The sequence below is a fragment of the Rathayibacter sp. AC182 genome (assembly GCF_979253875.1).
In genome coordinates this window covers 115,344-226,336 of the sequence record NZ_CEEDEK010000002.1, presented here as the reverse complement: position 1 = coordinate 226,336, position 110,993 = coordinate 115,344, and the positions used below count along the sequence as shown (strand labels likewise).

Here is a 110,993-nt window from a genome sequence, read left to right as displayed (position 1 = left end):
GCGAGACCATCGCGTAGCCGAGGATCTGGCCCGACGGCGACACCGCGACGATGAAGGGCAGCCCGAGCTTCTGGTTCCTGGTGAACTTCGAGCGCCACTCCTGGATCGTGGAGTCGTCCTCGTCGAACGTCACGACGGTGTTGCGCACGTAGTGGTTGTAGATCTCGCGGATGTCGGGGAGGTCCTCCTCGCGCGCCTCGCGGATCTCGTACGAGAAGTCGGGCTCGGGCGGAGGCGTCCTCCGCAGGTGCGGCGGCAGGACGCGTCGCTGCTCGTACTCTTCCTCAAGCATGGGGGTCCCTCCGTCGATCCGGGCCGCTCGCGCGGACAGCGTCCAGCGTATCGGCGCACCGCCCGGCCCTGCGGCGCGGCCGCTCACTCCGCCAGGCTCCAGTCGACCGGCTCGGCGCCGCGCTCGACGAGCAGCGCGTTCGCCCGGCTGAAGGGGCGCGAGCCGAAGAAGCCCCGCGAGGCCGACAGGGGGCTCGGATGGGCGCTCTCGACGATCCCCGCGTCGCCGAGGAGCGGGCGGAGGTTCGCCGCGTCCCTCCCCCAGAGGATCGCGACGAGGGGAGCGTCCCGTGCCGCGAGCGTCCGGATCGCGTGCTCGGTGACCGCCTCCCAGCCCTTCCCGCGGTGCGACGCGGGCGCACCGGGAGCGACGGTCAGGACGCGGTTGAGCAGCATCACGCCGCTGCTGGTCCAGGCGCCGAGGTCGCCGTGCTCGGGAGGAGCGACGCCGAGGTCGTCGCGCAGCTCGCGGTAGATGTTCTGAAGGCTCCGCGGCACCGGGCGGACGTGCCGCTCGACCGCGAAGGAGAGCCCGATCGGGTGCCCCGGCGTCGGGTACGGGTCCTGGCCGACGATGAGCACGCGCACGTCGGCGAGCGGTGCGCGGAAGGCCCGGAGCACGTCCGCCCCGCGGGCAGGTAGTGCCGGCCTGCGGCCACCTCGGCGCGCAGGAAGTCGCCCATCGCGGCGATGTCGGGGCCCACCGGCGCCAGCGCCGATGCCCAGCCCGCGTCGATCAGGCCGGCGCCCGCCAGCTCCTGCAGATCCACGGGTCAGCTCGCGGCGAGCGTGGCCACGAGCACCCCGGTCTCGCCGGCGCTCGCGCGCCAGACGGACCCGGCACCCGAGACGCGCAGGGCTCCTGTGCCGACCGTCAGAGCGGTCGACTCGTCGATCGCGACCCCGCCGTCGACGAGGCCGGCCTCGACTGCGGCCACGAGGCGGCCGAGGGTGCCCCACTGCGCGGCGTGCACGTCGATCGAGACGTCGACCAGGCCGATGCCTTCGAGCACCGTCACCTCGTCGAGCTCCTCCGCGGCGTCCTCGGGCGCCACGACGACGCCGCCGATCCGGGATCCGCCGACGATCGCCCGGTCGGCCGCGATGGCGGCGCCGGCCGAGAACCCGGCGTAGGGAGTACCGGAGGAGACCAGGTCGCGCAGGCGCTCGAAGGAGTCCTCGAGGGCGTCGCGGTACGCGGGGTGAGCCCGCCGCCGACGAAGATCCCGTCGACCTCGTCGAAGACGGACGGATCGATCCGGCCGCCCTCGGGCTTGAGCACGGCGACCGGCTCGATCGGGCCGACCGATGCGAGCGTCGCCGCGTATCCGGAGTAGGCCTCGGGCCCCAGACCGTCGTGCACCACGACGATCGCGATGCGCGGGCCCTCGATCCGACCGGCGTCGACGGCGCGGGCGCGCGCCTCCGCCAGGAAGGCGCCGTAGAGGTCGGAGTCGTGCTCCGGCCCGCCTCCGCCGCCGATGAGGTGGACGCTCATTCGCCGTCCTCCGCGAGAGCGCCGTCGACCGGAGGGAGGGCCGACCAGGGGAAGACGATCCAGCGCGGGGTGCGGCGCCAGAAGAAGTCCGGCTCGAGGACGGTGCGGGGCTTCGTGTAGAGCGTGACGGTGCGGACCTCGGCACCCATGGCCTCGATCAGCTTCACCGACAGGGCGAGCGTGTGGCCGGAGTCGGACACGTCGTCGACGAGCAGGACCCGCTTGCCGCGGACCGAGGCCTCGTCCAGGAGCGGAGGGAGCACGACGGGGGCGGCGAGCCGCGCCTCGACGCCGGTGTAGAACTCGACGTTCAGCGCCCCGCAGCTCTTGATGCCGAGGGCGTACGCCACGGCTCCGGCGAGCAGCAGACCGCCGCGGGCGATGGCGACGACCAGCTCGGGCCGATAGCCCGTGGCGACGACGTCGTCCGCGAGATGCCGCGCGGCGTCGCCGAACTCGAGCCAGCCGAGGACCTCCTTCTCCGTGGCGGCGAGGAGGGCGGCGGAGTCGTCGGCGTCGGAAACCATGAGGGACAGGCTAGAGCGTCGCGCGCCTCCGCGTCACATCGCCCGAGGGCGGGCGGACGCCCCCCGTCAGAGCTTCGGAGCCAGCGGACCTCGGACGACCTTGTGCGGCGCGGCCTGCGCGACGGGCTTGATCGTCACCAGATCCAGGTTCACGTGCGCGGGCAGCTCCACGGAGGAGACGATCGCTGCGGCCACGTCCTCGGCCACCAGGGGCGCGGCGACTCCGTCGTACACCTTGTCGGCCCGCTCCTTGTCACCGCCGAACCGCACCAGGGAGAACTCCTCGGTGTGCACCATGCCCGGGGCGATCTCGACGACCCGGATCGGCTCGCCCGCGAGTTCGAGGCGCAGGACGGCGACCAGCGCGTGGGCCGCGAACTTGGCCGCGTTGTACCCGCCGCCGCCCTCATAGGCGACGTGGCCGGCGATGGAGGTGACCGTGACGATGTCGGCCGAGCCCTCGGAGCCGGCGTCGGCGACACCGCGGCGCAGCAGCGGCAGGAGCGCGCTGGTGACCAGCTTCACCGAGAGCACGTTGATCTCGAACATCCGGGTCCAGTCGGCCGGGTCGGACGCCTCCACGGTGTCGAGTCCGGAGCGCGCCGCCGGCGTTGTTGACGAGCGCGTGCACGGCGCCGGTCTCGGCGAGGTGGTCGCGCAGGGCGTCGACCTGGGCGGAGTCGGTCAGATCCGCGGTGAAGAAGGTCGCGCCCGTCTCGGCGGCGAGCGCCTCGAGCCTCTCCTGCCGACGAGCCACGGCCACGACGTCCCATCCGTGCTCCCGGAACAGGCGGACTGTCGCCGCACCGATCCCTGAACTCGCTCCTGTCACGACGACGCGTCGAACCACGCTCGTCCCCTTCCGTCAAGCCTCGGACACCACCGACTCCGTCGTCGCCCCCAACGCTAGTCTGACCCGGTGAACCCCGCCGACCCCGCACCCGCGACCGGCGGAGTCGGCGCTCCTCCAAGCGCCGCGTCCCGCTCTGGGACAACGCCCGCTTCGTCTGCGTGACCCTGGTGGTCATCGGGCACGGGATCCAGCGCCTCACCGCCAACTCCGACGTGTCGCTGATCGTCTACCTCACGGTCTACGCGTTCCACATGCCGGCGTTCGCCATCATCTCCGGCTACTTCTCGAAGGCCGGAGCGCCGAACGCGCGGGCGATGCGCCGGGTGATGACCGACATCCTGCTGCCCTACCTGATCATGGAGACGGTCTGGACGCTGGTGCAGCTGGCGGTCGAGGGCAAGACCGAGTTCAATCCGACCAAGCCCAGCTGGACGCTCTGGTTCCTGCTCGCGCTGGGCATCTTCCGTCTGGTTCTCCCCTACCTCGCGCTCCTGCGCTGGCCGCTGCTGATCAGCGTCGTCCTCGCGGTCGGGGTCAGCTACTACGACAACATCGACTCGACCTTCTCGCTGGCGCGCGCGATCGGGATCCTGCCCTTCTTCGTCTTCGGCTGGCGGCTGCGCGGATGGCGGGCAGGCTCTCAGCTCCTCGTCGACCGCTGGCTCGCTCTGCCGACGGTCAGAGTCCTCGCGGTGCGCGCCGTCGCCCTCGTCCTCTTCGCCGTCACGGCGCTCGTGATGACGGTGAACATCGACGCGTTCCGGGCGGCCGACCTTCGCTACTGGTTCTTCTACGACCGCCCCTACGACGCCCTCGGCGAGACGGAGTGGTGGGCCGGCCTGGTCCGCCTGGCGCTGATGCTCACCGCGGTCGTCCTCTCCCTCGCCCTCTTCACACTCATCCCGCGCGGGCGCACGGTGCTGACGCACTGGGGCCAGTCGACGATGTACGTCTACCTGCTGCACAGCTTCGTCCTCTACCCGCTGCGGGAGTCGGGGGTGCTGTCGGCCGCGGACAGCACGTTCGCTCTGGTGCTGATGATCGTGCTCTGCATCGCTGTCTCGGTGGTGCTCTCGCTCGGCTGGACGCGGACCGTCTTCCACAAGCTCGTCGAGCCGCGCGCCGCCTGGCTCTTCGCCCCGGTGCAGGACGAGCGGCCCGAGCGGCCGCGGCGCGCCGATCCGACGGGCTCCAAGCGCGATCCGCGCGCCGCGCCCGATCGCAGCACGCCCGACCGCACCGCACCCCGCTGAGGCTGTCTTCGTCGCGGGATGACCTCGTGTGTCGGCGGACCTCGCACCCGCCCGGCCGCCCGCCTAGGCTCGTCGCGGCGGAGAACGGACTCCGCCCTCCGCCGTCACGACCCGATTGGACGCACCATGACCGACCCCGCCCAGTGGCAGTTCGAGACCAAGCAGATCCACTCCGGGAGCGGCGCCGGATCCGGTCACCAAGGCGCGCGCCACGCCGATCTACCAGACGACCTCCTACGTCTTCGACAACGCGGAGCACGCGAAGAACCTCTTCGCCCTCGCCGAGTTCGGCAACATCTACACCCGCATCCAGAACCCGACACAGGCCGTCGTGGAGGAGCGCCTCGCCGCGCTCGAGGGCGGCTCCGGCGCCCTGCTCCTCGCCTCCGGCCAGGCGGCCGAGACCGCGGCGGTCCTCAACATCGCGCACGCCGGCGACCACATCGTCTCGTCGTCCTCGATCTACGGCGGCACCTACAACCTGTTCAAGTACACACTGGCCAAGCTCGGCATCGAGACGACGTTCGTCGAGAACCAGGACGACCAGGAGGAGTGGCGCCGCGCGGTGCGCCCGAACACCAAGCTTTCTTCGCCGAGACCATCGGCAACCCCAAGATCAACATCCTCGACATCCGCTCCGTCGCCGACGTCGCCCACGCCTCGGGCGTGCCGCTGATCGTCGACAACACGATCGCGACGCCGTACCTGATCCGCCCGTTCGAGCACGGCGCCGACATCATCGTGCACTCGGCCACCAAGTTCCTCGGGGGGCTACGGCACGGTCATCGGCGGCGCCATCGTCGACGGCGGCACCTTCCCGTGGACCGAGAACGCGGAGAAGTTCCCCGGCCTCACGACGCCGGACGAGTCGTACCACGGCGCGGTCTACACGGCCGCGGTCGGCGACTCCCTCGCCTACATCATCAAGGCCCGCGTGCAGCTGCTGCGCGACCTCGGTGCGTCCATCGCCCCGGCGAGCGCCTGGCAGCTGATCCAGGGCATCGAGACCCTGTCGCTGCGCATCGAGCGCCACGTCCAGAACGCGCAGGAGATCGCGGAGTACCTCGAGAACCACTCCGATATCGCGTCGGTGAACTACTCCGGTCTGCCCACCTCGCCCTGGTACGCGGCCGCGAACCACTACGCGCCGAAGGGCGTCGGAGCGGTGCTGTCGTTCGAGCTCAAGGGCGGAGTCGATGCCGGTCGCGCGTTCGTCGATTCGCTCACCCTGTTCTCGCACCTCGCGAACATCGGCGACGTCCGCTCGCTCGTCATCCACCCCGCCTCGACGACGCACTCGCAGCTCACCCCCGAGCAGCAGCTGACCGCGGGCGTGACACCCGGACTCGTCCGCCTCTCGGTGGGCCTGGAGAGCATCGACGACCTGCGCGCCGACCTCGCCCAGGCCCTGCGGGCGGCCCGCGCCGTGGTCGAGGCGTCGCGCGCGAACGCCTGACCCGGCCTCGCGACACGTCACCGGTCGCGAAGGAACGGACGAGACCCCCTGCCGCGGCGGGGGTCGAGTCCGTTCCGGCAGGACGCCGGGGGGCGTCGCGAGCGCGCGCGGGGCGGCCCTTCGAAGGAGGGGCGTAACACACGACGGCGCGGGGCGGCGCTCTGACACGATGGAGACCGCTATGGACTGGCAGCAGACACTCGAGGACACCGTCCCTTCGGCGTTCGTCACCGAGCGCCAGCTCCGCTCGGTGATCGGCAAGCCGCCCGCCACCGGGGCCTGGCGCGACGGCGATCATCCCGGCAACCGCCGCTTCGTCGACGTCGGCCCCTTCGACTTCGAATCGGGCGGGCACCTGCCGCACCTGCGGATGGCCTACGAGACCTGGGGCGAGCTCTCCCCCTCGGGCGACAACGCGATCCTCGTGCTCCACGCGCTGACCGGGGACTCGCACCTCGTCGGCCGCGGCGAGACCGGCCACGCGACGGACGGCTGGTGGTCGGGACTCGTCGGACCCGGCGAGGTCATCGACACCGATCGCTGGTTCGTGGTCGCCCCGAACATGCTCGGCGGCTGCCAGGGGACGACCGGGCCGGCCTCGCTCGCTCCCGACGGGCACGAGTGGGGCGCGCGGTTCCCGTACACGAGCATCCGCGACCAGGTCCGGGCGCAGGTCCTCTTCTCGGACCTGCTCGGGATCACGCGCTGGCACACGGTCATCGGCGGCTCGATGGGCGGGATGCAGGCGCTCGAGTGGGGCATCGACCATCCGGAGCGCGTGGCCCGGCTCGCCGTGCTCGCCGCTCCCCGCGTGCGACCGCCGATCAGATCGCGCTCAACTTCGTGCAGCTCGAGGCGATCCGCAGCGACGCGAACTTCGCCGGCGGCGCCTACTACGACGCCGGCGACGGTCAGGGCCCGTACCACGGGCTCGCCCTGGCCCGCCGGATGGCGCTGCTGAACTACCGCAGCCCCTCGGAGCTCAACGACCGCTTCGAGCGCAGCTGGCAGTCGGGCCTCAGCCCGCTCGGCGGCGGAGGGCGATTCGCGGTCGAGTCCTACCTCGACTTCCACGGCAACAAGTTCACCCGCCGCTTCGACGCCAACAGCTACATCACGCTCGTCGAGGCGATGAACTCGCACGACGTCGGCCGCGGCCGCGGTGGCGAGGCGGAGGCGCTCTCCCGCATCACCAGCCCGACCCTCGTCCTCGGCATCGACAGCGATCGGCTCTTCCCCGTCGAGGGTCAGCGGATCATCGCCGCCCATGCGCCGGGCAACATCGATGGAGACGAGGTGGCGGTGATCAGCTCCCCCTTCGGCCACGACGCCTTCCTGATCGAGGACGACGTGGTCGGCGGGCACCTCTCGCGCCTGCTCGCCGTGTGAGCCGCTCCCGACCCGGGCGCCGTCAGTGGCTATCGTGAGTCGGGGCCCTTCCCCCGACGATCCGAGGGAGTCGCGCCGTGCCCATGATCCGCAGCGTGCGGGAGCGCGACCGCCTCCTGCAGCAGTCCGCGCGAGCAGTGGGTCTGCTGACGGACAGTGCGGCGCTCGTGCTGGTCCTCGTGCCGGGCACCCTCGACCCGCTGGCCCAGCCCTTCGCCGTCGCGCTGCTGCTCGGACTCGCCGTGGTGCACGTCCAGCTCGGCCGGAGCGGCAACCGGCTCTGGCTGGTCGCCAGCGGGGTCGGCGGGCTCCTGCTGGGCGCGGGGATCGCCGTCGACGTGGCGGACTCCCCCGGTTTCGCGGCGTTCGTGCTCGCGAGCACCGTCAATGCGATCACGAGCACCGTCGCCGTGGTCGTCAGCACGTCGCCCCGCCGGGCACTGACGCTGCTCCCGATCCTGCTCGCGAGCCTCGTGCCGTCGATGCTCGCCGCCAGCACCGCGATGACCCTGAACGTCGCGATCCTCAGCCTGCTGCCGTGGGGCTGCCTCTGCGCTTTCGCCCTCTGGATCAGCACCGCGGTGCCGCGGGTGGTGCGGCGGATCGACAGCATCGGCAACGCGCACCGCGTCGAACGGCAGGCCAGCGAGACGGAGGCGCAGCGTCGCCAGGGTGCCCGGCTCCTGCACGACACGGTGCTCGCCACGCTGACCCTGCTCGCCCACTCCGGGGTCGGCGTCTCCGTCGACGCCCTCCGCCAGCAGGCGGCCGAGGACGCGCAGCTCCTGCGGCAGCTGCGGCTCGGCGGCACGCCCACCCCGAGCGCCTCCGGCTCGTACCAGCTGACGAGCGTCACGAGCGCGCCCGCCGCGCACACCCTCGAGGGTGTCAAGAACCGCTTCGGACGCATGGGCCTGGACGTCATCTGGCACGGCTCCGGCCAGATCGTGCTCAGCGGCGCCGCGCTCGACTCGTTCCTCATGGCCCTCGCCGAGTGCCTCGGAGCGTGCGGCGGCACTCCGGGGTCAACTCGGCCGATGTCACGATCACCGAGGACGACGGCACGGTGCGGGCGATGGTGACCGATGCAGGGGTCGGCTTCGACATCGGAACGGTCCCCGCCGCCAAGCTCGGCTTCAAGGAGTCGGTGGTGGCCCGGCTCGCGGATGTGGGCGGACGCACGCGCCTCTTCAGCGCGCCCGGCGCCGGCACGACCGTCGTCCTGGAAGTGCCGAAGTGACCGAGCCCGTCGCCCCGCTGCTCAACGGAGCTCCCCGCCGCCGGGGGCGCCCCTCGCGCGCGGCGTCCTCGGCCAAGCAGCAGCACGAGGGCTCGGCACGAGCTATCTCGGCAGCGGCCTCACCGGCATCGCCCTCGCGATCATGGGGTACGAGCTCCTCGTCTTCCTCGGCAGCCTCGACGAGTACTCGATGCCGGGTCTCGGAGCAGCGGCGTGGCTGCTGCTCGGAGCGACCTTCGGAGCGACAGTGCTCGCCATCCGCCTCGCCGGTCAGAGCCTGCCCTCCTGGGCCTACGCGGCGTTCCTCGCCGGGGCGTCGGCCGCCGTCGTGCTCGATCTGGCCGCCGTGCTGGGAGCGGGCTCGCAAGCGGCCCCCACCGCCGCCGTGGCCGCAGCGGTCGCGCACACCGCCCTCATCGTGCACCGGCGCGGAGTCGAGATCATCGCCGTCGCGCTGGTCATCACGGCCGCCGAGCTCGCGGTCTTCGCCGCAATGGGGTGGGGCGACGCCGACGCGGTCTCGGTCCGCGTGAGCGCCCTCGTGCTCACCCTGACGCCCGCCGTGGTCGTCGTCGTGATGATGCGCGGCTTCCGGCGCATGGTGCAGCTCGAGATCGACCGGGCCCTGGTGCAGAGCACGACCGCCGGACCGCGCTACGCGGTCGGCATGCTCGCCTCGGAGGAACTCGCCCGCCTCGACCTGGCCGCGGAGCGCCTGCTCGCCGAGGTCGGCGACGCGAGCACGCCGCTGCCCCTCGACGCCGACCGGGCCGCGCACGCGGCGATCCCTCGCGACGCAGCTGCGTCTGCACCTCATCGAGGGCCGCCGCGAGACCTGGCTGCACCACGCGATCCTCGAATCCGAGTTCCTCGCTCCGCTCGTCCATCTCGACGATCCCGACGGCACGGCCGGGCTGCTCGGCCAGGCCCAGCGCGACGGCCTGCTCTCGGCCATCTGGCTCATCCTCGACGGCGCCGTCGGCACTCCCGCAGCCCTCCACGTCGAGGCCGGATCGCCCCGTGAGCCCGCCCCGGACGCGCCCGCGCGCACTCTCCTCGTCCCGATCGCACTCCGATGCGAGGGTGTGCCACTGCGCGGAGTGGATCCCGCGACGTGGGAGGCTATCGCTCAGGTCGGCGCCTCGCGCACTCCGTCCCGCGACAGTGAGCTGCGGATCGAGATCGACTGCCTGGTCGAGAACCCGGTCGACCGATGACCGGCGGCCGCGAGACGCCGATGAGCCAGAGCCCCCAGACCCCGGGACCCCCGAACCGCAGACGCCCCGAACAGCCGAAGGACTCCGATGACCCACTCCGCCGAGCCGAAGATCACCCTCGCCGTCGTCGACGACCACAAGATGCTCCTGGGCGCCCTCACCGAGTGGATCAGAGGAGCCGCCTCCGACATCCAGCTGGTCGCCGCCGTCGCCTCCTGGCCGGAGCTGCTCACGCACCCGGAGTTCCCCGTCGACGTGGTCCTGCTCGATCTCGACCTCAAGGACAACATCCCGATCTCGGTGAAGCTCTCGACGTTGAAGACCACCGGGGTGAAGACGGTGCTCATGAGCACCTACTCCGAGCCCGCCGTCGTCCGCGAGGCCCTGGCGTCAGGAGCCCTCGGCTACCTCGTCAAGACCGAGGACGCCGACATGATCGTCGAGGCGATCCGCGCGGCGAAGGACGGCCACTCCTACATCTCGCACGAGCTCGACATGGCACTGTCCACCGGTGACTCCGACGGCGCGCCCAAGCTCAGCGCGCAGGAGCGCCGCGTCATGGCCCTCTACGGAGGAGGCGAGCCCGTGAAGTCCGTCGCCTTCGAGCTCGGCATCTCGGAGGAGACGGCGAAGTCGTACCTCAAGCGCATCCGCGAGAAGTACCGCGTCGTCGGCATCGACGTGGGCACCAAGGTCGCTCTGCGCAAGCGCGCCATCCACGACGGGATCCTGATCGAGACGGATTGAGCTTGTCTGCCCGGCGGTCCCCGCCCGCCGGGCCGCAGTCGGCTTCTCCACGGGATGAGTACCGCAGAGCGGCTTGCGGCGCCCTGCGTGAATCCGCTGGCACGCGGATTCACGTCGCGGGGCTCGGACGGTGTCGTCCTGCACGGCGGTCCCCGCCCGCCGTGCCGCAGTCGGCTTCTGCACGGGGTGAGTACCGCAGAGCGTCCTGCGGCGCCCTGCGTGAATCCGCTGGCACGCGGATTCACGTCGCGGGGCTGCACCCTTCGCACGGCGGTCCCCGCCCGCCGTGTCGCAGTCGGCTTTCCGACGAGGGCGCGGACCGCAGAGCGGCCTGCGGCGCCCTGCGTGAATCCGCTGGCACGCGGATTCGCGTCGCAGGGCTCGCGCCGGGGTCGAGCCGCGATGCGGGAGCATTCTGCTGGTCGAGTAGCCGGCCGGAGGGCGGCGTATCGAGACCCACGTCCTCCCGCGGCTCCGGCGGAAGAACGCCGCTGCGCGCGCTGGGCACAGCTCGCGAGCCTGCGGGGCACGCAGCCGGGGCGCAGGGCGGCACATCGCGGTGCACCGCCCCTCCTCTCGCCAGTGTCGCGAGCTGCGAGACGCCGCCCGGCGTCCGCTACAGGGCGTTGATGGGGACGCTGCCGGTGCCGGGGGCGGCGGGCTCGCGCGGGGCGGGGTAGGCCGTGCCGCGGGCGCGGTCGATCGCGAGGCTGCCGAGGGCGAGGAGGATGCCCGCGGCAGTGAGGACCACGCCCACCCAGATGGGTGAGAGGTAGCCGAGTCCGGCCGCGATCGCGACGCCGCCGAGTGCGGCGCCGACGGAGTTGCCGATGTTGAGCGCGGAGTGGTTGAGCGCGGCGGCGATCGTCTGACTGTCGCGCGCGACATCCATCAGACGGGTCTGGATCGCGGGCGAGGCACCGGCCGAGGAACCCGGCCGCGAGGAACGCGAACACCAAAAGACCCACCGGCGTCGTGGCCGTGAGCGCGAGACCGACGAGCGAGACGCCCACCCCCGCGAACAGCACGATCAGAGCGAGCCGCACGTTCTTGTCCGCCGCCCAGCCGCCCGCGAGGTTGCCGACGGTCATGCCCAGTCCGATGACGACCAGGACCCACGGAACGGCGCCCAGCGGCAGACCGGTGACCTCGGTCGAGAGCGGGGTGATGTAGCTGTACATGGCGAAGAGACCGCCGAAGCCGATCGCGCCGATGGCGAGCGTCATCCAGACCTGCAGGCGTCCGAAGGCCTTGAGCTCGTTGCGCATCGTCGCTGCAGGGTTCCCCGGCTGGTGCGGCACCAGGAGGGAGACCGCGACGACGGTGGCGGCGAAGATGGCCGCCACCACCAGGTAGGCGGAGCGCCAGCCCGCGTTCTGTCCCACCCAGGTGATCGCCCGGGAACCCCCACCACGTTGGCGATCGTGAGACCGGACAGCACGAAGGCGACGCCCTTGCCGCGGCTGCCCGGCCCCATCAGATCGGCGGCGACGAAGGAGGCGATGCCGAAGTAGGCGCCGTGCGGGAGCGCCGCGACGAACCGGGCGACCAGCACGAGCTCGAAGGTCGGCAGCAGCGCCGAGGCGATGGTGCCCAGCGTGAAGGCGACGAGCAGACCGAGCAGCAGGCGCTTGCGCGGCCACCGGGCGGCGGCCGCAGCGATCGTGGGCGCTCCGACGACCACCCCGAGCGCGTACGCCGAGATCAGCATCCCGGCCTGCGAGTTCGCGAGCTCCGTGTCGGTCGCCCAGACGCCGGGGAGCAGATCGGCGGCGAGCTGGGGCAGCAGTCCCATCGCCACGAACTCCGTGGAGCCGATGCCGAAACCGCCCATCGCGAGGGCGAGGAGGGCGAGACGGGTCCGGGCGGGCGAGAGAGTCACCGGACCAGGGTACGGGCATTCCGAGCGGTGTCGAAACGATTCGAGCGGGAGAGCGCTCCCGCTCGGCTCACCTCCCAGCGCCTGCCCCAGCCGCTCGATCTTGGCGTCGATCTCGCCGGAGTAGCCGGGCCGGATGTCGGCCTTCAGCACGAGCGAGACGCGCGAGCCGAACGTGCCGACCGCCTCCGTCGCCCGCTTGACGACGTCGAACACCTCGTCCCACTCCCCCTCGATCTCGGTGAACATCGAGGTGGTGCGGTTCGGCAGACCGGAGTCGCGCACGATGCGCACCGCTGCGGCGACCGCGTCGTGGACGGAGGCGTCAGGGCCTTCGCCGCCCGAGGGAGCGACCGAGAACGCGACGAGCATGATGACCTCCTGCAGCGCGGCCGCCGGTCGGCCGCTGGGTCCGAGCCTACGAGCCCGGAGGGGATCAGCGCGCGAGGGCGGAGGCTCCGGAGGGGGACGTCCTCGAAGCGGGTGACGACTCCGCGCGATCCCGAGCGCCAGAGCTCGCGCACGACCCAGCCGAGCAGCATCAGCAGCAGCACGTTCCGGACCGACAGCACGAGCACCATCCACCAGTGCGACCAGAGCAGGAAGAGGTACAGGTACGGGTAGACGAGCTGCGTGAACGCCGCGACCCACAGGGTCAGCTTCGCGGGGATGCGGAAGGCGTCGCGGTCGACGACCAGCCCGGCGATCACCGGTGGGGCGAGCCAGACGACGTACTGCGGCGAGAGCACCTTGTTGACGTCGATGAACACCACGACGAAGGCCAGCGCCAGCAGCAGGAGCAGGCGGGCGGCCGAGGCGCCGGAGCGCAGGGCGCGAAGACCCAGACCCGCGACGACCAGCATGGCCGCCGCGAGCAGCGGGGTCATCAGATCGGCCGCGACGTCCGTCCCCGGTCCGTGCATCTCGAAGGTGTTGATGTCGGCCGCGTACCAGACGTAGCTGCCGGAGCCCGGGAGCACCGAGAGCCACATCCACGGCGTGCTCACCACCGCTTCGATCTGCAGCCCCCGGGTGGTCTGGTCCGAGACGAAGCTGAAGACCTGCTCGCCCCCGCCGACCAGCACGACTCCGAGCACGATGACGGCGGAGGCGAGGACCGGCACGACGATGCGCCGCACTCGGCCCCGCAGCACCAGCACGGCGGCGGCGAGCACCGCGGCGGGCCAGACCTTGACCCAGGTGGCGATCGTCAGCAGGAGCGCGGAGGCTCCCGGCCGCGTGCCGACCCACAGCATTCCGGCGATCACCGGCGGAGCGGTGAACGCGTCGATCCGCCCGACCGCGATGGGGCCGAGCAGGACGAGGAACAGCAGCCACCAGCGTGCAGCGGCCAGTCGCGCCGACCGGCGGCCGTGCAGGAGGAGACCGAATGCCGCCGCGTCGGCGAGAGCGACGAGGACGAGCCAGACGACGTCGTACCCCGGCGGCACCGAAGAGCCACGAGGCCGCGATCGGCGCCCAAGCGAGGATCGGGTAGACCCAGCCCGTGTCGATCCCGGCGACGCCGCCTCCCTCGACCGCCGTCTGCATCCACTGCTTGTAGACGATGCTGACGTCGCCCATCGGCAGTCCGGGCGCGAACAGCGCCAGCACCGCCAGCAGCAGGTGCACCAGGGCGAAGCCGCCCCAGAGCACGGCGGCCGAGGTCGCGGTTCTCGCGCAGCCAGACCGTGGGGCGGGTCCTCGCCGGGGTTCCTGGGGTCGTCACGGCGTCATCATAGAGCGGCTGTCGAACGGCATCCTGGCAGGCGCGGAGCGCCGGAGCACCGGTCAGTAGCCGGCGAACGCATCGGTGCGGACCCGCTTCGCCCCGGCCCCGCGGAGGGCGCCGCGCACCGAGTCGACGAAGGTCGGCGAGCCCGAGACGTAGCCGACGCGGCGGGGCGCGTCCGGGACCAGATCGGCGAGCGAGGCGGCCGTCAGTCGGACCGACGAGTGGGCCCAGCCGTCGGGGAGCGCACGCGGCGCGTCGGGCGACAGGAGCACGACCCGCGCTCCCGACGCCTGCAGCAGCTCACGGTACGCGGCGTCCTCGAGCGTCGCCGCCGCGTAGACCACCACGACATCGCGCGCGGGGCCGTCCGCGAGGGCCCGCAGCTGGCTGGCGAACGGAGTGATGCCGATGCCGCCCGCGACGAGCAGCAGCGGCACGGAGGGATCCGACGGCAGGACGAAGTCGCCGCCGACGCCCGTTGCCCGCACGACGGCGCCCGGCTCGAGGTCGGCGAGGGCGCGCTTGAAGCTGCTCGCCTTCTCGGGCACGCGCATCGCGATCGCGATCTCTCCCGTCCCGGGAGTGGAAGCGATCGAGAAGTGCGACGGCTCCCCCTCGCATCCGGAGCGGTGCGGCAGATCGAGCTCGATCCACTGCCCGGGCTCGAAGCGCAGCGGCGAGGCCGACCGGAAGCGGTACTCGGTGATGCCCGGCGCGATCGACTCCGCGGAGCGCAGCTCCAGCGGCAGGCGTCGACGCTGGCGGAACGCGAAGGCGAACGCGAGGGCGTTGCCGACCACGAGGCCCAGCTCGGGGCTCGAGTAGAGGATCCCCCAGTGGAACGGCACGCTGGTCAGCAGCGCCGCCACCACCGCCACGACGAGCTGCTGCGAGCGGCGGGGCGCCAGCGTCAGCGGCTCCGTGAGCATGAAGGCGCCCGCGAAGACGAACGGGTAGGCCGTGAGGACCGACAGTGCGGCCGCCCCGACCTCCTGGCCGGCGAGGACCGACTGGGCGACGGACACGGATCCGGCGACCAGCACGAAGACGAGGAAGATCGACCAGCGGCGCACGCGCGCCACGATCAGCAGCGCGGCGACGAGCACCCAGGGCCACAGAGCGCCCGTCGGCAGCACCCAGGCGGCCGCGGTCAGCGACCCCTCCGCCGGGGTGCCCTCGAGCAGCCCCTGGGCGAGGGCGACGAGCAGGACCGCCACCGCGGCCGGGTTGAACACGTGGCGCCCCCGCCAGGCGAGGACGTACTTCGACGCCGCCGCGATCGCGCCCACCAGCGCGACGACGAGCAGGGCGTCCGGTTCCGCGGTGGGGAAGAGCAGGAAGGCGATCAGGAGCCCGGTGACGAGCGAGGACTCGAGGTGCGCGGGCGAGCGCACCGCCTTCGCGAGCAGCCAGGTCACCGCGGTCGTGGACGCGACGGCGACCACCGCGGTGGCGGCGATCTCGAGCGGTCGGAAGAAGATCAGCCCCGCCGCGGAGTAGCCGAGCGCGACCGCGAGGAGCGCGGCGAGCGTCATCCAGACCAGGCGGTACATGGTGATGCGCCCGAGGGCGCGATCGAGGGTGCCGATCATCGGAAGACCTCTCCGGGGAAGCGGGGCGAGTGGTGGAGGGTGCCGTCGCTGAACACGCGGACGAACTCGAAGTCGAAGCGTTCGGCGAGAGTCTCGGGAGGGCTGACGAACAGCGCCGTGGCGAGTCCGTCGGCGAGCAGAGCCGTGTCGGCGATCACCCAGGTCGCGACCACGGTGTCGACGGGTCGGCCGGTGCGCCCGTCGAGGACGTGGTGGAGACCGTCGCCCCAGGCGCGGCGGTTGCTGGCGGAGGCGCAGAGCGCACGCTCGCCGGGGACCGCCACTCCGATCGCCCGCGCCGGGTCGTAGGGGTGCTCGAGAGCGACGCGGAAGGGACCGGCGCTGCGGGCTCGGAGGTCCCCTCCGGCGTCGACCACCGAGTGCTCGACACCCGCGGCGTCGAGCTCGGCCAGGACGAGATCGACGAGCTGGCCCTTCCCCGCTGCGCCGACGTCGAGGACCACCGCCCGTGACGTCGACACGACGCGACCCCCTGCCGCGCGGGCGTCGGACCAGGAGGGCGGAGCGGAGACGGGTTCGCGCGCGACGAGCGTGTAGTCGGCGTCGTACCCCAGCTGCTCGAGGGCGTCGCCCACGAAAGGCGTCACGGCGCCGTCGGTGAGCCCGTGAAGGGCGTCGTAGAGGGCGAAGAGCGCGTCCGCCTCCTCCGGGAAGACGTGCTCGCCCGGCTCGGTGCGCAGGCGTGACACCGCCGAGTCGTCGCGGAATCGCGACCAGGGTGCGGTCGTACTCCCCGATGCGCGCCTCGACGCGGGAGCGCACGCCCGCGCCGAGGGCGTCACCGGAGTCGATGCGCCAGACGGTCCCGATCGCGTCGAACCGCCAGACGTGCTCGAGCACGTGCCGCGTCGTCGAGCCGCGGCATCGGCCTTGATGGTCTCGACAGCATCGTTGAAGCCGCCGGAGGTGAGGGAGGACCCCGAGACGACGCTCACGTCGAGCTCGTCGAGGGAGACCCCGACGACCTCGCCGGAGATACCGCTCGCGAAGCGCTCCTGGTACTGCTCGCCGGTGGGGTTCTCGGACTGCGGGGTCACCGTGACGGCGGTGACGACGCCGCCCTCGAGCGTGAGCTCGACGCCGACGGTCTCGTTGCCCCCGGGCGAGGTGTACGCACCCTCGGCGTCGTAGGTGCCGTCGGCGTACGCGCTGTCGCCGGCGGCGGCGTCACCGCGGCGGCGTCGGTCGAGGTGGTCGCAGGCTCCGACGCGGCGGAGCTCGGGGCCGTCGTCTCCTCGGCGGAGTCGGTGCCGGCGGTGGCCGTGCTGGAGCAGGCGGCGAGGGCGGCGAGGGTTCCGCGCCGGCCAGGAGGGTCAGGGCGTAGCGGACGGGAGTCGTGGTCTTCGCGGTCATGTCTGTTCTCCTGAGTGGGGGGCGGACGCGGCTGTCGCTCCCGACCGTAGGGACGGGAGTTGTGGGGTTCCGATGAGGCACCCGTGCGGCTCCAGTGACAGACCCGCGCCGAGCGCTTCTCCCGGGACAACGACCCGGCGGCGGCATCGGTTCAGTGTCGCCGACCCATAGCTTGGCTGTCCTTCTCCCCGGTCAGTCCAGGAGGCTCGCGACGACCCGCGGGAGGTGCTCGGCGATGTCGAGGGCGGCGATCGGCCCCCGCTCGACGCGGACTCGCCCGCACGGGCGTGCAGCACGGAGGCGGCCGCCGCGACGGACACGAGCTCCCGGTCGCCGAGGGCCGTCCCTCTCGCCTCGGCGTCGGCGGCGCTCCCCGCGAGCAGGGCGCCGAGCACTCCCCCGAGCACGTCGCCGCTGCCGGCTGTCGCGAGCCACCGGAGTCGATCCGCTCACGTCGAGCGCGACGTCGCCCGCCACCACGTGGGTCGTGCTGCCCTTGAGCAGCACGCAGACCTCGAACCGCTCGAGGCGCGGCGCGCCCATCCGGCCGCGTCCGCCGCGATCGACGTGGCGTCGACGTCGACTCCGGCCCGCTGGAGCATGCCGGCGAGCTCGCGGAAGTGGGGCGTCACGATCACCGGTCCGTCGACCTCGCCGATCAGGTCGAGCGCCCCCGCGTCGAGCACGACGGGCACTCCCGAGTGCAGCTGCTCGAGCAGCACTCCCCGCTCGGAGTCGGAGCGGTCGTCGGCGCTGGTCCCGGACCCCACGAGCCAGGCCTGCACGCGCCCCGCACCGGTCACCACTTCGGGCCGCCGAGCGAGCACGAGCCCCGTGGGCCGCTCGGGGCCCAGGTACCGCACCATGCCGACCCCCGTCCGCGCGGCCGCCTCCACCCCGAGCACCGCCGCCCCCGGATACCTCTCCGACCCGGTCGCGACCCCCAGCACCCCCTGCTGTACTTGTCGTCCTCGGCCCGCGGCCGCCTGACCACGCGCCCCGCATCCTCCGCCGTGAACCTCGTCATCTCCCCACCCTAGGATCGCCCCACTGCACCCCTCCTGCCCGCGCACGACGTCCCTCGCCCCGCTGCCTCGCGCACTCAGCGCGCGCCTCCCCGCACCGGCCCGCGCGCCCCGCGCACGGCCACCCCGCACCGCTCGTGCGCCCCGCGCACGGCCCCTCCCCTCCGGCTCGTGCGCGCGGCGCACGGCCCTCCCCTCCGGCTCGTGCGCGCAGCGCACGGCCCCTCCCCCAACCGGAGTTGCGCGCGGGGCGGGTGGTGCAGTCGCAAGGCGGAGGAGGAAGCGATACCGGCGGTATCGCGCCCGACGACAACGCCGCGAATGCGCCGCCCACGCCCCGCGCTCACCGGCGGTGGCGTCGTCCACTTCGCCGACGAGCTCCTCGATGATGTCCTCCAGGAACAGCACCCCCGTGGCCGTCCCCTGCTCGTCGAAGGAGCGGGCGAGGTGCGCTCCGGTGCGGCGCATGATCGCGAGGGCGTCCTCGAGGTCGGTGGCCTCGAAGATCGAGGCGAGCTGCCGGATCCGCTTGGCCGGGATGGGCAGGCGGAACTTCGCTCCCTCGGTGTCGCCGTCGAGGTCGAGGACGTCCTTGAGGTGGATGTAGCCCTCGGGTGCTCCGTCGGTGCCGAGGACGACGTAGCGCGAGAAGCCGTGCTTGGCGACGGCGCGCTCGACGTCGGCCGGTGTCGCGCCGGCGGGGAGGCTGACGATGCCGTCGAGCGGGAGTGCGACGTCGTGCACCTTCTTCTCGGTGAACTCGAACGCGGCGAGGAGGGTGCTGGAGTCGCGCAGCGTGCCCTCCCGGGTCGACTGGTCGACGATCGTCTGCACCTCCTCGAGGGTGAAGGTGCTGTTCGCCTCGTCCTTCGGGTCGACCCGGAACAGGCGGAGCACGCCGTTGGAGATCGCGTTGAGCGCGACGATCAGGCGGATCACCCGGGCGATGGCGACGAGCGGGGGCGCGAGCAGCAGCACCGCCTTGTCGGGCATCGAGAACGAGATGTTCTTGGGCACCATCTCGCCCAGCACGACGTGCAGGAACGACACGATCAGCAGGGTGATGACGAAGGCGACGGTCCCGGTCAGCTCCTCCGGCAGTCCGACGGCGTGTAGCGGGATCTCGAGCAGGTGGTGGATCGCCGGCTCGCTGACGTTCAGGATCAGCAACGAGCAGACGGTGATGCCCAGCTGCGTGGTCGCCAGCATGAGCGTCGCGTGCTCCATGGCGGCGAGGGCGGTGATCGCGCTGTGGCGGCCGCTCTCGGCGAGGGGCTCGATCTGGGAGCGGCGCGCCGAGATGACGGCGAACTCCGCTCCGACGAAGAAGGCGTTCGCGGCGAGCAGCACCACGAGCCACGCTATTCCGGCCCAGTCACTCATCGCCGGCCTCCTTGCGTGCTCGGTGGGACCGTCCCGCGTCGGCCAGCGGGTCCGGCAGGGTGTCGGGCTCGGCGTCGGGGTCGGGGGTGAAGCGGATGCGGTCGATCCGGCGCCCGTCGAGGCGCTCGACGCGGAGCGAGCCGCCATCGACGGCCACCTCGTCGCCGGCCTCGGGCAGTCGTCCGAGCTCGCTCATGATGTAGCCCGCGACGGTCTCGTAGGGGCCGTCCTCGGGGATGGCGACGCCGACGCGGTCGCGGACCTCGTCGGGGCGGAGCATGCCGGGGAACGTGGTGGAGCCCGGCAGCTTCACGACGTCGGGACGGGAGCGGTCGTGCTCGTCCGCCACCTCGCCGACGAGCTCCTCGACCAGGTCCTCGAGCGTCGCGACGCCCGCGGTTCCGCCGTACTCGTCGACGACGACCGCGAGCTGGAAGCCGCGTCCGCGCAGCTCCGTCAGCAGGACGTCGAGCTTCATCGTCTCCGGCACGCGCAGCGGCTCGGAGCGCAACGCCGTGACGGGCACCTCGGACCTCCTTGCCGCGCGGGACGGCCACGGCCTGCTTCACGTGCACGACTCCGACGATGTCGTCGATGTCGTCGTCCGTGATCGGGAAGCGCGAGGCCCCGTGGTGCGGGCGAGGTCGAGGACGTCCTGCGCCGTGCTCGAGCGCTCGACGGTGGAGAGTCGGAGCCGGGGGTCATCACGTCGCCGGCGCTGAGGGCCGAGAAGCGGAGGGTGCGCCCGAGCAGGTCGGCCGTGTCCTCCTCGAGCAGCCCGGCGCTCGCGGAGTGCCGGACGAGGCTCGAGAGTTCTCGGCGCTGCGCCCCGAGAGCTCCTCCTTCGGCTCGATGCCCATGAGGCGCAGGAGCGCGTTGGCGCTGCCGTTCAGCAGGGCGACAGCGGGACGGAAGACCGTGGTGAACGCCGCCTGCAGCGGGACGACCAGCTTGGCGGTCGCGCGGGGCAGAGCGAGGGCGAAGTTCTTCGGGACGAGCTCGCCGAGGATCATCGAGAGCAGCGTGGCGATGACGATCGCCACCACGGTCGTGATCGGCGAGACCGCCGCCTCGGGCAGCCCGAGGCTGAGGAAGGGCTGCTCGAGCAGCGTCGACAGGGCCGGCTCCATCGTGTAGCCGGTGAGGAGCGTGGTGAGCGTGATGCCCAGCTGCGCGCTCGAGAGGTGGGTCGACGTGACCTTCAGCGCCGCGATCGTCATGCCGAGCCGCGTCTCGCCGCGGTCGCGGCGGGCCTCCAGGTCGGCCCGGTCGAGGTTCGACCAGGGCGAACTCGCTCGCGACGAAGACGCCGGTGCCGAGGGTCAGGAGGAGACCGACACCGAGCAGGAGCCACTCAGCACCCATGGAGGGCACCTCGCTCGACGTGCGGAGGATCCGACCGGCGCTGTTCAGCGCGGCGGGGAGATCGGGGTGCGGGGGCCGGACGGTGCGGTCCGACGGCGGATGAGCAGAGGAGGGTCGTCCATTGTGCTGCCGAGTCTACCGGCGGCACCGCCGCCGACGGGGCGCACTCCCGAGGATCAGAGCCACTTCTTCGCCTTGAACACCGCGTAGAGCCCGACGCCGAACACGACCATCAGCCCGAGCGCCCAGGGGTAGCCGAACTCCCAGTGCAGCTCGGGCATCTCGTCGAAGTTCATCCCGTACACGCCCGCGATCAGGGTCGGGGCGAAGAGGATCGCCGCCCAGGACGAGATCTTGCGCACGACGTCCGTTCTGCGCGAGCCCGGTCTCGGTCTGGCGACGCGAGACGAGCGTCGAGTGCACGGTGAGCGCCTTGTCGAGGATCGCGCGCAGGGCGTCGACCGCCTCCGTCACCCGGATCGTGTGGTCGAGGACGTCGCGGAGCGAGCGGTGCAGCTCCACGTGGTCCGGCGACGCCCCCTCGGCCGGCGCCCCTCGGCGAGCGCCCGGAGCAGCGCGGTCAGCGGCTGGACGGAGCGCTGGAAGTGGATGACCTCGCGCGAGAGCCGGTAGATGCGCTCCGAGAGCCCGTCGTCCGAGTCGGCCCCGAAGAGCTGGTCCTCGATCTCGTCCACGTCGCCCTGCACTCCCGCGACGACCGGGGCGTACTCGTCCACCACCTGATCGAGGATCGCGTACAGCACCGCCTCCGGCCCCCGGGCCAGCAGCGCCGGGTCCTCCTCCAGCCGACGGCGCACCCGCGCCAGATCCGGGAGTCGGCGTGCCGGATGGTCACCACGAAGTCCGGCCCGACGAAGACGTGCAGCTCGCCGAAGACGACCGTCTCGTCGGCGTCGAGGCCTGCGCGGGGCGCAGCACCACGAAGAGCCCGTCGTCGTAGCGCTCGAGCTTCGCGCGCTGATGCCCGCTCAGCGCGTCCTCGACGGCGAGCGGATGCAGCCCGAACTCGTGGGCGACGGCCTCGACCTCCTCGCGGGACGGCCGGAACAGGCCGATCCAGGCCATGCCGTTCTCCTCGCGCATCAGCTCGAACGTGTCCTCGAGGAGTCCGGGTTGCGGATGCGGTGGCCGCCGACGTACACGGCGTTGTCGACGATGGTCATGCGCTCGGTTCTAGCAGACCCGCGCCGGGCTCCCGCTGACGGGCGGGACTCCGGCTCTCAGGTCACCAGCTGACCGGCAGCGCCTTGCCCTCCTCGTAGCCCGATGCTGACTGCAGCCCGACGACGGCGCGCTCGTGGAACTCGGGACGCTGCGCGCTCCGGCGTAGGTGAACGACGAGCGGACGCCGGACGTGATCATGTCGAGGAGGTCCTCGATCGACGGGCGCAGCGGGTCGAGGTAGATCGTCGACGACGAGATCCCCTCGGCGAAGAGGCGCTTGCGGGCGAGCTCGTACGCGTCCAGGCGCCCGAAGCGCTCCTGCACGGCCTTGGCCGAGGCCATCCGCCTGCCTTGTAGACGCGGCCCGCGGCATCCGTCCGCAGCTCGCCCGGCGCCTCGATCGTCCCCGCGAACCAGGAGCCGACCATGACGAAGGCGGCGCCCGCCGCGAGGCGAGGGCGACGTCGCGCGGGTAGCGCACTCCCCGTCGGCCCAGACGTGCGCACCGAGCTCGCGGGCCCGCTCCGCCGTCCCGAGCACGGCCGAGAACTGGGGCCGGCCGACCGCGGTCATCATGCGGGTCGTGCACATCGCTCCGGGCCCCACTCCGACCTTCAGGATGTCGGCGCCCGCCTCGACGAGGTCGTGCACCGCCTCGGCGGTGACGATGTTGCCCGCGGCGATCGGCACCCCGAGGTCCAGCGCCGAGACCGTGCGCAGCGCCCGCAGCATCGCTTCCTGGTGCCCGTGCGCGGTGTCGAGCACGAGGACGTCGACGCCCGCCGCGACGAGCGCGCGCGCCTTCGCAGCCACGTCGCCGTTGATGCCCACGGCCGCCGCGACGCGCAGACGCCCGTCGGCGTCCAGGGCGGGGTCGTAGATCGTCGAGCGCAGCGCGCCGGTGCGCGAGAGGGTCCCGACGAGGGCGCCGTGGTGCAGCACCGGGGCGAAGTCGAGATCGGCCGCGACCATCAGGTCGAACGCCGCCCGGCCGGTGGTCACGTCGTCCGCGTCGAGGGAGGGGCTGCGTGGTGCACGAGATCGCCGAGCCCGGCGTCGGACAGGGCCGTCGCGAGGCGCGAAGCGGGGACGCAGCCCCTGACCGCCTCCGGTCCTCCTCCTGCACGACGAAGCCGTGCCCCTCGACCGCGGGCAGGATCAGCGAGCGCCTGCTCGACCGTGGTGGCCGGATCGGCCGGGTCAGGGCGCCCGGAGAAGGCCACCGGCTGGTCCTTCACCCAGCGGATCGCGGCGTCGAGCGACTGGAGGGGCATGTCCTGCGTGGAGGACGCCGAGACCTCCGCGACGGGCCAGGCCCGCCGCCAGCCGCGGCCCGGTCACGGAGTTCGGCGTTCGAGGAGACGAAGCGGGATCGTCGCACCCGTGCCGTCGCCCGGTGCGAGCGAGACGTCGAGCCGGCGCTCGTGACCGAGGAGCGGCCCGGCACGAGGAAGACGTCGGAGTAAGGTGAGATCGCCTGTGGGGGTTCCGCCGGAGAAACGCATGCCTCGAACGGTGCTCCGACCCGCCCGCGGGAGCTGCCGACCGAGATCCGGGATGGGCTTGGACGACCGGGACGGGACCAGGCGACGAGGCCGGTCCTCACGGGCGAGGACGACGTTCTCGCAGGTGAGGTGCAGGCATCGAGGATGCGCGAGGCCCGTCCGGATGATCGAGGATCGAATCGGAGGAGAGTGGGCGATCGGCTGTGTCGAGCCAGTTGACCGGGTGTGGAACAGACCCGGGGCGCGGAGGACTTCGGGGCCAACGAGTGGCTCGTGGAGGAGCTGCACGAGACCAGTACAGCGCCGACAGGGCTCTCCGTGGAGGCGAGTCCTGGCGGCCGATCCCGGAGCGCTACGGTCAGCAGCTGGCGGCGAAGTCGCCCGCCGCGGCAGCGCCTGCGGCCCCGGCCGCCCGGCCCCCGCCGAGGAAGCCCGCCGCGGCCGGCCTCGTCGGCGAGCGCAGGCGGTGCGGTGACCCATCCCGCGTCACCTCGCAGCAGCCGGGCGCCGCCCCCGTGTCGCGCACCACGTCCCGGGAGCCCAAGAAGGCCCCGATCCCCGCCGATGCACCTCCGTGGGCACGCCCGCCGCGGCCGAGGCGGAGGCGCAGGAGGAGGACGTCGTCACTCCCCTGCGCGGCATGGCGAAGAGCCTCGCGACCAACATGGACGCGAGTCCTCGCCGATTCCCACCGCCGCGAGCGTGCGCACGATCCCGGCGAAGCCGATCGATCGACACGCATCGTGATCAACAACCACCTGCGCCGCAACGCGCGGCGGCGAAGGTCTCGTTCACCCACCTGATCGGCTGGGCGCTCAATCCGCGCGCTCGAGTGACTTCCCGAGCCAGAACGTCTTTGGCTACGACGAGCCCGGTGCGGCAAGCCCTCGGCCGTCGCGCCGGCGCACGTCAACCTCGGCATCGCGATCGACATGCCCAAGCCCGACGGCACCCGCGCGCTGCTCGTCCCGAGCATCAAGCGCGCTTCGACACCCTGAGCTTCACCGCCTACCTGTCGGCCTACGAGGACCTCGTCAAGCGCGCCCGCGAGCAGCAAGCTCGTCGCCGGCGACTTCGCCGGGACCACCCTGTCGCTGACCAACCCGGGCGGCATCGGCACGGTCCACTCCGTGCCCCGCCTGATGAAGGGCCAGGGCTGCATCATCGGCGCCGGCGCGCTGGAGTACCCGGCCGAGTTCCAGGGCTCGTCCGAGAAGACGCTCATCGAGCTGGGCATCGGCAAGACGATCACGCTCTACCTCGACCTACGACCACCGCGTCATCCAGGGCGCGGGATCCGGCGAGTTCCTCAAGACCGTGCACGAGCTGCTCCTCGGCGGCCGCGGCTTCTACGAGGACATCTTCGCGGCGCTGCGCATCCTCTACGGCCTGATCCACTGGTCGACCGACATCGCCGCCGACCTCGCGGAGCGCGGCCCGAAGACCTCGCGCGTGCAGGAGCTGGAGACCCCAACTCGTCCCGCGTCCGCGGCCGCACTCATGGCCGACGTCGACCCGCTCGAGTACGTGCAGCTGCTCGCACCCCCGACCTCGCCATCGAGAGCCACGAGGCTCACCTGCTGCAGGACCTCGACCGCGAGTTCGTGACCGACGGCTTCGGCGGCGAGCGCCAGCTCAAGCTGCGCGCGACATCCTCGGCATCCTGCGCGACTCCTACTGCCGCACCGTCGGCGCCGAGTACATGCATATCCGGGATCCGGAGCAGCGGGCCCTGGATGCGGCCGAAGCCTCGAGCGCGGCTACGAGAAGCCCGGCCACGACGAGCAGCTGCGCATCCTCGGCCGCCTCAGCGAGGCCGAGGCGTTCGAGAACCGCTTCCTGCAGACGAAGCACGTCGGCCAGAAGCGCTTCTCGCTCGAGGGCGGCGAGTCGCTCATCGCCGCACGGACGCCGTCACTGCGGGGCGCCGCCGACGAGAAGCTGGACGAGGTCGCGATCGGCATGGCGCACCGCGGTCGACTGAACGTGCTGACCAACATCGCCGGCAAGACCTACGGCCAGATCTTCCGCGAGTTCGAGGGGACCCAGGACCCCAAGACGGTCCAGGGCTCCGGAGACGTGGAAGCAGCCTTCACCTCGGCGCCGAGGGCACCCTTCCGCGGCGCCGGCGGCGAGGAGGTCATCCCCGTCTGCCTGGCGGCGAACCCCTCCCACCTCGAAGGCCGGAAATCGGCATGGCGTGCTCGAGGGGGTGTGGTCCGCGCCAGCGAGGACCGCAAGCCGCATCGGCACGCGCACCACCCTGCCGATCCTCGTCCACGGGGACGCGGCGATGGCGGGCCAGCGTGGTCGTCGAGGACGCTGCAGATGTCGCAGCTGCGGGCCTGCCGCACCGGCGGCTGCCATCCACATCAACATCAACAACCGAGGTCGGCTTCACCACGCCTCCTCACGAGGCGCGAACCTCCATCTACTCCACCGGCCGGAGCGAAGACACGATCCGGAAGGCGCCGATCTTCCACGTGAACGGGGACGACCCCGAGGCCGTGGTGCACGTCGGCCAGCTCGCCTTCGAGTACCGCCAGCGGTTCCACCGTGACGTGGTCATCGACCTCATCTGCTACCGCCGCCGCGGTCACAACGAGGAGACGACCCCTCGATGACCCGCAGCCGCTGATGTACAGCCTGACCGCCAAGCGCTCGGTGCGCAAGCTCTACACCGAGGCTCTCATCGGGCGCGGCGACATCAGCCAGGAGGAGTACGACCGCTCGCACCAGGACTTCCAGGACCGCCTCGAGCGCGCCTTCGCCGAGACCCACGCGGCGCAGACCGGGGCGATCCCGGTGATCTCGCCCGACGGCGACTCCGTCGCCGACCCGAGCTGCCGGACGCGCAGCAGGGCGAGGACTACCCGGGCGAGCCCGAGAGCACCGGCGTGAAGGAGGAGGTCGTCCGCCTGATCGGCGACGCCTTCAACAACCCGCCCGAGGGGGCTTCACCGTGCACCCCAAGCTCCAGCAGCTGCTGGCCAAGCGCCAGGAGATGAGCCGCTCCGGCTCCATCGACTGGGCGTTCGGCGAGCTGCTCGCGCTCGGCTCGCTCCTGATCGAGGACACTCCGGTGCGCCTCGTCGGCCAGGACACCCGCCGCGGCACCTTCGTGCAGCGCCACGCGGTGCTGCACGACCGCGGCAACGGCCAGGAGTGGCTGCCGCTGATGAACCTGTCCGAGCAGCAGGCACGCCTGTGGATCTACGACTCGCTGCTGTCGGAGTACGCGGCGATGGCGTTCGAGTACGGCTACTCGGTCGAGCGCCCCGACTCCTCGTTCTGTGGGAGGCGCAGTTCGGCGACTTCGCCAACGGCGCTCAGATCGTGATCGACGAGTTCATCTCGTCGGCCGAGCAGAAGTGGGGCCAGCGCTCGTCGCTCGTCCTGCTGCTGCCGCACGGCTACGAGGGTCAGGGTCCCGACCACTCCTCCGCCCGCATCGAGCGCTACCTGCAGATGTGCGCCGAGAACAACATGACGGTCGCCCGCCCCTCGACCCCGGCGTCGTACTTCCACCTGCTGCGCCGTCAGGCCTACTCGCGCCCGCGCCGGCCCCTGATCGTCTTCACCCCGAAAGCGATGCTGCGACTGCGCGGAGCGTCGAGCGCCGTCGAGGACTTCACCTCGGGCCGCTTCGAGCCGGTGCTGGACGACGCGCGGGTGCAGGACGCCTCCGCCGTCAAGCGCGTGCTGCTGCACGCCGGCAAGGTGCACTACGACCTCAAGGCGGAGCTCGAGGAGAAGCCGGACGACGGCATCGCCCTCGTGCGCCTCGAGCAGTACTACCCGGCTCCGATCGAGGGGCTGCGCGCGATCGCGGAGCGCTACCCCGACGCGGAGCTGGTGTGGGTGCAGGACGAGCCCGAGAACCAGGGCGCCTGGCCGTTCATCGCGCTCGAGGTCGCTCCGCAGCTCGGCCGCCCCGATCCGGGTCGTGTCGCGTCCGTCGGCGGCGTCCCCCGCCGCCGGATCGGCCAAGCGCCACGCCTCGAGCAGGCCGACCTGCTGTCGAGGGCCCTCACCCGCTGAGCTCCGGCTCGTGACCGTTCGGCTCGTCAGAACCTCAAGTTCTGACGAGGCCGAACGTCTCTCGTGGCCGAATGCTGCGAGACGGTAGTGCGCGCCGAGGGCCGAGCGCCGAGGGCGGCGAGCCCAGCGGAAACGTCTTTCCGCGCCGGACGCGCGAGCGCGCCGGCCTGGAGGGTGCCGGCTACGCTGACGGACGCCGTCGAGTGCCGTCGCCTGCGCGTCGCGCAGCATGCCGAGCACCTGGGCGCGGAGGTCCTCCGGCGCCGTCTCCTTGCACGCGCGCTGGACCGCGACGGTCAGCACGACGCCGACCTTCGCCTCGCCGGAGCAGTCCGGGCAGTTCGCCATGTGCTCGCGGATGTCGGCGGCGTCCTCCTCTGCACAGCTCGTTGTGCAGGTACTCCTCGAGTTCTGCCTTCGCCTTGGTGCAACCGCAGTCGGTCATTTCGTGCTCCCGGAAGTGAAGCGGCGCGGAACCCGCGCTCGCGTGCGTAGTCGGTGAGTCGTTCGCGCAGCATGCGGCGGCCGCGGTGCAGCCGGCTCATGACGGTCCCGACGGGGGTCTTCATGATGTCCGCGATCTCCTGGTAGGAGAATCCCTCGACGTCGGCGAAATACACGGCGAGCCGGAAGTCCTCCGGGATCGCCTGCAGGGCCTCCTTGACGGCGGTGTCGGGGAGGTGGTCGATCGCCTCGGCCTCGGCCGAGCGGCTGGAGGTGGCGGTCGTCGACTCGGCGCCGCCCAGCTGCCAGTCCTCGAGCTCGTCGATGGCGCTCTGGTACGGCTCGCGCTGCTTCTTGCGGTACGAGTTGATGAAGGTGTTGGTGAGGATCCGGTAGAGCCACGCCTTGAGGTTCGTGCCCTGCTCGAACTGGCGGAACGCTCGAAAGCCTTGGCGAACGTCTCCTGGACGAGGTCCTGGGCGTCGAGGGGTTCTTCGTCATCCGCAGACCGGCCGCGTAGAGCTGGTCGATGAAGGGGAGACCTGCTGCTCGAAGAGCGCGCGGAGATCGACGGGGGCGTCGGGCTCGACGATCGCGGCGTCGTCGAGGGACTCCTCGACGGTCTCCTCGATCGTCTGCTCCGCCTCGTCGGGCGCCGGCGCCTCGGCGGCGGTGCGGGGGCGTGTGGTGTCGTCGCGTGTCATCACAAGCGATCCTAAGCCGCGGGGGCTCGCGAGCACCGGGGTTGCCACTGCGCTCGGGAGTCGCGGGGGACGCTCGAGGACCGCTTCCGCTGATGCTGACGCCATGCTCCGCCTCCGTTCCTCCGCTGCCGACTATCCTGATAACCGATGGTCTTCTCGCGTTATTCGCTCCCGAGTTCGATCCGTACGGCGACGCCGCGCGCTCCCCGGAGAGGACGACTGGTCGGCGCCCACGGCACCCGGTGCGCTCGACGCGGTCGTCGAGCTCCCCGGCTCCAAGTCGCTGACGAACCGCGAGCTCGTGCTGTCGGCGCTCGCCTCGGCTCCGTCGACGCTCCGCGCACCGCTGCACTCCCGCGACAGCGCACTGATGATCGAGGCGCTCCGCTCGCTCGGCACCGGAGTGAGCGAGTCGGGCGCGACCGGCGCGTGCGGCGCCGACCTCGTCGTCGATCCCGCCGACGAGCTGCTGGGCTCCACGACGATCGACTGCGGACTCGCGGGCACGGTCATGCGCTTCGTCCCGCCGCTGGCGGGACTGGCGCTGGGTCCGACCACCTTCGACGGCGACGCGTACGCCTACAAGCGGCCGATGGGCGCGACGATCGCGTCCCTCCGCTCCTCGGTGTCGATGTGGCCGACGACGGCCGGGCTCCCTCCCCTTCACGGTGCACGGCTCCGGCTCGGTGCGCGGCGGCGACGTCACGGTCGACGCCTCCCGCTCGAGCCAGTTCGTCTCGGCGCTGCTGCTCGCGGGCGCCCGCTTCGACGAGGGCCTGCACCTGCGCCACGTCGGCGACCGCCTCCCCAGCCAGCCGCACATCGACATGACGATCGCGTCCCTCGCGGCGCGCGGCGTCGTCGTCGGCACCCCGCTCCCGGCGAGTGGACGGTCGAGCCCCAGCAGATCTCGGTGCCGACGTCCTGCTCGAGCCCGACCTCTCCAACGCCGCGCCCTTCCTCGCCGCGGCCCTCGTGACCGGCGGCGGGTGCGGCTGCGCAACTGGCCCGAGACCACGACGCAGGTCGGCGCCCACCTCGAGCGCTTCCTCCCCCTGTTCGGTGCGAGCGTCGCGCAGGACGGCGGCGATCTCGTCGTCACGGGCGGCGCCGAGATCCTCGGAGTCGACCTCGACCTGTCGGAGGGCGAGCTCGCTCCGGCCCTGGCCGCACTGGCCGCACTCGCCTCGACTCCGAGCACGCTCACCGGCATCGGTCACATCCGGCACCACGAGACCGACCGCCTCGCCGCCCTCGCGGCCGAGATCACCGGCCTCGGCGGCTCCGTCACCGAGCTCGAGGACGGCCTGCGGATCGAGCCCGCCCCGCTCCACGGCGGTCGCTGGCGCACCTACTCCGACCACCGCATGGCCCACGCCGGAGCGATCATCGGACTGGTCGTGCCCGGAGTGGCGATCGAGGACATCGCGACGACGTCGAAGACCCTCCCGCAGTTCCCCGAGCTGTGGCGCGCACTGGCGGGATCGGTCTAGCCGTGTCCTGGTGGACCGACAGCGGCCTGGACGCCGACGGAGTGCTCGACGACTTCGACGGCTACGACGAATCGGATGCGCGGGTCCGGCCGAACCCCAAGGGCACCAAGCCGCGGACCAAGAACCGGCCCAGCTACGAGGACGCCGAGATCGCGATGGTCCTGGGCGTCGATCGCGGCCGCTACACGGTGATGATCGGCGACGGCACCCCGGAGGAGCACGAGTTCACCGCGGCCAGGGCTCGGGAGCTCCGCCGCCAGGCGATCGTCGCGGGCGACCGGGTGGACGTCGTCGGCGACACCACGGGCGACGAGGGCACCCTCGCCCGGATCGTGCGGATCCGCGAGCGCTCGACGCTGCTGCGCCGCAGCGCCGACGACACCGACGCGATCGAGCGCGTCATCGTCGCGAACGCGGACCAGATGCTCTGCGTCGTCGCCGCCGCCGACCCCGAGCCGCGCACGAGGCTCGTCGACCGCTACCTCGTCGCCGCGTTCGACGCCGGCATCACGCCGATGCTCTGCATCACCAAGACCGACCTGGCCGACCCCGCCCCGTTCCTGAAGAACTTCGAGGGCCTGGACCTGCGCGTGTTCCTCTCGGAGCCAGACGAGCCCCGGTCGACGAGATCGCCGAGGCGCTGCTCGGCCACGAGACGGTCGTCGTGGGCCACTCCGGCGTCGGCAAGTCCACGCTCGTGAACAAGCTGGTCCCGGATGCGCACCGCGCCACCGGCCACGTGAACACGGTGACCGGACAGGGCCGCCACAGTCCTCCTCCACCGTCTCGCTCCGCGTGGAGCGCGGCGACCGGCGCGGCTGGGTGATCGACACCCCCGGTGTCCGCTCGTTCGGACTCGGCCACGTGAACACCGACAACATCCTCGGGGCCTTCACCACCCTCGCCGTCCTGGCCGAGGACTGCCCTCGCGGCTGCACGCACCTCCCGGACTCCCCGACTGCGCGATCGTCGAGGCCGTCGAGAAGGGCCTGCTCGGCGCGAGCGGTCCCGAGCGCCTCGACTCGCTGCAGCGGCTCTGACCACCTTCGCCCCCTCCGACGGAAGCAGACGATGACCGGCACGCACTCTCCCCGATCCCCGCCGACGCGAGGCTCGCCGTCGGCGGCCACCGCTCCCGACGTCACCCTCCCCGACCAGGACGGGAAGCCCGTCGCCCTGGCCGACCTCCGCGGCACGCGCGTGATCCTCTTCTTCTACCCGCAAGCGGACACCCCCGGCTGCACCACCGAGGCGTGCGACTTCCGCGACAGCGTGTCGTCGCTCCGCTCGCACGGCTACGAGGTCCTCGGGATCTCACGGGACACCCCGGAGGCGCTGCGCCGCTGGGCGGACGAGCAGCACCTGGACTACCCGCTGCTGAGCGATCCCGACATGGCCGTCCACCGCGCCTACGGCGTCTGGGGCGAGAAGAACTCCTACGGCAAGACCGTCGTCGGCGTGCTGCGCTCGACCTTCGTGGTGGAGCCCCGAGGGCGAGCTCGAGTTCGCGCAGTACAACGTGCGCGCGACGGGCCACGTGCAGGCGCTGCGCAAGAAGCTCAAGCTCGTGTGACGGTCGGCCGTCGGGCGCTCGGCCGTCAGAAGCCCTCGTTGAAGCGCGGGGCGTAGTCGGCGCCGAGCGCCGTCAGCTCGTCGGCGGTCAGCTCGGGCTCGACCGAGGCCACCGCGTCCTCGGGTGGTGCATCTTCGTCGCTCCGACGATGGGCGCCGTATGGCCTCCTGCTGCCGCCGCAGGCGAGGGCGACCTGAGCTCGGGGCACGCCGCGCTCCTCGGCGATCCGGGCGACGGTGGCGGCCGTCGCCCGGTCCGCCTCCTCCTGCTGGTGGTAGAGCGTCTTGCCGTACAGGTCCGTCTCGGTGCGCCCGGTCGTCTCGTCCCAGTCGCGGGTCAGACGACCGCGGGCGAGCGGCGACCACGGGATCACACCGACGCCCTGGTCCACGCAGAACGGGTGCAGCTCGCGCTCGTCCTCGCGCTGGATCAGGTTGTACTGGTCCTGCATCGACACGAAGCGCGTCCAGCCGCCGAGGTCGGCCGTGTACTGGGCCTTCGCGAACTGCCATGCCCACATGCTCGGAGGCACCGATGTAGCGCGCCTTGCCCGAGCGCACGACGTCGTGGAGCGTCTCCATCGTCTCCTCGATGGGCGTCTTGGGGTCCCAGCGGTGGATCTGGTAGAGGTCGACGTAGTCGGTGCCGAGCCGGCGCAGGCTGTCGTCGATCGCGCTCAGGATGTGCCGACGCGAGAGTCCACCGCCGTTGGGCCCGGGCGCATCCGTCCGTGGACCTTCGTGGCGATGACGACCTCCTCGCGGACCGCGAAGTCGGCGAGCGCGCGCCCGACGATCTCCTCGCTCGTGCCGTCGGAGTAGATGTCCGCCGTGTCGAAGGTCGTGATGCCGAGCTCGAGCGCGCGGCGCAGGAAGGGCCGCGACTCCTCCTCGCCCATGCTCAGGCGTGCGCCCCCCGGTCCGAGACGCCGTAGCTCATCGCAGCCGAGGATGATGGAGGAGACCTGGAGACCGCTGGAGCCGAGTCGGGTGTGCTGCATGGAGGAGCCTTCGTGTCGGGGACAGGACTCCTCAGCCTGACACCGCCGGGCGCCCGGCGCTAGGCGGGGTCGCGGCGGGTCGCGGCCACGACGCTCGGGAGGAAAGATCATCGCGGTGGCGGCGAGGGCGGGAGCCAGCAGCGCCCAGCCGATGTCGGGTGCGGCGTACTGCCCCTGGAAGGCGCCGAGCGCGACGGCCATCTGCACGAGCTGCATCGTCAGGGCGGAGCCGCGCATCCAGCTGCGTCGGCGGATCGCACCGAGGGTGGTCGCCGCGGCCCAGCCCAGGGCGATCAGACCGAGCACCACGATGGCGATGCCGCCGCCCGGCGGCGTCCGGACGGGTGGTGAGCAGCTCGAGCAGGAGCCACCCCGAGCAGAGCGACCGCGAGCGTCTCGAGGCCGAGGATCGCGATGAGCACCAGGAGCCCGAGAGGACGCCCAGCGCTCTTCGAGCCGGTCGGAGTGCCGTTCCCATCAGTGATCACAGCCACATCCCATCCAGGACTCTTGATTCGGGTGAGCCACCATGAGAGGCTACTTGAGTTCGTTTCACCGCTCACAGGGTCGTGGGTTTCCGCAGATGTGAACAACCCGATCCTGTCGAGCCGCGAGGCCCGATCGCGACACGGGTGAGCTCGTCCGGATGAATCGAGCGCCACCCCGTCCACCACCCCCGAACCGCCTTGCGCAGCCGCGTGAGGCCTCGTGGCGTGCGCCGGTGAGTGCGCTCGTGCCGTCCGCCTCCGAGGTCGATCGTCGGCGTGACTCGATCATTCACCCGAACACTGCGTGGTTCCTCCACGCACGCCTTCCCACAAGGAGCACCTGCATGGACTGGCGCGACAAGGCCGCTTGCCTCACCGCTGACCCCGAGCTTTTCTTCCCCGTCGGGAACACCGGACCCGCGGTCGACCAGATCGAGAAGGCGAAGTCGGTGTGCGCCCGGTGCACCGTCACCGAGGTCTGCCTCCAGTACGCGCTCGAGACCGGACAGGACTCGGGCGTGTGGGGCGGCCTCAGCGAGGACGAGCGCCGCGCCCTCAAGCGCCGCGCCGCCCGCGCCCGCCGCGCCTCCTGGGCGCCCCGGCCGCCCGGCGGCCCGCAGCTCCCGACCCCCGCTCGCCCCTGGCGACGGGGGTCGCTGCTTCCCGGGCCGACGCGTCAGTCGCGGGAGCGGGCCAGCCAGCGCAGCGGCACCTCGATCGTGACCTCGGTGCCGCGGCCGACCAGCGTGCCAGTCGATCGTGCCGCCGAGCTCGCCCTGGATGAGGGTGCGCACGATCTGCGTGCCGAGGCCCGAGCCCACCTTCCCCCTCGGGCAGGCCCACCCCCGTGTCGCGGACCTTGACCGTGAGCACGTCGTCGTTGCGCGTCGCGACGATCTCGACGTCGCCCTCGCGTCCGGCGAGACCGTGCTCGACCGCGTTCGTGACGAAGCTCTGTCAGCGCCAGGGCGAGCGAGTCGCGTACTCGCTCGGCAGGTTGCCGAAGCTCCCGCTGAGCTTGGGGTGCACGGTCGTGTTGTGCGTCGAGGCGACCTCGGCGATGAGCATCAGGACGCGGTCGAACACCGCGTCGAAGTCGACGTCCTGGTTGAGACCCTCCGACAGGGTGTCGTGCACGACGGCGATGGCGGCGACGCGGCGCAGGCCTGCGTGAGCGCCTCGCGTGCGAGATCGGAGTGGGTCCGGCGCGCCTGGATCCGCAGCAGCGACGCGACGGTCTGCAGGTTGTTCTTGACCCGGTGGTGGATCTCGCGGATCGTCGCGTCCTTGGTGATGAGCTCGCGCTCCTGGTGGCGCAGCTCGGTGACGTCGCGGCAGAGGACGACGGCACCGACCCGCTCGCCGCGATCGCGGATGAGGATGGCGCGCAGCCACCGTCACTCCGCGGGCCTCGATGTCGGTGCGCCACGGCGCGCGCCCGGTGACGACGAGGGGCAGGGACTCGTCGATGACGAGCTTCCCCTGGATGAGGCCGGTCGTCACCTCGGCGAGGGACTCCCTCGAGCTCGTCGACGAAGCCGATGCGGTTGAACGCCGAGAGGGCGTTGGGGCTCGCGAACGTCGTGATGCCGTCGACGTCGAGGCGGATGAGCCCGTCGGAGCGCGCGGCGCGCCTCGGCGGGGGCCGGTCGAGGAGCGCCCAGATCGGGAAGTCGCCCGACGCGATCATCGAGAACAGGTCGTTCGCGCAGTCGTTGAACGTCAGCTCCTGACGGCTGGGGTGCGCGTCTCGCTGAGGTTCGTGTGGCGGGTGACGACGGCGATCGGCCGCTCGGTGGTCTCGGGGTTCGACGCGCCCAGGCGGCGGATGACCGGCACGGCCCGCACGCGGGTCGGGGTCTCCTCGAACCAGTCGGGAGCGGAGGTGTCGACGATGCGCGCGGACTCGAACGCCTCGACGACCTGCGCGCGCCACTCCGACTTGATCCGCTGGCCGACGAAGTCGCGGTAGAACAGCGTCGCCGCGCTGGAGGGCGCGCGCGTGCGCGACCGCGACGAAGCTGTCGTCCGCGGTGGGCTACCCCGCAGCACGATGTCGGCGAAGGCCAGGTCGGCGAGCAGCTGGGCGTCGCCGACCAGGAGGTGGAGCCATTCGACGTCCGCGTCCGTGGAGCGGCCGTGGGCGGGGACGAGATCACTGAGGGTCGACACGACGGCCAGCCTAGGCGCTCGGAGTCGAGGCGTCCGAGGCGGTCTGGAGGGGCCGCCGCCGCCGTTGCGCCGCCCGCGGATCCGAGCCGTGGCGACGACGCCCCGCGGAGTCCTCGCGGGGAGTCAGGCCCCCCGGCCGGCGGGAGTCGCGGGGAGGACGACGCGGACGCCCTTCTCCCTGAGCGCCTCCGCGAGCCTCGGGCGGCGGAGGCGCATCCGTGACGAGGTAGTCCGCCCGCTCCAGCGCGGCCACCTGCGCGAAGAGGGTCCGGCCGAGCTTGGTCTGGTCGGCCAGGATCGCGACGCGCTCGCACCGCGCGATCATCTCGCTCATCATCACGCCCTCGGCCAGGTTGCTCGTCGAGCAGCCGCTCTCGGCCGGGGAAGACGGCGCCGACCGAGATGAGGCCGATGTCGCGGTGGAGAGTCGACCGAGCTGCCGGAGTCGGAGTGCGCGAAGCCGGCGGGGCCGACGGTGGACTGCCCGCCGAGCCGGACGGCCCCTCCGAACACGAACAGATCGCGGCAGACCTTCGACCCGATCTCGGCGGGGACGCGCAGGTTGTTGGTCGCGATCGTCAGCTCGCGGTGGTCGTGGAGGTGCCGGACGACCGCGAGCGACGTCGTTGCCGGCGTTGATCATGACGACGGATCCGTTGTCGACCAGTCCGGCGGCCAGGGAGCCCGATCCGCTCCTTGGCCCCGCGCTGCAGACTCAGGCGCACGTCGAGGCGCTTCTCCGTCGCCGGCATCACCGACAGGCTGACGGCACCGCCGTGGGTGCGGACGAGGTAGCCGTCGGCGTCGAGCTGGTCGAGATCGCGGCGCACCGTGTCGGCCGAGACCGAGAACCGGCGGGCGAGGCGCGGCCACGGTCACCTCTCCCGCTCTCTGCCACGTACGCCGCCAGATCCGGCCTTCCTCCCGGCGGGGAGCCGGAGGGCTGGTCGGTGACCAAGGACGAGTCGTCGGTGTCGGGCATGGGGGTTGTCTAACACCGGGCGCGGGAACACGCAACTTCGGGCGCCCCGTCCGCGGTGTCCACGCCTTTGCTCGGCATCTGTGGCGCATCGAGGAGTTTCCTGCGCTTGTTCTTGCGTTCCTTAGCGGCGCTGGTTACCTTCGCAGAAGACAAGCGCATGAATGCGCACGCAACAGCAGACAACTGCAGAGTTGCGGGAGTGACATGAGCAAAGGTGCTCGCATCTGGAAAACCCGTCGTCTTCACCGTCAGCGCGGCGTTCGCCGCGACGATGATCACCGGCTGCAGCCAGGGCGGCGGTGCCTCCGAGGTCGGGGAGCGACGTGACCCTCGAATTCGCGCAGTGGTGGGAGCCCGAGCTGTCGGACGGCGCCCTCCGCGGACTCGCTGGACGAGTTCGAGGCGGCGGGCCCCGGCATCACGGTCGACCTGCTGGGCGGCCCCTACGCCTCGACGAAGGAGCAGCTCTTCGCCGGAGCCGCCGCCGGCACCGTGTCGGACGTCGTGGGGCTGGACGGTGCGTGGATCAACGACTTCGCCAAGCAGGGCGCTCTCGCGGATCTCAGCCCGCTCGCTCGCCGACGCGGGCTTCGGCGAGGCGCGAAGCTCTCCTCGACGGTCGTCGTCGACGGGAAGACCGCCACCGGTCCCGGTCGTCAACTTCGTCTACCCGCTCTTCACCAACGACGCTCTCCTCGCCGAAGGCGGGCGTCACCGCTCCACCGTCGACCCGGAGCGAGTTCGAGAGCGGCGGCGAAGGCGATCTGCCGCCCTCGGCGGCACCCACGAGCGGCTGGGTGCTGCCGCTCTCGAGCGATGCGCCCAACGGCATCCAGAACGATCGTGTCGTGGGTCTGGGCCTCCGGCAGGAGCATGCTGGCCGACGGGAAGCCCGGTCTGACCAACGCCGACGTCACCAGCGCGATCGAGTACATCGCCGGCCTCGACGAGGCGGGCGTGATCGGCTCCGGGAGCCGCCACGATGAAGGAGCAGGACAAGGTCGAGGAGTTCACGAACGGACGCGTCGGCATGATGATCGACTCCCTCTCGCACATCGCCACCATCCGGGAGTCCAGCCCCGACCTGAAGTTCAGCATCTCCGCCATCCCGGCGGAGGACGGCTTCCAGCACGGCGAGCGCGGCATCCCCTACGCCTCCTGGGGCATCGGGGTCTCGGCCAGCAGCGAGCACCCGGCCGAGGCCGCGAAGCTCGTGTCGTTCCTGATGAGCGCCGACACCAACTCCGAGCTGTCGACGCTGGCGAACGCCTACTTCCCCGGCAACACCGCCTCGACGCCCGACTTCTCGGACAGCGACCCGCTGTACCAGCAGGCGTTCGACATCTACTCGGCCGGCTACCCGGCGAGCGAGTTCGTCGGAGCTCCCCGCATCGCCGAGCAGCTGATGCGCGAGTTCGCCGAGCAGCTGCAAGCAGCCCTACAACGGCGATCAGAGCGTCGACGAAGCGCTGGAGAAAGTCCCGAGGAAGCCTGGCTCGGCGAGTTCTGAGCCGTGCCGCATCCGGCCCGCGATTCGTGCCGCGGGGGTCCCACCCCGCGGCGACCGACCACCCTACTGCCGCAGACAGAAGGGAGGAGCGCCGTGGTCTCCCTGCTGAGCACTCCCCCGCGTCCCGCCGCCGGGCGCGCCCGCCCCGCTCCGGCCGGGCGCCGGTCCCTGCGCGGCCTCGCGCCGTACCTGTACCTCGCGCCCGCGGCGATCGTGATGCTGGTCCTCATGCTCGTGCCGGTGCTGCTGGTGATCGGCTACTCGTTCTTCGACAACGTGATCACGAATCCGAAGCCCGTGTTCGTCGGGATCGCGAACTACGTCGAGGTACTCGGCGATCGAGAAGCTCCGCACGGCCACCGGCGACACCATCGTCTTCGTCGGCGTGAGCGTCGCGCTACCCTCGTCCTCGGACTCGGGTTCGCGATGCTGCTGAACTCGCCGCTCGTCCCGACCCTGGCGAAGTCGCTGTTCCGAGGTCGTCTACGTGCTGCCGTGGCTCTTCACCGTCGCGATCATCGCGGTGCTCTGGCGGCTCCTGCTCGGCCCCGGCGGCGTCCTCAGCTTTACGCGCTTCATCTCGCTCGGGCTGACCGACACGGGTGTCGAATGGCTCGCCTCCCCCGCGACCGCGCTGCTCGCGGTGACGATTCATCAACATCTGGGCGGGCTACTCCTTTCGCACATGATCACGCTCCTGGCGGGACTGCAGGGCATCCCGCACGACCTCTACGAGGCGGCGAAGGTCGACGGAGCGAGGCTCCTGGCGCTTCTGGAACGTCACCATCCCTCAGCTCAAGCCGATCATCATCAGCATGTCGGTCCTGGACATCATCTGGACCTCTCAGCAGTTCGCCCTGATCTGGATGACCGCGGGCGGCGGACCGATCGACGCGACCGAGATGCTCGGCGCCCACACCTACAAGCTCGCGTTCGGCCGGTACGAGTTCTCGGTGGCCTCGGCCAGCGCGCCGTCCTGATCCTCCTCCTCACCATGGTGCTCGCCGTCTTCTACGTGCCGGAACCAGAAAGCCAGGGACTGACGTGACCGCCACCGCACCGCGACCGCCCGTGCGCACGCCGAAGCTGATCGCCGCCAAGGCCGGAGTCTGGATACTCCTCCTGATCGGTGCCGCCTTCGCCGGGCTGCCCATCCTCTGGATGGCCGCGAGCTCGTTCCAAATCGAACACCGAGATCTTCGAGGTACCCGCCCCGGCTCATCACCGACACGTTCTCCTTCTCGGCCTACGCGGGGATCCTCGGCGATCCGACCAAGGTGCGCTTCTTCGTCAACAGCTACGTCGTCGCACTCGCGGTCGTCGTCGTGACGCTCGTCGTCGCGATCCTGGCCTCCTACGCGTTCAGCCGGTACGAGTTCCGCTTCAAGCGGCCGATCAACGTCGTCATCGTCAGCATCCAGGCGGTGCCGCCTATCACGCTGCTGATCCCGTTGGCACCGGGCTGATGGTGAGCGCTGCGCCTCTACAACACCTACCCAGGGGCTGATCCTCACCTACCTGGTCTTCACCCTGCCCTACGCGATCATCATGCTGACCGGCTACTTCAACACCCTCCCGCGCGACCTCGACGAGGCGGCGCGCATGGACGGGAGCGGGTCCCATGACCGTGCTCTGGCGGATCCTGGTGCCGATCGCGATCCCCGGGATCGTCTCGGTCGGCATCTACCGCCTTCATGATCGCGTGGAACGAGTACCTCTTCGCGCTCACCCTCGCCAGGACCGACGACATGCGCACGGTGCCCATCGGCATCCAGCTGCTCATGGGCCAGAACTCCTACGAGTGGAACGAGATGATGGCGATGAGCATCCTCGGATGCGTTCCCGTCCTCCTCCTCTTCCTCTTCTTCCAGCGGTACTTCATCGGCGGCATGACCGCCGGGGCCGATCAAAGAGCTGAGTCGCGCGACCGCGCGCTCGGAACCCATCGCCACCCTCACGAGAAGGACTGTCAGAGAATGCTTGTATCCGGAAAAGATCTGCTGGACGTCGCGAACGCGAACGGGTTCGCCGTCCCGGCGTTCAACGTCCGGCGACGACGCCATGATGACCGGGCTCTTCGAGGAGATCAGCGAGGAAGGAGTCGCCCCTGCTCATCGCGATCCACCCCGATGAGCTCAGCCACACCGGAGTGGACATCCTGCACTCGATCATCGCCCGCGCGCACCGCTCCAGCGTCCCCGTCACGATCCACCTCGACCACGGTGCGACCTACGAGCAGGTGCTGCTCGCGATCAAGTCGGGCTTCACCTCCGTCATGATCGACGGCTCGATGCTGCCGTACGACGAGAACGTGGCGATCACCGCGCGGCGTCGTCGACGCCGCGCACGCGGTGGGAGTGTCGGTCGAGGGCGAGCTCGGCGCGATCGGCAAGACCGACAACGAGGCGGAGGACGGCGCCGCGAACATCATCTACACCGAGCCGGACGAAGCGGTCGACTTCGTGGCGTCGACCGGGGTCGACAGCCTGGCCATCGCCATCGGCACGAGCCACGGGCTGTACCCGGCCTCGATGAAGCCGGCGCTCAAGCTCGGCCTCCTCGCCGAGATCAAGAAGCGGGTCGCCGTGCCGCTCGTCCTGCACGGCGGGTCGAACAACCCGGACGCCGAGATCGCCCGAGTCGGTGAAGCGCGGGGTGAACAAGATCAACATCTCGGGCTTGCACGACATCAAGGCCGCGTACCACAAGCGGATGCGCGCAAGGTCCTGCTCGATCCCTCGGTCCGCGAGCCCAACACCATCCAGCCGCCGTCCATCGCCGCCATGAAGGAGACCGCGGCCGAGAAGATCGACCTGTTCGGCTCCGCCGGCAAGGCCTCGCTCTACTGGGCCGGAGGACAGCGTGAACGAGAGGATCGTGCTCGGCCTCGGCGGGACCGTCGACTACGAGATCGACTGGGACGACTCCGTCGTCCAGGCGCTCGTGGACGACTACGGGATCCGCCGGGACGAGCTGACCCAGGACCGCGGAGATCGCCTCCGAGCGGGACCTGGTCGTCACGATCCTCGCGTTCCTCGCCGACGGTGCGGGAGGAGAAGATTCGCCTCCTCCTCCCGCATCGTCGAGGAGGTCGCGCGACGGTTCCCCTTCCGGACCACTCTCGGCGGCACGGGGATCCGCGCCGGCTACGCCCTCGCGGTGCACGGGCTCGTGGCGACCCAGCACCTCGTCAGCATCGACGACGAGGTGCGCCGACTCCTGCCGGCGGGCAACGACTCCGTCTCGGGCGACCGTCGAGGACGGCACGGATCCGCACCTCATCGTGCAGTTCCCGCGCGGAGCGACGGTGCGAGCTGGGGACGGACGTGCTCGGGCTACCGCATCCGAACCGGGTGATCGTCTCGAACGACCCGCCGAACCGGGAGCTGCGGATCGCCGAGGGGCTCGGCGAGGTCCTGACGGACGCGCAGGTGCTCCTGATCTCGGGATTCAACAGCATCCAGGACATGGCCGTTCTCGACGAGCGCCTGCGCACGATCGTCCGCCGTCTCGGAGCGCTCCCGCGCGACGCCGTGGTGATCTACGAGGACGCCGGGTTCCACCTGCCCGCGCTCCAGCAGCGGGCGCGGGCGGCTCTGCTGCGCCGCGTGGACGTGGTGAGCATGAACGAGGACGAGCTGCAGGCACTGCTCGGGCGGCCCCTCGACCTCCTCGACCCGGAGGCGGTGGTCGCCGCCCTCTCCGTCGCCTCCTCCGCACTCGGCTCCCGTGACCGGGAGGGTCCCGTGCTCGTCGTGCACACCCGGCACTGGTCGGCCGCCGTCGGGGTCGGCGCCGAGCGCTATCGAGGAGGCCCTCGCGGGTGGCGTGCGGATGGCGAGCACGCGCCCTCCTCGGCGACGCGATCACGGTGGAGGACTACGACCGGATGTCGCGCCTGCCCGTCCGGCCGGGCGGTGAGCGGGTCTGCGCGCTCGTCGGGGCCGACGGCGACGCCTGCCTGCCTCCGGCCCTCGTCCTCCGAGACGGACCAGGCCCACCACGATCGGCCTCGGCGAGCTCCTTCGCCGGCGGATTCGTGTCGGCGCTCGTGCGAGTGCCGCGGCCTGACTCCGGGTGCTGCGCGCGGCGCTCCCGGCGGATGCGCGAGCGGGTCCATCGAGGCCGGGTGCTGACCGCCGGCCTCCCGGGCGACCGGAGCCGAGGAGCGCGGACGCCGACGGGAGCGGCTCATCCGGGCGCCGGTGGTCTCGATCCGGCCCACGGGGCGCTCCTGGTCACCGCACCTGCGCCGTTGCGCGCCTGGTTATCCACAGTGGCGCGTCGGCACAGGAGGTGAGCATCGCTCGACTGCTTCGATGGGGCGTCCCCTCGCGCCTGACCCTGAGCGCGATCCGCACCGCCCGAGCAGAAAGGTGACCCGACCCATGGATCGCTCCGTTCCACCTCGGAGCACTCCGCATGAGCCGCCCCTCGCACGCCTTCGACTACCGCTCCCTCCCCCTGGAGCCCCTCACCCCGTCCACCCCGACGGCGGTGTTCTTCGCCGCCCAGCCGGCGACGCGGGCCAGCTCCCCGATCCAGGCCGATCCTGTCGAGCCTGACCCTGCTGGTCGTCGAGATCCTCGCGGGCTCCCGTGACATCGACCAGATCGCGCGCTGGCTGACGGACGACGTCTACCGGCATCTGCACAAGCGCGTCGTCCTGGCCGCGCGCCAGGCCTCCAGGGCCGTCCGGCGCACTACATCCCGTTCACCGTCGGGAGGGTGGTGATGTCGAGGCCACGCGACAGGTGGTCGAAGCGGTGATCCTCGTGCACAACCCGGTGCGCACCCGCGCCGTCGCCATCCGTCTCGAGGGCATGGACGCCCGGTGGCGTGCGACCGCCGTCAACGTGCTCAGGACGACCGCCGAAGACACCTGAGCCCCGCCCGCCGCACGAGCGGGGACGGGGCCTGCGGCGCGAGGCCTCAGCGGCGCTTGGACTGCGCGCGGCGCTCCTGGCGGTTGGCAGAGTGTCGTCGTCCGGCGGAGTCTGCTGACCGAACGCGCCGGTGGTCGCCGCGTCCTCGGCCTCGCCCTCGGGCAGTGCCGCGCGGGCCTCGGCCGCGCGCGCCTTGGCGGTAGCCGCCTGCTGCACCTTGCCGCTGGTCGCGCACCTCGACTCCGCCCGAGTCGCTCGGAGCCGAAGTAGCTCGGCTTCTCGACCGGGGCGGGCTCGGCGAGCCCTTCGCCGCGACTCCGGCGACCTCGCCCTGCTTCTGCGTCACCTCGACCTCCAGGTTGAACAGGAAGCCGACGGTCTCCTCGCGGATCTGCCCCATCATCTGCTGGAACAGGGCGAAGCCCTCGCGCTGGTACTCGACCAGCGGGTCGCGCTTCGCCATGGCACGCAGGCCGATGCCGTCCTTGAGGTAGTCCATCTCGTAGAGGTGGTCGCGCCAGCGGCGGTCGATCACCGAGAGCACGACGCGGCGCTCGGGCTCGCGCATGGCCGGCAGGCCCAGCTGGTCCTCGCGGCGCTGGTAGGCGAGCTTGGCGTCCGAGAGGATCTCGCGGCGCATGAACTCGCTGACGATGCGCCCTCGGCTGCCCGCCTCCTGCACGACCTCGTCGATCGTGAGGCTGATCAGGTAGAGGGTCTTGAGCTCGGTCAGAGGGCGTCGAAGTCCCAGTCGTCGCCGTTGCCCTGGCCGGTGTGCACCTCGAGGATCTCGTCGATCACGTCGACGAAGAACTTCTGGGTGCGCTCGTGCAGGTCGTCGCCCTCGAGGATGTGGCGGCGGTCGGAGTAGATCGCCTCGCGCTGGCGGTTCAGGACGTCGTCGTACTTGAGGACGTTCTTGCGGATCTCGGCGTTGCGCGCCTCGACCTGCGACTGCGCGCTGCGGATGGCGCGCGACACGACCTTCGACTCGATGGCGATGTCGTCCGGGACGTTGCCGCGGCCCATGAGCGCCTCGGCCGCGCCGGAGTTGAACAGGCGCATGAGATCGTCGGTGAGCGAGAGGTAGAAGCGGCTCTCCCCCGGGTCGCCCTGACGGCCGGAGCGGCCGCGAAGCTGGTTGTCGATGCGGCGCGACTCGTGGCGCTCGGTGCCGAGGACGTAGAGGCCGCCGGCGGCCTGGACCTTCTCGGCCTCCTCGGCGACCTTCGCCTTGACGCCCTTGAAGACGTCGTCCCACGCCGCCTCGTAGTCGTCGGGAGTGTCGACGGGGCTGAGGCCCTTGGCGGTCATCTCGGCGACGGCCAGGAACTCGGCGTTCCCGCCGAGCATGACGTCGGTGCCGCGGCCGGCCATGTTGGTGGCGACCGTGACGGCGCCGAGGCGACCCGCCTGGGCGACGATGGCCGCCTCCCGCGCGTGGTTCTTCGCGTTCAGCACCTCGTGCCGCACGCCCTTCTTGGCGAGCAGGCGCGAGAGGTACTCGCTCTTCTCGACGCTCGTGGTGCCCACGAGGACGGGCTGGCCCTTCGCGTGGCGCTCGACGATGTCCTCGACGACCTGCTCGAACTTGACCTGCTCGTTCTTGTAGACGAGGTCCGGGTTGTCGATGCGCTGCATCTTGCGGTTCGTCGGGATCGGGACGACACCGAGCTTGTACGTCGCCATGAACTCCAGCGCCTCGGTCTCGGCGGTTCGGTCATCCCCGAGAGCTTGGAGTAGAGGCGGAAGTAGTTCTGCAGCGTGACGGTCGCCCGAGGGTCTGGTTCTCGGCCTTGACCTGCACGCCCTCCTTCGCCTCGATCGCCTGGTGGATGCCCTCGTTGTAGCGGCGGCCGGCGAGGATGCGCCCGGTGTGCTCGTCGACGATCATGACCTCGCCGTTCAGCACGACGTAGTCCTTGTCCTTCTTGAACAGGGCTCGGGCCTTGATCGAGTTGTTGAGGAAGGAGATGAGCGGGGTGTTGGCCGACTCGTAGAGGTTGTCGATGCCGAGGTAGTCCTCGACCTTCTCGATGCCGGGCTCGAGCACGCCCACGGTGCGCTTCTTCTCGTCGACCTCGTAGTCCTCGCCCTCGACGAGGCGCTTGGCGAGCCCCGCGAACTCCGAGAACCAGCGGCTCCGCCTCGCCCGACGCGGGGCCGGAGATGATCAGCGGGGTGCGCGCCTCGTCGATCAGGATCGAGTCGACCTCGTCGACGATCGCGTAGAAGTGCCCGCGCTGGACCATGTCCTGCGCCTGCCACGCCATGTTGTCGCGCAGGTAGTCGAAGCCGAACTCGTTGCCCGGTGCCGTAGGCGATGTCTGGCGGCGCACTGCTCGCGGCGCTGCTCGGGGGTCTGGCCCGCCAGGATGGCGCCGGTCGTCGATGCCGAGGGCGCGGAAGACGCGCCCCATCAGCTCCGACCGGTACGACGCGAGGAGGCCGTTGACCGTGACGATGTGGACGCCCCGGCTGGCGATGGCGTTGAGGTACGCCGGGAGGGTCGCGACGAGGGTCTTGCCCTCGCCGGTCTTTCATCTCGGCGATGTTGCCGAGGTGCAGGCCCGCCCCGCCCATGAGCTGGACGTCGAAGTGGCGCAGGCCCAGGGTGCGCCGGGACGCCTCGCGGACGGCGGCGAACGCCTCCGGCAGCAGGTCGTCGAGGGACTCGCCGTTCGAGTAGCGCTCGCGCAGCTCGACGGTCTCGTTCTTCAGCTCCTCGTCGCTGAGGTGCGTGAAGTCCTCTTCGAGGGCGTCGACGGCTTTCGCGTAGCCCTCGGAGGCGGCGGATGATCCGCCCCTCCCCGACGCGAAGGACCTTTTCGAGAACTGAGGCCACGGGGTACTCCAAAACGTAGAAGACAGGCGCCCGGCGCCAGAGCGCGGACCGCGACCGGCTCAGTCGCGGAGCGCCGGACGCGGGCCGAGGACGCGTCCGCCCTCGGCGGACGCACGGACCGGCGGACGAGGACGGGCCCGGTGCTGCGCACCGGGGCCCGTCCGAGGAGGTGCGACTCAGCCCGCGGCCTGCTGCGCGGGCTCGTCCGCCTCGTCGCCGAGGGAGATCACCTCCGTAGTCCCAGCCCTTGCGGCGAGCAGACGACGCTCGGCCCGACCCGAGTCCGAGTCGATGAAGAGGTAGAAGTCGTGCCCGACGAGCTCCATGTAGTCGACGGCGTCGTCGACGCTCATCGAGACGGAGGCGAAGACCTTCTTGCGGATGACGACGGGGCAGTACGGCTCCTCCTCGACGTCGTCGACCGCCTCCGCGGGCGGGCTCTGCACCGGGATCACCCCGGTGCTCACGGCCTCGAGGACGGCGGCGTCGGCCGGCTGGATGCCGACTCCGCTGAAGTCGGCGGCAGCGGCGTCCCGCAGGGACGTGGGGCGATGCTGGCCCCGATGGACCTTCTTCCGATCCTTGGCTCGTCGCACGCGTTCCAGCAGCCGACCGAGGGCCACGTCGAACGCCGCGTACTTGTCCGCGCCGTCGGCCTCCGCCCGGACGACCGGGCCCTTGCCGATCAGGCGTCAGCTCGACGCGGTCGCCACCGCTCGCGCCCTTGGACTCGCTGTGACGGCTCGCCCTGATCTCGAGCGCGAGCGCCCGGTCGGCGAGGTGCGCCACCTTCTCCGACTTCTCCGTCGCGTACGCGCGGAAGCGATCCGGCGATGCCCAAGTTGCGTCCTGTGATGTCGATGCCCGCGACAACACTCCCAGTCGAGGAGTACGGCGTGCTCGCCTTTCTCCGAGCGGACCGTTCACGCCGTGCACCCGAGCGTGGGCCCCGTCACCGAAGCGTCACCGGAAGTTCACCGCACCGCGCCTCGGAGTCGCCGGGGTCGTCTGCGGATCGGATGCTCGGAGCGCAGTGGCGTCGCCGCCAGCGCCGCAGCGGCGCGTGCGGTTCCGCCCGCGGCCTCGACCGCGCGCCGGATCTCGAGCAGCGTCGCGCGCCGAGGTGACCACGTCGTCGACGAGGACCACCTCCACGCCGACGAGGGAACCGCCCCGCCCGGAACGCGCCGTCGAGGTTGCCTCTGCGCTCGATCCGGTCGAGCCCGACCTGGTCCACGGATCGGCGGACGCGGCGGACCGCGATGCGCAGCGCGTCCGCCGCAGGCGCGCCACCGGGTCGACCGGGTCGTAGCCGCGCTTCACGCGGCGGCCGTGCGATCCCGGCGGAGCGACGAGCGGCGCCGGCCGGCCGGCCAGCGCGAGGGGCGAGCGCCGGACGCAGGCGGGCGGCGAGCGGGTGCGCCGCGTCGGTGCGCCCCTCCTCCCCTTCAGCGCGACGACCAGGCGGCGAGCGGTGCCCTCGTGCGGCACTCCCGCGAAGACCGCGAGCGGCCGCCCCGCGGGACCGATCCAGTCGCGGAGGCGGCATCGGCAGCCGGGCGAGGGCGAGGGCGCACTCGGGGCAGGGGGCTGTCGTCGCCGCCCGACCGCATGCAGGGCAGTCGACGGGGAGCACGACGGCCGGGCTGCGTCGAGGAGCCGGGAGCGGAGCATCCCGCCGAGGATGCCGCCTCGGCGACGGACGCCACGCGCCACCGGGTCCGCTCCGTCGTGGAGCACGTCCTGGGGAGGAGCGCTCAGGACCCACGCCGGTCTGCGTCGCCAGGAGGCGGACGTCGGTCGCGATCGTCTGCCAGGCGGATCCGCGCTGCTGCCGCAGCTCGCCGCCCTCGGCCAGGATGCGGATCTGCGTGGTCGCGTTGCCCGCGGCGATCTGGCGCGCACCGGTCGTGGTGCCCAGCGGCGCCGGATCCGCCGCCGAGCTGGTCCTGCAGCGTGACGGCGTCCTCGCCCGTGGACGCGCGCACCACCGACACGACGTCGAGCCTCCGTCCAGCCCGCGGTGACCGCGGTGCCGAGCGTCGAGGAGAGGACGACGGGCTCGCCGACCGCCACGGGATCCCCGTTCGCCGACCGCGTGATGCCCGCGACGAGAATGGAGGCCTGCTGCCCGTCCTGGACGAGGGCGAGCATCCGGCTGCCGTCGACACCGACAGCGAGGCGAGGTCTCGACCTCGGACCAGGCCGTCGCCACCTGGAAGGAGCCGGCGCCGTCGGGGGCGTAGGCCACCAGCTGGTTCGGCGCGGCCGAGGGCACGGACCACACGTAGCCGAACGGGTCGATGGCGGGCGCCGTCAGCCCCGCGCGGGCGTCCAGCAGGACGTCCGGCTGCTCGGGGGCCACGAGCGAGACCCCGGCCGCGGAGAGCACCGCCGCCGCGGCCTCGGAGTCGGCACCCCGCTGCTCCCCAGCGCGACGGCCGACGGCGACAGCGCGCGCACCCGGTCCGAGACCGCGGTCTCGGTGAGGCCCGCCGATCCGAGGAAGCCGAACGCGTCGTCGGTGAGCACGAGGGGCGCGTGTCGACGCGGGGGCTGATCGGCAGCCCGCTCACCTCGGCGGGCACCTCGATCGGGTTCTGCTCGACCGAGAGCGCCACTCCGGTGACGTTCGAGACGGAGCCGGGGCACGGCTGAGCTGCAGGCGCATGAGCCGCCACTGGCGCTCGTCGGCCTCGAGCGCCGCCGGGTTCAGGTCGACGACAGCTCTGCTGCGCCTCGACCGGCACGGTCTCGGCGGCGAGGGAGGTGCCGGTCGGGAAGGCGGACACGACCGCGCCGGAATCGCTCAGCCAGGGCGTGGGGCCGCGGAGCAGCTCGGTGACGATCGTGGTGCTGGTCGAGCTGTCGGCCCGCGAGGCGAACCAGCGCAGGTCGGGCACGAGGTAGGTGTAGGAGGGGTCGAAGAAGTAGAGCGCGTGGGTCGAGAAGACCTGCTCGAACGTGGTGCGGTCGATCACGACACCGCTCGGCGGCGAGCTGATCCGCCACTCCCCGTCCTCCTGCACGAAGCCGTAGTCGAGGCTCAGCGCGGTCGTGGAGGCGACCTCGGTGTACACGCCGGTCGCGTCGATCTCGGCCACCGGAGTGATCGAGAGGGTGAGGGTCGAGGAGGACTGCTGCGTCGGCGAGCGCTGCCCCTCGTCGACGGTGACGTGCTCGCTCGGCGTCCAGTCGGCTCCGGCCGACAGGAACTCGCGCGCGATCTTGTAGTTGCTCTGCGGACTGGAGGCGGCGTCGATGAACCCGGTGAGGATCTCGCGCTGGGACGCGCCCTCCGCCGGACCGGAGGGCAGGAAGTCGTACTGCAGGTCCTGCGGCGCGGAGTCGGCGCGCCCGACGCCCACGTCGCCGTCGCGCGGGATGCCGGCGCAGCCGACCAGCGCGAGCAGCACCGCCGCCGTTCCTGCGAGCGCGTGCAGGGCGCGCCGGCTCGCGAGACGGCCTCGGGCAGGGGCGGCATGACGATCGGGCCGGTGAAGGCCTGCTCCCCCGCGTCGACGGGAGGCAGCGGGAGCGGCGAGGACTCGATGCGCTCGCCCCGGCGCCGGGGGATGGTCAGGCGGAAGCACGCACCGCGGTCCGGCATCGACCACACCTGCAGCCAGCCGTGGTGCAGGGCGGTGTCCTCCTGGGCGATCGACATGCCCAGCCCGGTGCCGCCGAGCGTGCGCTTGCGGGAGGGATCGGCGCGCCAGAACCGGTCGAAGACGCGCACCACCTCCTCCGAGCTCATGCCGTGCCCGTAGTCGCGGACGGCGAGCGCCACGGCCGTCGCGTTGCTGTCGACGGTGACCACGATCTCGCGGCCGTCGCCGTGCTCGATGGCGTTGCCGAGGAGGTTGCGGACGATGCGGCGGATGCGGCGCGCGTCCATGTCGGCGTCGAAGTAGCCGCCGGGCGCGGAGAGGGTGAGCACCGACCCGTTCGCCTCCGCGATCCCGCGCATCCCGTCGATCTCGTCGCCGGCGAGGCGGACCAGGTTCACCGGCTCCAGCTCGAGCTCCGCCGATCCGGCGTCGTGCCGGGAGATCTCGAGCAGATCGGCGAGCAGGCTCTCGAAGCGGGCGATCTGCCCGTGCAGCAGCTCGACCGTGCGCTCGGCCACGGGCGGGAAGCCCTCGCGCTGGTCGTAGAGGACGTCGCCCGCGAGCTTCATCGTGGTCAGCGGGGTGCGCAGCTCGTGCGAGACGTCCGAGACGAAGCGCTGCTGCACGCGGCTGAGGGTCGCGAGCTCGCTGATCTGCTCCTGCAGGCTGTCGGCCATGCCGTTGAAGGAGCGGGCGAGCGTCGCGATCACGTCCTCGCCCTTCTCCGGGATCCGCACGTCGACGTCCCCCGCTGCCAGGCGCTGGCTGGTCTCGGCGGCGACGCGCACCGGGGCCACGACGATGCGCACGACGACCCAGCTGACGGCTCCGATGAGCAGGATCAGCAGGAGCCCGGCGACGTTCAGCACCTGCTGGACGAACTGGAGCGTGCGCTCGGCGTCGGCCAGCGAGTAGCCGATGTAGAGCTCGTACCGCCCGGCGGAGCTCGGCAGCTCGAGGGTCGAGCCGACGAGGATGCCGGGCTGCTCGTCGCCGTCGGCGTCGAGGGTCACCGACTGCCAGTACTGCCCCTCCGACCCCGCCTGCACGCGCTGGCGGAGCTCGTCGCTGATGATGCCGTCCTGCAGCTCGCGGTTGTAGATGTCCTGCGGGGCGAGCGAGGACGCCTCCTGGTCGGGAGAGCGGACGATCGCGATGAGAGCGGAGGAGGACGCGTCGCGGATGGCGGTGCGGACCGAGCTCATCACCTCCTCCATGTCCTGACGGGTGGAGACGGTGGCCGCGTCGAGGTAGCCCTGCGCCGCGCGGGTCGCCCGCGAGGTGTCGCCGGTGACCTGCGTGAGTCGCGACTGGAAGAGGTTGTCGCTGATGCTGTACGAGAGGTACGCGCCGGTCGATCCGATCGCGATCCCGCTGAGCAGCACGGTGATGGCGACGGCGCGGAACTGCAGCGAGCGCCGCCAGACGCGGAGGACCCGACCGAGGCCAGCGCCGGACGCCGGCCGTGGGGAAGCGGCGCGCGGACGACACGGTCAGCCGAGGCGACGGCGCCCGCGCGGTAGCCCACGCCGCGCACGGTCATCACGATGCGGGGGTCGTCCGGGTCCTTCTCGACCTTGGCGCGCAAGCGCTGGACGTGGACGTTCACCAACCGGGTGTCGGCCTTGTAGTGGTAGCCCCAGACCTGCTCGAGCAGCATCTCCCGCGTGAACACCTGCTGCGGCTTCGAGGCGAGCGCGAGGAGCAGGTCGAACTCGAGCGGGGTGAGGCCGATGCGGGTGTCGCCGCGGCACCTCGTGCCCGGCGACGTCGAGGCTGAGGTCGCCGACCTGCAGCACGGCGTTGGCGGCGACCTGCGCGGGGCGCAGCCGGGTCGATCGCGCGACGAGCTCCTCGGGATCGGCGGGCTTCACCATGTAGTCGTCGGCGCCCGACTCGAGCCCCTGCACGACGTCGGAGGTGTCGGACTTCGCCGTGAGCATGATGATGGGGACGCCCGACTCGGCGCGCACCTCGCGGCACACCTCGATGCCGTCCATCCCCGGCAGCATCAGGTCGAGCAGGAGGAGATCGGGGCGGGACCTGCGGAAGGCCTCCAGAGCACCCGAGCCGTCGGCGCAGAACGAGACGTCGTAGTCCTCGGCCCGCAGGACGATGCCGATCATCTCGGCGAGGGCCGCGTCGTCGTCGACCACCAGAATGCGCGCGCTCATGGGCCTGTCTTCCTCGTTCCTCCCGCGCCGGCCCCCCTGGGCGCGCGCGGATGTGCTCAGGCTAACCGAGTCCGCTCGACGTTCGGCGGGACGCGGGAGAGGAGCCTCGGACACGCCTGTGCCAGCATGGGAGCGATGACCGACGCAGCTCACTGGCCACCGCCCTCCGGTCCCTCGGACGAGGCGGGCGCGCAGGACCGCCCGCCCGTCGCAGCCGACGCGCCGCGCCTCCCGCTCCCGTCGCCCCGAGCGCCTGGTCACCCTCGAGCCCCTGGCACTCCACCGCGCCCACGGTCGCTGCGAGCGGGTGGACGCCGCCCCCGCGCCGGTCTGGTGCCGCTGCGTCCCCTCGGCTTCGGCACGCTGCTCGGCGCTCCGTTCCAGGTGCTGCGCCGCAGCCCCGGACGACCTCGGACCGGCCCTGCTGATCGGGGTCGGCTCGGTGCTCGCCCTCGTGATCTACGGAGTCGTCGCCGTCCTCGCCCTCGGCCGCATCGACCAGGCGGAGGCGGCCGACCGCGACGCCGTGGGTGCGGGCTCGATCGCGATCGTGATCCTCGCCGCCCTCATCCCCCTGGGCGTCTCGCTCGCCACAGGCGCCCTGGTGCAGGGCCTCGTGGTGCTCGAGGTCTCGCGGGCGGTGCTCGGAGAAGGCCGACGCTCAGGCAGCTCCTCGCCCGGCTCCGCGGTCGCTTCTGGGCGCTGGTCGGCTGGACGGTCCTCCAGGGCATCGGGCTCTCCCTGCTCGTCCTCGTCGCCGTGGCCGTCGCGGTCCCCCTCTTCGTCGTGGGCGCGCAGGACGCGGGTGCGGGCGCGATCGTCGGCGGCGTCCTCGTGCTGCTCGTCGCGGCGGCATCGGCGACGGCGCTGGGCGCCTGGATCGGGACGAAGCTCGCCCTCGTGCCGAGCCTCCTGGTCATCGAGCGCCAGCCGCTCCGCCGTGCCGTGGCGCGCTCGTGGGCGCTGGTCGCCGGCGGGTTCTGGCGCACCTTCGGCGCCCTGGCCCTGATGCTCGTCATCGTGCAGGTCGCGGGACAGGTCGTCGCCACTCCCCTGAGCCTGCTCGTGCCGATCGGCGGTGCTCTGATGCGCGCCCACCGACCCGGAGGCGCAGATCGCCGCCTCGCTGGTCGTCACCCTGCTCTCGCTGGCCGTCGGACTCGTGATCGGCGCGGTCGGCACGGTCCTGCAGGCCGCCGTCACCGGACTCGCCTACCTCGACCGCCGGATGCGCCGCGAGGGCTTCGACCTCGTCCTCCTGCGGCACGTCGAGGACCGCGCGGCGGGCCTGGACTCCCCCGACCCGTTCCCGGCCCGGAGCGGACGCCGCGGTGATCCGCGCCCTGGCCCCCGCGACCGCACTGGACCCCGACGCCGAGGAGGCCCGGCGCCCCTGCTCGAGGAGCTCGCCGACCCGCGCTACCGGGCGGCGGAGCCGAGCTGGTTCGACCGGGCGGTGCAGGCCGTCCGCGACTGGTTCTCGTCCCTCACCGTGCCGACGGACGGCCCGGCCGTCCCGATCGCCGCGGTGATCGGGGTCCTCGTCGTCGTCGCGCTCGTCGTCACCGCGCTGCTGATCGCGGGTCGGCCGAGCCTGCGCCGCCGCAGCGCGCTCCGCGGGTCGGTGCTGGCCGCGGACGACGAGGCGCTCGTCGGCCGACCTCCGGGCACTCGCCGAGGCCGCCGCGGCGCGCGGGGACTGGAGCGAGGCCGTGATCGAGCGGTTCCGCGCGCTGGTCCGCTCCCTCGACGAGCGGACGCTGGTCCGCGCCTCCCCGGGCACGACCGCGCACGGCTTCGCCCGCCGCGCCCAGGCCGTGTTCCCGGATCGGCCGCCGATCTCGGGCGCACCGCCGACGACTTCGATGCAGTGCGGTACCTCGACCGACCGGGCGGACTCGAGGAGTACTCCCGCGTCCGCGCACTCGACGACGCACTCGCGGTCGCGGACCCGACGCTCCCGCTCTCCGCGGATCCGCTCCCGGGGGCCCCGATGACGGCGCGGACCGATGCCGTCTCCACCCCGACCCTCGGTGCGCTGCTGCGCCGTGGGCGCGTGTGGGCGGCGCTCCTCGCGCTCGTCGCCGTGGGCACCGTGCTGCTGACCGTCGCCACGGGGGCGCCGGCGCTCGCGCCCGACCTCGACGTCGACAGCGCCGCCCCGGACGGGTCCCGCGCCGTCGCGCAGGTGCTGCGCGAGGGGCGTGACCGTCGACCGCGCCGACGACCTCGAGCACGGCGCTCGGGGCCGCGGACTCCGGCGCGGTGCTCCTGGTCGACGACGCCGACGCCGTGCTCGACGAGCAGCAGTACGCCGACCTCGAGGACGCTTTCGGCTCGATCGTGCTCGTCCGCCCGCCACCACCGCGCTCGACGCCCTGCTCCCCGGGGTGGCGTCCGCGGGCGTCCGCTCGCGGACGGGTCGCTCGACGCCGACTGCGCCGTCCGGGCCGCCGCGCGCGCGGGGCGATCCCCGCGGGCGGTCGGGCCTACCGCATCGTCGAGGGCGAGGCGACGGGCTGCTTCCCCACCGGGGACGACGCCTTCGCGCTCGTCACGGGCACGAGCCCCGGAGGCGCGGACGTCGCGGTCCTCGGCGACGCCGACGTGCTCCGCAACGGGACGATCGACGAGCAGGGCGCGCCGCCCTCGCCCTGAATCTGCTCGGCGCCCAGGAGCGCCTCGTCTGGTACCGCGTCGGCTTCGACGATCTGCGCGGCGAGGGCGCCGTCGATCCGGCCGATCTCGCTCCCGGCTGGGTCACGCCCGTGATCCTCCTGCTGCTGGCCGTCGGAGTGGCCTCGGCCGTCTGGCGGGGACGCCGCTTCGGTCCGCTCGCCGTCGAGCCGCTGCCCGTCGTCGTGCACGCGAGCGAGACCGCCCGCGGCCGCGCGCGCCTCTACGCGCGAGGAGCACCCGCGTCCGCGCCCTCGACGCGCTGCGCATCGGCACTCTCCGCCGCGTCGCCTCGATGCTCGGCCTGTCCGCCTCCGCGGGGGTCGACGAGATCGTGAGCGGCGCATCCGAACTGCTCGGCGGCGGCCGGTCGCCCTGCGCCGGCTCCTCGTCGAGGACGAGCCCGCCGACGACGCGTCGCTCGTGCGCGCGTCCGACGACCCTCCTCCGCCTCGAGAGCGCCGTCCGCGCCGCCCTCGCCCCGACTCCGCACCCCGTCCGACGACAGGGAAGGCACCCTCCGATGACCGACTCCCCCCTCCCGCCGATCGCCGAGGACGGGCTGCGCGCAGAGCTCGACCGCGTCCGCACCGAGGTCGGCCGCGCCGTCGTCGGGCAGGACGGCGCGGTCTCCGGCCTCCTCATCGCCCTCCTCGCCGGCGGGCACGTCCTGCTCGAGGGCGTCCCCGGAGTCGCGAAAACTCTCCTCGTGCGCGCCCTGTCGCTCTCGCTCGGGCTCGACACCCGCCGCGTGCAGTTCACCCCGGACCTCATGCCCGGCGACATCACCGGCTCGCTCGTCTACGACGCGTCCACCTCCGGCTTCTCCTTCCGGGAGGGCCCGGTCTTCACGAACCTGCTGCTCGCGGACGAGATCAACCGCACCCCGCCGAAGACCCAGGCGGCGCTGCTCCGAGGCGATGGAGGAGCGGCAGGTCAGCGTCGACGGGCGCACCCTCGCCCTCCCCGATCCGTTCCTCGTGGCCGCCACGCAGAACCCGGTGGAGTACGAGGGCACCTACGCGCTGCCGGAGGCGCAGCTGGACCGCTTCCTCCTCAAGCTCGTGCTCGAGATCCCGCCGCGCGACGTCGAGGTCGAGGTGCTGTCGCGCCACGCGGCCGGCTTCGATCCGCGCGATCTCCAGGCGGCGGGGGTGCACCCGGTGCTCGACGCGGGGCGGCTCGGGCCGCTCAGGACTCCGTCCGCCGGGTCGGAGCCGGAGCCGACGTCCTCGGCTACATCGTCGACATCGCCCGCGCCACGCGCGAGAGCCCGAGCGTGAAGCTCGGCGCGAGCCCCCGCGGCCGACGGCCCTGCTGGCCGCCTCACGGGCGTGGGCCTGGCTGAACGGCTACGGCTCGATCACTCCGGACCACGTGCAGGCCATGGTCCTGCCCGTCCTGCGGCACCGCCTCCAGCTCCAGCCGGAGGCGGAGCTCGAGGGCGTCCGGACGGAGGCCGTCCTCGGCGGCGTCCTGCAGCAGGTCCGCGTCCCGGTCTGATCCGTGCACCTCTCCGGACGCTCCGTCCTCGTCCTCCTCGTCGGCCTCGTCCCCGTCGTCCTGCTCGGCGGGCGGGCGCAGGTCGCCTTCGCCGTGCTCGCGCTCTGGCTGCTCGTCTCTGGGCCGTCCTCGTCGGCGTCGATCTGGCGGTCGCCGGCTCGCCGCGCGCCGTCCTCCTCGAGCGCATCGTGCCCGATCGCGTCCGTCTCGGCGAGCGCGCGGAGGCGGAGCTGCTGATCACGAGCACCGGGCGCCGCCGCGTCCGCGGAGTCGTCCGCGACGCGTGGGAGCCGTCGGCGGGGGCGCTGCGCACCCGCACGGCACTGGACCTCCCCTCCGGAGAGCGCCGAGCCGTCAGGACGGTGCTGGAGCCGCGCCGGCGCGGCGAGCGGCACGCCCTCCATGTGACGATCCGGTCGGACGGACCCTGGGGCTCGCCGGGCGGCAGGCGACGCGGTCGGCTCCCGCGACGGTGCGGTGCTCCCGCCGTTCCGCTCCCGCCGGCACCTGCCCTCCCGGCTCGCCCGGCTGCGCGAGCTGGAGGGCCGCACGAGCGTCATGATCCGAGGGCAGGGCACCGAGTTCGACAGCCTCCGGGAGTACGTCCGCGGCGACGACGTGCGCTCGCTCGACTGGCGGGCGACGGCGCGGCGCCGTGAGCCCGTCGTCCGCACCTGGCGCCGGAACGGGACCGGCGCGTGGTCGTCGTCCTCGACACCGGGCGCACCTCTGCCGCCCGCATCGCGGACGAGCCCTGGCTGGACACGGCGATCGAGGCGGCTCTGCTGCTCTCGGCCCTCGCGGCGAGCGCGGGCGACCGGATCGACGTGCTCGCCTTCGACCGCGCCCGACGCGCCCGCGTCCACAGCGCCTCCGGGAGCGAGGTCCTCGGCCGGGTCGTCGACGCCCTCGCTCCGGTGCAGCCGCAGCTCGTCGAGACCGACTGGTCGGCCGTGCCCGCGCAGGTGCGGGCCCTCGTCCCAGCGCTCCCTGGTCGTCCTCCTCACAGCCCTCGACTCGGTCGGCGCCTCGGAGGGGCTGCTGGCGGTGCTCCCCCAGCTGACCCGCACGCACACGGTCGTCGTGGCGTGCTCGCTGGATCCCGAGCTCGTCGAGATGGCGGCCGACCGGAGCGACCGCGCGACCGTCTACACTGCGGCAGCCGCGGAGCGCTCGCTCGGCGACGCGGACCGGCTGGCGGCGGCCGTGCGCCGGCTCGGCGGCGACGTCGTCCTCGCGACGCCCGAGAAGCTGCCGCCCGGCCCTCGCCGACCGCTACATCGCCCTGAAGGCGGCCGGCCGGCTCTGATCAGGCGTCGGCGATGCTGCGGGAGCCGCGCGCGAAGCGGTCGAGGTCGCCGGTCTCCCCGCCCGGGCGGCCCGGCCGCCGAGCACGATCATGTAGGCGAGGAACGCGAGCAGCGCCACCGACCCGATCCCGATCTTCACGAACCACGGCCACGGCGCCGGCGTGACGAAGCCCTCGATGATCCCGGCGACGAACAGCACGAACACGAGCCCGATCGCCACGGTGAACAGACTCCGGGCGTCCTCCGCGAGCGCCTGGCCGCGGGTGCGCGCTCCGGCGCGATCCAGGCCCAGAAGATCCGCAGTCCCGCCGCGGCCGCCACGAACACGGCCGTCAGCTCGAGCCGCCCGTGCGGGGCGATGTAGAGGAAGAACGTGTCGCCCTCGCCGTAGTGGAACATCACGGCGATCGAGGTGCCGAGGTTCTGCGCGTTCTGCAGCAGGATGTACGGCACGTAGACGCCGACGATGCCGAAGGCGACGCACTGCGCGGCGATCCAGGCGTTGTTGGTCCAGACCTGGCCGGCGAAGGACGCGGCCGGGTTCTCGGAGTAGTAGTCGACGAAGTCCTCCTGGGCGAAGCGTCGCAGGCTGCTCGTCGTCGCCGAGCGAGGCGAGCAGGCGGGCGTCCCCCAGGATCCACACCGCGAACAGCGTCGACACGAGCGCGGTGGCCAGGGCGACGGCGAGCGTGAGCCAGCGGAGGCGGTGCAGCGCGGCCGGCAGCGTCACGACGGCGAACCGCGCGATCGCCGCGAGCGGCTCCTCCCCGGTGCCGGTGAGCCGGCCGCGCGCCCGCGAGAGCGAGACGGCGAGCCGGGCGCCGACGGCGGTCGATCCCGCCGTCGAGGCGATCGCGGCCAGATCGGCGGACGCCGACTGGTAGCGCTCGACGAGCTCGTCCGCCTCGTCGCCGGTGAGCCGGCGCTTGCGCGAGGCTCGTCCAGGCGGCGCCACTGCGCGTCGCGCGCGGCCGAGAGAGCGTCGATGTCCATCTGTTTAGATGATAGCCATGGGCATCGATCGGCTGGACGAGGGCGAGGACGACAGCCTGATCACGGGTGAGGGCGATCGCCCTCGAGGTCCCTGTGACCTCCCTTCGTCCTCCGGGCCTGCGGGGCGGTCATCGACCTCGTCGCCGAGATCCTCCTGGCCCTCGCGCTGTTCTACCTGGTCTCCGTCCTCGCCGGAGGGAGCGGCCTCGACCCGTCCGCCGCGGCGGCCGTCGGCATCGCCGCTCTCGTCACCTCCCTCGTGCTCGTCCCGGTCGCCGTCGAGACGGCCACGCGCGGACGCTCGCTCGGGAAGCTAGCGGTCGGAGCCCGGGTCGTCCGGGACGACGGCGGGCGATCTCCTTCCGTCACGCGCTGGTGCGCGGGATGACCGCGGTCCTCGAGATCGTGATGACGGCCGGCGGGCTCGCCGCCGTCGTCGGGCTGCTGTCCCGCCGCTCCCGACGGCTCGGCGACGTCCTCGCCGGGACTCACAGTCAGCTCGAGCGCGTCCCGTCGGTCGTGGAGCTCCGCGCCGAGGTGCCGGAGCCGCTGCTCGGCTGGGCGGCCACCGCCGATGTCGCGCGGCTCCCCGATGCTCTGGCCCGCCGGCTCGCGCAGTTCCTGCGGAACCGGACCGGGATGACCGAGCCCTCCCGCTCGCAGCTGGCCGCGTCGCTCGCGCACGAGGTGTTGGCCTCGGTGTCCCCGGTGCCCTCCGCGCCGGCGGAGGACTTCCTCCTGGCCGTCTCGGCGCTGCGCCGGGTGCGCGAGGAGCGCGCCCTGCGGCTCGCCGCCGACCGCCTCGACCGGCTCGCGCCGGTCCTGGCCGGCGCGCCGCGCGGTTTCCCCGACCGCTCAGGTCACTTCTCGGCGGACGGCTCCCGGTAGCGGATCGTCGTCCAGCCCTGCGGGACCGAGTCGGGCGTCGTGCGCCTCGCAGAGGTCGTAGCCGTGCGGGTCGGGCGCGGGGCTCAGCGGGCCGACGGCGACGACCGAGTCGCGGTAGTCGTAGGTCAGAGTGACGGCGGCCGGAGCCTGGCAGCCCGTCCGCGAGCACTGCCGTCCGGTCATCGCGCCCACAGTAGCAATAGGCTGGGGGCATGCCCCGTGCTCGTCGCTCCACCGCTCGTCAGGCGGCATCGGTGCGGGGCGGCTCGAGGGACAGGCACGGTCGCGGCATCCGCGGCCCCGTCACCGGGCCCCACCTGCCCCTGCTGCAGACCCGCACCGACTTCTTCGAGATGACGGTCGGATCCGCCATCGACTACCTCCGCGGCGCCTGGCCCGACGAGCTGGCGGGCATCCGCGTCGACATCGCGGCGACTCCGGACGTCGATCCTGCGCGGCTGCGGGCCACGGGCATCGCCCGCTGGCGGGTGGACCACGCCGAGCGCCGCATCACGCTCTACCGGGTGCCGATCCAGCGCCTCGCCAAGCCGCACCGTCGCGACGAGTTCCACGAGCGGATGCTCATCGAGAGCCACGTGTTCCGCGCGGTCGCCGAGCTCCTCGGCCGCGACCCGTGGGACATCTCCCCGGACCGCTTCCGCCACCTCGACGCCCAGGGCGCCGCCGCTCAGTGCGAGTAGACCGTGATCGGCGACGAGAGCGGACCGGGCGGGACGATCGGGTAGCCGCGAGGCGCCCGTCGCTCGCGATCGACACCGACGCCTGCACCGGCTGATCGCTCGTGACCACGGGCGGGTCGACCCCGGGGTCGACGGTCGCGAAGGCGAAGGGGCCGATCTCGACGGTGCGCGAGCCCGAGCGGAGTCGAGCCACGGAGGCGGTCGTGTCGCTGCCGTTCGCGAGGTGCAGGCGGGCCCCGGGCTCGCCCGTGCTGGCCACGCCGAAGGGCGTCGAGGTGGACGTGCCGGAGGCGAACCAGGCGTAGTCGGTGCCGGCGGAGCCGGTCGACGTCGTGCGTCCCGCCGCGACGACGGGCTCGTCCGAGGTGAGCGTGATGCGGTAGGAGCCCTCGGCGAGTCCCGACAGCGGGACCTCGCCGACCCGGCCGGCCGGCACGACGACCTGCGTCGACGTCCCCGCGCCGCTCGGGTCCTCGTTCGCGACCTCGATCGAGACGGTGCTGTCGGCCTCGCCGGGCGCCAGGATCCTCAGCACGGGGCTGCCGGCTCCGCCCGTGCCGTCGTCGCTGGACGTCTCGGCGGAGGGGTCGAGATCCGGTAGCCGGAGACGACGGTCAGGGTCGACGGGGCCGCCGACGGGGCGGTCGTCTCGACGCCCACGGGGGTGAGGCCTGCGATGGCGGTGCTCTGGAGGCTCGCCGCGATCTCGCCGCCGCGCGCGGTCATCCGCACGACCGGCTGCACGACGTCGGGCGCGAGTCCTGCGAGGGGCAGTGCGCGGACGGTCCCGGGCGGCACGACGATGCCCGTCGATCCGGTGGCGGCGATCGGCCCGTTCTCGCCGTAGAGCGACAGGTCGACGGTGGCCGCCGCCTCGCTCGCATTGGCGAGGACGAGGACGGAGGTCGAGCCGACGTCCGTCGAGCCGCCGACGATCCAGCTGTCGGCCGAGGGCTCGATGCGCACCCCAGCGCGCTCAGACCGGAGACGGTCTCGGTCGCGATCGACTGCGTCGTCCGCCTCCCGGCGTCAGGTCGGCGCCGGCGGGCGCGACCAGGCGCGATCCCGCTGCCGGGCGCGGCCACGTCCGGCTCGTCGAGGACGGCGGAGTCGGTCGCGACGCCGTCCGGCCAGACGGCCGAGCGCGATCCCTCGAGGGCGCGGAGCTCCTCCGGATCGGTCGCGTCGAGGAGGTCTCCCCGCGGACGAGAGCGCTGTCGGCGGCGACGGGGGTGACGGAGACGCCCTCCGCGGCCCGGGTCGCCGCGGGGAGCGGGGCAGCTGGGGCAGGACGACAGCGGTGGCGGCGAGCACGACACCGACCGCGCCGACCGCGGTCCGCATCGCGTTGCGGCGGCGACGGGCGGCGGAGGCGCGCCGGTCGCGCGGAGGCTTCGGCGGGACGGTGGCGACGGAGTCCGTGCCGGCCGCCGCGCTCCGCTCCTTCGAGAGTGCACGCGCGGCTCTCCGCTCGGCGCGCGTCGGATCGACCGGGGGCGGGGGGACCGCGGGCATCTTCTTCTCCTGGTCGCGGGGATCAGACATCGTCGGTCCCGTCGTCGAACTGGCCGGTGGCCTCGCCCGGCTCGTCGTCCATGCCCGCGACGGCGGCACCCGACCGGGCGCGTTCGAGCGACATCCCCGTGGGGACGGCCAGCAGGACCGCGACGAGGAACACGAGCAGCAGAGCGGTCGTGTAGGCGATGCCGAAGGGGCCGACCACGTCCTCGGGAGCGGCCTCCACGCGCTGGTCGTCGGGGTCGACGGCGCTCCAGAGGAGGCCGTAGTTCGTGTCGCCGACCGCCGAGAACGCGGGGTTGCCGTCGAGCGAGACCGCGGCACGGGCCTGCACGGCCGACGCCGCGTCGCCCGCCTGCGTGTCGTCGGCGTCGGTGAGCACCACGAAGCGGACGCCGAGCTCGTCGAGCGCCCCCTCGACGTCGTAGCCGGAGCGCGACACGAGGTTCCCGGCGAGCTCGTCGATCTCGTCGGTCCTCTCGGCACCGGTCGCGGCGAGGGTCGACTGCTGGTCCAGCGTCGCTCCCGCGCCGCGCTCGAGACGGGCGAGGATCCCGCCGTCGTCCTGCGGCACCAGAACGATCGTGCCGACGCGCGGGTCGTTCTGCGCCTCGGCCGCGACGTACGCGGGGAGCGATCGATCGGAGGTGCTCGCGATGGACGAGCCGTCGGAGGCGGGGAACGCCAGCGCGAAGGACCGACCCGCGAGAGCGGCGGTGATCGTGACGACGAGGGCGGTCACCAGGCGCAGCGAGGGCAGAGCACCGAGCGACAGCAGAAGCCGATCACCAGGCCGAGCCAGTAGAGGCTGAGCCCGGTACCGCTCCACACGGCCACCGACTCGGAGCCGGCGGTCGCGACCTGGATCCCCTGGGCGAGGGAGGCGGTGAGCAGGCCGGCGGCCGCGACTCCCACTCCGCCCAGGGCGGGGAGGTTGTTCGGCAGCAGGAGGGATCCGAGGGCGGCGACGATCAGCGGGAGCACGAGCACCGAGGTCGCGAGCGGAGCGGCCGCCTCGGCGATGCCGAGCCGGTCCGAGAGCAAGCCGGTCCAGTCGCCCGGCAGCCCCGCCGGGACGCCCCGCGAGGAGCGAGAAGAAGTCCGCCCGGACGGAGGGCGAGCACCTCCGGGTCGGCGAGGACGGCCAACCAGTTCGCGGGGCGCAGGGCGACGACCAGGGGGAACAGCAGGGCGAACGCGGGGATCGGCAGCAGGCCGGCGAAGCGGCCGAGGCGGCGTCCGGAGGTCGCGAGGATGACGAGCCACACCACCAGCAGCGGCAGCGACAGGATCGGAGCGCAGGCGACGACGGCGGCGGCGAGGAGCGACGCGGTGGCGGAGGCGGACCACGAGCGGTACGCGCCGAAGCCGGCGAAGAACAGCCACGAGCAGCAGCACGTGCACCAGGATCGGGCCCGGCCGCCCGTCGGCCTGCGCTGCGTAGAACGCGGGGGCCAGGATCCCGACGCGATGGCGCCGAACGCCCGGGCGAGGGTCGCGGCGTGATCCGCGCGACCATCAGCCAGGCGCCCATCGCGGCGAGCGGGAGCGCCGTCAGGTAGAGCAGCACCATCGCGTAGCTCGGCGACCAGAAGGTGATCGACCCCAGCACCGCGAGCACGGCGGCGAAGGGATCGGCCGCTCCGATGAAGCCGGAGCGAGGCGTCGCGCCATCCGTAGGCCGCGTTGCGCCACAGCTCGGCGACCGTGGGCGAGAGGTCAGCAGGCCGCCCCCGCTCCAGGGCGGGTGCCGATCAGGGGCGTGTAGATGATGAGACCCGCGAGCGCTGCCGCGAGAACGACCCAGATCCCTCCGCTCTGGAAGAAGTGCAGGGGGTGCCGCTCGCGGCTCGCCTGGACCCGGACGGCGTCGTGCCGCACGGAGCGCAGCTGGCGGACGGTGTCAGCGGATCCGCAGCGGCGCGATCGCCTTCCAGCCCACGTTCTTCGAGGAGCGCAGGATCTTCCGCGCCCGCAGCACCTTCGTGGCGCCGAAGGCGGCGACGACCCGCGGCGAGCAGCTCGCCGCCGACGAGTCCCGGCTGCTTGCGGAGCAGGCGGACGACCGCGCGCCCGACGGCGAGCGGCACGAGCGAGAGCCAGTGCAGGACGAGCAGCGCCACGGGCGCGTACGCGAGGCGGCGGTGCAGCTGCGCGGTGCGGTGCTGCCTCGCGCGGCGGCGCTCCTCCGTCGATGCGCCGGCCGTCGGGGCGCTGCAGGCCAATGCGGGCGGTCGTGACCCGCGCGTCCGGCACCCGGCTGACGCGGTGCCCGGCCAGGCGGGTGCGGATCGAGAAGTCGAGGGCGTCGTCGACCACGGGCAGACCGGGTCGAACCCGCCGAGCTCCTCCCACAGGGAGTGGCGCACGAGCATGCCGCCCGCGGCGACCGCGAGGACGTCGGGGTGGCGTCGTGCTGCTCCTGGTCGAGCTCGTCCTCGACGAGGTGGACCGTGGTGCCGTAGTTCGTGATCGATTCGCCGTAGCTGCGGATGTAGCCGGACCGGGTCCAGTCCACCGACCTTCGGGCCGGCGACCGCGACGGAGGGCGACCTCGACGGCGCCGAGTAGCGCGGCGAGCGCCCCGGGCTCCGGGAGCGGAGTCCTGCGCGAGCAGCCAGAGCCACTCGTCCTCGCCCCGCGGAGGCTGCATCACGCGCACCGCGCGCGCGACGGCCTGGCCGAAGGGCAGGTTCTCGGAGACCTGGACCAGCTGGGACGGACCCCACCCCGCGAGCAGCTCGCCCGTGGCGTCCTTCGAGCCCCCGTCGACGAAGACGGTCGCGTCGGGCTGACGGGTCTGTGCTCGGAGCGCCGCGAGGTGCGTTCCAGATACGCTGCGCCGTTGCGCGCGACGAGGACGGCGGTTACTCGGGGATACATCGCGGACCACCCTAGGCGATGCCGACGGACCACCCGCCAGCGGCTCGCCGCCCCGCCCCCGCGCCCGCTCGCCGGCGCCCCTCCTCGAGGAGCCCGTCACCGCCCGCCGCTGATCACCAGGAGCAGGCCGACGCGGACGCTGCTCGGGCGGCCGATCGCCTGCGCCGACGCACCGAGCCCTTCCGGCTCCCGGGCGTGCGACCGAGAAGTACGCACAACCTGAGCGGAACACGCCCCATCGCGCAAGCGGCACCAGCCATGCTCGACCCGAGCCGGATCCGTGCCACGCATCCCCTGCGGCAGCAAGCACGCGCAGCCTCGGCGGAGCGTGCCCCTACCTCCCTGCGGTAGCGAGCACGCGCGCAGCCTCGGCGGAGCGTGCCCCGCCGGGAGGGCGAAGAGCAGGGGGCGGAATTCAGGCCCGGCGTCGGAGCTTGCGGCGCTCGCGCTCGGACAGCCCGCCCCAGATGCCGAAGCGCTCGTCGTTCTCGAGCGCGTACTCGAGGCACTGGGAGCGCACCTCGCAGGACGTGCAGATCTTCTTCGCGTCGCGGGTGGAGCCGCCCTTCTCGGGGAAGAACGCCTCGGGGTCGGTCTGCGCGCAGAGCGAGTCGGCCTGCCAGGAGAGGGCACCGCCGGGCGCCTCGCTCTCCGTGACGATGCCGGGGGCGGACGCCGGGCACGCCCAGGCGGATCGGGTCGACGAACCAGTCGTCGGGCACTCCCGCGCGTCCTGCTGCTCGGAGAGACGGTCTGCTGCGGCGGCGTGGTCCGCTTCGGAGAAACGGTCCGCTCCGCCGACGCTGTCGAGAATCGCCATGCCGTCTCCTACCCCGCCGGTACCGATGAACGGCGACCCGCTCCTCCGGAGGCGCCGCCCACGTAATTACATCGGTGTCATTCGCTGAGGTCAAGTCGCAGACTGTAAACCCTCAACAACCCGTGGAGGGTTCACGACACTCCGGCGTGTCGCAAGCGTGACGCCGGAGTGCCGTCGGTCAGGAGGTCGCCGCGCTCCGCGCGCTCCAGGCGCTCTCGACCATGTCGGAGAGCGAGTGGCGCATCTCCCAGCCGAGGTCGCGCGCCGCGCGCTCCCCGACGCAACGATGCGCGGCGGGTCGCCCGGACGGCGGGGAGCGGTCTCGGGCTCGAAGGCGATGCCGGTGGTCTCGGCAATGGCGCGCATGATCTCGCCGACCGAGGCGCCGTCGCCGCTGCCCAGGTTGTAGACCGGCTCGATCGGCTCGCCGGCCGCCAGGCGGCGGGCCGCGGCGACGTGGGCGAGGGCGAGGTCGGCCACGTGGATGTAGTCGCGGACGCACGTCCCGTCGGGCGTGGGGTAGTCGGCGCCGTTGATGCGCGGCGTGCGACCCGCCAGCAGCGCCTCGAAGACGAGGGGGAAGAGGTTGTGCGGACTCGTGTCGTACACGTCCGGGTAGCCGGAGCCGACGACGTTGAAGTAGCGGAGCGAGGCGTGCCGCACGCCCCACGCGCGCCCCGCGTCGGCGAGGAGCCACTCCCCGATCAGCTTGGTCTCGCCGTAGGGCGACTCGGGCTCTTGGGGGTCTCCTCGGTGACCAGCTCGACGTCGACCGCTCCGTAGACCGCGGCGCTGGAGGAGAACACGATCGAGGACACGCCCGCGCGCTCCATCGCCGCGAGGACCCGGAGGTCGCGGTCACGTTCTGCTCGTACGTGTGCAGCGGCCGCTGCACCGAGACGCCCGCGTACTTGAAGCCCGCGACGTGCACGACCCCCTCGATGTCGTTCTCGGCGAAGGCGCGGTCGAGCAGCGCCTCGTCGAGGATCGAGCCGCGGTAGAAGGGGACGCCCTCGGGCACGAACGAGGCGTGGCCCGACGAGAGGTCGTCGATGACGACGGGGTCGATGCCCTGCTCGGAGAAGGCCCGGACGACGTGCGCCCCGATGTACCCGGCTCCTCCGGTGACCAGCCATGCCATGTGCGTCCTCCTCGTGATCCACGTCGGCCGTCGACGTCAGCGCTCGGCGCCGTCGCTACCCTATCGGCGCGGTACGACGGCGCAGGACTGGCAGGAACGGGACGCCGAGCGCTATCCTGCCACCGTGCTCCACTCCGTCGCCCTCGTCGCGCTGCCCGGCTTCGCCCCGTTCGAGTTCGGGGTCGTCTGCGAGGTCTTCGGGATCGACCGGAGCGAGCAGGGCGAGGCCGCGTTTCGACTTCCGGGTCGTCACCGCCGATCCGGGTCCGGTGCCCATGAGCCTCGGCCTCGACACGATCGTGCTCGACGGTCTCGACACGGCCGAGGGCGCCGACCTGATCGCGATCCCGGCACTCCCGCGCGGACCCGTCGACGAGCGCGTCCTGGCCCTGCTGCGCCGCGCGCACGAGCGGGGGGCGTGGATCCTGAGCGTCTGCAGCGGTGCGTTCGTGCTCGCCCGGGCGGGACTGCTCGACGGTCGGCGTGCGACGACCCACTGGATGCACGCGCGGGAGCTCGCCGAGCGCTTCCCCGCGGTCCGGGTCGATCCCGACGTCCTCTTCGTGCAGGAGGGGCGGATCGTCACCAGTGCCGGCACGGCCGCGGGCATCGACGCGTGCCTGCACATCGTCCGGGAGGAGTGCGGGCCGCCGCCGCGAACGTCGTAGCGCGGCGCATGGTGGTGCCGCCGCAGCGCCACGGAGGGCAGGCCCAGTACATCCACCCCCGTCCCCGAGGTGCGGGCCGACTCCTTCGCCGAGGTCACGGAGTGGATGCTCGGCAACCTCGACCAGGAGCTGTCGGTCGAGACGCTCGCCCGGCGGGCGCTGATGTCGCCCGGACCTTCGCACGGCGGTTCCGCGCCGACCTCGGCGCGACTCCGCTCGCCTGGCTCAACCGGCAGCGGCTCCTGCGCGCCCAGCAGCTGCTCGAGGAGACGGACCTGACCCTCGAGACCATCGCCGGACGCGTCGGCTTCGGCACCGCCGCCGTCATGCGGCACCACTTCGTGCGGGTGCTGCAGACGACGCCGGCCGCGTACCGGCGGACCTTCGCCTGCGCCGCGGCGTCCTGACGCGCGCCGCCGCCGGGGGTGCCGCGTCCTACAGCGTCGCGACGAAGAGCGTGCCCGTGCCGGTCACCGAGAGCCCACCCTCGGACGGAGTGACGAAGACGCTGGCGCCGCGCTCGACGCGCGCCTCCCCCTCCGCCCCGCGCAGCACGAAGGCGCCCGAGGTCGCGATCGCGATGGCCGGCCCGGTCAGGGCCAGCTCGACGGCGTCCTCCGAGACGGGCTCGATGACGGCGAGCACGAAGTCCGGCACGTCGGGGCGGTAGATCCGGAGTCCGGGAGCGGCGTCCTCGGCGGCGAGGTAGGGCACCGGCAGCGGCGAGAACTCGAGCACGTCCAGAAGCTCGGGCACATCGATGTGCTTGGGGGTGAGCCCGCCCCGCAGCACGTTGTCGGACGCCGCCATCAGCTCGACCCCTGTGCCGTGCAGATACGCGTGGATGTTGCCCGCGGGGAGGTAGAGCACCTCGCCGCGGGCGGGTCGCACGCGGTTCAGCAGGAGCGAGAGGACGATCCCCGGGTCGCCCGGGTAGCTGTCGGCGAGGTCGCCCACGGTGCGGAGCTCGAGCCGCTCGTCGCCGGCGGCCGCGCGCACGACGGCGTCGACGAGCGCCGCCACCTCGGCGCGGTCGCCGTCGGCGAGGAGCCAGGACACGGCACCGCGGAGGACCTGCTCGGCCTCCCCGTCGAGGGTCGCCGCGAACGCGAGGACCGCGTCGGCGCCGGCGTCCGGCAGACGGGCGGCGAGCTCCGCGAGCAGCGAGCGCGTGCTCTCGGGATCGCGGAAGCCGCACAGGGCGTCGAAGCTCTCGCTCAGCGCGTAGATCAGCTCGGGCTTGTGGAACGGGTCCTTGTAGTTGCGGTTCGCGGCCTCCCGCGCGAGTGCCGCGCTCGTCCTCCTCGACGAAACGGCGCTGCGCGGTCTCGGCCGAGGGTGCGCCTGGAGCGAGAGAGGAGCGCCGGCGGCGAGGATCTTCAGGAGGAACGGCAGCCGGGGCTCGCCCGAGACCGGGTCGACCGAGCCCTGCACTCCGGCGAGCGCCGCCTCGGGCTCCCGGGCGATGAAGTCGGCGAGGGTGCGGGCGCCGACCCGGTCCGGCTCGAGGATCCTCGACGGCGATCCGGCGTGTGCACCGAGCCACAGCTCCGCCTCCGGGCCGCCCGAGGCCGGCGTGCCGAGCGCGTCGGAGATGCCGGTGGAGGAGCCCCAGGCGTAGTCGCGGGGGGTGTTGCCGATCGGGATGAACACGGGGCGGGCCTTTCCGTCCGGGGAGCAGTGGGAGCCGCGCCGTCCGGACCCTGCCGGGGCCGCTCCGCTGCGACGGTAGCAGGATCCACAACGGCGACCGCTGGTCGCGGGCACCGGGTTGGCGCTCCCCTCCACCGTTCGTGCCCCGACGGCGTGGTCTTCGTACGCTGGCGGGAGCCGCGTCGCCGCCGCTGGAACACAGGGGCGGCCCGGCTCGAGCGAGGGAGCGACGGAGCACATGGACAGCACGATCTTCGAGACGTTGGCGGCCGACTTCTACGGGTTCGCGGGGAGCCTCTCCCCCGCCGAGAAGGAGCTCCTCGCGGGCATGCGCTCGTTCCTCGAGGAGCAGGTGCGCCCGATCGCCGACGACTACTGGGAGCGCGCCGAGTTCCCCGCCACCTGGTGCCCGGCATCCACGCCACCGGCGCGATCGGACTGTCGTGGCCCGGCACCCGGGCGATCGAGAACTCCGCGGTCTTCCGCGGCTGGGTGGCGCTGGAGTTCGGTCGGGTCGACGCGGGCATCGCGACCTACGTCGGCGTGCAGAACGGGCTCGTGATGGGCACGGTCCAGGGTGACGGGCTCGGACGAGCAGCGCGCGGAATGGCTGCCGAGGCTCGCGTCGGGCGAGGTGATCGGAGCCTTCGGGCTGACCGGAGCCGCAGTCCGGCTCCGACTCCGCCCAGGGCCTGCGGACGACGGCGCGGCGCGAGGGCGACGAGTGGGTCCTCGACGGGGAGAAGCGCTGGATCGGCAACGCGACGTTCAGCGACATCACCGTGATCTGGGCCAAGGACGTCGCCGATCAGCAGGTGAAGGGGTTCCTGGTCCCGACCTCGACGCCGGGCTACCGTGCCACCGCGATCGCCCGCAAGCAGAGCCTGCGCACGATCCAGAACGCCGACATCGTGCTCGAGGGCGTGCGGGTCCCGGAGTCGCTCCGCCTGCAGAACGCGAACTCGTTCCGCGACACCGCGAAGGTGCTGCGCCTGACGCGCGCCGAGGTGGCGTGGCAGGCGATCGAGGTCGCGATCGGCGCCTACGACGCGGCACTGCGCTACGCCCGCGAGCGCGTCCAGTTCGGCAAGAAGCCGCTGGTCGGCCACCAGCTCGTGCAGGACCTGCTCGTCAAGAGCATCGGCAACATCACCGCCAGCATCGCTCTGGCGACGCGGGTGTCCGAGATGCTCGACGCGGGCGAGCAGCGCGACGAGCACTCCGCCCTCGCCAAGGCCTACACGACGGCGCGGATGCGGGAGACGGTCGCCTGGTGCCGCGAGGTGATGGGCGGCAACGGCATCGTCCTCGACTACGGAGTCGCCCGCTTCTTCGCCGACGCGGAGGCGCTCTACTCCTACGAGGGCACCCGCGAGATGAACACTCTCATCGTCGGCCGCGCCATCACCGGGACGGCGGCGTTCGTCTGATCCGCGGTTGCGCGGCCCCTCTCTAGACTGATCGCCATGATCCGTCGTGCCGCGCCCTCCGCTCCCCGGGTGCTCGCGGTCGCCGTGCTGACGGTCCTGATCTCCGGGCAGGCCCTGCGGAACCTGGCCGGGTGGTGGGGCTGGGGCCTCGTCGTCGGCGCTCTCCTCGTCGCGGTCGTCGTCGTCGTCGTGCGCGAGCGGCCGAGGCTGCTCTGGAGCCGCACGCCCAAGTCGCTCCTCGCGTTCCTGTGCCTCGTCGTCCTGTCGCTGCTCTGGTCCGCGTACCCCGGTGCGAGCGCGATCCAGGTCACCGCGCAACTCGCCACGACCTTCGGAGGCGTCGCCCTCGGGCTCCTGCTCGGCACCGGCGCCTTCGTCGCCGCTCTCGGGCGAGCCCTGCGGATCACGGTCGGCCTCTCGCTCCTCTTCGAGCTGGTGGTCGCCGTCGTCGTGCGGCAGAGCGTGCTCCCCCTCGTCATCGACCTCCCGGCGAGCGGCCGGATCCCCGGCGCCTTCTACTGGTCGCAGGCCGCCCTGTTCACGGGCGACCCGATCCAGGGCATCGTCGGCAACCGCAATCTGCTGGGGTTCGCGGCCCTGCTCGGCCTCGTCGTGGTGCTCCTCGAGCTCGCGGCGCGCACCGTCCGGCGGCGCTGGGGCGTCGTGTGGGCGCTGGTGTTCGCCGCGACCCTGCTGCTCACCCGCTCGTCGACCGTGCTGCTCTGCCTCGTCGCCGTCGCCCTCGCCGCGGTGTTCGCGCTCTGGGCCCCGCCGCCGGGGCGAGGACGGACGCCGGCCGGTGCGCCTCACCGCGGCCGCCGTCGCAGCGGTGCTCGCCCTCGGTCTGCTCGCGGGCCGGGGTGCGCTCCTCGCCCTCCTGGGCAAGAGCGAGGACGCGACCGGCCGCCTCGACATCTGGAGCGCGGTCGCGGCCCTCGCCGCCGAGCGCCCGGTGCTCGGCTGGGGCTGGGTCAGCTACTGGGCGCCCTGGGCCGCGCCGTTCGACACGCTCGCCGAGCGCAAGGGCGTCCTCTACCTCCAGGCCCACAACGCCGCGCTCGACGTCTGGTTCCAGCTGGGCGCCGTCGGTCTCGTGCTCTTCACGGCGCTCGTCGTCTCGACCCTCTGGCGCTCCTGGTTCCGCGCCGTCGACCGACCCCGCCGCAGCGCCACCGCCGCGCTCCCCTACTCCACCCTCTCTCTCGCTCCGCTCCTGATCGTCGTCGCCCTGCTCGCGCAGTCGCTGGCCGAGAGCCGTCTGCTGATCGAGAGCGGCTGGCTCCTGCTCGTCGCCCTCGCCGTGCTGACGAAGCAGCCCGCGAACGCAGGCGGAGGAGGCCCTGGCGGCCGACCCGTCCCCCTCGCCGGCGAGCGCGCAGGGCGATGACGGGCCGGCGTCCGTCCGCTCTCCCGCCGTACCTGTCGGACGCGGTGGCCTCGCCGCAGTTCGCGGCCGCCCTCGCCCAGTCCACCCTCGTGGTGGTGCTCTGCGCGCCCGCCGTCCGCGGGGTGATCGGCTGGCCCGGCTACATCGCGGCCATCGCCACGCTGACCGTCCTCGCCGCGGCGATGATCGTCCTGCGCCGCGGGATGCTCGACTGGGAGGGGCTGCTGCCGACCAGCATCCTCGTGTTCCTGGGGTGGATCGCGCTGAGCGTGCTCTGGAGCGGGTACCAGTGGTCGACGGTCTCGGGTGTCGTCTACCAGCTCGCGCTCGCGTTCCTCGCCGTCGCGATCGGGGTGACCCGCGACATCATCCAGATCATCCGCTCGGTCGGCGACGTCCTGCGCTTCGTGCTGATCGCCTCCGTCGCCGTCGAGGTGGTGGCGGGCGTGCTGATCGACCGGCCGCTGCGCTTCCTCGGCGTCGAGGGCCAGCTCGCGGTCGGCGGTCCGATCCAGGGCCTCGTCGGCACCGGAACCAGCTCGGACTGGTCTGCCTGCTCGCCGTGGTCACGTTCGCGGTCGAGCTGATGACCCGTTCCGTCGCGCGCGGCCCGGCGATCTCCTCCCTCGCCCTCGCCGTCGTCACCCTGCTCTTCACCCGGTCGGCCGTGAGCGCGGGGGTGCTGGTGGTCGCCGCCGTCGTCGCTCTCGCACTGCGCTGGGTGCGGCGCGGAGACAGCGAGCACCGGCGGACCCGGCAGTACGCCACCCTCGGAGTCGCCGTCGCCGCCGCTCTCGCCGCCTGGATCTTCCGCTCGCGGATCATCGCCCTGCTCAACGCGGGCAGCGAGTTCGAGTTCCGGCTCACCCTGTGGCAGCAGGTGTGGCGCTTCACCGACCTCGATCCGCTGATCGGCTGGGGCTGGGTCGGCTACTGGCGCACCGACATGTACCCTTCAACGCCATCGACTACCTCTCGGGCCGGCCGCACTCATCGAGCCTGAACGCCCTGTTCGACCTCGCCCTGCAGGTCGGCGTGGTCGGCGCCGCGCTCTTCGTGGCGCTCGTCGGGCTCGCACTGTGGCGGTCCTGGCTGATCGCGTCCGAGCGCAAGGCGGTCGTGCACGTGTGGCCGGTGATGGTGCTCACGGTGCTGGTCGTCACCGGACTCGCCGAGAGCTCGATCCTGCTCGACGCCGGCTGGCTGCTCGTGGTGATCTGCGCCATGCGCGCCGCGCAGGGGCTCAGCTGGCGGCGCCTCCTGCACCCGCGCGACTGATCCGGCGGCGCCGGGATCCCCGGCGGACGCGCCGTCCCTCCGCCACGGCGCGGAACACCTCGAGGTGCTCCCGGCGGCAGCGCTCCCAGTCGAAGCGGGCGGCCCGGGCCAGGCCCAGCGGAGCGAGCTCCTCGCGTCGGGCGATCGCCTCCGAGGATTCCGTCGGCGATCGAGCGCGGATCGAGCGGATCGACGTACACGGCGGCGTCCCCGCAGATCTCGGGCAGGGATCCGGCATCGGCCGCCGCGACCGGGCATCCGGACGCCATCGCCTCGATCGGCGGGAAGCCGAAGCCCTCGTAGAGGCTGGGGAACGCGAGCACCGCCGCCCGCCGGTACAGCTCGGCGAGCTCCTCGGGATCGACGTGGCCGTGCCACTCCACGAAGTCGGGCAGCTCGCCCAGCCGGTCGAGGTCCCCACCGGTCAGCACGAGGCGCAGGTCGTGTCCGTCGGCGCGCAGCAGCCGCATCGCCTCGAACAGCCGCACGTGGTTCTTGTGCGGCCACGCGCGCGCCGGGAAGAAGACGAAGTCGTCGCGCTCGCCGAGGTTCGCCCGGAACCGCGAGGTGTCCACGCCCAGGTGCGAGACGTGCACCCGCTCCTCCGGGATCCCGAGCAGCTCGACGATGCGGCCCTTGGTGAAGGCGCTGATCGTGATGACCGCGTCGGCGCGGCGGGCCGTCGCCTCGTAGGCGACGCGGCGGAACACGCGCTCGACGCGAGGGAAGAGCTCGGGGAGGTCGCGGTGCTGGAGGTCGAACAGCATCTGCACGTGGCCCTGGCGCCGCGAGGGCCACGGCAGCGGAACCGTGAACGGGAAGTAGAGGATCTCGTCACGATCCAGCCGCCGCCTCAGCCGCACGGTGCGCGCGAGCGCCTGCAGCATGCCGATCGCCCGTCGGCGGTGCCCCGCTCCGCTGATGACTCCGTCCGCGACCTGCTCCGGGACGCCCTCGCCGAAGCCGCGCGCGTTCTCGGGCACCAGCACGCGCACGCGAAGTCCTCCTCGCCGGGACGCGGCACCAGGAGGCGCGTCAGCGCGCGGGCGTAGGTCTCCCCGCCGCCCATCCCGCCCGGGTCGACGGTGAGCACGGCGAGGGTGACGGGGAGCGGTTCCGGCATGGCGTCCAATCGTGTCCGAGACGGGTCAGGATACCGGCGCGCGGTGCCGCCCCGCCGGTCCCGATCCGGACGGCGCGGGAGGCGATGGGTAGTATGTAGCCCGCTGTCATCGACCCACGACGAAACGGACCACCACGTGCCCCGCGCTTTGATCACCGGAATCACCGGCCAGGACGGCCTCTACCTCGCCGAGCTGCTGCTCTCGAAGGGCTACGAGGTCTTCGGCCTGGTCCGCGGGCAGAACAACCCGAAGTACGAGCTCGTGCGCCGGGTCGTGCCCGAGGTGACGCTGCTCACCGGTGACCTCACCGACGTCTCGAGCCTCGTCCGCGTGCTCGCCGTCGCCCAGCCCGACGAGGTCTACAACCTCGGCGCCATCTCCTTCGTGGCGTACTCGTGGGAGAACGCGTCCTCACCTCCGACGTCACCGGCAAGGGCGTGCTCAACATCCTCGAGGCGACCCGCCTCTACGCCGGCGACGACATGTCGCGCGTGAAGTTCTACCAGGCGTCCTCCTCCGAGATGTTCGGCAAGGTCCAGCAGGTGCCGCAGCGCGAGGAGACCCTCCTCTGGCCGCGCTCGCCCTACGGCGTCGCCAAGGTGTTCGGTCACTACATGACCATCAACTACCGCGAGTCCTACGGCATGCACGCCTCGTCGGGCATCCTGTTCAACCACGAGTCGCCCCGCCGCGGCCCGGAGTTCGTGACCCGCAAGATCAGCCTCGCTGTCGCCCGCATCAACCTGGGCCTGCAGGACACCATCGAGCTCGGCAACCTCGACGCGAAGCGCGACTGGGGATTCGCCGGCGACTACGTCGACGCGATGTGGCGCATGCTGCAGCAGGCCCGAGGGCGACGACTTCGTGGTCGCGACCGGCGAGACCCACGAGATCCGCGAGTACCTCGACATCGCGTTCCAGCACGTCGGCATCGACGACTGGACCCCCACGTCACGCAGAACCCGCGTTCATGCGCCCCGCCGAGGTCGACCTCCTCATCGGCGACCCGTCGAAGGCCCGCGACGTCCTCGGCTGGGAGCCCCAGGTCTCCTTCCCCGAGCTGGTCGCGATGATGGTCGAGAACGACCTCGTCGAGCAGACCGCGCTGATCAAGTAGTCATGCCCTCCGCTCTCGTCACCGGGGCGAGCGGGCAGGACGAGGGGCTACCTCGTCGAGCGCCTGCTCGAGGACGGCTGGGACGTCACCGCGCTCGTGCGCGGGGACGACTCCGGTCTCCCGGCCGCCGTCCGCTCCCTCGAGGGCGACCTCCGCGACGCCACCGGCCTCGGCCGAGGTCGTCGCGGAGGCGGCTGTCCGGACGCGATCTTCCACCTGGCCGGGCTGTCCTCCGTCGCCCTGTCCTGGCAGGAGCCGGTGCTGACCGCCGGAGGTCACCGGCGCGGCCGTCGCCGCACTGCTCCGAGGCGGCTATGCGCTGCAGGCGTCGACCGGCCGCGAGGTGCGCTTCGTGCAGGCCTCCTCCAGCGAGATCTTCCGGAGCCGCGGTCGAGCGCCCGCAGACGGGAGTCGACTCCGATCCGCCCGGTGTCGCCCTACGGCGCCGCCAAGGCGTTCGCGCACCTGCTCGTGGGCGTCTACCGCGGTCGCGGGCTGCACGCCTCCTCCGGCATCCTCTACAACCACGGAGTCGCCCCGCCGGCCGAGTGCCTTCGTCACCGCGCAAGATCACCGCGGGCGTCGCGGCGATCGCCGCCGGAGACGGCGACCGAGCTGTCCCTCGGCAACCTCGACGTCCGCCGCGACTGGGGCTGGGCTCCCGACTACGTCGACGCCCTCGTCCGCGCGTCGCGGGCCGACGAGGCGGGCGACACGTCGGCGACGAGGTGCGCACTCCGTCCGCGAGTTCGTCGCCGCCGCCTTCACCGCCGCCGGGATCGACGACTGGGAGCGCCTCGTCGTCCTCGATCCGCGCTTCGCCCGCCCGGTCGACGCCCCGGAGATGCGCGGCGACGCCTCCCGCGCCCGCGACGTCCTCGGCTGGCGGCCGACCGTCGCCTTCGAGGGGATCGTGGCCCGCATGGTCGCGCACGACCTCGACCTCGCCCGGCGCGCGAGCTGAGCCACCGGGCCTCCGTCTCCCGCCTCTCCCGGGGCTCCCGAGCGGACGGAACCGTACAATGATCCCGCTGCCGCCACGGCAGTGCTATGGCTGGGAGACCGATGAGCACCAACAAGTCGACGATCACGCGCGCGGCCGACCGCGTCGACGCGATCGCGCAGGAGCCGTTCCACCAGAGCGGCGCCCAGCCGGGCACGAGCCGCGCGAGCGGAGTTCGTCTCGTCGCTCCTCGACATCTTCCGCCACCGCGAGCTGCTCAAGCTCCTGGTGAACCGCGAGCTCCAAGGCCCGCTACAAGGACTCGAGTCTCGGCTTCGTCTGGACGCTCATCCGCCCGCTCGTCATGCTGATGATCTACTACGTGGCGATCGGTCAGTTCCTGGGCGCCGCCCGCGAGATCCCCGTCTTCGCGATCTTCGTCTTCTGCGGCCTGACGCTGTGGAACCTCTTCAGCGAGATCGTCGCGACCGGCACCGCCTCGATCCTCGCGAATGCGGAGCCTGATCAAGAAGGTCTACCTGCCGCGCGAGATCTTCCCGGTCGCCACCATCGAGGCCGGCGCTCTTCAACTTCGCGGTGCAGTTCCTGGTGCTGATCATCGGGGCCGCGGCGCTCGGTGCTCTCGAGATCAGCTGGCAGCTGCTCTTCATCTTCCCGGCCCTCGCGGTGACCCTCGTCTACGGGCTCGCCCTGGCACTCGCCCTCTCGGCGCTGAACGTCTACCTCCGCGACATCCAGTTCCTGGTCGAGGTGGGCCTGCTCATCTTCTTCTGGCTCTCGCCCATCACCTACGCGTGGTCCTTCGTCGTCGAGACCGTGCCGCCGTGGCTCGAGCAGATCTACCTGCTCAACCCCATGACCAACGCGATCCTCGCCTTCCAGCGCGCCATCTGGGGTCCCGGCTCGCGCGAGGCCATGGTCGAGCAGACCGACGAGACCGTCCGGGCCGTCGCCGGCCAGCCCTGGCCCGCCGACATGGCACTCCACCTCTTCCTCGTCTTCCTCGTCGGGCTCGTGCTGGTGTGGGTCTCGCACCGCATCTTCCGCCGCCTCGAGGGCAACTTCGCCCAGGAGATCTGCAGTCCCATGACTCTCGAATCCGAGATCTCCGTGCTGCCCGACTCCGTGGCGATGCCCACGATCATCGGAGTGCAGAACGCGTCCAAGCGGTTCGTCATCCGCAAGGACAAGAGCCTCAAGGAGCGCGTCGTCAACTTCGGCCGGGGCAAGCAGCACCGCGACGACTTCTGGGCGCTCAAGGACATCGACCTCGGGATCCCGCTGGGCTCGACCGTCGGGCTCATCGGCGCGAACTGGCTCGAGGCAAGAGCACGCTGCTCAAGCTCATCCACGGCGGCATCATCCAGCCCACGACCGGAACGGTCGAGCGCCGCGGCCACCTCGCCGCGCTCCTCGAGCTCGGCGCCGGATTCCACCCCGACCTGACCGGGCGCGAGAACGTCTTCCTGAACGGCGCGATCCTCGGACTCTCCCGCAGAGAGCTCGAGGACAAGTTCGATTCGATCGTCGACTTCTCCGAGATCGCCGACTTCATCGACACCCAGGTCAAGTTCTACTCGTCCGGCATGTACGTCCGGCTCGCCTTCGCCATCGCGATCCACACCGACCCCGACCTCCTGCTGGTCGACGAGGTGCTGGCCGTCGGCGACGAGCCGTTCCAGCGCAAGTGCATGGACCGCATCCGTGCGTTCCAGCGCGCCGGCAAGGCGATCGTGCTGGTCACCCACTCCCTCGGCCAGGTCGGCGAGCTGTGCGATCGTTGCGATCGTGCTCCAGCACGGCGCGGTCATCTACGACGGCGAGACCGCCCGCGGCCTCGAGGTCCTCCGCCACGGCTTCGAGGGCTCGCGCCAGGAGCGGGTCGAGCGCGAGGCCGCCGAGGCCATCGTCGAGGCCGAGGAGACCGGTGAGGGCGGGCAGGTCCAGCCGGGCGAGATCGTCGGCATCGAGCTGGAGGGCGGCACCCTCGAGGACGGCAACCGCACGCTGCGCCCCGGCGACGACCTGCGCGTGCACGTCACCCTGCGACCCCCTGACCAGCACGCCGCTCGAGCGCTGGTTCGTGGGGATGGGAGTCGACACCCCCATGGGGGCAGATCGTCTTCGGCACCAACACCATGCGCCTCGGCTTCGAGCACCCCGCTGACGGAGGAGACGACGATCACGTTCGACCTCCCCGACATCCGCTTCGGCGGCGGGACCTACACCGTGCACGCGTCGGCATCGACCCTCGGGAACGGCGAGTTCACCCGCGATGCCCGTGGGCGCGAGGTTCACCGTGGAGCGCAGCGACCAGCGCGTCGGCCTGGTGGGCGTCGCCCGCTTCGGCGACCGTCGAACGGGGTCACGAAGGCGTGAGCCGCCGCGTGCGCCTGCGCATCGACGCGACGTCCGCTCGCTGCGGGGGCGATGACCGGCGTGGGCCATGTCCTCCTCGAAGACGGTCCGCGCGCTGGGCGTGCCTCGCTTCGCGGAGCGGGTCGGCCTCGCGCTGTTCGTGCCCGCTCGGAGCGGGCCGCGGTCAGCGGGTCGTGCCGGCCGGGACCCCGGTGATCGGGGTGCCGCTCCCCGCCGTGTGCTCGGCGTCCTGACCCGCACCCCGATCCCGCTCGATCTCTTCGTGGGCCGCGGCGTGTACTTCTTCCCCAACTTCCGCAACTGGGCTCTCACCGCCCGCTCGGCGGGCATCACCTTCGTGCACGACGCGTGCTTCGCCGTCACCACCGACTGGTCCCGGAACCGCGCAGCTCCTCCTCGCCGCGCGGATGCCGGGCTGGCGCTGGCGCTCGCGCCTCGTCGCGACCGGCACGCCCTCGGCCACCGCCGAGATCGCCGGGAGCCTCGGGATCCCGAACCGCCTCCGCGTGCTGCCGACCACCGTCGACACCCGCGTCTTCCGGCCGAGCGGGAGGCGGTGCCGCGCCGTGACCCAGCAGCTCGGGCTCTCCCACTACCTGCTCTTCGTCGGCTCGATCGAGCCGCGCAAGAACGTCGCGGAGCTCGTCAGCGCCTGCGCGGCGGCCGAGCGCCCCGCCGGGCACGCCCTGCTGCTCGTCGGCGGCGTCGACGTGGGAGGCGGAGGACGTGCACCCGGGCCGTGCGCGACGCGGTCGCCGCGGGGGCCGACGTGCGGTTCCCCGACTCCTTCGTCGAGGAACGAGGAGATGCCCGCCCTGATGACCGGGGCCGACGCGCTGGCGCTCGTCTCGCACCACGAGGGCTTCGGTCTTCCCGCCCTCGAGGCCGTCGCGACCGGCACTCCGGTCGTCGTCTCCGACATCCCCGGGATCCGGGACGCACTCCGCGGCAACGAGCACGCGGCCGTCTTCGTCGAGCCCGGCGACCGGCGGGGTCTCGTCCGCGCTCTCGAGCGGGCCGTGGACGCCCCCCGGCGGGTGCGAGCCGAGGCGATCACGACCGTGGACCGACGCGGCCCACGCGCTGGTGGGCGCCGCCGAGGGCCTCAGCGCCGGCCGTCCGCGGAGCCCCGGCGCCGCTGATCGGGACGCGGCGACCGCGGGCGTTCCCGTCGGGGAAGTCCCAGAGGGAGTCGGCGTACTCGGCCCACGACGGGTTGTCCCGGGTGAGGGCCTCCGTGCGCAGACGCTCGGGGAGCTCGTCGTCGGTCAGCGGCGCGCGCATGCCGCGGGCGATGTCGTCGTCGTCGCGCGAGTCGACGAGCACGGCTCCGCCCTGCGACGCGATCTCGGCCATGCTGCCGAAGCGCGCCGTCGACGACAGGGGTGCCGACGGCGAGGGACTCGGCGACCGGCAGGCCGAAGCCCTCGTTGAGCGAGGGGAAGACGGTGAAGCGCGCCAGCCGGTACGCGCTCAGAGGAGTTCGTCGGTGATGGCGGAGTGCGACGGAGACCTGCCGTGCCGTCGTTCTGCAGCTCGCCCAGTCGGACCTGGAACTCCTCGCTGTTCCAGGCGTTGCCGCCGACGAACACCAGTGCGAATCGCTGCCCCTCGCGCCAGAGGAGCTCCGCCGCGTGCAGCACGGCCAGGTGGTTCTTGCGCTGGCTCATGGCTTCCCACGCACACGACGAGCGGCAGATCCTCCGAGAGCAGGTCGGCCCGGGCCCGGAGGAGCCCGTCCTGATCGACGACGCCGGCCTCGGAGGGCAGGATCACCTCGCGGATCTCGGGGCCGGTGCGGCCGACCCCGCGGAGCATCTCGCGCCAGCCGCCGTACTCGATCGCCGCGGCCTCCGAGGATCGTCGCGACGCGGTCCATGTGGCTGACCGCCACGAGGGTGCGCGAGGAGCGCGGCGCTGATGCCGATGTGCGCGGTCTCCGCCGTGGTCAGGGGAACGCAGTCGAAGCCGATGGTCGAGGGACGCGTTGCCGCTGAACTCGGCCAGACGCGGCGATGCGCGAGAGGGTGCGCTCGTCCTCGGTCGCGAAGCTCCGGGAGGATGTACAGCGCGAGCGCCACGGCACGAGGATCTCGGCGGCCGGGTCGGCCTTCGCATCCGGGAGCGATGCCGTACAGGGCGTTGCGGCGCAGGGCCGGATCGAGCTCGCGGAGCGTGCGGCCCGCGCCGTCCCAGCCCACGAGGACGATCACGGACTGGCGCTGGACCCACTCCGCGATAGTCTTGCGGACGACGCGCTGGATGCCGGTGGCGAGCCCGGTGCGCGCGGTGTGGTGCACGTCCACGACGACGGCCCCCGAGACCACGCGGACTCGGGGCGTGCGCAGGCGGTTGAGGACGAAGCCGTTCGCCCGGCTGCCGATGAGGGGGCGGACGAGGGCGCGGGGCCCGTCGAGCCGCACGAAGGCGGAGCGCGTCCGACCACCTCGTCGCGCACGGGCAGGGCGCCGGTGAGGACGGAGAGCGTCAGCCCGCACCTCGTCGCTGCCTGGCTCGGCGAGCGCGTCCGCGAGCTGGTGGACGAGACCGTCGGCGACGGCGGCCGGAGCGATCTCGGGGGCCAGTGCCTCCAGCAGCACGCTCATGCGGTCCACGGCGAGTGCATCACGCATCGACGTCCTCCTTCGTGATGACGGAGCGGGCGGCTCCCCGACCGTCGGGGACGAGCGCGTCCCACAGCTCCTGCGCGTAGTCGTCCCAAGTGCGGACCGGTCGAGCGAGAGCCTCGGCACGGAGCTGCTCGATGCGCTCGTCGGAGTCGAGCAGCTCGCGCATCGCGGCGGGCAGCGCGTCGTCGTCGCCGGGGTCGACGGTCACGCAGCCCCCGTCGCGGGCGATCTCGGCCAGCGAGCCGTGATCGGACGTGATGACCGGGACCCCGAGGGCGAGGGCCTCCGCGACGGGCAGTCCGTATCCCTCGTGCGTCGAGGGGAACACGAGGAAGCGCGCGTTCTCGTAGGAGGCGATGAGCTTGTCGTCGCTCGCCCCGCGCCACGGCTCGACGGTGCGCCCGCGGTTCTGCGCCTCGCGGATGCGGACGTCGAAGACCTTCGTCGACCAGTCGTTGCCGTTGCCGATGAAGCGCAGCGTGAACACCTCCCCCTCGCGCCAGAGTCGCTCGGCCGCGTGCAGCACGGCGAGGTGGTTCTTGCGCGGCTCGGTGCTTCCGACGGCCAGCACGAGCGGGCCGACGACCGAGGGGGCGATCGACGCGTCGACCGTGTTGGGTCGGTCGACGGGGAGGGCGACCGATGCTGATCCGCGGCCCGACGAGGCCCTGGGCCGGGAGTGCGTGGGCGAAGCCGCTCGAACTCGGCGGAGGCGGACTCGCTGATGCCGGCCACACGGTCGGCGTGCTTCACGATCGAGAGGTAGTTCACGAAGCGGGCGGTCTCGATCCCGGGGACGGTCTCGGCGCTCACGACAGGGATCGCGTCGTACCCGATGAGACCGACCGAAGTTGCCCGAGTGGGCCGCGAGGGACGCGTAGGGAGACGCACAGGTTGAATCCCGGGACTTCGAGGGGGATCAGCACGGTGGAGCGGAAGGGCACGACGAAGCTCACCTGGTCCGGATCGCCGTCCTGCCAGGGCTTGGAGCGGCTGACCTCGTAGTCCACGACACGCTCGGGCTCGACGGGGCTCAGACGGCGCATGGCCATCGAGCCGTTGACCCGGGCCACCGGCAGGACGTCCTTGTCGCCGTGCCAGCGCCTCATCGTGTTGCGCACCACCCGCTGGATGCCGGTCTGGTGGGCGTGGCGCGCGCAGAAGTCGACGTCGGCGACCACTGCACCGGTGACGATCTCGACCGTCGATCCGAGGTCGGCGTAGCCGGTGGTCGCGCGGGCGCCCGCCGCCGAGGAAGACGCGGATCGCCTCGTCCGGCTCGCAGAGCTCGAGGGAGCGGCGGAACCAGAGGAAGAAGTGCTCGACGGGCATGACCGCGAGGAACGCGGCGAGCGCGAGCCACGTGATGTCGTCGGACGCGCGCCGTTTCGTCTCTCTGGCGATCGCGTCCAGGAGCGGCCCGGGGCCACGACCCAGGAGGGCCGCGCGCCGGTGCTCGTCCTCGATGACGAGCGAGGGCGAGCTGGTCGAGGCGCTGCTGGAGGAACGCCCGCCGCTGGGAGCGGGTCGACTGCTCCGCCATCGAGAGCGCGGCGGCCGAGTCGGCGGGAGACGTACCCGGGCCGCGTGCCCGACCGCTCCGCCCACACCGAGCTGGGAGGCGCGGATCTGGAAGAGGCGGACGGCCCGGAGAGGCTTCGTGACCCGCCACGAGAGGGTCGACTCGAACGGCGCCGCGGCGAGCCACTCCACCGACGTGCATGTGCTGGAGCCACTCGTCGAGAGGATCGTTCAGCAGAGCGTCGAGAGCGCGCTCGGAGCTCCTCGACTTGGCCTCCTCCTGCGACGGAGCGGCGGTCGCGGAGTCCGGATGCTGCGGGGTGGGAGTCCTCGCGGGGCGGCTCGTTCTCTGTCACGTCAGGCACCCGTACATATTAGGCGGACGTCGCGGAGCCGACCGACGCAGGGCGGTGCGGTCGAAGAGGTCTCGGTACTGCGCCACCACGGTCTCCGCGAGTAGAGCTTCCCCGCGCGATGCGCGCACCCTCGACGCACGGTCGAGGGTGTCCGAGCTGGATGCTCTCGATGGCCCGCGTGATCGCCGGCGCGTCGCGCCGGGCGCAGTCCGGCCGAAGCCGGTGCGCTCCACCGGCGTGCGGACGCCGGGCGAATCGGAAGGCGATGGCCGGTGCACCGGCCCGCATCGCACTCGACCTGCGCGATGCCGAAGGCCTCGGGGGCGTTGATCGACAGGAGGGCGAAGATGTCGAGCGACGCGTAGAAGTCGGGGATCGCTCTCCTCCGCGACGAAACCGAGGGCGGTGATGCGGTCGTCGCCGCCGATGCGCCGGCGCACCTCCTCGATCACGCTGCCTCCCGCCACCGCGGCGAAGTCGCCGCTCCGATCCGGGAGGCGCGCGTCCAGGTCGTCGAGGGCGCGGAAGCCGTCGGCGAGGTAGCCGATCCCCTTCTCCTCCACGATGCGCCCGAGGAAGCCGACGCGCAGCCCGTCGCCATGGCGGAAGGTCGGCGATCCGCCGGTGCGGTCGCCGGGCGGGCGGCGGGATCTCCTCGGGGCGGCCGCGCCGGAGGGTCGACGCGAGACGCGAGTGCGTCGCGTAGTCGAAAGTGGTGGCGACGGTCACCGTCGACAGCCGGACGGCCGCTCGGCACGAGGCGTCCATGGCGGCCATCTGGAAGCGCTCGAAGGCACTGGAGCCCGGCGTGACGTCGCAGTTGTAGGTCGAGATCACGGAGGTGCCGGTGCGGGCGATCGCGGCGGCGACCCCGGACTCGAGCATGGGGAGGTGCATGTTCACCACGCGGCTGCGGCGCGCGTACCGCCGCCGCGACGACGGGGGAAGGAGGCGGACAGCAGGCCCTTCCCCGATGCGGACCTGGACGGCGCGCAGGACTTCGGCCTCGACTCCCGCGAGCACCTCGTGCGACGCGAAGTCGTCGTGCTTCTGGGCGACGACGACCACGCGCCTGCCCTCCGCGGCGAGCGACTCCGCCGACCATCCGGACGACGTCGGTGAGGCCGCTGACGTAGGGCGCGTAGTAGTTGAGGACCCCGAGGGCGTCGATGTCGCGGTCGGGACGGGGCGCGCCGCTCCTTTCGGGTTCTGAGCAGGATCGGGTCGTGATCGGGATCACTGCGGTCGGAGTGACGGCCGCGACCCGGACGAGTTGCAGGGCTCACTGCGATCGCCGATCCGACGGCGAGCGGGAGTACCGATCGGCCGACATCGTCGACGGGGAGCAGGAGGGCGGAAAGCGCCCCGGCGACGGCCCCGACCAGCCAGTGCGCCGGAGAGCGCGGCGTGGTCGCCGAGCGCGGCCAGTCCGTCCGAGGGCGACGAGGGCGACCAGGAGCAGCGAGACGGCGGCGGCGATCGAGCCGATGCCCACCGCGTCGGGGGCGGCGACGGCCGGGAACGCGAGGGACGCATGACCCAGGGCCCAGCAGCGAGGCCGTCGCCGTGACGGAGGACCGCGACCGCGGCGGCCGCGCCGACCGCCACAGCGACCAGCGCGCCGCGCCCGGGGGCCGTCCCCCTCGCGGATCGCTCCGGCGACCACCGGCAGGTACATCGACTGGATCGACTGGTACACGAAGATCGGGATGCGCGCCAGCAGCGTGACCGTGGACAGCACGGCGCCCGCGAGCGCCCCCGGCGGAGAACGCGGCGGCGAGCAGCGGCGGGGAGTTGAGCAGGAGCTGCAGGACGATGGTGCCCAGGACCAGGCGGGACAGCCCGCGGCGCACCTCGGCACCGGTCGGAGTGCGCGCGGCGTCGGCCACGCGGGCCCCGCTCCCCCCTCGGCGCGAGCAGCGCCGGGAGCGCCGATGCGGCCGGCGGCGACGGCGACGAGACCCGCGAACGCCGCCGTCTCGGGCAGGAGCAGCGCGACCGGGAGCGCGAGGACGATCCGCGCGCGACGCCCTCGGACGCGACGACCGCTCCGTAGAGCGCGCGACGGCCGGTCCCCGCGAGATGCCCGCGCACCGAGAACTTTGCACGGCGCATCCCGCATAGCTGAGGACGAGCGCGCGCCGAACCCAGCAGGCTCGAGCGGGCGGAGAAGCCCACCAGGCCCGCCCAGACCGCCGCGCTCACGACGCCGGCGAGGGAGAGCGCAGCACGAGACCGCGGCCGCAGCACGTCGACCCGATGACCGTCGAGGCCGGCCCGCTGGGCCTGCCCCGTGCTGACCAGTCGCGAGGTCTCCTGCTCCAGCGGGAGGAAGACGCCGAGCGCGACGCGATCACGGTCATCGACCAGAAGACCGAGAACTCGGAGTACGCCGACGCGTCGGTCGTCGCGGCGACGATCAGCACCAGCGCGTACGTCGCCACTCCCGCCACGCCGGCTCCTGCGAGGAGGACGAGCGCGGTCGATGCGAGGAGCGAGCGCCACGCTCCAACGGCCGATCAAGGGTGAGCTCGTCCAGTGCGACGCGGACGTCGGGGCCGGGTGCGCTCGCCGGGTCCAGCGTGCCGACGACGCACACGCCCGAGGAGGCCGAGACCTCCGCGGCGGTGACCTGGGCGGCGTCGCTCACGGCGGAGCAGCCACTCCCCGTCGAAGTCGACGTCGACTCCGGCGTCCGCCACACCGGCGAGGTTGACCGCGGCGAGGCCGACCTCGACGTCGGTGTTGCCGACGACGGCGATGCGCGCGCCGGTTCCTCCGTAGAGCCGCTCGCTCGGGTCCACGAAGTAGCTCCACGCCGGACCCGGCGAGGTGACGACGGCCGCCGCGGCCCGGCGCTGAGATCGAGCAGGACGAACGTGCCGTTGCGCTCGAGGGCGGCGCTGTCGGAGGCGGCGTAGCGCGCTCCCGTGCCTCACGAGCAGGTAACGGGTCGCCGTCCCGTTCCAGAGCAGGGACATCGAGAGGTCGCCGCGGTAGCCGAGGTCTCACGCGCAGACTCGGATAGGCGACGTCCGGCTCGTCCTGCAGCTCGTCCGAGATCCACATCTGCTGGAACAGGTCTCCCGTCATCACGGTGACGTCGGCGCCGTCGTCCAGCGCCGCGACCCAGTCGCCCGCCTCGCGGTAGTCCGGGCTGATCTCGCGCTCGCCCCAGGTCGGGATGAGCTGCTGCCCGTAGGCGATGCCGTTCACGGCGACCCAGCCGAGGGAGAGCCCTCCGAGCGCGACCGCGCCGACGATCCGGGCGGCTCCCCCGCGACGCGCCAGCGGGACCAGGAGCAGCACGACGCCGAGGGCGCTCACCGCGACGACGAAGGGGCTGACGACGTCGGATCATCCGCTGGAAGAAGTACGGCGAGCCCCGTACAGCGCGCCGTAGGAGGCGAGGAGGACCGACGCGATCAGCACCGCCCGGCCCACCCCGGGCCGTGGAGCCGGTGCACGGCCGCGACGAGGAGTCCGAGGACGACGACGACCCCGACGCGCCCCAGACGGTGGCCGAGGACCGAGGGCGTCGAGAGGCGGCCGGTCGGAGCGAACCCGTGCGAGGCCGACGAACTCGCCGGCGCTGGCCCAGGGTGCCGAAGACCGTGTCGACGATGTAGTCCTCGCCCTGCTCGGTCGGCGGGGCGGCGACCGCCCCGGCGATGTTCAGGACGTTGCTGACGGTCCTGACCCAGCTCCGGCGGGATTGAGGACGAGCGAGGCGAGCGCGATGACCACCGCGCCCAGCAGGGCTCCCAGGACGGCCCGGACGGGGCGCAGGACGGTCACCAGCCCCAGCGCCACGATGACGAAGGAGAAGTACTCGGAGTAGGTGCCGGCGAGCCCCGCGAGCGCGAAACCGGCCAGTGCGACGAACGGGGCGCGGTGCTCCGGCGTCTCGGGGGCTCGCCGCACGAGGCCGATCGAGGAGGATCGCGAAGGACCCGCCGAGGAGCGAGTCGGCGTTCTGCGCGACGAACTGGTGCAGGACGTTGTTCGAGGTGGCGACGGCGAGGCGCCGCGATCACACCGGCCACCGGAGAAGCCGCAGGATCTGGGCGAGGGAGAACGCCGCCAGGGCGATGAGCGCGATGTAGAGCGCCGTCCACGCGGTGAAGGCGTCGGTCAGGTCGATGCCGGTCAGGCCCGACAGCCAGCCCTGCACGGCTCCTGCCCAGTACCGCAGGAGAAGAAGAGCGTCTCGGACGCCGATCCGGCGTTCGGCGCCGACACCCCCGCCACGGGGTCCTGCTCGATCGAGGGGACGATCGTGGTGGCGTTCTCCGAGAGACCAGCGCGCGGTGGAGATGTAGTAGTAGCCGTCGTTGCTCAACCCCATCAGGAGCGAGCGCGAGGAGCCCGTCCCGATCATGGGGATGAGCGCGACGGGGATCGCGACAGCCGACACGAGGACGCCCGTGACGGCGCGTCCGACGCCCGAGCGCCCGCCGAGGGAGACGGGCGGTGCACCCGAGCGCCGATGAGCGGCGAGCACCACGGCGAGGATCAGGGACGCAGGGCGCGACAGCCGTCCCGACGACGAGCGAGTGCAGGTGCAGGTAGCAGACGGCGAGCGCGACGCCCAGGATCGGCGCGGCCGGCAGGACCTGCGCGCGCACCGCCGGCGGCAGGAGCAGGACCACGGCGAGACCGAGGAGCGACAGGATCGCGAGCGCGAGCAGGGCGACGATGATTCCGATGAACACGCGGGCGCGGATCCCCTCGAAGGCGGTGCGACCGAGCGGCGACCGAGGCTGAGCCGTTGCGGGCGACGGCGCGACGATCCTAGCAAGCCGCGTCCGCGGACCGCCGTCGCCGGCTGCGACTAGGGTGTCGGTGTCGTCCGTTCGGATCGGCCCCCCTCGCCCCGCTCACGCGGCCTCCGCCCCGTCTCAGGAACCCCTCACATGCTCACGAGTCTCATCGCCGGCCTGCGTCCCCGCCAATGGGTGAAGAACATCCTCGTGATCGCCGCCCTCGCCGCGGGGATCTCCTGCAGCCGCCCGTGCTGCTGCGGGTCGCGATCGCCTTCGTCGTGATGTGCCTCGCCTCCTCGGCGATCTACCTCCTGAACGACCTGCTCGACGTCGAGGCCGACCGGGCGCACCCGAAGCGCTTCCGCCCGATCGCCTCGGGCCGCCTGCCGGTCCGCTCGCCTGGGTCGCGTTCGTGGTGCTCGGCCCTGATCCTCGCCCGTGCTGGCCCTGGTCTACGGGACCTTCGGAGTTCTTCACGATCGTGATCCTCTACATCGCGCTGCAGGTCTGCTACTGCGTCTGGCTGAAGCACGTGGTCGTGCTCGACCTGGTCATCGTCTCGAGCGGCTTCCTCATCCGCGCCGTCGCCGGTGGTCTCGCCACCGATGTCACGCATCGCAGTGGTTCCTGCTCGTGACCGCCTTCGAGTCCCTCTTCATGGTGGCGGGCAAGCGCTACTCCGAGAAGCGGCAGCTCGAGGGCTCGAGCGAGACGCGCCGCAGCCTCGCCGCGTACAGCCCGGGCTACCTCCCGCTTCGTCTGGCAGACGGCGGCCGGGTGGCCCTCGTGGCCTACCACGCTCTGGGCCTTCGAGCTCTCCGCCCCGGACTCGGCCGTGGCCTGGACGACGATCTCGATCATCCCTTCGCCGTCGCCCTCCTGCGCTACGCCTACGAGATCGACCGCGCCGAGGCGGGCTCGCCGGAGGACACGGTCCTGGGCGACAAGCCGCTGCTCGTCCTCGGCCTGCTCTGGGTCCTGACCTTCGCTGTCGGTCGTCGTCCGCTGACCCCTCGCAGACGGCCCCATCGGAGGACGGGGCCCTCGCGGGCGACCGGTGTCGGATGACGGCAGGATCGACGCGTCAGCCTTGCGCGGGCACCTCGGAGGAGCCAGCGGCCGGCACTCGAGGCCACCTCGGGGTCCAGGTCCGGCGACACGGCGCCGACCAGCGACCGCCACGCCTCGGCGTCCTCGGGGTAGGCCGCGGTGTCGGCGAGGACCGCGCACGCTCCGCTCCCGCGCACCGCCTCGGCGAACGACGCCGGTGATCAGGCCGTCCCACACGTCGAAGCCGGTCGTGCCCTCGATCGATCCGTAGCTCCAGCGCAGCGCGGCGTCGTCGGTGTAGAGGTAGGGCAGCGCCTCGTCGTAGTCGCGCATGCCGCCGATCGGACCGGTGTCGGGGAAGCTCTTGATCGGCAGCTGCACGACTCCGCACCCGTCGGGCAGAGCGTCGTCGACCGAGTCGACCAACTGCACCACCTCATCGTCCGCCACGGGATCGACCGGCAGGTCCTCGCGGACGCCCAGGAGCTGATCGGACACCGCGACCAGCGCGAGCAGGCTCGCCACGACGACGAGGAGCGCCGGCGCATCCGCTCGAGCGCCAGCGCGAGTGCGCCCAGCGCGAGGAGGCACAGGACGATGCTCAATCGCGACCAGGCGCGGATCGTCGGACCGACGAGGAAGGCGAACGCCATCCCGAGACCCGTGAGCAGGTAGAAGGCCAGGGTCCAGAGCGTGGCCGCGGCCAGCACGCGGAAGCGGAGTCGTCGAGCAGGCGTCCGACGGCGGAGCGCCGCAGGTCCTGCACCACCGAGCGCCAGGACGGGCAGCGCCGCCAGGAGGACCCCGAGGGCGAGCGACGCGATCAGGGGCAGGCCCGGCGGCTCGGTCATCGGACTCGAGGCGGACTCCGCGTAGTAGAGGACCGAGATCGTGCCGAGCTTCGGGATCCCTGTCGCAGCCCAGGGGAACAGCAGAGGCAGGAACTTCCCGGCGTACAGCTCCGACTCCGCGATCCGCCTGCCCTCGAAGTACGGCGCGTAGCGCTCTCCGTAGCCCAGCGAGAGCAGGAGCAGCTCGGCGCCGATCACGACGGCGAGGGCGACGACGGGCGCCGCTCCCCCAGCGCGGAGCGCAGCCCTCCTCGCGGACCAGGCGGGAGACCGCGCCGATCCCCCACACGCCGCCGACCACGATCGCGGCGAAGACGTAGTAGTAGCCGCCGCCGCTGGCGATGAGCAGGGCGACGACGGCGGGGCGGCCCACCTCCGCAGCAGCGCCGAGCGGCGGCTCGTCGAGGAGCGCGCCCAGCGGCGGAACGGATCGGTCGACTCCCCCGCGACCGCCAGCACGAGGATGCCGAGCAGCGGGATCGTCCAGTAGTTCGCGAGGAAGGCGTGCCCCGAGGCGACGCGGAGGAAGTGGTACGGAGCGAGGGCGAAGACGACCGCCAGAGCGGCGGAGAGCCAGGGGCGGACGCGCAGGACGCGGAAGAACGGGTAGGCGGCGGCTCCGGACCGAGCCGAACGTCAGCAGGTAGAACGTGTTCAGCAGCACGATCCGTTCGGGATCGCGAGCCCGAGGACCGAGACCGTCAGCGCGCTCGCCAGGTCGAACTGCGTGCTGAAGAAGGCGTTGAACCCGTCGGGGAAGCCCAGCGCCCCGTTCGTCGCGAACGGGAAGGACTGCGTCGCGCTCGTGAACAGCAAGTAGTGCAGGATCTGGTCGTCACCGCCCGCCGTCCACCGGCGGGCCAGGTCGCCGGGGTCCAGGCCCAGGGCGAGTGCCGCGGCGAGGATCGGCACCACCGCGGCTCCTGCCGCCCAGGCGACCTCGACGAGGAGCGGTCGGGAGCGGCGGAGACGCGGCGCGGCCGTGTCGAAGTCACGATCCTCCTTCGCCCGGTCGATGCTCTCGCCCACCAGGCGGTTCAGCTCGGCCGCGCCGGGACCGCCCTCGTAATCGTAGATGTCGAACTCCCCGCAGGGCACGACGGCGAGCGGCTCGCCGAGCGCCCGCGTCGCCAGCACTCCCCAGTCGGGATCGTGGTCGGCGAGGACGAAGGTGAAGGGCCGGCGCTCGTAGTCGTCGATGTTGCTCATCCAGAGCTGCGCCGAGAAGTCGAAGTTCACCTGGACGAGCTCGAGGCGCGGATCGCCGTAGAGCTGCAGCGGTCGCACCGTCCAGAAGGATCCGACGCCGGCCAGCTCGCGCTCGCCGATCCAGTCGGTCAGGCACCGCTCGGACGACGAGTCCCGAGTGCCCGCGGACGCCGACACCACCGGACGGCAGCGCGACCGCGGCGACGACGAGCGAGGCGACCGCGGCGATCGCCGCACCCGCACGGCGCACCCCGCGCCGCGGCGTCCTCGGTGCCGCGCGCGCGACGAGCACCAGCGCGGGCAGAACGGCGAACACGGCGACCGGCATGGGGTAGCGCGTGACGAATTGCTCCCGGTCACGACCTGCCCCGAGCGACTGCATCGCGAGCGCGGCGACGACGGGGAACACGGTGAGCAGCGCGGCCGTGACGTCCGGGTCGTCCCCCTCCGGCGCGCGGGCGCAGGACGACGACGGGGACGACCACCAGCAGCGCCGCCAGCAGGACGAGCTCGAGCACGCCCGCCGGAGTCGGCGCGACCGGCTGCACCTGCAGCCGGAGCGCCCCCGCGGCGAAGGCGGATCCGCTCGAGGTGGAGGTAGGTGCTCGCGTCCACGGCGACGAAGCGCTCGAACGGCCCGCGCGACGCGTAGCCGAGGACGGCCGAGCCGACCACGGGCGCCGCGAGGAGCATCGCCACAGCGCGCACGGGCACGACGCGCACCGGCGCGAGCAGGAGCGACCGAGGCCAGCCACGGAGGCGACGACCCACGGCACGAACAGCGGATTCGAGGAGGTCGTGAGCGCGCCGATCACCGAGGGCGAGCACCACGGGCACGACGACGGAGCGGCCGTCCCGCCGGCGGCGCAGCGCGTGGAGCACCAGGGCCCAGGCAGGCCAGCCCCGAAGAGGACGACCCCTCCGTCGTACGTCGTCAGCAGGAACGTGGTGGCGAGGGCGCCCTCGTTGTTGAAGCGCCCGCCCCTCCGTCAGCGCGAGGCGCCAGCAGGAGCAGGGTCGCGACGGCGGCGCCGACCACCGCCTGCGGCCGCCGCGGGGCGACCGAAGCGGGCGAGGCGCGGAGGAGGGCGTGGGACGACGACGAACAGCACCGCGTTCACGAGGAGCGAGCCCTCGACATGGACCCGCCCCAGCAGTCGGCTGAGCGGGTGGAGCGGGATCTCCGGGAAGAGGAAGATCTGGCTCGTCATCGCCCAGTGCAGGGGATCGACGTCGGTGCGCAGCAGCAGCGGCAGCGCGAGCGAGTCCCCGCTCGTAGAGGATGTAGTGGCGCCACGGACCCGAGACGGGCACGGCGAGGGTGCGCGATCGCCGACGCGGTGACGGCAGGCGCTAGGGCTCAGCACCTCCCGCGCGGCCAGCCGCACGGCGTCTCCCGGCGGGGTCGGAGACCTCTGCGATCGGCTCCCCCATCCGGCGCCGCGCGCGAATCCGGAGCCGCAGGACGAGCAGGAGGTTCCGCGCGGAGGGTGTCGCGCGGGATCTTGGACGTGCCGTGCGTGCGGTCGACGAGGACGATGGGCACCTCCCTGGTCGCATCGGTTCGCGCGAGGGCCCGAGTGCTTGAGGGCGATCTGCAGTCACCGGGCGTACCCGGACGCGTCGACGTCCTCGACGTGGATGCGCCGCAGGAAGCTCCCGTGCTGAAGAGGTTGAAGCCGCCGGTCCAGTCCGTGAGCCGGGAGCCCAGGAGCAGTCGTGTGTAGATGTTGCCGCCCCAGCTCAGCAGCTTGCGGTCCAGGGTCCAGTCCGGCGTGCACGCCGCGGACGTAGCGCGACGCGACGACCAGATCCGCTCCCGCACGGACCTCCTCGAGGAATCGCGCCACATGCTTCGGATCGTGCGGCAGGTCGGCGTCCATCTGCAGGATCGCGTCGGGCGGGTGCTCGAGGAGAGGATCCGCTCGAACGCCCAGAGGTAGGCGGCTCCGAGTCCCTTCTTCTCGGCCCGGACGAGCACCTCGACCGAGAACCGGTCGGAGACGAGGCCCGCACCGACCTCGCGAGCCAGTTCGGCGGTGCCGTCGGGCGACGAGTCGTCGACCACGACCACGCGCACGACGGTGTCCGCCTCCCGGGCGGCGACCTCCGCGAGCCGTCGGGGAGCTCGCCGATGTCGGCGGCTTCGTTGTAGGTGGGGACGACGAGTGTCAGCGAGAGCATCAGGATCCGATTCGTACCGGGACGGCGGCGGCGGTGGACGCGGGCAGCCGAACATTATCAGCGCTTCCGCGGCCCTTCCGCCGAGTGGATGTCCGTGGAACGACTTCTCAGACGCCGTTCGCCTGCGAGGGGGTCACTCTTCAGATCCAGTGCGTAGTGTCGATTCCGTCGTGTTCGTCCGAGCCGATGGAGACGAGCCCGGAGGACACCCCGCACATGCCCCACCGCGAACCGGATCGCAGTGCTCGCAGGAGCACCGTCCGGACTGCCCGCGCCGAGGCGCGCGGCACCGGTGCGCGCGGCGTGCGGCGGTGCTCGATTCGCAGAAGGTGCGCTTCCTCCTGGCCGGGTGCACCAACACCGCGCTCGACTTCCTCGTCCTCAACGCGCTCATCCTGCTGCTGCACCTGCCGACCCTGGTCGCGAACGTCTTCTCGGTGCTCCTGGGCATCACGATCTCGTACGCGCTCAACCACTTCTTCGTGTTCCGTCACCCGGGTCGCATCAAGTGGTCGACCTTCGCGAAGTTCTTCGCCGTCACGGGCTTCAGCTCGCTGGTCCTGCAGTCGGTCGTCATCTGGGGCTTCGAGGTGTTCTTCGACACCCGTTTCGGCAACTCCCTGCTCTTCCTGCCCAGCTCCGGGCGAGAACGCGTTCCTCGCGATCAACGTGGCCAAGGCGTTCGCGGTGTTCGTCGGCCTGATCTGGAACTTCTGCATGTACAAGTTCGTCGTGTTCCGCGCTTCCGCGACGCCCCCGGTGCCCGCGCTCGAGACCGTGTCCCCGGCGGCCGTCGCCGTCGCCGGCGAGCCCCTCGGCGTCACCCGCTGAGGCTCAGGGCCGCTGCTCGGGCCCCGTGCTGGCCTCGTCGAGTTCTTCCGACGGAGCCTTCGCCCGTCGACGCCGCACCTCCGGAGGCTCCCATCGCCCGCTCGACGTTGCCCATCGCGGTGGTCGTGGTCACCCACTTCTCGGGTGAGGTCCTGCGCGCGTGCCTCGAGTCGATCCCGGAGGCGACCGAGCACGACGTGCACGTCGTCGTCGTGGACAACGCGACGACCGACGACTCGGTGCGCAGGGTCGTCGAGCGTCGTCCCGAGGTCGTGTTCCACGAGACGGGCGAGAATCTCGGCTACGGCAAGGCCGTCAACTACGCCGTCGACCGCCTGGGTCCGGAGTACGAGTGGATCCTGGTGACGAACCCGGACACCGTGTTCCTCCCCGGCTCGATCGACGCTCTCTACGCCGCGGCCTCCGCCGACTCCCGGATCGGCTCGATCGGCCCGCGCATCCTCGACTCGGACGGCACCGTGTACCCGTCGGCGCGCGCCCTGCCGTCGCTGCGCACCGAGGTCGGTCACGCCCTCTCGCGCGCGTCTGGCCCGGCAACCCGTGGTCGGCCCGGTACCGCCGCTCCCGAGCGGTCGGCACCCTCGAGCACGGGAGCATGACGGCCGGCTGGCTCTCGGGCGCCTGCGTGATGGTGCGCCGCACCGCGTTCGAGCAGATCGGCGGCTTCGACGAGCGCTACTTCATGTACTTCGAGGACGTGCAGCTGGGCGACTCGCTTGGCCGACTCGGCTGGACGAACCTCTACCTGGCGGACGCCCTGGTGTCGCACCTCGGCGGCCACTCGACGCGGCTCGCGTCCGCGCGCATGCTCGCGGTGCACCACCGCAGCGCCTACCTCTACCTCGCGCAGAAGTACGACGCCTGGTACCTGGCGCCGGGTGCGTCTCGGGGTGCGCATCGGGCTGCTCGCCCGAGTGGGGCTGATGCGCCTCGCCCTCACCGCTGAGGCAGAGCGGAGGCGCTCGTCAGCGCCCGAGTTCGAGCAGCCGCTTGAGGTAGGCGCCGTAGCCGCTCTTGACGAGGGGTGCGGCGAGGTCGGCGAGCTGGGTGTCGTCGATCCAGCCGTGGCGCCAGGCGATCTCCTCGATGCAGCCGATCTTGAACCCCTGACGCTGCTCGATCACCCGCGCGAACTCGGTCGCCTCGATCATCGAATCGAACGTCCCCGTGTCCAACCACGCCGTCCCACGGTCAGGACCTGCACGTTCAGCCGGCCCGACTCGAGGTAGCGCTCGTTGATCGTCGAGATCTCCAACTCCCCCGAGCCGACGGCTCGATCGTCTTCGCGATCGCGACGACGTCGTTGTCGTAGAAGTACAGACCCGGGACCGCGTAGTTGCTCTTGGGCGTCTCGGGCTTCTCCTCGATCGACAGAGCCCGGAACTCGCCATCGAACTCCACCACCCCGTACGCACGAGGATCCGCGACCTGGTACGCGAAGATCACCGCACCCTCGATGACCGTGTTCGCCGCCAACGCGGTGCCCAAAGCGTGATCCCGTGGAAGATGTTGTCGCCCAGCACCAGCGCGACGGAGTCGTCGGCCGATGAAGTCCTCACCGATCAGGAACGCCTGCGCCAACCCGTCCGGCGACTCCTGCACCGCATACGAGATCGACATCCCCAACGACGATCCGTCGCCCAGCAGAGCCCGGAACTGGTCGTTGTGCTCCGGCGTCGTGATCACCAGGACCTCATCGATCCCGGCCATCATCAACGTCGACAACGGGTAGTAGATCATCGGCTTGTCGTAGATCGGCATCAACTGCTTCGAGATGCCCTTCGTGATCGGCCACAACCGCGACCCCGACCCACCCGCCAGAACGATCCCCTTCATCGACCCGCCTCCTGCTCGTCGAGACCCGAGTAGTAGGCCCGAGCCTCGTCCCACGTCGGCGGGAGGCCCTGCGCCTCGGCCTCGGCCAGGGTCGGGGCGTCGGTGTCCTTCGGCGAGAGCAGCGGCTCGCCCGCCTCGGCCGGGGAAGCGGAGGCCGATCTGCTCGTCGAGCGGGTCGATCCCCTTCTCCCGCACCGGGTCGAAGGTCGAGTTCACCAGGTACGAGACGACGGCGCCCTCGGTCAGGGCGACGAAGGCGTGGCCGATGCCCTCGGAGATGTAGACGGAGCGGCGGTCGGCGTCGTCCAGCAGGATCGTCTCGTACTGCCCGAAGGTGGGCGACCCGACCCGGATGTCGACGACGTAGTCGAGCACCGCGCCCGAGAAGCACGACACGTACTTCGCCTGCGACGGCGGGATCTGCGCGAAGTGGATGCCCTGCACGGTGCCGCGCTTGGACACCCGGGAGGTGTTGCCCTGCTTCGGCGAGAGCGGGTGGCCGACCTTCTCGGCCAGGTGGTCGAAACGGTAGAACTCGAAGAACACCCCCCGGTCGTCGGGGAACTGACGCGGAGTGATCTCATAGACGTCGGGGATGTCGAGTTCGCGGATCTGCACGGGGGCCAGTGTAACGAGCGCGTGTTTCCAGGACGCGACGCCCGTGCGGGGCACCTCCCCGTCGGGCGCGGTGCGCCCCCTCCTCGCCGGACGGCGCCTCCGGCATGATGAACGGGTGACCTTCCTCCTCACGGGCGCCTCCGGCATGCTCGGCACCGACCTCCGCTCCGCACTCGGCGATCGACCCGTCACGGCCCTCGGCCGCCGCGACCTCGACGTCACCGATCTCGACGCCGTGCGCGCCGCGGTCGCGGGGCACGACGCGGTCCTCAACTGCGCCGCCTACACCCGCGTCGACGACGCCGAGAGCGACGAGGAGGAGGCGCGCCGGGTCAACGCGCTCGGTGCGCAGAACCTCGCCCTGGCCGCCGCCGAGATCGGCGCGGCGATCGTGCAGGTCTCGACCGACTACGTCTTCGACGGGATCCGCGACGAGCCCGTACCGCGAGGACCACCCGCGCGAGCCGATCTCGGCGTGCGGCCGCACCAAGGCCGAGGGCGAGGAGCTCGTGCTCGCCGCGAACCCGGAGCGCGGCTACGTGGTCCGAACTGCCTGGCTCTCTACGGGGCGCACGGCGGCAACTTCGCGAAGACCATGGTGCGCCTCGCCGGCTCGCACGAGACTCTCACCGTCGTCGACGACCAAGCGCGGACAGCCCACCTGGACGGGCGACCTGGCCGTGCGGATGATCGAGCTGATCGACTCCGCCGCCCCGTCGGGCGTCTACCACGGCACGAACGCCGGCGAGACGACGTGGTTCGGCTTCGCCCGCGCCGTGTTCGAGAAGGCCGGGCTCGACCCCGAGCGGATCCGCCCGACCGACAGCGGCAGCTTCGTCCGCCCCGCCCGCGCCCCTGCCGCCGTCCTCGGCCACGACGGCTGGAGCCGGGCGGGCCTCGCTCCGCTGCGCTCGTGGGAGGACGCGCTCGCCGCCGCCCCCTCGGGCGGTCACGCCGTGACCACGACCCTGCGCGTCGTCGTCGACCAGATGCTCGCCCGCGTCCCGGGCGGCATCGGCCGGTACACCGAGGAGCTGACCCGGGAGCTCATCGCGACCGCTCCGCGCGACTGCGAGGTCGAGGCCGTCGTCTCGGCGCATCCGCCCGAGAAGGAGGAGGAGCTGCGGCAGCGCCTCCGGTCTCGCCCGCATCCACCGACTGCACCTGGGTCGGCGCGAGCTCTCGCGGGCGTGGCAGTACGGCATCGGCATCCCGGCCGGCGGCGGCATGCTGCACGCGCCCAGCCTCTTCGCACCGCTGCGGAGTCACGAGGGCCGCGAGGGCGAGCAGATCGCGCGTGACCATCCACGACACCGTGCCGTGGACGCACCCCGAGACGCTGACGCCCCACGGTGCGAAATGGCACCGCGCCATGGCGAAGCGGGCGCAAGCACGCCGACGCCGTCGTCGTGCCCACCCACGCGGTCGCCCAGCAGCTGTCCGAGGTCCTCGATTTCGGCGACCGGCTGCGCGTGATCGGCGGCGCCGTCGGCTCCGCTCTCGGTGCTGCGACGACGCCGACGAGCGCGCTGCGGCTCTCGGACTGCCGGACGAGTACGTCCTGAGCGTCGGGACCCTCGAGCCCCGGAAGGGCCTCGTCTCGCTGATCACGGCGTTCCAGGGCGCGTCCGCCCCGCAGATCCCCCTCCTGATCGTCGGGCCGACCGGGTGGGGCGAGCTCGACATCGCCTCGGTCGCCGACGAGCAGGGTCTGGACGAGCACCGGGTGCGCGCCCTCGGCGTGCTGAGCGACGCCGACCTCGCCGTCGTCCTGTCCCGCGCGACGCTCTTCGTCTACCCCAGCATCGCGGAGGGCTTCGGCCTCCCGGTGCTCGAGGCGATGCACTTCGGTGTGCCGGTGATCCACTCCGACGACCCCGCCCTGCTCGAGGTCGCGGCCGATGCCGGAGTGGCCGTGGAGCGCGCGGTCGCCAAGGACTACCCGAGGCGCCTCGCCCTCGCGATGAGCAGCGTGCTCGCGGACACCGCGCTGCGCGAGCGGCTGTCGATCGCCGGTCGCGACCGTGCGCGCGCCTTCAGCTGGCGCGACTCCGCCGAGCGCGTCCTGGGCGCTGCACGCCGAGATCGGCGAGCCCGCGGGGCCCGTCGAGCTATTCCCGGAGTCGGGGAACAGCGCCTCGCGCACCATCGAGTGCACGAGGTCGTAGTCGGGGTCCGTCGGATCGATCGCCGGCGGCACCATCTCGACCGAGGAGACCGGCAGGCCCTTGGTCTTCAGCCCCAGCTGCACGAAGTAGCCCAGCATCCCCTGCGGCACGTCGGTCTTGATGACCTGGGATCCCGCCGCGGCGACGTCCTGGAACTTCGAGAGCACGTTGGCCGGCTCGAACTGGCGCAGCAGCGCCTCGCTGCACCTGGCGCTGCCGGTTCATCCGGTCGTAGTCGCTCGTCGTGTAGCGCGAGCAGGCGTAGGCGAGTGCCTGCTCGCCGTTGAAGTGCCAGTCGCCGGGGTCGATCCGCTGGTTCACGCCCTGCATGACGCCGTCGAGGTCGGGCAGGCCGCCCAGCGGCAGCGGATCCGGACCCGCGTAGGTCACGTCGATCCCGCCCAGCGCGTCGATGAGCTGCGCGAAGCCCTCCATGTCGATGAGCGCGTAGTACTGCACGGGGAGGTCGAGGATCCCCTCGACCGCGTCGCGCATCGCCTCGATGCCGGGCTCGCTCCCGTCGGCGACCGCGTCCGGGTAGAGCTCGGCGTTCTTCAGCTCGACCTCGGTGTAGATGGAGTTGAGCTGGCAGACGTCGACGTTGCAGTTGTAGGTGTTGTAGCCGTCCGGGTAGAGCTCGTGCATCGGGCTCCCGTCCGGGAACGGGATGTTGTGGAAGTCGCGGGGCAGGCCGATGATCGTCGCCTCGCCGGTGGAGGCGTCGAGGCTGACGACCGAGACGCTGTCCGGGCGCAGCCCCTCCCGGTCCTCGCCGGCGTCGCCGCCGAGCAGCATGATGTTGTACCGGCCGTCGACCGGAGCCTCCATCGCGCCCCCGCCGAAGATCGACGAGAGAGTGCCGCGCGTGACGCCGAGGAGGTACGTGCCGACTCCGGCCGTGCCGACCGGAGACGGCCAGCAGCGCGACGGTCGCGAACGCCAGCACCCCGCGCATCCTCGGCCGCACGCGGACGACCCGGATGAGCCGCAGGGTGTCGAGGGTCAGCACGAGCCAGACGACCGCGTAGATCACGAGCGCCGCCTGGAGCGCCAGCATCGACAGATCGAACGTCGCGAGGGTGTAGAGCCCCGTCGGGAAGACGAAGTAGAGGGCGACCGCGACCAGCAGAGCGGTCCACAGCGCGAGGGTGAACGCGAGCCCGAGCCGGCCGAGCCGGCGATTGCCCGCGAGGACCTGGGCGGAGCCGGGCACCAGGAAGTTGCCGACCAGCAGCCACCAGGCTCGGCGCGTCATGAACGTGCTGGACCGCACGTCCGGATGGCGCAGCGGCAGGGACACCGCCGTCACAGGCTCGCCACCAGGGCGTCGTTCTTCGCGGCGACCTGGGTCTGCGAGGATCCGCGGCGAACGCGACGAGCTTCTCGGAGAGGGCGTCGTCGGCCGCGGCGAGGATCTTGACGGCGAGCAGCCCCGCGTTGCGGGCTCCGCCGATGGAGACGGTCGCGACGGGGACGCCGGCGGGCATCTGCACGATCGAGAGGAGGGAGTCGAGGCCGTCGAGCCGGCGCGAGGCACCGGCACGCCGATCACGGGCAGCGGAGTCACCGCCGCGAGCATCCCGGGCAGGTGCGCGGCACCGCCCGCGCCCGCGATGATCGCCTTCAGGCCGCGCGACCGGGCGTCGCGACCGTAGGCGATCATCGCCTCCGGGGTGCGGTGCGCCGAGACGACCCGGACCTCGTGGGCCACGCCGAACTCGGACAGGGTCGTCGAGGCGGCCTGCATGACGGACCAGTCGGAGTCGGAGCCCATGACGACGCCGACGACGGGCGCAGATCCGTTCACGAGCGCGTCCGCGCTCACGTGGGGTCTCCCGGCGGGGGCGGGGGGTCGTCAGTCGGCTCGTCACGGCCACCATGGTACGTGTCAGTCGGTGAGAAGCGCCGCCGCGGCTCGCGCCTCGTAGACGACGCTCTCGGGCTCGTCGCCGGTCGCGTTCACGTGGCCGACCTTTCGCCCGGGGCGCGGCTGGCTTGGAGTAGTTGTGCACCTTCACGCCCGGGTGCTCGGCGAGGACGCGCGGGTAGCGATCGGTGAGGGACTCCCCCACCGGCCCGCCGAGCACGTTCACCATCACGGTCCACGGGTCCCGGCAGCCCGTCGCGCCCAGCGGCAGGTCGAGGACCGCGCGCAGGTGCTGCTCGAACTGCGAGGTCGTCGATCCGTCCATGGTCCAGTGCCCGCTGTTGTCGCGGCCGCATGCGCCAGCTCGTTCACCAGGATGCGGTCGTCCGTCGTCTCGAAGAGCTCGACGGCGAGGACACCGGTGACGCCCAGGCGCTCGGCGATCGACTCGGCGATCTCGGCGGCGGCCGCCGCGACACGACCGGCCGATGCCGGGGCGGGCGCGGAAGACCTCGGCGCAGACCCCGTCGCGCTGGACCGACTCGACCACCGGCCAGAGCATGGTCTCGCCCGAGGGCCGGCGGGCGATGAGCTGCGCGAGCTCTCGGCGGAACTCGACCAGCTCCTCGACGAGGAGCGAGCCGCCCCGGCCGTCCTCGGCGAGCGCCTCGAACCAGTCGTCGGCCTCCGCCGCGCCGCGCACGACGCGCACCCCTTGCCGTCGTAGCCGCCGCGCGCGGTCTTGACGACGGCGCGGCCGCCGTGATCGGCGAGGAACGCCGCCAGCTCGTCGGCCGACGAGACCTCCGCCCAGTCGGGGACCGGGAGGCCGAGGTCGGCGAGCCTGCGGCGCATGAGCAGCTTGTCCTGCGCGTAGAGGAGGCGTCGGGACCGGGGTGCACGGCGATCCCGCGGGCGACGAGCTCGCGCAGGATCGGCTGGGGCACGTGCTCGTGGTCGAACGTCACGACGTCGACCGTCTCGGCGAACGCCAGCACGGTGGCCTCGTCGCGGTAGTCGCCGACCTGCGTCGCGGCGAGCGCCGCGGGGGCTCCACGGTCTCGGCGAGCACGGCGATCTCGATCCCGAGCTCGACGGCCTCGGGGATCATCATCCTGGCGAGCTGGCCGCCTCCGATCACGCCGACGCGCATGGTGCTCCTCCGTCTCCGCCCGCTGGCGCGGGGCGGGACCATGGTACCGACGGGGAGTCCGGACGGATCACTCCGGCGGGAGGGTCCGGCCACTCCGGGACCGGCATCGGCGCCGCCGTGATCGCCTCCAGGAGCACGGAGGCGGTGAGCTCCGGTCCGAGCGGGTCCCGGAGCACGAACACGTCCTCGCCGTCCTGCACCAGGTGGACGTCCGCGCAGCGCGCCGGCCGCTGGGCCGGGAGTCCGCGACACGCTCACGCTCATCCGCGGGTCGAAGTCGACGACCGCGCGGCGCACCTGGCGAGACCGCGGCGGGCGTGCAGCCTCTGCGGGGTGATCCGGTAGCGGATGCCCGCCCAGCGGGCGAGTGCCGGAGGCGCAGAGGAGGAGGACGAGGACGGCGGTGCCGATCGCGATGATCCACCGCTGCAGCGCGAGGTCGAGCTGCGCGGCGAAGTGGAAGCCGGTCCAGGTCAGCAGCAGGAGCCCCACGACGGGAGCGACGGCCTTCCGCGCCCGCGGGGCGGGCCGCGCGAGCTCGCGCTCCCCGGTCATCGGAGGTGCTCACTCCGGCGCAGGTGCGTGACGTCGCCCGCCGAGAACGAGCGCCGTCCCGCCGGCAGATCGACGACGAGGCTCCCGTCGGCGTCGAGGGCCACGGCGTCGCCCTCGAGGACGGAGCCGTCCGGCAGCTCCACGCGGACGCGACGCCCGAGCGTGCCGCAGCGCTCCCGGACGGCGTCCGCGGTGCCCGCCGCCGTCCGCGTCGCCCCGTGCCAGCAGGGGCGCGAGCAGAGCCGACAGCTCAGTGAGGTACGCCGCCAGGACCGCGTCCGCGTCGGTACTGCGGGCCCCGACGAGCGAGAGCGACGTCGCGGTCGGCACGGGCGGCTCGTCCTCGCCGAGGAGCAGGTTCACCCCGGTGCCCAGGACCACGCGCCCGTCGGGCAGCCGCTCGGCGAGGATCCCGGACGTCTTGCGCTCGTCGAGGAGCACGTCGTTGGGCCACTTCACCGCGACCGGCACGTGGACGAGCGGAGCCAGGGCCCGGGCGAGGCGGCGCCGGCGACGAGCGGCAGCCAGCCGGCCGCCGCGGCCGGCAGAAGCAGACGCGTCGACGAGGATCGACGCGGCCAGCGCGCGCGCCGGGCGGCGCCTGCCACACGCGCCCGAGACGGCCGCGGCCGGCGCGCTGGTCGTCGGTGGCGACGACGGACAGGTGCGGCCACCCGGCGGGATCCGCCGTCGCTCGCTCGCGGAGGACGTCGTTCGTCGACCCCGCGCTCTCCGAGCCAGAGCACCTGCGGGGAGACGGAGCGGAGAGCGGGAGCTGCATCCCGCCACGGTACCCGCGCCTCCCGTCCGCCCGCTGGAGCAGCGGTGCTTGTCGACATCCTCCCGTCCCGGGCCGCGCTCCCTGTGGCCGGACGACAAGGGGCCGCCCCCACCCCCGCCGGTAAGGTGAGCGGGTGACCGCGAACATCGAACGTCCCGCGCCCGACATGTACACGACCGCGGGGAAGATCGCCGACCTCAAGGCCCGATACCACGAGGCGGTCACCGCGAGCGGCGAGGCCGCGATCCAGAAGCAGCACGCCAAGGGCAAGATGACGGCCCGCGAGCGCATCGACACGCTGCTGGACCCGGGATCGTTCGTGGAGCTGGACGAGTTCGTCCGCCACCGCACCCGCGCCTTCGGCATGGAGAAGAAGCGGCCCTACGGCGATGCCGTGGTCACCGGCACCGGCACCATCCACGGCCGTCAGGTCGCGGTCTACTCGCAGGACTTCACGATCTTCGGCGGCTCCTCGGCGAGGTCGCCGGCGAGAAGATCATCAAGGTGATGGATCTGGCCCTGAAGACGGGCGTCCCGATCATCGGCATCCTCGACTCCGGCGGAGCGCGGATCCAGGAGGGCGTCGTCGCCCTGGGCAAGTACGGCGAGATCTTCCGAGCGCAACACCGCGGCGAGCGGCGTGATCCCCCAGATCTCGATCATCTGCGGACCGGCGGCCGGTGGCGCCGTCTACTCCCCCGCGCTGACCGACTTCGTGATCATGGTCGACAAGACCAGCCAGATGTTCGTCACCGGCCCCGACGTGATCAAGACCGTCACGGGCGAGGACGTGGGCATGGAGGAAGCTGGGCGGGGCGCTCACGCACAACAAGATCTCGGGAGTCTCGCACTACCTCGCGAGCGACGAGAACGACGCGCTCGACTACGCGCGTACGCTGCTCTCCTTCCTCCCCGACAACAACCTCTCGCAGGCCCCGGTCTTCGACAACGAGGTCGACCTCGAGACCACCGACTCGGACCGCTTCCTCGACACGGTCATCCCGGACAGCCCCAACCAGCCGTACGACATGCGCGCCGTGATCGAGCACATCGTCGACGAGGGCGACTTCCTCGAGGTGCAGCCGCTGTTCGCCCCCAACATCGTCATCGGCTTCGGCCGGGTCGAGGGCCGCTCGGTCGGCATCATCGCGAACCAGCCGAGCGCCATGGCCGGCACCCTCAACATCGAGGCTGGAGAGAAGGCCTCGCGCTTCGTCCGCTTCTGCGACGCGTTCTCCCTCCCGATCCTCACCCTCGTCGACGTGCCCGGCTACCTCCCCGGCACCGATCAGGAGTGGACCGGCGTCATCCGCCGCGGCGCCAAGCTGCTCTACGCGTACGCCGAGGCGACGGTGCCGCTGGTCACCGTCATCCTGCGCAAGGCCTACGGCGGCGCCTACATCGTCATGGGCTCCAAGCAGCTGGGAGCCGACATCAACCTCGCGTGGCCCACCGCCGAGATCGCGGTCATGGGCGGCCAGGGTGCGGTCAACATCCTGTACCGCACCGAGATCAAGAAGGCCGAGGAGGCGGGCGAGGACGTCGCCGCCGTCCGCACGCGCTTGGCGAACGAGTACACGTACAACGTGGCGAGCCCGTTCCTCGCCGCCGAACGCGGCGAGCTGGACGGGGTCATCGAGCCCTCCGCGACCCGGGTCAGCGTGATCAAGGCGCTGCGGGCACTGCGCACCAAGCGCGCGAGACCTGCCCGCGAAGAAGCACGGCAACATCCCGCTCTGAGGCGTCGGCGGCAGCGGCCCCGGGCCGCGCCGCCGCCCCTGTTCAGCGTGGGCGCCGACGGCATCGACCGTCGGCGACGGAGGGAGGGCGAGGATGACCGCGGACTCCCTCGCCCGCCTGTCGATCTCGTACACCGACGACTTCCCGGTGCGGGGTGCCGCCATCTCGACCATCGGCTCCTCCTTCGGGGGCGAGACCGTCTCGGCGACCGACGACGTCGCCGCTCGGCTCGACGAGATCCAGCTCGACCTCGGCGAGGGGACCCTGCTGGGAGGCCTCCCGCCGGAGGACCCCGGTGCTCGTCGTCGACGTCCGGGCCGAGGCCGACCGCTGGCCGCTGTTCTCGGCGGAGGCGGGTCTGCTGCCACTGGCCTCGGTCTACGCCTTCCCGCTGCGCATCGCCGGGCTCGACGTGGGAGTGGTGGACCTCTACAACGTCCGCGCCGCCCCCTCTCGACGGCTGACATCGAGCGCATCCGCTCCCGATCTCCCGGAACGGCCCTGCGCGTCGTCGCCCAGGTGCTCACCGACGACGCGGGCGAGGCGAGCGCCAACGTGCACTCGCGGCGGCTCGTCCACCAGGCGACGGGCATGATCCTCGCCCGTCACGGCATCACTGCCGACGAGTCGCTCCTGCTGCTCCGGGCCCACGCGTTCGCCCAGGGCCGCCCGGTCTCGGAGGTCGCCGAGGAGATCGTCGACCGCCGCACCGGCTTCCCCCTCCTCCCCTCGAAATCTAGGATCGACAGCATGGCGGCCCGCACACGGGAGCACGACCTCATCGAGACGTTCGTGACTCTCTCCGACACCCTCGTCGACGACTACGACACGGTCGAACTGCTCCAGACCCTCGTCGACCGCAGCGTCTCGCTGTTCGACGCGGCGTCCGCGGGCATCGTCCTGCGCGATGCGAACGGGGTCGCCGAGGTCCTCGCGTCGACGGACGAGGACTCGCGGCTGATCGGGCTCCTCCAGCTCCGCGAGGAGGCCGGGCCCTGCCTCGAGTGCCTCACCACGGGCGAGGCGATCATCGTCGCCGACATCGAGGACGTGCGAGCGGCGTGGGGGCCCTTCCGCGATCGGGCCCTCGAGCTGGGGCTGCGCTCCGTTCACTGCGTGCCCATGCGGCTGCCGGAACGAATGCATCGGCTCGCTGAACCTGTTCCGCACGGAGACGGGGACGCTGCCCGACGAGGACGTCGCCGTCGTGCAGGCGTTCGCCGACGTCGCCACGATCGGGATCCTGCACCAGCGCGCGCTCGTCGAGAGCGACACCGTGCGCAGCCAGCTCCAGCACGCTCTGAACAGCCGGGTGCTGATCGAGCAGGCCAAGGGAGCCGTCGCCTACGCCCGCGAGATCTCGCCCGACGAGGCGTTCCAGCTCCTGCGGCGGCACGCCCGCTCGCACTCGACCGCGCTCACCGTCGTCGCGGGCCGGGTCGTGGCGGGCGAGCTGCGCCTGTAGGCGGGCGCCGACCGCACCGAGCGACCGGCGGTTCAGGCCGCGGTCGTCTCCGAGACAGCCTCCCGAGCCTCCGGGCGTGCGCCCAGTGCGCGAGCGAAGGCGAGGGCGTCGCGCGCCGAGAGGTCGGGCAGGTACGCGCGGGCGAGGGCGGTCCCGATCTGCGGGAGGCGCAGCGCGTCGGGAGTACGCGAGCCAGAGGCCTTCGTAGCGGGGGTGGAACTTCGCCTTGAAGCGGAACAGCGACGTGAATCCGTACGCCGGTTCGAGAGTCCGCGCGAGGAACTCGAGCAGCCGCGAGAGCACGGTCGGCTCCGGCGGCTCCTCGCCGTCCGCGACCGGAGCGGTCGCGAGCGGCGCACCCGAGAGCGAGACGAACTCGGCACCGTCCTCCCTTCGCCCGCAGGGCCGCCGAGAGCGATCAGGAACTCCATGATCCCCGGCATCGCATCGTCGAGCGGCGCATGAAGTCGAGGGTCCAGCCGACGACGGCGCCCTCGCGGCGCACCGGCAGCCAGCTGGTGACGCCCTGCAGGGACGCCGTCGGGGCCGACGGCGAGCAGGAGGGCGACCTCGGGATCGCGCGCCTCGTCGAGACCGCCCAGCGTGAAGCCCATCTCGGGCAGCGCCTTCTCGGCGACCCAGCGCTCCGAGAGGTCGACGACGCTGTTCGCGGTGGCGAGCGACAGCTCCGGCCAGGTGGTCCACTCGGCCCGGATGCCGAGCTTCAGACCGCGATTGAGCGGGTAGCGCACCTTCTGCCACTGCTTGCCCGTGAGCTCGAAGCCGGCGAGGTCGATCACGGTCTCCTCGCCGACCGAGACCGCGGACCAGCCGAGGGCGCCGAGCACGGGCAGCAGCTCGTCGTGCACGCTGTAGAAGACGGGCGACCAGCCGTGCTCGTCGCAGTGACGGAGGAAGCCGTCGACCACCTCGCGGCGGCACCCGGGAGCGCAGGCAGGATCGGACAGGGCGATCGCCACCCCTCCCACGACGCGGTAGGCCACGCCGCCCTGCGCCGTCCGGAGCGATCCAGTGGTCGTTGCCCTGCCACGTGCCCTGATGACCCAGGCTGCCGGCACCGTGCCGGGCCAGGATCCCGCGGTACCGCGCCTCGTCGCCGTGCAGCCGCTCGGCGTCCGTCGCCCGCAGCAGCGCCAGGACGGCGATGATGACCACGAGCCAGAACACCGGTCCGACCCACTCGAAGACGGACCGCGCGAGCGGCTCCCGGGGCACGGCGATCCGTCCGGCTCCGCCCAGGAAGACCACGGGGACGAAGCGCAGCAGGCCGTCCACCACGAGCCGGGCCGTGCCGACGGCCGGCTCGAAGCTCGACCGCGCGGCGAAGGCGAGGGCCAGGCAGCCGCCCAGCCCGACGGCGAAGGACGCGGCGACGACGCGCCGCCAGCGTCGGGCGGCCGCGCGCGGGGCGCGGATCCGGGTGGCGCCGCCCGCCGATGAGGAGCGCCATCACCGCGAGCGGCACCAGAACGGTCGTCGCCACCCAGAGCAGGTACTCGGTGTAGTGCGCGAATTCGGGGTGCCGTGCCGTCCGCTGGAGCGAGAGGACGTCGAGCACGACGATGGCGCCGTTCACACCGAGGGCGAGGACGAGCCCGAGGCGCCGCCCGGACCGCAGGCCTCCGGCGGCCACGAGCAGCAGGACCATCGGCACGAAGGCCAGCAGGATCGCTCCGGGCTCGGCGAGGCTGAGCCTGACGTGGTGCGTGCAGTGCCGCGCGAGGCGGGTGCACGGGTCCTCGAGGTCACCCGTCCCGGTGAACGCGTTCTGGAGCAGTCGGCCGAGGAACGAGAAGGGACCGTACCCGGAGTCGGAGAGCACGGCCACCAGCGGTCCCAGAGCGGTGACCGCCACGATCACGGCGAGGAGGCCCCGCGACTCGCGATGCGAGCTGGGTGCGATCCGGCGGGGCGGAGCCCTGCGACTCCGCCCGACAGGACCGCGCCGAGCACGAGACCCGCGAGCCCGGCGAGCAGGCGGTGGACGTCGGCGGAGTCGCCGGCGTAGAGCACGAACATCAGCACGACGGCGAAGGTCGTCACCCGCAGTCTGCGGCGCCACAGCGCACCCGTGACGGCCGTGGAAGCCATCAGCGCGCCGACCGCCCCGATCAGAGGATCGAAGGTGAGGTCGCCGAGGGTGTCGCTCGCCCCACCACTCGCCTGCCGCGGCTCCCACGACCTGCAGGAGCGACCCGGTCGTCACTCCGATCGCGCCCGTGACGACGAACGAGAGCGCGGTGCGCAGCGGCCCGAGGCGCCGTTCGGCGATCACGAGCACCACGGAGCACCAGTGACCGCGTCGAGGACGAGCTGCAGCGGATCCGAGGCGATGAGCAGAGCCGTCACCGCCGTCCAGGGGCGCCCGGCGAGGGTCGTGCCCGGTCCCGCGGCCCACGTCTGCCCGGTGAGCGCCGAGGGCGGGTCCCGCCGTCGTTCCGGCGAGGGTGCTCGCGACCAGGAGGAGGGACACGACCGCCACGGCGACGGGCGAGCGGCGCGCCCCCGCGATCACGGAGCGGGCGGCGGCGGAGGCGCGCGGAGGGATCCACGACGGCACGATGGGACTCCCGGTTCGAGAACGGTGCGGTCGTCGCTCCAGCGGCGTCCGGCGTCAGCATAATGACACCCCGCCGCGCGTCGGCCGCGAGTGGCATGCGGTACCGTCGCGGGATGAGTGCTCAGGACTCCTCCCCCTCCGTCGTGATCTCCACCCCCGGTTCTCGGCGATCGCGAGATCGCCGCCTTGCTGACCGCTGTCGTCACCGCCCTCGCCGCTCAGGCGGCCGACGTGCCGGAGGAATCGGCCGAGCTCGTGAGCGGCTGGAACGACCGCTCGAACGCCGTCCGCGCGCCGCTGCACCTGGCCCCGGGCCTGGCGCTCGTTCTCCGGCTGAGCCCCACCGGGCGGCTGTCGCCCGTCCAGGGGGACGCCTTCCGTAAGAGCCTCGAATTTGGTACCCCGATTAGTCCCACTAAAGTGACGACTATCTGGGGGCGTCCGGACTGAGCATGATTATCCGTGTTAGGTGTTCACTCCTCGGAGAGAGCATCGCCAATCACTCGCCGACCAGGGTAACGAGGCGGGTGTTTTGGGGGCGAGTGAGGGCGATATTCGGGTTATTGCCCTCACTCGGGGTTTGACGGCAGGCTGGGCCCCCTCTTCGGAGGAGTGGACAGCCCGCCGCACTCTTCTGACCGGTCCGTTCCGGTGCCCCGGTGCGGCACGGTTCCGCGATCGGGTCGGGCGGGGAGCGACGTCAGGCGGGCTCCTCGTCGACGGCGGCGCACCTCCGAGACCCCCGAGGCCGGGAGGCTACGCGCCGCGCCCGTCGCGGCGGATCTCGACCCAGGCGTCGACCTCGTCCGCGGAGTCGTCGGAGCCCAGCGCGCCGGCACCGCCGTCGTCCGCCGTCCGCAGACCGACCACCGTCACGGCCGACGGCGAGTCGGCGGAGGCGGTCCGCACGACGATGCGGTCCACGCCGTCGCGGATCCCTCCGAGCGCCTGGGCGAGCTCGCTCAGCACGCGACTGCTCTCCTCCTCGGAAGTGTGGTCGAGCCCGCCGTCATCGAGCACCGAGACGGTCACTCCCCGTCGACGCGCGTCGAGGACCAACCGGCGGACCCGGTCGTCCAGCAGCCGCCGGCCCCGGATCTCGTCGCGCACGGACGCCTCGAGGAGACGGCACTCGCGGCGCTCCTCGTCCGACAGCCCCGAGCCGCCCGTGGCGATGCGGCGGAGCATCTCGGAGGCGATGGCGCGGGTCTGATCCAGGCGCACCTCGCGCTCGGAGAGGTGCGCCTCCTCCGCCGCCCGCCACGACGTCGCCGCGCGTTCGGCCGCCTCGAGGACGCGCGCCTCCGAGCCGGCCCGGCCGAGCTCGATGATGAGCAACTGCGCGATCCCGACCCAGAGCGAGACCGCCGATGACGCCGAGCGTCGCGAGGGCGATCGGGCCGGCCCACGCCACGGTGTGGACGGCGAGGAAGAGCATGCCTGCCCAGGCGAAGGCGGGGCGGCTGCGCGCGCAGACGATGGTCATGAGCGTGCCGACAGCCGCGATGTACCACGTGGAGTACCCGTTCGACGCGGTGGGGTCCTGCGTCGGTGCGACCAGGAGCGGGAGGGCGATCGCGACCGCCGTCATTCCGGCGGCGAGCGCCGACCTCCATCCGGGTCGTCGATCCCGGCCACAGGGCGAGGACGGTCGCCGCGACGTAGACGGCGACCGCGACCAGGTCGAAGACGCTCGCGGGCGAGGATTCCGGAACGAGAAGAAGGCGAGGACGACGTGGTAGAGCGAGAAGCCGGCGCCGAGCGCGTAGAGCAGCGGTCGCGGGTAGGCGATCACGAGCGCGCTCCCGACCGGACCGCCTGCGCGGCCGCGGTCCAGGCGATGCTGACCCGCGTGCCCCGCCCCGGACTCGACTCGACCCCGGCCTCTCCGTCGACGTTGTGGACCCGCTCGAGGATCGAGAGGCGGATCCCGAGGCGCTCGCGCGGCACCTCGGACACCCGGAAGCCCCGTCCGTCGTCCTCGACCACGACCGCGACCGCATCTCCGCGGAGCAGCCCGGTGACGCTCCTGCGCACCCGATCGCTCAGGCCTGCGTGCTGGACGCTGTTCGTGAGCGCCTGCCACACCGCGCCGAGCACGGCCTCGGCGACCGCGCGCGGGACCGCGTCGGTCCTCCCGTCGGCACCGTCGGCGATCCGCACGTCGTTCACCGCCGAGAACGTGGAGGCGGCGTGCGCGAGCTGACGCTCGACCAGCTCGAGGGGCACCGCTCCCTCCGCCACCTCCGACTCCTTCTCGGGGAGCAGGACCGCCAGCGTCCGCCGCGCCATGGAGGCGACGAGCGAGCGCTCGGCCGGCGACTCGGCGGTGGCCGCGGCGAGCAGAGTGGCCAGCACGTTGTCGTGCACGAGAGCGTCGACCTCGATCCGCTCGACCTCGCCCGCGTGCTGGCGCATGGCGGCCTCGTACTGCTCCATCGCGGTCGTCTGGGCCCGATCGACCTCGTCGGCCGACTGACGCAGCACCGTGATGAGGACCATCATGACGAAGCCCACGATGCCGACGTAAAAGGCGTCGAGCACCGCGCGGGTCGGCTCCGCCGCGCCACCGGCGGGGAGCACGCGCAGGACGCCGAAGAGGACGGGGGTGAGGACCGCGTACACGATGACGACGCGCAGCGGAGCGACCACGGTGCAGAAGGCGGTCCCGATCGTCAGCAGGTAGTAGACCCAGGGCGTGTCCGTCGCGACGCCCGGCTGGACCGCGAGCGGCCAGGTCAGGAGCGCGATCAGGAGGCCGCCGGCGGCGAGCACGGCGGTGACCCTGGTGCCGCGCCCCAGCACGGCGGTGACGACCGACGCCGCCATCGCACCGAAGACGAGCACGAGCACCGGCCACGCGACCGCGGGCACGAGGTCCGGCAGCTGGTTCAGGATCGGCGGGATCGTCTGCAGGGCGAAGCCGAAGCCGAAGAACGA

Annotated in this window: 99 protein-coding genes and 47 pseudogenes (2 of these 146 cut by a window edge); 69 read left to right on the top strand and 77 right to left on the bottom strand. The window is 72.3% G+C overall.

What is annotated here, in order from left to right:
• From AC0CII_RS02180 to AC0CII_RS02155, 6 genes and pseudogenes are all read right to left on the bottom strand, one after another.
• Positions 1-292, bottom strand: a pseudogene (locus AC0CII_RS02180) (N-acetyltransferase family protein) (it extends 288 nt beyond the left edge of the window).
• A gap of 83 nt (positions 293-375) precedes the next feature.
• Positions 376-1,061 (bottom strand): annotated as a pseudogene (locus tag AC0CII_RS02175) (uracil-DNA glycosylase).
• 3 nt (positions 1,062-1,064) lie between these two features.
• Complete coding sequence (locus tag AC0CII_RS02170; protein WP_465228550.1) at positions 1,065-1,310, bottom strand: hypothetical protein; 246 nt, start codon at positions 1,308-1,310, stop codon at positions 1,065-1,067.
• Positions 1,307-1,789 carry a type 1 glutamine amidotransferase family protein gene (locus tag AC0CII_RS02165; protein WP_465228549.1) on the bottom strand — a complete coding sequence of 161 codons (483 nt, stop codon included), beginning with the start codon at positions 1,787-1,789 and terminating at the stop codon, positions 1,307-1,309. Before AC0CII_RS02165 ends, AC0CII_RS02170 begins: the two co-directional genes overlap by 4 nt.
• Complete coding sequence (locus AC0CII_RS02160; protein ID WP_207404886.1) at positions 1,786-2,316, bottom strand: phosphoribosyltransferase; 531 nt, start codon at positions 2,314-2,316, stop codon at positions 1,786-1,788. Before AC0CII_RS02160 ends, AC0CII_RS02165 begins: the two co-directional genes overlap by 4 nt.
• A gap of 66 nt (positions 2,317-2,382) precedes the next feature.
• Positions 2,383-3,166: pseudogene (locus tag AC0CII_RS02155) on the bottom strand (SDR family NAD(P)-dependent oxidoreductase).
• A gap of 161 nt (positions 3,167-3,327) precedes the next feature.
• Here AC0CII_RS02155 and AC0CII_RS02150 point away from each other — a divergent pair.
• The 7 genes and pseudogenes from AC0CII_RS02150 to AC0CII_RS02120 all read left to right on the top strand — a co-directional run bounded on the left by AC0CII_RS02150 (position 3,328) and on the right by AC0CII_RS02120 (position 10,471).
• Positions 3,328-4,422, top strand: coding sequence for an acyltransferase family protein (locus tag AC0CII_RS02150; protein WP_465225485.1), 1,095 nt, complete (start codon positions 3,328-3,330; stop codon positions 4,420-4,422).
• A 126-nt stretch (positions 4,423-4,548) separates the two neighbouring features.
• Positions 4,549-5,878 (top strand): annotated as a pseudogene (locus tag AC0CII_RS02145) (bifunctional o-acetylhomoserine/o-acetylserine sulfhydrylase).
• Positions 5,879-6,059: 181 nt separating this feature from the next.
• Positions 6,060-7,267, top strand: a pseudogene (metX, locus tag AC0CII_RS02140) (homoserine O-acetyltransferase MetX).
• A gap of 83 nt (positions 7,268-7,350) precedes the next feature.
• A complete protein-coding gene (locus AC0CII_RS02135) occupies positions 7,351-8,349 on the top strand; it encodes a sensor histidine kinase (RefSeq protein WP_465228548.1) in 999 nt (332 codons plus the stop codon).
• The gene (locus AC0CII_RS02130; RefSeq protein ID WP_465228547.1) at positions 8,334-8,507 is read left to right on the top strand and encodes a hypothetical protein; all 174 of its coding nucleotides are present in this window, start codon (positions 8,334-8,336) and stop codon (positions 8,505-8,507) included. Before AC0CII_RS02135 ends, AC0CII_RS02130 begins: the two co-directional genes overlap by 16 nt.
• Positions 8,434-9,531, top strand: coding sequence for a hypothetical protein (locus AC0CII_RS02125; RefSeq protein ID WP_465228546.1), 1,098 nt, complete (start codon positions 8,434-8,436; stop codon positions 9,529-9,531). The genes AC0CII_RS02130 and AC0CII_RS02125 overlap by 74 nt, the downstream gene beginning before the upstream one ends.
• Positions 9,532-9,811: 280 nt before the next feature.
• Positions 9,812-10,471 (top strand): response regulator, encoded by a 660-nt coding sequence (locus AC0CII_RS02120; protein ID WP_207404896.1) that lies wholly within the window; start codon positions 9,812-9,814, stop codon positions 10,469-10,471.
• Between the two features lie 616 nt (positions 10,472-11,087).
• On the opposite strand, the pseudogene AC0CII_RS02115 reads toward AC0CII_RS02120, so the two are convergent.
• The 12 genes and pseudogenes from AC0CII_RS02115 to AC0CII_RS02060 form a co-directional block, all read right to left on the bottom strand.
• Positions 11,088-12,305 (bottom strand): annotated as a pseudogene (locus tag AC0CII_RS02115) (MFS transporter).
• A 123-nt stretch (positions 12,306-12,428) separates the two neighbouring features.
• A pseudogene (locus tag AC0CII_RS02110) lies at positions 12,429-12,722 on the bottom strand (thiamine-binding protein); the annotation flags it as partial.
• Positions 12,723-14,141: 1,419 nt separating this feature from the next.
• The gene (locus AC0CII_RS02105) at positions 14,142-15,677 is read right to left on the bottom strand and encodes an FAD-dependent oxidoreductase (protein ID WP_465228545.1); all 1,536 of its coding nucleotides are present in this window, start codon (positions 15,675-15,677) and stop codon (positions 14,142-14,144) included.
• Entirely contained in the window at positions 15,674-16,735 is a 1,062-nt protein-coding gene (locus AC0CII_RS02100) for an FAD:protein FMN transferase (RefSeq protein WP_465228544.1), read from the bottom strand. Before AC0CII_RS02100 ends, AC0CII_RS02105 begins: the two co-directional genes overlap by 4 nt.
• A gap of 130 nt (positions 16,736-16,865) precedes the next feature.
• Entirely contained in the window at positions 16,866-17,051 is a 186-nt protein-coding gene (locus AC0CII_RS02095; protein WP_465228543.1) for a hypothetical protein, read from the bottom strand.
• 192 nt (positions 17,052-17,243) lie between these two features.
• Positions 17,244-17,558, bottom strand: a complete 315-nt coding sequence (locus AC0CII_RS02090) for a hypothetical protein (RefSeq protein ID WP_465228542.1) — start codon at positions 17,556-17,558, stop codon at positions 17,244-17,246.
• Entirely contained in the window at positions 17,501-18,442 is a 942-nt protein-coding gene (locus AC0CII_RS02085) for an ADP-dependent NAD(P)H-hydrate dehydratase (RefSeq protein ID WP_465228608.1), read from the bottom strand. The genes AC0CII_RS02090 and AC0CII_RS02085 overlap by 58 nt, the downstream gene beginning before the upstream one ends.
• A pseudogene (locus AC0CII_RS02080) lies at positions 18,428-19,459 on the bottom strand (hemolysin family protein); the annotation flags it as partial. The pseudogene AC0CII_RS02080 and the gene AC0CII_RS02085, both read right to left, overlap by 15 nt.
• Positions 19,452-20,824: pseudogene (locus AC0CII_RS02075) on the bottom strand (hemolysin family protein). The pseudogenes AC0CII_RS02080 and AC0CII_RS02075, both read right to left, overlap by 8 nt.
• Positions 20,825-21,000: 176 nt before the next feature.
• Positions 21,001-22,008, bottom strand: a pseudogene (gene corA / locus AC0CII_RS02070) (magnesium/cobalt transporter CorA).
• A 10-nt stretch (positions 22,009-22,018) separates the two neighbouring features.
• Positions 22,019-23,011, bottom strand: coding sequence for an IMP dehydrogenase (locus tag AC0CII_RS02065; protein WP_465228541.1), 993 nt, complete (start codon positions 23,009-23,011; stop codon positions 22,019-22,021).
• Positions 23,008-23,283, bottom strand: coding sequence for a hypothetical protein (locus AC0CII_RS02060; protein WP_465228540.1), 276 nt, complete (start codon positions 23,281-23,283; stop codon positions 23,008-23,010). The genes AC0CII_RS02065 and AC0CII_RS02060 overlap by 4 nt, the downstream gene beginning before the upstream one ends.
• A gap of 1,319 nt (positions 23,284-24,602) precedes the next feature.
• Here AC0CII_RS02060 and AC0CII_RS02055 point away from each other — a divergent pair.
• Positions 24,603-24,662, top strand: a pseudogene (locus AC0CII_RS02055) (hypothetical protein); the annotation flags it as partial.
• Positions 24,663-24,831: 169 nt separating this feature from the next.
• The gene (locus AC0CII_RS02050; RefSeq protein ID WP_465228622.1) at positions 24,832-25,122 is read left to right on the top strand and encodes a hypothetical protein; all 291 of its coding nucleotides are present in this window, start codon (positions 24,832-24,834) and stop codon (positions 25,120-25,122) included.
• Between the two features lie 152 nt (positions 25,123-25,274).
• On the opposite strand, the gene AC0CII_RS02045 is transcribed toward AC0CII_RS02050, so the two are convergent.
• Positions 25,275-25,478 (bottom strand): hypothetical protein, encoded by a 204-nt coding sequence (locus AC0CII_RS02045; RefSeq protein WP_465228621.1) that lies wholly within the window; start codon positions 25,476-25,478, stop codon positions 25,275-25,277.
• On the opposite strand from AC0CII_RS02045, the gene AC0CII_RS02040 reads away from it, so the two are divergent.
• The 5 genes from AC0CII_RS02040 (at position 25,477) to AC0CII_RS02020 (ending at position 27,555) form a co-directional block, all read left to right on the top strand.
• Positions 25,477-26,001 (top strand): hypothetical protein, encoded by a 525-nt coding sequence (locus AC0CII_RS02040; protein WP_465228620.1) that lies wholly within the window; start codon positions 25,477-25,479, stop codon positions 25,999-26,001. The genes AC0CII_RS02045 and AC0CII_RS02040 overlap by 2 nt on opposite strands.
• The gene (locus AC0CII_RS02035) at positions 25,944-26,138 is read left to right on the top strand and encodes a thiamine pyrophosphate-dependent enzyme (protein WP_465228607.1); all 195 of its coding nucleotides are present in this window, start codon (positions 25,944-25,946) and stop codon (positions 26,136-26,138) included. The genes AC0CII_RS02040 and AC0CII_RS02035 overlap by 58 nt, the downstream gene beginning before the upstream one ends.
• 13 nt (positions 26,139-26,151) lie before the next feature.
• On the top strand, positions 26,152-26,415 hold the full coding sequence (locus AC0CII_RS02030; RefSeq protein ID WP_465228539.1) for a hypothetical protein: 264 nt from the start codon (positions 26,152-26,154) through the stop codon (positions 26,413-26,415).
• A gap of 61 nt (positions 26,416-26,476) precedes the next feature.
• Positions 26,477-26,854, top strand: a complete 378-nt coding sequence (locus AC0CII_RS02025) for a hypothetical protein (protein WP_465228538.1) — start codon at positions 26,477-26,479, stop codon at positions 26,852-26,854.
• Complete coding sequence (locus tag AC0CII_RS02020) at positions 26,851-27,555, top strand: hypothetical protein (protein ID WP_465228537.1); 705 nt, start codon at positions 26,851-26,853, stop codon at positions 27,553-27,555. The genes AC0CII_RS02025 and AC0CII_RS02020 overlap by 4 nt, the downstream gene beginning before the upstream one ends.
• 181 nt (positions 27,556-27,736) lie before the next feature.
• Here the strand turns inward: AC0CII_RS02020 and AC0CII_RS02015 are convergent, their stop codons facing one another.
• Entirely contained in the window at positions 27,737-28,000 is a 264-nt protein-coding gene (locus AC0CII_RS02015; RefSeq protein WP_465228619.1) for a hypothetical protein, read from the bottom strand.
• Between the two features lie 22 nt (positions 28,001-28,022).
• Positions 28,023-28,703: pseudogene (locus tag AC0CII_RS02010) on the bottom strand (sigma-70 family RNA polymerase sigma factor); the annotation flags it as partial.
• Between the two features lie 103 nt (positions 28,704-28,806).
• Here AC0CII_RS02010 and AC0CII_RS02005 point away from each other — a divergent pair.
• The 4 genes and pseudogenes from AC0CII_RS02005 to bcp form a co-directional block, all read left to right on the top strand.
• Positions 28,807-29,265 (top strand): annotated as a pseudogene (locus AC0CII_RS02005) (hypothetical protein); the annotation flags it as partial.
• Positions 29,266-29,371: 106 nt separating this feature from the next.
• A complete protein-coding gene (locus AC0CII_RS02000) occupies positions 29,372-30,196 on the top strand; it encodes a 3-phosphoshikimate 1-carboxyvinyltransferase (protein WP_465228536.1) in 825 nt (274 codons plus the stop codon).
• A 2-nt stretch (positions 30,197-30,198) separates the two neighbouring features.
• A pseudogene (gene rsgA / locus AC0CII_RS01995) lies at positions 30,199-31,236 on the top strand (ribosome small subunit-dependent GTPase A).
• A 31-nt stretch (positions 31,237-31,267) separates the two neighbouring features.
• Positions 31,268-31,769 (top strand): annotated as a pseudogene (bcp, locus tag AC0CII_RS01990) (thioredoxin-dependent thiol peroxidase).
• Positions 31,770-31,794: 25 nt separating this feature from the next.
• Here bcp and AC0CII_RS01985 read toward each other — a convergent pair.
• From AC0CII_RS01985 to AC0CII_RS01975, 3 genes and pseudogenes are all read right to left on the bottom strand, one after another.
• The gene (locus tag AC0CII_RS01985) at positions 31,795-32,289 is read right to left on the bottom strand and encodes an aldo/keto reductase (protein ID WP_465228535.1); all 495 of its coding nucleotides are present in this window, start codon (positions 32,287-32,289) and stop codon (positions 31,795-31,797) included.
• A gap of 58 nt (positions 32,290-32,347) precedes the next feature.
• A pseudogene (locus tag AC0CII_RS01980) lies at positions 32,348-32,667 on the bottom strand (aldo/keto reductase); the annotation flags it as partial.
• Positions 32,668-33,062: 395 nt separating this feature from the next.
• A complete protein-coding gene (locus AC0CII_RS01975) occupies positions 33,063-33,257 on the bottom strand; it encodes a hypothetical protein (RefSeq protein ID WP_465228534.1) in 195 nt (64 codons plus the stop codon).
• A 344-nt stretch (positions 33,258-33,601) separates the two neighbouring features.
• On the opposite strand from AC0CII_RS01975, the pseudogene AC0CII_RS01970 reads away from it, so the two are divergent.
• Positions 33,602-33,847, top strand: a pseudogene (locus tag AC0CII_RS01970) (WhiB family transcriptional regulator); the annotation flags it as partial.
• Here the strand turns inward: AC0CII_RS01970 and AC0CII_RS01965 are convergent.
• Positions 33,813-34,154 (bottom strand): hypothetical protein, encoded by a 342-nt coding sequence (locus AC0CII_RS01965; protein ID WP_465228606.1) that lies wholly within the window; start codon positions 34,152-34,154, stop codon positions 33,813-33,815. The pseudogene AC0CII_RS01970 and the gene AC0CII_RS01965 sit on opposite strands and share 35 nt — an antisense overlap.
• 60 nt (positions 34,155-34,214) lie before the next feature.
• Positions 34,215-34,760 (bottom strand): hypothetical protein, encoded by a 546-nt coding sequence (locus AC0CII_RS01960; RefSeq protein WP_465228533.1) that lies wholly within the window; start codon positions 34,758-34,760, stop codon positions 34,215-34,217.
• A gap of 38 nt (positions 34,761-34,798) precedes the next feature.
• Between AC0CII_RS01960 and AC0CII_RS01955 the strand changes: the two genes are divergently transcribed.
• Positions 34,799-34,990 (top strand): hypothetical protein, encoded by a 192-nt coding sequence (locus tag AC0CII_RS01955; protein ID WP_465228532.1) that lies wholly within the window; start codon positions 34,799-34,801, stop codon positions 34,988-34,990.
• Here the strand turns inward: AC0CII_RS01955 and AC0CII_RS01950 are convergent.
• From AC0CII_RS01950 to AC0CII_RS01935, 4 genes are all read right to left on the bottom strand, one after another.
• On the bottom strand, positions 34,980-35,429 hold the full coding sequence (locus AC0CII_RS01950) for a histidine kinase N-terminal domain-containing protein (RefSeq protein ID WP_465228531.1): 450 nt from the start codon (positions 35,427-35,429) through the stop codon (positions 34,980-34,982). The two genes, AC0CII_RS01955 and AC0CII_RS01950, sit on opposite strands and share 11 nt — an antisense overlap.
• Before the next feature lie 10 nt (positions 35,430-35,439).
• On the bottom strand, positions 35,440-36,072 hold the full coding sequence (locus tag AC0CII_RS01945) for a hypothetical protein (RefSeq protein WP_465228530.1): 633 nt from the start codon (positions 36,070-36,072) through the stop codon (positions 35,440-35,442).
• Positions 36,008-36,259: a DeoR family transcriptional regulator gene (locus AC0CII_RS01940; protein ID WP_465228529.1), complete on the bottom strand. Its 252-nt coding sequence runs from the start codon at positions 36,257-36,259 to the stop codon at positions 36,008-36,010. The genes AC0CII_RS01945 and AC0CII_RS01940 overlap by 65 nt, the downstream gene beginning before the upstream one ends.
• Before the next feature lie 161 nt (positions 36,260-36,420).
• A complete protein-coding gene (locus AC0CII_RS01935) occupies positions 36,421-36,690 on the bottom strand; it encodes a hypothetical protein (protein ID WP_465228528.1) in 270 nt (89 codons plus the stop codon).
• A 108-nt stretch (positions 36,691-36,798) separates the two neighbouring features.
• Between AC0CII_RS01935 and AC0CII_RS01930 the strand changes: the two are divergent.
• From AC0CII_RS01930 to AC0CII_RS01875, 12 genes and pseudogenes are all read left to right on the top strand, one after another.
• Positions 36,799-36,939, top strand: a pseudogene (locus AC0CII_RS01930) (sugar ABC transporter substrate-binding protein); the annotation flags it as partial.
• A gap of 454 nt (positions 36,940-37,393) precedes the next feature.
• Entirely contained in the window at positions 37,394-37,921 is a 528-nt protein-coding gene (locus AC0CII_RS01925) for an extracellular solute-binding protein (RefSeq protein ID WP_465228527.1), read from the top strand.
• Positions 37,922-38,014: 93 nt separating this feature from the next.
• On the top strand, positions 38,015-38,782 hold the full coding sequence (locus AC0CII_RS01920) for a hypothetical protein (RefSeq protein WP_465228526.1): 768 nt from the start codon (positions 38,015-38,017) through the stop codon (positions 38,780-38,782).
• Positions 38,737-38,901, top strand: coding sequence for a hypothetical protein (locus AC0CII_RS01915; protein ID WP_465228525.1), 165 nt, complete (start codon positions 38,737-38,739; stop codon positions 38,899-38,901). The genes AC0CII_RS01920 and AC0CII_RS01915 overlap by 46 nt, the downstream gene beginning before the upstream one ends.
• A 297-nt stretch (positions 38,902-39,198) precedes the next feature.
• Positions 39,199-39,387, top strand: a complete 189-nt coding sequence (locus AC0CII_RS01910; protein WP_465228524.1) for a hypothetical protein — start codon at positions 39,199-39,201, stop codon at positions 39,385-39,387.
• 155 nt (positions 39,388-39,542) lie between these two features.
• Positions 39,543-39,839 (top strand): hypothetical protein, encoded by a 297-nt coding sequence (locus tag AC0CII_RS01905; protein ID WP_465228523.1) that lies wholly within the window; start codon positions 39,543-39,545, stop codon positions 39,837-39,839.
• Positions 39,840-40,070: 231 nt separating this feature from the next.
• Positions 40,071-40,190, top strand: a pseudogene (locus AC0CII_RS01900) (class II fructose-bisphosphate aldolase); the annotation flags it as partial.
• A gap of 73 nt (positions 40,191-40,263) precedes the next feature.
• Positions 40,264-40,743, top strand: a pseudogene (locus tag AC0CII_RS01895) (class II fructose-bisphosphate aldolase); the annotation flags it as partial.
• Between the two features lie 222 nt (positions 40,744-40,965).
• Positions 40,966-42,057, top strand: a complete 1,092-nt coding sequence (locus tag AC0CII_RS01890) for an ADP-dependent glucokinase/phosphofructokinase (RefSeq protein WP_465228605.1) — start codon at positions 40,966-40,968, stop codon at positions 42,055-42,057.
• Positions 42,058-42,343: 286 nt separating this feature from the next.
• The gene (locus tag AC0CII_RS01885) at positions 42,344-42,523 is read left to right on the top strand and encodes a hypothetical protein (RefSeq protein WP_465228522.1); all 180 of its coding nucleotides are present in this window, start codon (positions 42,344-42,346) and stop codon (positions 42,521-42,523) included.
• The gene (locus tag AC0CII_RS01880; protein WP_465228604.1) at positions 42,471-42,656 is read left to right on the top strand and encodes an Rv3235 family protein; all 186 of its coding nucleotides are present in this window, start codon (positions 42,471-42,473) and stop codon (positions 42,654-42,656) included. Before AC0CII_RS01885 ends, AC0CII_RS01880 begins: the two co-directional genes overlap by 53 nt.
• 31 nt (positions 42,657-42,687) lie before the next feature.
• Positions 42,688-42,807: an Rv3235 family protein gene (locus AC0CII_RS01875; RefSeq protein ID WP_465228521.1), complete on the top strand. Its 120-nt coding sequence runs from the start codon at positions 42,688-42,690 to the stop codon at positions 42,805-42,807.
• A 46-nt stretch (positions 42,808-42,853) separates the two neighbouring features.
• Here the strand turns inward: AC0CII_RS01875 and AC0CII_RS01870 are convergent, their stop codons facing one another.
• From AC0CII_RS01870 to mtrA, 9 genes and pseudogenes are all read right to left on the bottom strand, one after another.
• Positions 42,854-43,489, bottom strand: a complete 636-nt coding sequence (locus tag AC0CII_RS01870) for a hypothetical protein (protein WP_465228520.1) — start codon at positions 43,487-43,489, stop codon at positions 42,854-42,856.
• A gap of 47 nt (positions 43,490-43,536) precedes the next feature.
• Positions 43,537-44,448 (bottom strand): preprotein translocase subunit SecA, encoded by a 912-nt coding sequence (locus AC0CII_RS01865; protein WP_465228603.1) that lies wholly within the window; start codon positions 44,446-44,448, stop codon positions 43,537-43,539.
• Positions 44,449-44,585: 137 nt separating this feature from the next.
• Positions 44,586-45,293 (bottom strand): annotated as a pseudogene (locus tag AC0CII_RS01860) (hypothetical protein); the annotation flags it as partial.
• A gap of 115 nt (positions 45,294-45,408) precedes the next feature.
• Positions 45,409-45,678 (bottom strand): annotated as a pseudogene (locus tag AC0CII_RS01855) (hypothetical protein); the annotation flags it as partial.
• Between the two features lie 150 nt (positions 45,679-45,828).
• The gene (locus AC0CII_RS01850) at positions 45,829-46,248 is read right to left on the bottom strand and encodes a sigma 54 modulation/S30EA ribosomal C-terminal domain-containing protein (RefSeq protein WP_465228519.1); all 420 of its coding nucleotides are present in this window, start codon (positions 46,246-46,248) and stop codon (positions 45,829-45,831) included.
• A 367-nt stretch (positions 46,249-46,615) separates the two neighbouring features.
• Entirely contained in the window at positions 46,616-47,392 is a 777-nt protein-coding gene (locus AC0CII_RS01845; RefSeq protein WP_465228518.1) for a hypothetical protein, read from the bottom strand.
• A 17-nt stretch (positions 47,393-47,409) separates the two neighbouring features.
• A complete protein-coding gene (locus AC0CII_RS01840) occupies positions 47,410-49,020 on the bottom strand; it encodes a GerMN domain-containing protein (RefSeq protein WP_465228517.1) in 1,611 nt (536 codons plus the stop codon).
• Between the two features lie 215 nt (positions 49,021-49,235).
• Positions 49,236-50,648: pseudogene (gene mtrB, locus AC0CII_RS01835) on the bottom strand (MtrAB system histidine kinase MtrB); the annotation flags it as partial.
• A 116-nt stretch (positions 50,649-50,764) separates the two neighbouring features.
• A pseudogene (mtrA, locus tag AC0CII_RS01830) lies at positions 50,765-51,437 on the bottom strand (MtrAB system response regulator MtrA); the annotation flags it as partial.
• A 333-nt stretch (positions 51,438-51,770) separates the two neighbouring features.
• Between mtrA and AC0CII_RS01825 the strand changes: the two are divergent.
• The 3 genes and pseudogenes from AC0CII_RS01825 to AC0CII_RS01815 all read left to right on the top strand — a co-directional run bounded on the left by AC0CII_RS01825 (position 51,771) and on the right by AC0CII_RS01815 (position 56,925).
• Entirely contained in the window at positions 51,771-52,772 is a 1,002-nt protein-coding gene (locus AC0CII_RS01825) for a hypothetical protein (RefSeq protein WP_465228516.1), read from the top strand.
• A 1,864-nt stretch (positions 52,773-54,636) separates the two neighbouring features.
• A pseudogene (locus AC0CII_RS01820) lies at positions 54,637-55,616 on the top strand (AAA family ATPase).
• 3 nt (positions 55,617-55,619) lie between these two features.
• Positions 55,620-56,925: pseudogene (locus AC0CII_RS01815) on the top strand (DUF58 domain-containing protein).
• On the opposite strand, the pseudogene AC0CII_RS01810 reads toward AC0CII_RS01815, so the two are convergent.
• Positions 56,926-57,919: pseudogene (locus AC0CII_RS01810) on the bottom strand (stage II sporulation protein M).
• A 66-nt stretch (positions 57,920-57,985) separates the two neighbouring features.
• Here AC0CII_RS01810 and AC0CII_RS01805 point away from each other — a divergent pair.
• Complete coding sequence (locus AC0CII_RS01805) at positions 57,986-58,807, top strand: hypothetical protein (protein WP_465228515.1); 822 nt, start codon at positions 57,986-57,988, stop codon at positions 58,805-58,807.
• Here AC0CII_RS01805 and AC0CII_RS01800 read toward each other — a convergent pair.
• Positions 58,775-58,990 carry a DUF3499 family protein gene (locus tag AC0CII_RS01800; protein ID WP_465228514.1) on the bottom strand — a complete coding sequence of 72 codons (216 nt, stop codon included), beginning with the start codon at positions 58,988-58,990 and terminating at the stop codon, positions 58,775-58,777. The genes AC0CII_RS01805 and AC0CII_RS01800 overlap by 33 nt on opposite strands.
• A gap of 29 nt (positions 58,991-59,019) precedes the next feature.
• On the opposite strand from AC0CII_RS01800, the gene AC0CII_RS01795 reads away from it, so the two are divergent.
• The gene (locus tag AC0CII_RS01795) at positions 59,020-59,508 is read left to right on the top strand and encodes a metallopeptidase family protein (RefSeq protein WP_465228513.1); all 489 of its coding nucleotides are present in this window, start codon (positions 59,020-59,022) and stop codon (positions 59,506-59,508) included.
• Here AC0CII_RS01795 and AC0CII_RS01790 read toward each other — a convergent pair.
• From AC0CII_RS01790 to galE, 9 genes and pseudogenes are all read right to left on the bottom strand, one after another.
• Positions 59,390-60,043 (bottom strand): DUF5719 family protein, encoded by a 654-nt coding sequence (locus AC0CII_RS01790; protein ID WP_465228512.1) that lies wholly within the window; start codon positions 60,041-60,043, stop codon positions 59,390-59,392. The two genes, AC0CII_RS01795 and AC0CII_RS01790, sit on opposite strands and share 119 nt — an antisense overlap.
• Positions 60,037-60,474: a DUF5719 family protein gene (locus AC0CII_RS01785; RefSeq protein ID WP_465228511.1), complete on the bottom strand. Its 438-nt coding sequence runs from the start codon at positions 60,472-60,474 to the stop codon at positions 60,037-60,039. Before AC0CII_RS01785 ends, AC0CII_RS01790 begins: the two co-directional genes overlap by 7 nt.
• Positions 60,475-60,537: 63 nt before the next feature.
• The gene (locus AC0CII_RS01780) at positions 60,538-61,053 is read right to left on the bottom strand and encodes a hypothetical protein (RefSeq protein WP_465228510.1); all 516 of its coding nucleotides are present in this window, start codon (positions 61,051-61,053) and stop codon (positions 60,538-60,540) included.
• Positions 61,046-61,768, bottom strand: a complete 723-nt coding sequence (locus AC0CII_RS01775) for a hypothetical protein (protein WP_465228509.1) — start codon at positions 61,766-61,768, stop codon at positions 61,046-61,048. The genes AC0CII_RS01780 and AC0CII_RS01775 overlap by 8 nt, the downstream gene beginning before the upstream one ends.
• Entirely contained in the window at positions 61,765-62,424 is a 660-nt protein-coding gene (locus AC0CII_RS01770; protein ID WP_465228508.1) for a hypothetical protein, read from the bottom strand. Before AC0CII_RS01770 ends, AC0CII_RS01775 begins: the two co-directional genes overlap by 4 nt.
• A gap of 321 nt (positions 62,425-62,745) precedes the next feature.
• Positions 62,746-62,907, bottom strand: coding sequence for a hypothetical protein (locus AC0CII_RS01765; protein ID WP_465228507.1), 162 nt, complete (start codon positions 62,905-62,907; stop codon positions 62,746-62,748).
• Positions 62,908-62,929: 22 nt separating this feature from the next.
• Positions 62,930-63,919 (bottom strand): glycosyltransferase family 2 protein, encoded by a 990-nt coding sequence (locus AC0CII_RS01760; protein ID WP_465228506.1) that lies wholly within the window; start codon positions 63,917-63,919, stop codon positions 62,930-62,932.
• 405 nt (positions 63,920-64,324) lie between these two features.
• A pseudogene (locus AC0CII_RS01755) lies at positions 64,325-64,631 on the bottom strand (WhiB family transcriptional regulator).
• 276 nt (positions 64,632-64,907) lie between these two features.
• Positions 64,908-65,870 (bottom strand): annotated as a pseudogene (gene galE / locus AC0CII_RS01750) (UDP-glucose 4-epimerase GalE).
• A gap of 124 nt (positions 65,871-65,994) precedes the next feature.
• On the opposite strand from galE, the pseudogene AC0CII_RS01745 reads away from it, so the two are divergent.
• A pseudogene (locus tag AC0CII_RS01745) lies at positions 65,995-66,945 on the top strand (GlxA family transcriptional regulator).
• Positions 66,946-66,973: 28 nt separating this feature from the next.
• On the opposite strand, the gene manA reads toward AC0CII_RS01745, so the two are convergent.
• Entirely contained in the window at positions 66,974-68,191 is a 1,218-nt protein-coding gene (manA, locus tag AC0CII_RS01740; RefSeq protein ID WP_465228505.1) for a mannose-6-phosphate isomerase, class I, read from the bottom strand.
• 238 nt (positions 68,192-68,429) lie between these two features.
• Between manA and AC0CII_RS01735 the strand changes: the two are divergent.
• From AC0CII_RS01735 to AC0CII_RS01720, 4 genes and pseudogenes are all read left to right on the top strand, one after another.
• Positions 68,430-69,621, top strand: a pseudogene (locus tag AC0CII_RS01735) (acyl-CoA dehydrogenase family protein).
• 289 nt (positions 69,622-69,910) lie between these two features.
• Positions 69,911-71,008, top strand: a complete 1,098-nt coding sequence (locus AC0CII_RS01730) for an O-antigen ligase family protein (RefSeq protein WP_465228504.1) — start codon at positions 69,911-69,913, stop codon at positions 71,006-71,008.
• Positions 71,009-71,052: 44 nt separating this feature from the next.
• The gene (locus AC0CII_RS01725; RefSeq protein WP_465228503.1) at positions 71,053-71,595 is read left to right on the top strand and encodes a hypothetical protein; all 543 of its coding nucleotides are present in this window, start codon (positions 71,053-71,055) and stop codon (positions 71,593-71,595) included.
• Complete coding sequence (locus tag AC0CII_RS01720; RefSeq protein ID WP_465228502.1) at positions 71,595-72,011, top strand: O-antigen ligase family protein; 417 nt, start codon at positions 71,595-71,597, stop codon at positions 72,009-72,011. Before AC0CII_RS01725 ends, AC0CII_RS01720 begins: the two co-directional genes overlap by 1 nt.
• On the opposite strand, the gene AC0CII_RS01715 is transcribed toward AC0CII_RS01720, so the two are convergent.
• On the bottom strand, positions 71,977-73,419 hold the full coding sequence (locus AC0CII_RS01715) for a glycosyltransferase family 4 protein (RefSeq protein WP_465228602.1): 1,443 nt from the start codon (positions 73,417-73,419) through the stop codon (positions 71,977-71,979). The genes AC0CII_RS01720 and AC0CII_RS01715 overlap by 35 nt on opposite strands.
• A 126-nt stretch (positions 73,420-73,545) precedes the next feature.
• On the opposite strand from AC0CII_RS01715, the gene AC0CII_RS01710 reads away from it, so the two are divergent.
• From AC0CII_RS01710 to AC0CII_RS01660, 11 genes and pseudogenes are all read left to right on the top strand, one after another.
• On the top strand, positions 73,546-73,905 hold the full coding sequence (locus AC0CII_RS01710) for a GDP-mannose 4,6-dehydratase (RefSeq protein ID WP_465228501.1): 360 nt from the start codon (positions 73,546-73,548) through the stop codon (positions 73,903-73,905).
• Positions 73,806-74,201: pseudogene (locus tag AC0CII_RS01705) on the top strand (GDP-mannose 4,6-dehydratase); the annotation flags it as partial. The gene AC0CII_RS01710 and the pseudogene AC0CII_RS01705, both read left to right, overlap by 100 nt.
• 179 nt (positions 74,202-74,380) lie before the next feature.
• The gene (locus AC0CII_RS01700) at positions 74,381-74,527 is read left to right on the top strand and encodes a GDP-mannose 4,6-dehydratase (RefSeq protein WP_465228500.1); all 147 of its coding nucleotides are present in this window, start codon (positions 74,381-74,383) and stop codon (positions 74,525-74,527) included.
• Positions 74,528-74,623: 96 nt separating this feature from the next.
• Positions 74,624-75,184, top strand: a pseudogene (locus tag AC0CII_RS01695) (GDP-mannose 4,6-dehydratase); the annotation flags it as partial.
• Positions 75,185-75,305: 121 nt separating this feature from the next.
• Positions 75,306-75,491, top strand: a complete 186-nt coding sequence (locus AC0CII_RS01690; protein ID WP_465228601.1) for a GDP-mannose 4,6-dehydratase — start codon at positions 75,306-75,308, stop codon at positions 75,489-75,491.
• 101 nt (positions 75,492-75,592) lie between these two features.
• Positions 75,593-75,841 carry a hypothetical protein gene (locus AC0CII_RS01685; RefSeq protein ID WP_465228499.1) on the top strand — a complete coding sequence of 83 codons (249 nt, stop codon included), beginning with the start codon at positions 75,593-75,595 and terminating at the stop codon, positions 75,839-75,841.
• Entirely contained in the window at positions 75,841-76,086 is a 246-nt protein-coding gene (locus tag AC0CII_RS01680; RefSeq protein WP_465228498.1) for a hypothetical protein, read from the top strand. The genes AC0CII_RS01685 and AC0CII_RS01680 overlap by 1 nt, the downstream gene beginning before the upstream one ends.
• On the top strand, positions 76,068-76,937 hold the full coding sequence (locus tag AC0CII_RS01675) for an ABC transporter permease (protein WP_465228497.1): 870 nt from the start codon (positions 76,068-76,070) through the stop codon (positions 76,935-76,937). Before AC0CII_RS01680 ends, AC0CII_RS01675 begins: the two co-directional genes overlap by 19 nt.
• A pseudogene (locus tag AC0CII_RS01670) lies at positions 76,826-77,086 on the top strand (ABC transporter ATP-binding protein); the annotation flags it as partial. The gene AC0CII_RS01675 and the pseudogene AC0CII_RS01670, both read left to right, overlap by 112 nt.
• A gap of 193 nt (positions 77,087-77,279) precedes the next feature.
• On the top strand, positions 77,280-77,870 hold the full coding sequence (locus AC0CII_RS01665) for a hypothetical protein (protein WP_465228496.1): 591 nt from the start codon (positions 77,280-77,282) through the stop codon (positions 77,868-77,870).
• A 407-nt stretch (positions 77,871-78,277) separates the two neighbouring features.
• Positions 78,278-79,012 carry a glycosyltransferase gene (locus tag AC0CII_RS01660; RefSeq protein WP_465228495.1) on the top strand — a complete coding sequence of 245 codons (735 nt, stop codon included), beginning with the start codon at positions 78,278-78,280 and terminating at the stop codon, positions 79,010-79,012.
• Here the strand turns inward: AC0CII_RS01660 and AC0CII_RS01655 are convergent.
• The 6 genes and pseudogenes from AC0CII_RS01655 to AC0CII_RS01630 all read right to left on the bottom strand — a co-directional run.
• Positions 78,976-79,350: pseudogene (locus AC0CII_RS01655) on the bottom strand (glycosyltransferase); the annotation flags it as partial. The gene AC0CII_RS01660 and the pseudogene AC0CII_RS01655 sit on opposite strands and share 37 nt — an antisense overlap.
• A 292-nt stretch (positions 79,351-79,642) precedes the next feature.
• Positions 79,643-80,476 (bottom strand): hypothetical protein, encoded by an 834-nt coding sequence (locus AC0CII_RS01650; RefSeq protein ID WP_465228494.1) that lies wholly within the window; start codon positions 80,474-80,476, stop codon positions 79,643-79,645.
• 19 nt (positions 80,477-80,495) lie between these two features.
• Positions 80,496-81,071 carry a glycosyltransferase gene (locus AC0CII_RS01645; protein ID WP_465228493.1) on the bottom strand — a complete coding sequence of 192 codons (576 nt, stop codon included), beginning with the start codon at positions 81,069-81,071 and terminating at the stop codon, positions 80,496-80,498.
• A gap of 238 nt (positions 81,072-81,309) precedes the next feature.
• Positions 81,310-82,110: a hypothetical protein gene (locus tag AC0CII_RS01640; protein ID WP_465228492.1), complete on the bottom strand. Its 801-nt coding sequence runs from the start codon at positions 82,108-82,110 to the stop codon at positions 81,310-81,312.
• 285 nt (positions 82,111-82,395) lie between these two features.
• Positions 82,396-83,445: a hypothetical protein gene (locus tag AC0CII_RS01635; protein ID WP_465228491.1), complete on the bottom strand. Its 1,050-nt coding sequence runs from the start codon at positions 83,443-83,445 to the stop codon at positions 82,396-82,398.
• Between the two features lie 214 nt (positions 83,446-83,659).
• Positions 83,660-84,499, bottom strand: coding sequence for a hypothetical protein (locus AC0CII_RS01630; protein WP_465228490.1), 840 nt, complete (start codon positions 84,497-84,499; stop codon positions 83,660-83,662).
• 137 nt (positions 84,500-84,636) lie between these two features.
• Between AC0CII_RS01630 and AC0CII_RS01625 the strand changes: the two genes are divergently transcribed.
• Positions 84,637-84,906: a hypothetical protein gene (locus tag AC0CII_RS01625; protein ID WP_465228489.1), complete on the top strand. Its 270-nt coding sequence runs from the start codon at positions 84,637-84,639 to the stop codon at positions 84,904-84,906.
• Positions 84,907-85,023: 117 nt separating this feature from the next.
• Here AC0CII_RS01625 and AC0CII_RS01620 read toward each other — a convergent pair whose 3' ends face one another.
• The 3 genes from AC0CII_RS01620 to AC0CII_RS01610 all read right to left on the bottom strand — a co-directional run bounded on the left by AC0CII_RS01620 (position 85,024) and on the right by AC0CII_RS01610 (position 86,884).
• Entirely contained in the window at positions 85,024-85,704 is a 681-nt protein-coding gene (locus AC0CII_RS01620) for a hypothetical protein (protein WP_465228488.1), read from the bottom strand.
• 348 nt (positions 85,705-86,052) lie between these two features.
• On the bottom strand, positions 86,053-86,301 hold the full coding sequence (locus tag AC0CII_RS01615) for a hypothetical protein (protein WP_465228487.1): 249 nt from the start codon (positions 86,299-86,301) through the stop codon (positions 86,053-86,055).
• Between the two features lie 109 nt (positions 86,302-86,410).
• The gene (locus AC0CII_RS01610) at positions 86,411-86,884 is read right to left on the bottom strand and encodes a hypothetical protein (RefSeq protein ID WP_465228486.1); all 474 of its coding nucleotides are present in this window, start codon (positions 86,882-86,884) and stop codon (positions 86,411-86,413) included.
• A gap of 409 nt (positions 86,885-87,293) precedes the next feature.
• Here AC0CII_RS01610 and AC0CII_RS01605 point away from each other — a divergent pair, with 409 nt between their 5' ends.
• Genes AC0CII_RS01605 through AC0CII_RS01590 form a run of 4 tightly spaced genes read left to right on the top strand, consistent with a single transcriptional unit; the run spans position 87,294 to position 88,211 of the window.
• Positions 87,294-87,425 carry a hypothetical protein gene (locus AC0CII_RS01605; protein WP_465228485.1) on the top strand — a complete coding sequence of 44 codons (132 nt, stop codon included), beginning with the start codon at positions 87,294-87,296 and terminating at the stop codon, positions 87,423-87,425.
• Positions 87,392-87,628, top strand: a complete 237-nt coding sequence (locus AC0CII_RS01600; protein ID WP_465228484.1) for a UbiA family prenyltransferase — start codon at positions 87,392-87,394, stop codon at positions 87,626-87,628. The genes AC0CII_RS01605 and AC0CII_RS01600 overlap by 34 nt, the downstream gene beginning before the upstream one ends.
• Positions 87,625-87,780: a hypothetical protein gene (locus AC0CII_RS01595; protein WP_465228483.1), complete on the top strand. Its 156-nt coding sequence runs from the start codon at positions 87,625-87,627 to the stop codon at positions 87,778-87,780. The genes AC0CII_RS01600 and AC0CII_RS01595 overlap by 4 nt, the downstream gene beginning before the upstream one ends.
• Positions 87,777-88,211 (top strand): UbiA prenyltransferase family protein, encoded by a 435-nt coding sequence (locus AC0CII_RS01590; protein ID WP_465228482.1) that lies wholly within the window; start codon positions 87,777-87,779, stop codon positions 88,209-88,211. The genes AC0CII_RS01595 and AC0CII_RS01590 overlap by 4 nt, the downstream gene beginning before the upstream one ends.
• 203 nt (positions 88,212-88,414) lie before the next feature.
• Here AC0CII_RS01590 and AC0CII_RS01585 read toward each other — a convergent pair whose 3' ends face one another.
• From AC0CII_RS01585 to AC0CII_RS01570, 4 genes are all read right to left on the bottom strand, one after another.
• A complete protein-coding gene (locus AC0CII_RS01585; RefSeq protein WP_465228481.1) occupies positions 88,415-89,503 on the bottom strand; it encodes a hypothetical protein in 1,089 nt (362 codons plus the stop codon).
• A gap of 195 nt (positions 89,504-89,698) precedes the next feature.
• On the bottom strand, positions 89,699-91,135 hold the full coding sequence (locus tag AC0CII_RS01580; RefSeq protein WP_465228480.1) for a hypothetical protein: 1,437 nt from the start codon (positions 91,133-91,135) through the stop codon (positions 89,699-89,701).
• A 107-nt stretch (positions 91,136-91,242) separates the two neighbouring features.
• On the bottom strand, positions 91,243-91,620 hold the full coding sequence (locus tag AC0CII_RS01575; RefSeq protein WP_465228479.1) for a hypothetical protein: 378 nt from the start codon (positions 91,618-91,620) through the stop codon (positions 91,243-91,245).
• Positions 91,614-92,492, bottom strand: coding sequence for a glycosyltransferase (locus AC0CII_RS01570; protein WP_465228478.1), 879 nt, complete (start codon positions 92,490-92,492; stop codon positions 91,614-91,616). Before AC0CII_RS01570 ends, AC0CII_RS01575 begins: the two co-directional genes overlap by 7 nt.
• A gap of 256 nt (positions 92,493-92,748) precedes the next feature.
• On the opposite strand from AC0CII_RS01570, the gene AC0CII_RS01565 reads away from it, so the two are divergent.
• The gene (locus AC0CII_RS01565; protein WP_465228477.1) at positions 92,749-93,888 is read left to right on the top strand and encodes a GtrA family protein; all 1,140 of its coding nucleotides are present in this window, start codon (positions 92,749-92,751) and stop codon (positions 93,886-93,888) included.
• Positions 93,885-94,235 (top strand): glycosyltransferase, encoded by a 351-nt coding sequence (locus AC0CII_RS01560; protein ID WP_465228476.1) that lies wholly within the window; start codon positions 93,885-93,887, stop codon positions 94,233-94,235. Before AC0CII_RS01565 ends, AC0CII_RS01560 begins: the two co-directional genes overlap by 4 nt.
• A gap of 19 nt (positions 94,236-94,254) precedes the next feature.
• Here the strand turns inward: AC0CII_RS01560 and AC0CII_RS01555 are convergent, their stop codons facing one another.
• From AC0CII_RS01555 to AC0CII_RS01545, 3 genes and pseudogenes are all read right to left on the bottom strand, one after another.
• Positions 94,255-94,440 (bottom strand): hypothetical protein, encoded by a 186-nt coding sequence (locus AC0CII_RS01555; RefSeq protein WP_465228475.1) that lies wholly within the window; start codon positions 94,438-94,440, stop codon positions 94,255-94,257.
• A 55-nt stretch (positions 94,441-94,495) separates the two neighbouring features.
• Positions 94,496-95,062: pseudogene (locus AC0CII_RS01550) on the bottom strand (sugar nucleotidyltransferase); the annotation flags it as partial.
• Between the two features lie 59 nt (positions 95,063-95,121).
• Positions 95,122-95,743 (bottom strand): annotated as a pseudogene (locus tag AC0CII_RS01545) (dTDP-4-dehydrorhamnose 3,5-epimerase family protein).
• Here AC0CII_RS01545 and AC0CII_RS01540 point away from each other — a divergent pair.
• Both AC0CII_RS01540 and AC0CII_RS01535 read left to right on the top strand, forming a co-directional pair.
• Positions 95,721-97,044 (top strand): annotated as a pseudogene (locus AC0CII_RS01540) (SDR family oxidoreductase). The pseudogenes AC0CII_RS01545 and AC0CII_RS01540 sit on opposite strands and share 23 nt — an antisense overlap.
• Positions 97,045-97,115: 71 nt before the next feature.
• A pseudogene (locus AC0CII_RS01535) lies at positions 97,116-97,706 on the top strand (glycosyltransferase); the annotation flags it as partial.
• A 148-nt stretch (positions 97,707-97,854) separates the two neighbouring features.
• On the opposite strand, the gene AC0CII_RS01530 reads toward AC0CII_RS01535, so the two are convergent.
• The 5 genes and pseudogenes from AC0CII_RS01530 to AC0CII_RS01510 form a co-directional block, all read right to left on the bottom strand.
• Positions 97,855-98,706, bottom strand: coding sequence for an LCP family protein (locus AC0CII_RS01530; RefSeq protein ID WP_465228600.1), 852 nt, complete (start codon positions 98,704-98,706; stop codon positions 97,855-97,857).
• A gap of 510 nt (positions 98,707-99,216) precedes the next feature.
• A pseudogene (gene purE / locus AC0CII_RS01525) lies at positions 99,217-99,685 on the bottom strand (5-(carboxyamino)imidazole ribonucleotide mutase).
• Between the two features lie 114 nt (positions 99,686-99,799).
• A pseudogene (locus AC0CII_RS01520) lies at positions 99,800-100,931 on the bottom strand (5-(carboxyamino)imidazole ribonucleotide synthase).
• A gap of 551 nt (positions 100,932-101,482) precedes the next feature.
• Positions 101,483-101,590: a hypothetical protein gene (locus tag AC0CII_RS01515; protein ID WP_465228474.1), complete on the bottom strand. Its 108-nt coding sequence runs from the start codon at positions 101,588-101,590 to the stop codon at positions 101,483-101,485.
• Positions 101,591-101,921: 331 nt separating this feature from the next.
• A pseudogene (locus AC0CII_RS01510) lies at positions 101,922-102,275 on the bottom strand (hypothetical protein); the annotation flags it as partial.
• 158 nt (positions 102,276-102,433) lie between these two features.
• Here AC0CII_RS01510 and AC0CII_RS01505 point away from each other — a divergent pair.
• The 5 genes and pseudogenes from AC0CII_RS01505 to AC0CII_RS01485 all read left to right on the top strand — a co-directional run.
• Positions 102,434-102,837: pseudogene (locus AC0CII_RS01505) on the top strand (carboxyl transferase domain-containing protein); the annotation flags it as partial.
• Positions 102,838-102,907: 70 nt separating this feature from the next.
• Positions 102,908-103,129: pseudogene (locus tag AC0CII_RS01500) on the top strand (carboxyl transferase domain-containing protein); the annotation flags it as partial.
• A complete protein-coding gene (locus AC0CII_RS01495) occupies positions 103,074-104,471 on the top strand; it encodes an acyl-CoA carboxylase subunit beta (RefSeq protein WP_465228599.1) in 1,398 nt (465 codons plus the stop codon). The pseudogene AC0CII_RS01500 and the gene AC0CII_RS01495, both read left to right, overlap by 56 nt.
• Before the next feature lie 55 nt (positions 104,472-104,526).
• Positions 104,527-105,078 (top strand): annotated as a pseudogene (locus AC0CII_RS01490) (ANTAR domain-containing protein); the annotation flags it as partial.
• Between the two features lie 136 nt (positions 105,079-105,214).
• Positions 105,215-105,472 carry an ANTAR domain-containing protein gene (locus tag AC0CII_RS01485; RefSeq protein WP_465228473.1) on the top strand — a complete coding sequence of 86 codons (258 nt, stop codon included), beginning with the start codon at positions 105,215-105,217 and terminating at the stop codon, positions 105,470-105,472.
• Between the two features lie 243 nt (positions 105,473-105,715).
• Here AC0CII_RS01485 and AC0CII_RS01480 read toward each other — a convergent pair.
• Both AC0CII_RS01480 and AC0CII_RS01475 read right to left on the bottom strand, forming a co-directional pair.
• Positions 105,716-105,805: pseudogene (locus tag AC0CII_RS01480) on the bottom strand (hypothetical protein); the annotation flags it as partial.
• A 140-nt stretch (positions 105,806-105,945) separates the two neighbouring features.
• Positions 105,946-106,452 (bottom strand): annotated as a pseudogene (locus AC0CII_RS01475) (phosphatidylglycerol lysyltransferase domain-containing protein); the annotation flags it as partial.
• Between the two features lie 1,778 nt (positions 106,453-108,230).
• On the opposite strand from AC0CII_RS01475, the gene AC0CII_RS01470 reads away from it, so the two are divergent.
• The gene (locus AC0CII_RS01470; protein WP_465228598.1) at positions 108,231-108,503 is read left to right on the top strand and encodes an acyl-CoA carboxylase epsilon subunit; all 273 of its coding nucleotides are present in this window, start codon (positions 108,231-108,233) and stop codon (positions 108,501-108,503) included.
• Between the two features lie 306 nt (positions 108,504-108,809).
• On the opposite strand, the gene AC0CII_RS01465 is transcribed toward AC0CII_RS01470, so the two are convergent.
• Complete coding sequence (locus AC0CII_RS01465; protein ID WP_465228472.1) at positions 108,810-109,391, bottom strand: hypothetical protein; 582 nt, start codon at positions 109,389-109,391, stop codon at positions 108,810-108,812.
• 98 nt (positions 109,392-109,489) lie between these two features.
• Here AC0CII_RS01465 and AC0CII_RS01460 point away from each other — a divergent pair, with 98 nt between their 5' ends.
• Entirely contained in the window at positions 109,490-109,795 is a 306-nt protein-coding gene (locus AC0CII_RS01460; RefSeq protein WP_465228471.1) for a hypothetical protein, read from the top strand.
• 49 nt (positions 109,796-109,844) lie between these two features.
• Here AC0CII_RS01460 and AC0CII_RS01455 read toward each other — a convergent pair whose 3' ends face one another.
• Positions 109,845-110,993: the 3' portion of a sensor histidine kinase gene (locus AC0CII_RS01455; protein WP_465228470.1), read on the bottom strand. Its footprint extends 78 nt past the window's final position; the window shows 1,149 of its 1,227 coding nt (coding positions 79-1,227); the start codon falls outside the window, past its right edge; it ends in the stop codon at positions 109,845-109,847.

Bases quoted from the DNA above. Each gene is read 5' to 3' on its own strand.
- AC0CII_RS02165 (WP_465228549.1), bottom strand. From the start codon at position 1,789: ATGAGCGTCCACCTCATCGGCGGCGGAGGCGGGCCGGAGCACGACTCC.
- AC0CII_RS02160 (WP_207404886.1), bottom strand. From the start codon at position 2,316: ATGGTTTCCGACGCCGACGACTCCGCCGCCCTCCTCGCCGCCACGGAG.
- AC0CII_RS02135 (WP_465228548.1), top strand. From the start codon at position 7,351: ATGATCCGCAGCGTGCGGGAGCGCGACCGCCTCCTGCAGCAGTCCGCG.
- AC0CII_RS02125 (WP_465228546.1), top strand. From the start codon at position 8,434: ATGTGGGCGGACGCACGCGCCTCTTCAGCGCGCCCGGCGCCGGCACGA.
- AC0CII_RS02120 (WP_207404896.1), top strand. From the start codon at position 9,812: ATGACCCACTCCGCCGAGCCGAAGATCACCCTCGCCGTCGTCGACGAC.
- AC0CII_RS02105 (WP_465228545.1), bottom strand. From the start codon at position 15,677: ATGATCGGCACCCTCGATCGCGCCCTCGGGCGCATCACCATGTACCGC.
- AC0CII_RS02095 (WP_465228543.1), bottom strand. From the start codon at position 17,051: ATGACCGCGAAGACCACGACTCCCGTCCGCTACGCCCTGACCCTCCTG.
- AC0CII_RS02060 (WP_465228540.1), bottom strand. From the start codon at position 23,283: ATGCCCCTCCAGTCGCTCGACGCCGCGATCCGCTGGGTGAAGGACCAG.
- AC0CII_RS02040 (WP_465228620.1), top strand. From the start codon at position 25,477: ATGGCGCACCGCGGTCGACTGAACGTGCTGACCAACATCGCCGGCAAG.
- AC0CII_RS02045 (WP_465228621.1), bottom strand. From the start codon at position 25,478: ATGCCGATCGCGACCTCGTCCAGCTTCTCGTCGGCGGCGCCCCGCAGT.
- AC0CII_RS02030 (WP_465228539.1), top strand. From the start codon at position 26,152: ATGTACAGCCTGACCGCCAAGCGCTCGGTGCGCAAGCTCTACACCGAG.
- AC0CII_RS02015 (WP_465228619.1), bottom strand. From the start codon at position 28,000: ATGACCGACTGCGGTTGCACCAAGGCGAAGGCAGAACTCGAGGAGTAC.
- AC0CII_RS01985 (WP_465228535.1), bottom strand. From the start codon at position 32,289: ATGTGGGCATGGCAGTTCGCGAAGGCCCAGTACACGGCCGACCTCGGC.
- AC0CII_RS01955 (WP_465228532.1), top strand. From the start codon at position 34,799: ATGCGGTTGAACGCCGAGAGGGCGTTGGGGCTCGCGAACGTCGTGATG.
- AC0CII_RS01945 (WP_465228530.1), bottom strand. From the start codon at position 36,072: ATGATCAACGCCGGCAACGACGTCGCTCGCGGTCGTCCGGCACCTCCA.
- AC0CII_RS01925 (WP_465228527.1), top strand. From the start codon at position 37,394: ATGAAGGAGCAGGACAAGGTCGAGGAGTTCACGAACGGACGCGTCGGC.
- AC0CII_RS01915 (WP_465228525.1), top strand. From the start codon at position 38,737: ATGTCGGTCCTGGACATCATCTGGACCTCTCAGCAGTTCGCCCTGATC.
- AC0CII_RS01905 (WP_465228523.1), top strand. From the start codon at position 39,543: ATGACCGTGCTCTGGCGGATCCTGGTGCCGATCGCGATCCCCGGGATC.
- AC0CII_RS01885 (WP_465228522.1), top strand. From the start codon at position 42,344: ATGAGCCGCCCCTCGCACGCCTTCGACTACCGCTCCCTCCCCCTGGAG.
- AC0CII_RS01865 (WP_465228603.1), bottom strand. From the start codon at position 44,448: ATGCAGCGCATCGACAACCCGGACCTCGTCTACAAGAACGAGCAGGTC.
- AC0CII_RS01800 (WP_465228514.1), bottom strand. From the start codon at position 58,990: ATGACCGGACGGCAGTGCTCGCGGACGGGCTGCCAGGCTCCGGCCGCC.
- AC0CII_RS01795 (WP_465228513.1), top strand. From the start codon at position 59,020: ATGCCCCGTGCTCGTCGCTCCACCGCTCGTCAGGCGGCATCGGTGCGG.
- AC0CII_RS01780 (WP_465228510.1), bottom strand. From the start codon at position 61,053: ATGTCTGATCCCCGCGACCAGGAGAAGAAGATGCCCGCGGTCCCCCCG.
- AC0CII_RS01720 (WP_465228502.1), top strand. From the start codon at position 71,595: ATGACCCGTTCCGTCGCGCGCGGCCCGGCGATCTCCTCCCTCGCCCTC.
- AC0CII_RS01700 (WP_465228500.1), top strand. From the start codon at position 74,381: ATGCGCCCCGCCGAGGTCGACCTCCTCATCGGCGACCCGTCGAAGGCC.
- AC0CII_RS01685 (WP_465228499.1), top strand. From the start codon at position 75,593: ATGAGCACCAACAAGTCGACGATCACGCGCGCGGCCGACCGCGTCGAC.
- AC0CII_RS01680 (WP_465228498.1), top strand. From the start codon at position 75,841: ATGATCTACTACGTGGCGATCGGTCAGTTCCTGGGCGCCGCCCGCGAG.
- AC0CII_RS01660 (WP_465228495.1), top strand. From the start codon at position 78,278: ATGCCGGGCTGGCGCTGGCGCTCGCGCCTCGTCGCGACCGGCACGCCC.
- AC0CII_RS01650 (WP_465228494.1), bottom strand. From the start codon at position 80,476: ATGAGCGTGCTGCTGGAGGCACTGGCCCCCGAGATCGCTCCGGCCGCC.
- AC0CII_RS01630 (WP_465228490.1), bottom strand. From the start codon at position 84,499: ATGCGGGATGCGCCGTGCAAAGTTCTCGGTGCGCGGGCATCTCGCGGG.
- AC0CII_RS01625 (WP_465228489.1), top strand. From the start codon at position 84,637: ATGACCGTCGAGGCCGGCCCGCTGGGCCTGCCCCGTGCTGACCAGTCG.
- AC0CII_RS01605 (WP_465228485.1), top strand. From the start codon at position 87,294: ATGCTCACGAGTCTCATCGCCGGCCTGCGTCCCCGCCAATGGGTGAAG.
- AC0CII_RS01570 (WP_465228478.1), bottom strand. From the start codon at position 92,492: ATGTTCGGCTGCCCGCGTCCACCGCCGCCGCCGTCCCGGTACGAATCG.
- AC0CII_RS01560 (WP_465228476.1), top strand. From the start codon at position 93,885: ATGACGGCCGGCTGGCTCTCGGGCGCCTGCGTGATGGTGCGCCGCACC.
- AC0CII_RS01555 (WP_465228475.1), bottom strand. From the start codon at position 94,440: ATGATCGAGGCGACCGAGTTCGCGCGGGTGATCGAGCAGCGTCAGGGG.
- AC0CII_RS01530 (WP_465228600.1), bottom strand. From the start codon at position 98,706: ATGCTGCTCGGCGGCGACGCCGGCGAGGACCGGGAGGGGCTGCGCCCG.
- AC0CII_RS01460 (WP_465228471.1), top strand. From the start codon at position 109,490: ATGCCTGCCCAGGCGAAGGCGGGGCGGCTGCGCGCGCAGACGATGGTC.